Annotated in this window: 83 protein-coding genes and 2 pseudogenes; 81 read left to right on the top strand and 4 right to left on the bottom strand. The window is 32.9% G+C overall.

Annotation, left to right across the window (positions count from 1 at the left end):
* The first annotated feature begins 159 nt into the window (after nucleotides 1-159).
* The 16 genes from HMPREF2737_RS01810 to rplS all read left to right on the top strand — a co-directional run bounded on the left by HMPREF2737_RS01810 (nucleotide 160) and on the right by rplS (nucleotide 16,864).
* Nucleotides 160-957, top strand: coding sequence for a thermonuclease family protein (locus tag HMPREF2737_RS01810; RefSeq protein WP_037551690.1), 798 nt, complete (start codon nucleotides 160-162; stop codon nucleotides 955-957).
* 154 nt (nucleotides 958-1,111) lie between these two features.
* Nucleotides 1,112-3,163 (top strand): ATP-dependent DNA helicase RecG, encoded by a 2,052-nt coding sequence (recG, locus tag HMPREF2737_RS01805; RefSeq protein ID WP_037551688.1) that lies wholly within the window; start codon nucleotides 1,112-1,114, stop codon nucleotides 3,161-3,163.
* A gap of 135 nt (nucleotides 3,164-3,298) precedes the next feature.
* Nucleotides 3,299-3,859: a transcription factor FapR gene (gene fapR / locus HMPREF2737_RS01800; RefSeq protein WP_037551685.1), complete on the top strand. Its 561-nt coding sequence runs from the start codon at nucleotides 3,299-3,301 to the stop codon at nucleotides 3,857-3,859.
* Nucleotide 3,860: 1 nt separating this feature from the next.
* Entirely contained in the window at nucleotides 3,861-4,847 is a 987-nt protein-coding gene (gene plsX, locus HMPREF2737_RS01795; protein ID WP_037551683.1) for a phosphate acyltransferase PlsX, read from the top strand.
* Complete coding sequence (gene fabD / locus HMPREF2737_RS01790) at nucleotides 4,840-5,769, top strand: ACP S-malonyltransferase (protein ID WP_037551681.1); 930 nt, start codon at nucleotides 4,840-4,842, stop codon at nucleotides 5,767-5,769. Before plsX ends, fabD begins: the two co-directional genes overlap by 8 nt.
* Nucleotides 5,759-6,496: a 3-oxoacyl-[acyl-carrier-protein] reductase gene (gene fabG / locus HMPREF2737_RS01785; RefSeq protein ID WP_011275968.1), complete on the top strand. Its 738-nt coding sequence runs from the start codon at nucleotides 5,759-5,761 to the stop codon at nucleotides 6,494-6,496. Before fabD ends, fabG begins: the two co-directional genes overlap by 11 nt.
* 112 nt (nucleotides 6,497-6,608) lie before the next feature.
* Nucleotides 6,609-6,842: an acyl carrier protein gene (locus HMPREF2737_RS01780; RefSeq protein WP_001830184.1), complete on the top strand. Its 234-nt coding sequence runs from the start codon at nucleotides 6,609-6,611 to the stop codon at nucleotides 6,840-6,842.
* Nucleotides 6,843-6,912: 70 nt separating this feature from the next.
* Nucleotides 6,913-7,665 carry a ribonuclease III gene (gene rnc, locus HMPREF2737_RS01775; RefSeq protein ID WP_276312364.1) on the top strand — a complete coding sequence of 251 codons (753 nt, stop codon included), beginning with the start codon at nucleotides 6,913-6,915 and terminating at the stop codon, nucleotides 7,663-7,665.
* Nucleotides 7,666-7,749: 84 nt separating this feature from the next.
* Complete coding sequence (smc, locus tag HMPREF2737_RS01770; RefSeq protein WP_037551677.1) at nucleotides 7,750-11,319, top strand: chromosome segregation protein SMC; 3,570 nt, start codon at nucleotides 7,750-7,752, stop codon at nucleotides 11,317-11,319.
* Nucleotides 11,316-12,539, top strand: coding sequence for a signal recognition particle-docking protein FtsY (ftsY, locus tag HMPREF2737_RS01765; protein ID WP_070650032.1), 1,224 nt, complete (start codon nucleotides 11,316-11,318; stop codon nucleotides 12,537-12,539). The genes smc and ftsY overlap by 4 nt, the downstream gene beginning before the upstream one ends.
* Nucleotides 12,526-12,858 (top strand): putative DNA-binding protein, encoded by a 333-nt coding sequence (locus tag HMPREF2737_RS01760; protein ID WP_011275964.1) that lies wholly within the window; start codon nucleotides 12,526-12,528, stop codon nucleotides 12,856-12,858. Before ftsY ends, HMPREF2737_RS01760 begins: the two co-directional genes overlap by 14 nt.
* Nucleotides 12,859-12,883: 25 nt before the next feature.
* A complete protein-coding gene (gene ffh / locus HMPREF2737_RS01755) occupies nucleotides 12,884-14,254 on the top strand; it encodes a signal recognition particle protein (RefSeq protein WP_037551673.1) in 1,371 nt (456 codons plus the stop codon).
* 515 nt (nucleotides 14,255-14,769) lie between these two features.
* On the top strand, nucleotides 14,770-15,045 hold the full coding sequence (gene rpsP, locus HMPREF2737_RS01750; protein ID WP_011275962.1) for a 30S ribosomal protein S16: 276 nt from the start codon (nucleotides 14,770-14,772) through the stop codon (nucleotides 15,043-15,045).
* A gap of 118 nt (nucleotides 15,046-15,163) precedes the next feature.
* Nucleotides 15,164-15,667: a ribosome maturation factor RimM gene (gene rimM / locus HMPREF2737_RS01745; RefSeq protein ID WP_037551670.1), complete on the top strand. Its 504-nt coding sequence runs from the start codon at nucleotides 15,164-15,166 to the stop codon at nucleotides 15,665-15,667.
* On the top strand, nucleotides 15,667-16,404 hold the full coding sequence (gene trmD / locus HMPREF2737_RS01740; protein WP_037551666.1) for a tRNA (guanosine(37)-N1)-methyltransferase TrmD: 738 nt from the start codon (nucleotides 15,667-15,669) through the stop codon (nucleotides 16,402-16,404). The genes rimM and trmD overlap by 1 nt, the downstream gene beginning before the upstream one ends.
* A 109-nt stretch (nucleotides 16,405-16,513) precedes the next feature.
* Complete coding sequence (gene rplS / locus HMPREF2737_RS01735; RefSeq protein WP_037537864.1) at nucleotides 16,514-16,864, top strand: 50S ribosomal protein L19; 351 nt, start codon at nucleotides 16,514-16,516, stop codon at nucleotides 16,862-16,864.
* A gap of 150 nt (nucleotides 16,865-17,014) precedes the next feature.
* On the opposite strand, the gene HMPREF2737_RS01730 is transcribed toward rplS, so the two are convergent.
* Together HMPREF2737_RS01730 and HMPREF2737_RS01725 are read right to left on the bottom strand one after the other, a co-directional pair.
* Nucleotides 17,015-19,624 (bottom strand): YfhO family protein, encoded by a 2,610-nt coding sequence (locus HMPREF2737_RS01730; RefSeq protein WP_037551661.1) that lies wholly within the window; start codon nucleotides 19,622-19,624, stop codon nucleotides 17,015-17,017.
* A gap of 1 nt (nucleotide 19,625) precedes the next feature.
* Nucleotides 19,626-22,220, bottom strand: coding sequence for a YfhO family protein (locus HMPREF2737_RS01725; protein ID WP_037551660.1), 2,595 nt, complete (start codon nucleotides 22,218-22,220; stop codon nucleotides 19,626-19,628).
* 237 nt (nucleotides 22,221-22,457) lie between these two features.
* Between HMPREF2737_RS01725 and ylqF the strand changes: the two genes are divergently transcribed.
* The 44 genes and pseudogenes from ylqF to rny all read left to right on the top strand — a co-directional run bounded on the left by ylqF (nucleotide 22,458) and on the right by rny (nucleotide 74,568).
* Nucleotides 22,458-23,342 carry a ribosome biogenesis GTPase YlqF gene (gene ylqF / locus HMPREF2737_RS01720; RefSeq protein WP_037551659.1) on the top strand — a complete coding sequence of 295 codons (885 nt, stop codon included), beginning with the start codon at nucleotides 22,458-22,460 and terminating at the stop codon, nucleotides 23,340-23,342.
* Complete coding sequence (locus HMPREF2737_RS01715; RefSeq protein ID WP_037551656.1) at nucleotides 23,326-24,093, top strand: ribonuclease HII; 768 nt, start codon at nucleotides 23,326-23,328, stop codon at nucleotides 24,091-24,093. The genes ylqF and HMPREF2737_RS01715 overlap by 17 nt, the downstream gene beginning before the upstream one ends.
* Nucleotides 24,094-24,204: 111 nt before the next feature.
* Nucleotides 24,205-25,371, top strand: coding sequence for an ADP-forming succinate--CoA ligase subunit beta (gene sucC / locus HMPREF2737_RS01710; RefSeq protein ID WP_037551654.1), 1,167 nt, complete (start codon nucleotides 24,205-24,207; stop codon nucleotides 25,369-25,371).
* A 21-nt stretch (nucleotides 25,372-25,392) separates the two neighbouring features.
* On the top strand, nucleotides 25,393-26,298 hold the full coding sequence (gene sucD, locus HMPREF2737_RS01705; RefSeq protein ID WP_037551652.1) for a succinate--CoA ligase subunit alpha: 906 nt from the start codon (nucleotides 25,393-25,395) through the stop codon (nucleotides 26,296-26,298).
* 448 nt (nucleotides 26,299-26,746) lie between these two features.
* Nucleotides 26,747-26,990 (top strand): annotated as a pseudogene (locus tag HMPREF2737_RS11705) (CHAP domain-containing protein); the annotation flags it as partial.
* Between the two features lie 30 nt (nucleotides 26,991-27,020).
* Nucleotides 27,021-27,968, top strand: a pseudogene (locus HMPREF2737_RS01700) (peptidoglycan bridge formation glycyltransferase FemA/FemB family protein).
* Between the two features lie 218 nt (nucleotides 27,969-28,186).
* Nucleotides 28,187-29,053: a DNA-processing protein DprA gene (gene dprA / locus HMPREF2737_RS01695; RefSeq protein ID WP_037551650.1), complete on the top strand. Its 867-nt coding sequence runs from the start codon at nucleotides 28,187-28,189 to the stop codon at nucleotides 29,051-29,053.
* Between the two features lie 178 nt (nucleotides 29,054-29,231).
* Nucleotides 29,232-31,301 (top strand): type I DNA topoisomerase, encoded by a 2,070-nt coding sequence (topA, locus tag HMPREF2737_RS01690; protein ID WP_037537327.1) that lies wholly within the window; start codon nucleotides 29,232-29,234, stop codon nucleotides 31,299-31,301.
* Nucleotides 31,302-31,324: 23 nt separating this feature from the next.
* Nucleotides 31,325-32,632, top strand: coding sequence for an FADH(2)-oxidizing methylenetetrahydrofolate--tRNA-(uracil(54)-C(5))-methyltransferase TrmFO (gene trmFO, locus HMPREF2737_RS01685; protein WP_037551648.1), 1,308 nt, complete (start codon nucleotides 31,325-31,327; stop codon nucleotides 32,630-32,632).
* Between the two features lie 201 nt (nucleotides 32,633-32,833).
* The gene (gene xerC, locus HMPREF2737_RS01680; protein WP_276311470.1) at nucleotides 32,834-33,697 is read left to right on the top strand and encodes a tyrosine recombinase XerC; all 864 of its coding nucleotides are present in this window, start codon (nucleotides 32,834-32,836) and stop codon (nucleotides 33,695-33,697) included.
* Nucleotides 33,698-34,243: an ATP-dependent protease subunit HslV gene (gene hslV / locus HMPREF2737_RS01675; RefSeq protein WP_011275947.1), complete on the top strand. Its 546-nt coding sequence runs from the start codon at nucleotides 33,698-33,700 to the stop codon at nucleotides 34,241-34,243.
* A gap of 58 nt (nucleotides 34,244-34,301) precedes the next feature.
* On the top strand, nucleotides 34,302-35,705 hold the full coding sequence (gene hslU, locus HMPREF2737_RS01670; protein WP_037537323.1) for an ATP-dependent protease ATPase subunit HslU: 1,404 nt from the start codon (nucleotides 34,302-34,304) through the stop codon (nucleotides 35,703-35,705).
* A 21-nt stretch (nucleotides 35,706-35,726) separates the two neighbouring features.
* Nucleotides 35,727-36,500, top strand: a complete 774-nt coding sequence (codY, locus tag HMPREF2737_RS01665; RefSeq protein ID WP_037551646.1) for a GTP-sensing pleiotropic transcriptional regulator CodY — start codon at nucleotides 35,727-35,729, stop codon at nucleotides 36,498-36,500.
* Between the two features lie 269 nt (nucleotides 36,501-36,769).
* Nucleotides 36,770-37,558: a 30S ribosomal protein S2 gene (gene rpsB, locus HMPREF2737_RS01660; protein ID WP_011275944.1), complete on the top strand. Its 789-nt coding sequence runs from the start codon at nucleotides 36,770-36,772 to the stop codon at nucleotides 37,556-37,558.
* Nucleotides 37,559-37,722: 164 nt separating this feature from the next.
* A complete protein-coding gene (tsf, locus tag HMPREF2737_RS01655) occupies nucleotides 37,723-38,601 on the top strand; it encodes a translation elongation factor Ts (protein ID WP_011275943.1) in 879 nt (292 codons plus the stop codon).
* Nucleotides 38,602-38,737: 136 nt separating this feature from the next.
* Entirely contained in the window at nucleotides 38,738-39,460 is a 723-nt protein-coding gene (gene pyrH / locus HMPREF2737_RS01650) for a UMP kinase (RefSeq protein WP_011275942.1), read from the top strand.
* A gap of 17 nt (nucleotides 39,461-39,477) precedes the next feature.
* The gene (frr, locus tag HMPREF2737_RS01645) at nucleotides 39,478-40,032 is read left to right on the top strand and encodes a ribosome recycling factor (protein WP_011275941.1); all 555 of its coding nucleotides are present in this window, start codon (nucleotides 39,478-39,480) and stop codon (nucleotides 40,030-40,032) included.
* Nucleotides 40,033-40,257: 225 nt separating this feature from the next.
* A complete protein-coding gene (locus HMPREF2737_RS01640; RefSeq protein ID WP_037551640.1) occupies nucleotides 40,258-41,028 on the top strand; it encodes an isoprenyl transferase in 771 nt (256 codons plus the stop codon).
* 3 nt (nucleotides 41,029-41,031) lie between these two features.
* A complete protein-coding gene (locus HMPREF2737_RS01635; protein ID WP_037537321.1) occupies nucleotides 41,032-41,814 on the top strand; it encodes a phosphatidate cytidylyltransferase in 783 nt (260 codons plus the stop codon).
* 210 nt (nucleotides 41,815-42,024) lie between these two features.
* Nucleotides 42,025-43,311, top strand: coding sequence for an RIP metalloprotease RseP (rseP, locus tag HMPREF2737_RS01630; RefSeq protein WP_037551637.1), 1,287 nt, complete (start codon nucleotides 42,025-42,027; stop codon nucleotides 43,309-43,311).
* Nucleotides 43,312-43,329: 18 nt separating this feature from the next.
* The gene (locus HMPREF2737_RS01625) at nucleotides 43,330-45,030 is read left to right on the top strand and encodes a proline--tRNA ligase (RefSeq protein WP_037551635.1); all 1,701 of its coding nucleotides are present in this window, start codon (nucleotides 43,330-43,332) and stop codon (nucleotides 45,028-45,030) included.
* Between the two features lie 259 nt (nucleotides 45,031-45,289).
* Nucleotides 45,290-49,606 carry a PolC-type DNA polymerase III gene (locus HMPREF2737_RS01620; protein ID WP_037551633.1) on the top strand — a complete coding sequence of 1,439 codons (4,317 nt, stop codon included), beginning with the start codon at nucleotides 45,290-45,292 and terminating at the stop codon, nucleotides 49,604-49,606.
* Nucleotides 49,607-49,775: 169 nt separating this feature from the next.
* A complete protein-coding gene (gene rimP / locus HMPREF2737_RS01615; protein WP_037551630.1) occupies nucleotides 49,776-50,243 on the top strand; it encodes a ribosome maturation factor RimP in 468 nt (155 codons plus the stop codon).
* Between the two features lie 20 nt (nucleotides 50,244-50,263).
* On the top strand, nucleotides 50,264-51,496 hold the full coding sequence (gene nusA, locus HMPREF2737_RS01610) for a transcription termination factor NusA (RefSeq protein WP_037551629.1): 1,233 nt from the start codon (nucleotides 50,264-50,266) through the stop codon (nucleotides 51,494-51,496).
* Between the two features lie 25 nt (nucleotides 51,497-51,521).
* On the top strand, nucleotides 51,522-51,806 hold the full coding sequence (gene rnpM / locus HMPREF2737_RS01605; protein ID WP_037551627.1) for an RNase P modulator RnpM: 285 nt from the start codon (nucleotides 51,522-51,524) through the stop codon (nucleotides 51,804-51,806).
* Nucleotides 51,803-52,120, top strand: coding sequence for a YlxQ family RNA-binding protein (locus HMPREF2737_RS01600; protein ID WP_037551625.1), 318 nt, complete (start codon nucleotides 51,803-51,805; stop codon nucleotides 52,118-52,120). The genes rnpM and HMPREF2737_RS01600 overlap by 4 nt, the downstream gene beginning before the upstream one ends.
* A 4-nt stretch (nucleotides 52,121-52,124) precedes the next feature.
* Complete coding sequence (gene infB, locus HMPREF2737_RS01595) at nucleotides 52,125-54,260, top strand: translation initiation factor IF-2 (protein ID WP_037551624.1); 2,136 nt, start codon at nucleotides 52,125-52,127, stop codon at nucleotides 54,258-54,260.
* Between the two features lie 161 nt (nucleotides 54,261-54,421).
* Nucleotides 54,422-54,772, top strand: coding sequence for a 30S ribosome-binding factor RbfA (gene rbfA, locus HMPREF2737_RS01590; RefSeq protein ID WP_037551622.1), 351 nt, complete (start codon nucleotides 54,422-54,424; stop codon nucleotides 54,770-54,772).
* A gap of 229 nt (nucleotides 54,773-55,001) precedes the next feature.
* Nucleotides 55,002-55,919, top strand: coding sequence for a tRNA pseudouridine(55) synthase TruB (truB, locus tag HMPREF2737_RS01585; protein WP_037551621.1), 918 nt, complete (start codon nucleotides 55,002-55,004; stop codon nucleotides 55,917-55,919).
* Between the two features lie 14 nt (nucleotides 55,920-55,933).
* On the top strand, nucleotides 55,934-56,905 hold the full coding sequence (gene ribF, locus HMPREF2737_RS01580) for a riboflavin biosynthesis protein RibF (protein ID WP_037551620.1): 972 nt from the start codon (nucleotides 55,934-55,936) through the stop codon (nucleotides 56,903-56,905).
* A 117-nt stretch (nucleotides 56,906-57,022) separates the two neighbouring features.
* On the top strand, nucleotides 57,023-57,292 hold the full coding sequence (gene rpsO / locus HMPREF2737_RS01575; RefSeq protein WP_011275926.1) for a 30S ribosomal protein S15: 270 nt from the start codon (nucleotides 57,023-57,025) through the stop codon (nucleotides 57,290-57,292).
* 135 nt (nucleotides 57,293-57,427) lie between these two features.
* A complete protein-coding gene (gene pnp, locus HMPREF2737_RS01570; protein WP_037551618.1) occupies nucleotides 57,428-59,530 on the top strand; it encodes a polyribonucleotide nucleotidyltransferase in 2,103 nt (700 codons plus the stop codon).
* Nucleotides 59,531-59,736: 206 nt separating this feature from the next.
* Nucleotides 59,737-61,410 (top strand): ribonuclease J2, encoded by a 1,674-nt coding sequence (gene rnjB / locus HMPREF2737_RS01565; RefSeq protein ID WP_037551616.1) that lies wholly within the window; start codon nucleotides 59,737-59,739, stop codon nucleotides 61,408-61,410.
* Between the two features lie 235 nt (nucleotides 61,411-61,645).
* Nucleotides 61,646-64,063 (top strand): DNA translocase FtsK, encoded by a 2,418-nt coding sequence (locus tag HMPREF2737_RS01560; RefSeq protein ID WP_037551614.1) that lies wholly within the window; start codon nucleotides 61,646-61,648, stop codon nucleotides 64,061-64,063.
* Nucleotides 64,064-64,066: 3 nt separating this feature from the next.
* Nucleotides 64,067-64,783 carry a GntR family transcriptional regulator gene (locus HMPREF2737_RS01555; protein ID WP_037551693.1) on the top strand — a complete coding sequence of 239 codons (717 nt, stop codon included), beginning with the start codon at nucleotides 64,067-64,069 and terminating at the stop codon, nucleotides 64,781-64,783.
* A gap of 25 nt (nucleotides 64,784-64,808) precedes the next feature.
* Nucleotides 64,809-66,083: an EF-P 5-aminopentanol modification-associated protein YfmF gene (gene yfmF, locus HMPREF2737_RS01550; protein ID WP_037551612.1), complete on the top strand. Its 1,275-nt coding sequence runs from the start codon at nucleotides 64,809-64,811 to the stop codon at nucleotides 66,081-66,083.
* Complete coding sequence (yfmH, locus tag HMPREF2737_RS01545; RefSeq protein ID WP_037551610.1) at nucleotides 66,083-67,372, top strand: EF-P 5-aminopentanol modification-associated protein YfmH; 1,290 nt, start codon at nucleotides 66,083-66,085, stop codon at nucleotides 67,370-67,372. Before yfmF ends, yfmH begins: the two co-directional genes overlap by 1 nt.
* Nucleotides 67,372-68,076: an elongation factor P 5-aminopentanone reductase gene (ymfI, locus tag HMPREF2737_RS01540; RefSeq protein ID WP_037551608.1), complete on the top strand. Its 705-nt coding sequence runs from the start codon at nucleotides 67,372-67,374 to the stop codon at nucleotides 68,074-68,076. The genes yfmH and ymfI overlap by 1 nt, the downstream gene beginning before the upstream one ends.
* A 173-nt stretch (nucleotides 68,077-68,249) precedes the next feature.
* Entirely contained in the window at nucleotides 68,250-69,080 is an 831-nt protein-coding gene (locus HMPREF2737_RS01535; RefSeq protein WP_037551607.1) for a YmfK family protein, read from the top strand.
* A gap of 21 nt (nucleotides 69,081-69,101) precedes the next feature.
* Complete coding sequence (locus tag HMPREF2737_RS01530; RefSeq protein ID WP_037551606.1) at nucleotides 69,102-69,494, top strand: helix-turn-helix domain-containing protein; 393 nt, start codon at nucleotides 69,102-69,104, stop codon at nucleotides 69,492-69,494.
* Between the two features lie 33 nt (nucleotides 69,495-69,527).
* Entirely contained in the window at nucleotides 69,528-70,103 is a 576-nt protein-coding gene (gene pgsA, locus HMPREF2737_RS01525) for a CDP-diacylglycerol--glycerol-3-phosphate 3-phosphatidyltransferase (protein ID WP_037551603.1), read from the top strand.
* 154 nt (nucleotides 70,104-70,257) lie between these two features.
* The gene (locus HMPREF2737_RS01520) at nucleotides 70,258-71,400 is read left to right on the top strand and encodes a CinA family nicotinamide mononucleotide deamidase-related protein (RefSeq protein WP_037551692.1); all 1,143 of its coding nucleotides are present in this window, start codon (nucleotides 70,258-70,260) and stop codon (nucleotides 71,398-71,400) included.
* 175 nt (nucleotides 71,401-71,575) lie between these two features.
* On the top strand, nucleotides 71,576-72,622 hold the full coding sequence (gene recA, locus HMPREF2737_RS01515; RefSeq protein ID WP_037551602.1) for a recombinase RecA: 1,047 nt from the start codon (nucleotides 71,576-71,578) through the stop codon (nucleotides 72,620-72,622).
* 386 nt (nucleotides 72,623-73,008) lie between these two features.
* Nucleotides 73,009-74,568, top strand: a complete 1,560-nt coding sequence (gene rny / locus HMPREF2737_RS01510; protein WP_011275913.1) for a ribonuclease Y — start codon at nucleotides 73,009-73,011, stop codon at nucleotides 74,566-74,568.
* A gap of 284 nt (nucleotides 74,569-74,852) precedes the next feature.
* Here rny and HMPREF2737_RS01505 read toward each other — a convergent pair whose 3' ends face one another.
* On the bottom strand, nucleotides 74,853-75,068 hold the full coding sequence (locus tag HMPREF2737_RS01505; RefSeq protein WP_037537291.1) for a hypothetical protein: 216 nt from the start codon (nucleotides 75,066-75,068) through the stop codon (nucleotides 74,853-74,855).
* A 159-nt stretch (nucleotides 75,069-75,227) separates the two neighbouring features.
* Between HMPREF2737_RS01505 and HMPREF2737_RS01500 the strand changes: the two genes are divergently transcribed.
* From HMPREF2737_RS01500 to hfq, 17 genes are all read left to right on the top strand, one after another.
* On the top strand, nucleotides 75,228-76,022 hold the full coding sequence (locus HMPREF2737_RS01500) for a TIGR00282 family metallophosphoesterase (protein ID WP_011275911.1): 795 nt from the start codon (nucleotides 75,228-75,230) through the stop codon (nucleotides 76,020-76,022).
* Nucleotides 76,023-76,156: 134 nt separating this feature from the next.
* Nucleotides 76,157-77,917 (top strand): 2-oxoacid:acceptor oxidoreductase subunit alpha, encoded by a 1,761-nt coding sequence (locus HMPREF2737_RS01495; protein ID WP_037551601.1) that lies wholly within the window; start codon nucleotides 76,157-76,159, stop codon nucleotides 77,915-77,917.
* Nucleotides 77,918-78,784 (top strand): 2-oxoacid:ferredoxin oxidoreductase subunit beta, encoded by an 867-nt coding sequence (locus tag HMPREF2737_RS01490; RefSeq protein WP_037537287.1) that lies wholly within the window; start codon nucleotides 77,918-77,920, stop codon nucleotides 78,782-78,784.
* A 223-nt stretch (nucleotides 78,785-79,007) separates the two neighbouring features.
* Complete coding sequence (locus HMPREF2737_RS01485) at nucleotides 79,008-79,619, top strand: poly-gamma-glutamate hydrolase family protein (protein ID WP_037551600.1); 612 nt, start codon at nucleotides 79,008-79,010, stop codon at nucleotides 79,617-79,619.
* Between the two features lie 60 nt (nucleotides 79,620-79,679).
* Nucleotides 79,680-79,976 carry a thiamine-binding protein gene (locus tag HMPREF2737_RS01480; RefSeq protein WP_037551599.1) on the top strand — a complete coding sequence of 99 codons (297 nt, stop codon included), beginning with the start codon at nucleotides 79,680-79,682 and terminating at the stop codon, nucleotides 79,974-79,976.
* A gap of 295 nt (nucleotides 79,977-80,271) precedes the next feature.
* Nucleotides 80,272-81,816 carry a tRNA (N6-isopentenyl adenosine(37)-C2)-methylthiotransferase MiaB gene (miaB, locus tag HMPREF2737_RS01475; RefSeq protein WP_037551598.1) on the top strand — a complete coding sequence of 515 codons (1,545 nt, stop codon included), beginning with the start codon at nucleotides 80,272-80,274 and terminating at the stop codon, nucleotides 81,814-81,816.
* Nucleotides 81,817-82,182, top strand: coding sequence for a YlbF/YmcA family competence regulator (locus tag HMPREF2737_RS01470; protein ID WP_037551597.1), 366 nt, complete (start codon nucleotides 81,817-81,819; stop codon nucleotides 82,180-82,182).
* 21 nt (nucleotides 82,183-82,203) lie between these two features.
* Complete coding sequence (gene thiW / locus HMPREF2737_RS01465) at nucleotides 82,204-82,695, top strand: energy coupling factor transporter S component ThiW (RefSeq protein WP_037551596.1); 492 nt, start codon at nucleotides 82,204-82,206, stop codon at nucleotides 82,693-82,695.
* A 266-nt stretch (nucleotides 82,696-82,961) separates the two neighbouring features.
* Nucleotides 82,962-85,613, top strand: coding sequence for a DNA mismatch repair protein MutS (gene mutS, locus HMPREF2737_RS01460; RefSeq protein ID WP_037551594.1), 2,652 nt, complete (start codon nucleotides 82,962-82,964; stop codon nucleotides 85,611-85,613).
* Between the two features lie 12 nt (nucleotides 85,614-85,625).
* Nucleotides 85,626-87,638, top strand: a complete 2,013-nt coding sequence (mutL, locus tag HMPREF2737_RS01455) for a DNA mismatch repair endonuclease MutL (protein WP_037551592.1) — start codon at nucleotides 85,626-85,628, stop codon at nucleotides 87,636-87,638.
* A gap of 15 nt (nucleotides 87,639-87,653) precedes the next feature.
* Nucleotides 87,654-88,187, top strand: a complete 534-nt coding sequence (locus tag HMPREF2737_RS01450) for a glycerol-3-phosphate responsive antiterminator (RefSeq protein WP_037551589.1) — start codon at nucleotides 87,654-87,656, stop codon at nucleotides 88,185-88,187.
* A gap of 226 nt (nucleotides 88,188-88,413) precedes the next feature.
* Nucleotides 88,414-89,232, top strand: a complete 819-nt coding sequence (locus HMPREF2737_RS01445; RefSeq protein ID WP_037551588.1) for an MIP/aquaporin family protein — start codon at nucleotides 88,414-88,416, stop codon at nucleotides 89,230-89,232.
* Between the two features lie 130 nt (nucleotides 89,233-89,362).
* Nucleotides 89,363-90,862 (top strand): glycerol kinase GlpK, encoded by a 1,500-nt coding sequence (gene glpK, locus HMPREF2737_RS01440; RefSeq protein WP_037551587.1) that lies wholly within the window; start codon nucleotides 89,363-89,365, stop codon nucleotides 90,860-90,862.
* Nucleotides 90,863-91,013: 151 nt separating this feature from the next.
* Nucleotides 91,014-92,687 (top strand): glycerol-3-phosphate dehydrogenase/oxidase, encoded by a 1,674-nt coding sequence (locus HMPREF2737_RS01435; protein ID WP_037551586.1) that lies wholly within the window; start codon nucleotides 91,014-91,016, stop codon nucleotides 92,685-92,687.
* Between the two features lie 292 nt (nucleotides 92,688-92,979).
* On the top strand, nucleotides 92,980-93,903 hold the full coding sequence (locus HMPREF2737_RS01430; RefSeq protein ID WP_037551585.1) for an alpha/beta fold hydrolase: 924 nt from the start codon (nucleotides 92,980-92,982) through the stop codon (nucleotides 93,901-93,903).
* Between the two features lie 15 nt (nucleotides 93,904-93,918).
* Entirely contained in the window at nucleotides 93,919-94,917 is a 999-nt protein-coding gene (miaA, locus tag HMPREF2737_RS01425; RefSeq protein WP_037551584.1) for a tRNA (adenosine(37)-N6)-dimethylallyltransferase MiaA, read from the top strand.
* Complete coding sequence (gene hfq / locus HMPREF2737_RS01420; RefSeq protein ID WP_011275895.1) at nucleotides 94,871-95,113, top strand: RNA chaperone Hfq; 243 nt, start codon at nucleotides 94,871-94,873, stop codon at nucleotides 95,111-95,113. The genes miaA and hfq overlap by 47 nt, the downstream gene beginning before the upstream one ends.
* A 192-nt stretch (nucleotides 95,114-95,305) precedes the next feature.
* Here hfq and HMPREF2737_RS01415 read toward each other — a convergent pair whose 3' ends face one another.
* On the bottom strand, nucleotides 95,306-95,782 hold the full coding sequence (locus HMPREF2737_RS01415; protein ID WP_037551583.1) for a glutathione peroxidase: 477 nt from the start codon (nucleotides 95,780-95,782) through the stop codon (nucleotides 95,306-95,308).
* Between the two features lie 109 nt (nucleotides 95,783-95,891).
* Here HMPREF2737_RS01415 and hflX point away from each other — a divergent pair, with 109 nt between their 5' ends.
* The 4 genes from hflX to glnA all read left to right on the top strand — a co-directional run bounded on the left by hflX (nucleotide 95,892) and on the right by glnA (nucleotide 100,318).
* Complete coding sequence (gene hflX / locus HMPREF2737_RS01410) at nucleotides 95,892-97,130, top strand: GTPase HflX (protein WP_037551582.1); 1,239 nt, start codon at nucleotides 95,892-95,894, stop codon at nucleotides 97,128-97,130.
* A gap of 19 nt (nucleotides 97,131-97,149) precedes the next feature.
* Nucleotides 97,150-98,388 carry a methionine gamma-lyase family protein gene (locus HMPREF2737_RS01405; protein ID WP_037551581.1) on the top strand — a complete coding sequence of 413 codons (1,239 nt, stop codon included), beginning with the start codon at nucleotides 97,150-97,152 and terminating at the stop codon, nucleotides 98,386-98,388.
* A 203-nt stretch (nucleotides 98,389-98,591) separates the two neighbouring features.
* A complete protein-coding gene (locus HMPREF2737_RS01400; RefSeq protein ID WP_011275891.1) occupies nucleotides 98,592-98,957 on the top strand; it encodes a MerR family transcriptional regulator in 366 nt (121 codons plus the stop codon).
* 20 nt (nucleotides 98,958-98,977) lie between these two features.
* Entirely contained in the window at nucleotides 98,978-100,318 is a 1,341-nt protein-coding gene (gene glnA, locus HMPREF2737_RS01395; RefSeq protein ID WP_037551580.1) for a type I glutamate--ammonia ligase, read from the top strand.
* Nucleotides 100,319-100,415 lie beyond the last annotated feature (97 nt).

The following is a 100,415-nucleotide window of genomic DNA, read 5'->3' as shown; positions in this document are numbered from 1 at the left end:
GGACTCATCAGTCCGATTTGACGTAGAGCCTTTTTTATATGGAGCTAAACTTTCATTTTCTTATAAGTGATTTAAATGATAAAAATATTAAAATTTTAATAGTATTTTTTATTATGTTTAGTATAAAATATATGTATATTAAATATTAGGAGAATACTTATGGGGGATTTATATTTAGTATTTATTTGTCTTGTTATTAGTTTTATGTTACTTCTTTTTAAAAAGAAGGTTGCCATTGCAAGTTTGTCGATTTTAATAGCGTTTACCTCATTATTAGTAGTAATGCCACAGCACATTGTTAATGCGCAAAGTAATGTATTAACGAAAGAGAAAGTTAAATTTGTGAAGGGTATTGACGGAGATACTGTTCAACTACTTTACAAAGGGAAGAAATCGACTTTTAGATTGTTGCTTATCGATACACCTGAAACTAAAGATCCACGTAAACCTGTTCAAAAATATGGTCCAGAAGCTAGTCGTTTCACGACAAATATGTTAGCAAATGCTCGTACTATTCAAGTGCAGTTTGATAAAGGGCAACGCACAGATAAATATGGTCGTTATTTAGCGTATGTTTATGCTGATGGTAGAATGGTTAATGAAGCCGTTGTAAGACAAGGATTAGCACGAGTAACATACATTTATCCACCTAATAATACGTTCGAACAGATGTTGAAGGTGAGTCAATCGAAAGCTCAAGCTAAAAAGTTAAATATTTGGAGTAAGACAACATCGAACTCTAAAACCAAGGCAGGTCAGACATCTATTGCCAAGTCTACTCTGAAGCCAACAACACCAAAGACCTCGCCTTCAAAAACAACAAAAAAGCAATCTAAAGAATATTATAAAAATTGTACTTTGATGAGAAAGAAATATCCCAATGGAGTTAAAAAAGGACATCATGCTTATCAATCTAAGTTAGACCGTGATAAAGATGGATGGGCATGTGAAAGATAAGCATTAATCATATAGAGAATTAGGGTGCGGAACAATGAATTCGTAATGAATATTGTTTCGTACCTTTTTTATAGTGCAAAAGGCGTAACAATCAATTAATCAGCCTAATCATGATAAAATAAAGATTAATATTACAAATACTAGGTGAGAAGTTATGACTAAAGTCAATTTAATAGAAAGTCCGTATCCGCTTCAAAGTATCAAAGGACTAGGACCAAAAAGAATTGCTTTATTGCAAGAACTGAATATTAACACGGTTGAAGACTTAGTACTTTATCTACCGACTCGTTACGAAGATAATACAGTTGTAGATTTAAATATGGCTGAAGATCAATCTACAGTCACAATTGTCGGAGAAGTTTATTCGATGCCAACTGTCGCATTTTTCGGCAGAAATAAATCAAAGTTAACAGTACACTTGATGGTAGATAACATCGCGGTCAAGTGTATCTTCTTTAATCAACCATACTTGAAAAAGAAAATTGAACTTCATGGGTCGGTAACTGTTAAAGGAAAATGGAATCGTGCAAAACAAGAAATAAATGGAAATAGGATGTTTTTTAATGAAAAATCACAAGATACAAATGAAATTAAGTTAGAACCTGTTTATCGTATTAAAGAGGGCATTAAACAAAAACAAATGCGAGATATGATTTATCAAACTTTAGATGATGTTACAATCCATGAATGGCTTACAGAAGAACTTAAACAGAAATATAAATTAGAATCTTTAGAGGATACACTATATGCCTTACATCGTCCCAAGGATCGACAGGACTTATTACGTGCTAGAAGAACATATGCCTTTACTGAGTTATTTATGTTTGAATTAAGAATGCAGTGGTTAAATCGTTTAGAAAAGTCATCTGACGAAGCTATTGAGATAAATTACGATATTCAAAAAGTGAAAGATTTTATAGAAACTTTACCTTTTGAATTAACTGATGCACAAAAAAAGAGTGTGAATGAAATCTTTAGAGATTTAAAAGCGCCGATACGTATGCACCGATTACTACAAGGTGATGTAGGGTCAGGTAAAACAGTTGTTGCAGCAATATGTATGTATGCGTTGAAAACAGCGGGCTATCAATCAGCATTAATGGTCCCAACGGAAATTTTAGCTGAACAACATGCAAATAGTTTAACTGAACTGTTCGGTGACTACATGAATGTAGCATTGCTGACAGGTTCTGTTAAAGGTAAAAAAAGAAAAGTTCTATTAGAGCAATTAGAAAATGGTACTATTGATTGTTTAATAGGTACACATGCGCTTATTCAAGATGATGTAACATTTCAAAATGTAGGACTTGTCATAACAGATGAACAACATCGCTTCGGAGTCAATCAACGTCAACTTTTAAGAGAAAAGGGTGCAATGACGAATGTACTCTTTATGACAGCAACACCAATTCCTAGAACACTTGCTATATCTGTATTTGGTGAAATGGATGTGTCATCAATTAAGCAACTACCTAAAGGGCGCAAGCCAATTATTACAAATTGGGCAAAGCATGAACAATATGAGCAAGTGTTATCACAAATGACGTCTGAACTTAATAAAGGACGTCAAGCCTATGTAATATGTCCATTGATTGAGAGTTCAGAGCATCTTGAAGATGTGCAAAATGTAGTCGAGTTGTATGAATCACTTAAACTGCATTATGGAGAGGAAAAAGTAGGATTATTACATGGTAAAATGCCAGCTGAAGAAAAAGATGAGGTTATGACGCGATTCAGTCAACATGATATAGATATACTAGTTTCAACAACTGTAGTTGAAGTTGGTGTCAATGTACCAAACGCGACATTTATGATGATATATGATGCAGACCGCTTTGGTTTATCAACGTTGCATCAATTAAGAGGTCGTGTAGGACGTAGTGAACACCAAAGTTACTGTGCCCTTATCGCATCTCCCAAGACAGAAACTGGCATAGAACGCATGACTATTATGACGCAAACAACGGACGGTTTTGAATTGAGTGAGCGTGATTTAGAAATGCGTGGTCCTGGTGACTTCTTTGGAGTTAAACAAAGTGGTTTGCCTGACTTTATGGTAGCGAACATTGTTGAAGATTATCGAATGCTTGAAGTAGCTCGAGACGAGGCGGTAGAGTTGATACAATCAGGTGAATTTTTTACAGAAACATATCAGCACTTACGTGAATTCATTGATCAGAATTTGCTACATATGAGTTTTGATTGATGCTTAAAAGTCACTATTGTCAAAAAGTAAAATATAGCACTATGATATTTGTTGAGCTTATCAAACGGAAAGTGTTATGATATGTGAGGAATGTTTAAGACTTGGTACTAATTTCGCTTTTAAGGAGGGATTTAATTGAAATTGAAAAAAGTAGAACGTCGTCAGGCGATTCAAAAAGCAATTGAATTAAATCCCTTTATTACGGATAGTGAATTATGTGAACAGTTTGAAGTTAGTATTCAAACCATACGGTTAGATAGAACAAACCTAAGTATTCCAGAACTACGAAAGCGTATTAAATTAGTAGCTGAGCAAAATTATGAACAAATTCGTGCTCTAGAGGCAAATGAAGTGGTTGGAGATTTAATTCAAGTTGAACCAAATATATCCGCTCAATCCCTCATTGAAATTACTGAAGAATCCGTTTTTACGAAGACTCAGATAGCACGAGGTCATGTGTTATTTGCCCAGGCAAATTCGCTTTGTGTAGCTTTAATACATAAATCAACAGTGTTAACACAGGAAAGTAATGTAGCATTCATTGAGAAAGTTAAACTTAATGATACAGTAAGGGCAGAAGCACACGTTGTAAATAAAACTTCGCACCATTATGTTATAGAAGTAAACTCATACGTAAGAGACACAATAGTGTTTAAAGGAACGTTTAAAATGTTTTATATAAGCGAGGATGAATGACATGGTTAAAATTGCTATTGATATGATGGGTGGAGATGACGCACCCGGTATCGTCTTAGAAGCTGTTGAGAAAGCAGTTAATGATTTTAAAGATTTAGAGATTATTTTATTTGGTGACAAAAATCAATACACACTCAATCATGAACGTATAGAATTTAGACATTGTTCTGAGAAAATAGAAATGGAAGATGAACCTGTAAGAGCTATTAAACGTAAGAAAGACAGTTCAATGGTAAGAATGGCAGAAGCAGTGAAAAATGGTGAAGCGGATGGATGTGTGTCTGCAGGGAATACCGGTGCGCTTATGTCAGCAGGTTTATTCATTGTTGGTCGTATTAAAGGTGTGGCAAGACCAGCACTTGTAGTCACTTTACCAACAATTGATGGAAAAGGATTTGTATTTTTAGATGTGGGTGCCAATGCAGATGCGAAACCAGAACATTTATTGCAATATGCACAACTTGGTAATATTTATGCTAAAAAAATACGTGGCATTCAAAATCCTAAAGTATCATTATTAAATATCGGTACAGAACCAGCTAAAGGTAATACATTGACTAAAAAATCTTACCAACTACTTAAAGGCGATCAAAGCTTTAACTTTGATGGTAATATTGAAGCTAAAACGTTAATGGAAGGTAATACTGATGTAGTGGTAACTGATGGATATACGGGTAACATGGTACTTAAAAATATCGAAGGTACTGCAAAATCAATAGGTAAAATGTTGAAAGAAACATTTTTAGGAAGTTTAAAAAACAAACTAGCAGCTTTAGTATTAAAAAAAGACTTAGATGCATTTACTAAGAAGATGGATTATGCAGAATACGGTGGATCAGTATTATTAGGTCTTGACGGAACGGTTGTTAAAGCGCATGGTGGATCAAATGCTCGCGCTTTTTATTCTGCGATTCGACAAGCTAAAATTGCTGGCGATGAAAAGATTGTCGAGATTATGAGAGAGACGGTAGGTGGTAAGGATGAGTAAGGTAGCAATTATTTTCCCAGGTCAAGGTGCACAAAAAGTTGGCATGGCAAGTGATTTGTTTAATGAGGATACGAAAGCGACAAATATTCTAAATACAGCTCAAGAAGCAATGGACTTTGATTTATTGGAAACGATGTTTACAGATAATGAGAACAAACTAGGTGAAACTGAACATACACAACCAGCTTTATTGACGCATAGTATAGCGTTATATAGTACATTAGATAATATTAATGCTGATTATACTATGGGACACAGCTTAGGTGAATATTCTAGTTTAGTTGCTGCAGGAGTATTAAAATTTGAAGATGCAGTTAAGATTGTTCGCAAACGTGGTCAATTAATGGCTCAAGCTTTTCCAAATGGTGTTGGTAGTATGGCTGCAGTATTAGGTTTGAGTTATGAAGAAGTAGGCCGAATATGTAAAGAATTATCTACAAATGATGAATTGGTCGAACCAGCAAACTTTAATTGTCCGGGTCAAATTGTAGTTTCAGGTCACAAATCACTTATTGATAAATTTGTTGAAGAAGGAAAATCGTTAGGTGCTAAACGCGTCTTACCTTTAGCGGTTTCTGGACCTTTCCATTCTTCAATGATGCAAGTGATTGAAAAAGACTTTGAGTCATTCATTAATCAATTTGAGTGGCATGATGCATCGTTCCCGATAGTTCAAAATGTTAATGCACAGGGTGAAACTGATGCAGCAACAATTAAGTCCAATATGATTAAACAATTATATTCACCCGTTGAATTTATCGATTCAGTAGAATGGTTAATTGCGCAAGGTGTAGATCATTTTATAGAAATTGGTCCTGGTAAGGTCTTATCTGGTTTAATTAAGAAAATAAATCGCGATGTTAAATTGACATCAATTCAAACACTAGAAGATGTGAAAGGATGGAATAATCATGACGAATAAAAATGCATTAGTGACTGGTGCTTCAAGAGGTATAGGTCGTAGTATCGCATTACAATTGGCTGAAGATGGTTTCAATGTAGCCGTAAACTATGCAGGTAATAAAGAAAAAGCTGAAGCAGTTGTTTCTGAAATTAAAGCTAAAGGTGTTGAAAGTTTTGCGATTCAAGCAAATGTAGCTGAAGGCGACGAAGTTAAAGCTATGATTAAAGAAGTCGTTAGTCAATTTGGTTCGTTAGATGTACTTGTAAATAACGCTGGTATCACTCGTGATAATTTATTAATGCGCATGAAAGAACATGAATGGGATGATGTTATCAATACTAACCTTAAAGGTACATTTAATTGCATTCAAAAAGCTACACCTCAAATGCTTCGTCAACGTGGTGGTGCAATCATTAACTTATCAAGTATTGTAGGTGCCATGGGTAATCCAGGACAAGCTAACTATGTTGCTACTAAAGCAGGTATAGAAGGTTTAACAAAATCAAGCGCACGTGAACTTGCATCACGTGGTATTACTGTCAATGCGGTAGCACCTGGTTTCATTGTTTCGGATATGACAGACGCATTGAGTGATGATTTAAAATCACAAATGTTAGAACAAATACCTTTATCTCGATTTGGTGAAGATACAGATATAGCGAATACAGTAGCATTTTTAGCATCTGATAGAGCGAAATATATTACTGGCCAAACAATCCATGTCAATGGTGGCATGTACATGTAATTGAAGTACTTGAATTTTATTATCAGTGTTTAAGAAATGCTTGTATTTTACCCATTAAAATGGGAAAATATAGTAGTCTATGGATAGACATTTTTAAAGGAGGTGAATCGACGTGGAAAACTTCGATAAAGTAAAAGATATCATCGTTGACCGTTTAGGTGTAGATGCTGATAAAGTAACTGAAGACGCATCTTTCAAAGATGATTTAGGCGCTGACTCACTTGATATCGCTGAATTAGTGATGGAATTAGAAGATGAATTTGGTACTGAAATTCCTGATGAAGAAGCTGAAAAAATCAATACTGTTGGTGATGCAGTTAAATACATCAATAGTCTTGAAAAATAAAAACTTACATCTGAGTCGTCTACAAGATGGCTCAGATTTTTTTCTTAAGAATCAAACAAAGAATAAACATATGGGAGGTTCTAATGTGACTAATCCAAAAAAAATAGAAATGGTTAATGACTTTCAACAACAGTTTGCGAAGAAAATGAATGAGTTTGGATTTACATATTCAAATATTGACTTGTATCAACAAGCTTTTTCTCATTCAAGTTTTATCAATGACTTTAATATGGATCGTTTGGCGCATAATGAGCGACTCGAATTTCTAGGCGATGCGGTATTAGAATTGACGGTTTCACGCTACCTTTTTGATAAACATCCAGATTTACCAGAAGGTAATTTAACAAAAATGCGTGCAACAATTGTATGTGAGCCCTCACTTGTAATATTTGCTAACAAAATCGAGTTAAATCAACTTATCTTATTAGGTAAAGGTGAAGAAAAAACGGGTGGGAGAACACGCCCTTCATTAGTGTCCGATGCCTTTGAAGCTTTTGTCGGGGCTTTATATCTTGATCAAGGATTAGATGTAGTTTGGCAATTTGCTGAGAAAGTGATTTTTCCATATGTTGAGGATGATGAATTGGTTGGTGTTGTTGATTTCAAAACACAATTTCAAGAGTATGTTCATAGTCAAAATCGTGGAGATGTGACTTATCGTTTAATTAAAGAAGAAGGTCCAGCGCATCATCGATTGTTTACGTCGGAAGTCATTTTAGAGAATGAAGCAGTAGCAACAGGTCAAGGTAAAACTAAAAAAGAATCAGAACAAAAAGCGGCAGAGAGCGCTTATTCAAAATTAAAAAGCAATAATAATCTTTAACATATATTAAAGAAAACCATTAAACGGTAAAATATTGTCCTCCTCTCAACTAGAATGAGTGGAATGATTAACAAGGAGAATAGTATGGTGTATTTAAAATCAATTGATGCCATAGGTTTTAAATCATTTGCAGATCACACAGATGTTCAGTTTGACAAGGGTGTAACTGCAATTGTTGGGCCTAATGGTAGCGGAAAAAGTAATATCACTGATGCCATTAAATGGGTATTAGGTGAACAGTCCGCCAAATCATTACGTGGCTCTAAAATGGAAGATATTATTTTTTCAGGAGCAGAACATCGAAACGCTCAGAATTATGCAGAAGTACAATTGAAACTTGACAATAAAGCTAGAAAGTTACAAGTTGATTCAGATGATATCGTTGTGACACGTCGTTTATATCGTAGTGGTGAGAGCGAATACTACCTTAATAATGATAAAGCGCGTTTAAGAGATATCACTGAATTATTCCTGGATTCTGGTTTAGGAAAAGAAGCATTTAGTATTATATCTCAAGGTAGAGTAGATGAAATTTTAAATGCTAAACCTATTGATAGACGACAAATACTTGAAGAATCAGCTGGTGTATTAAAATATAAGAAGCGAAAAGCTGAATCATTACAAAAGTTAGACCACACTGAAGATAATCTTACGCGCGTAGAAGATATTTTATATGATTTAGAAGGACGCGTTGAACCATTAAAAGCTGAAGCATCAATTGCAAAAGAGTATTTAAAATTGTCTGAAGAGATGAAACAAAGTGATGTTATTGTTACTGTACATGATATCGACCAATATTCAGAGGAAAATCGTCAACTGGATCAAAAATTAAATGATTTAAAAAGCCAACAAGCGGATAAAGAAGCAAAACAAGCTCAGATTAATAAATATATTCAAAAGCAAAAGTCTCAACGTCAACAAATTGATAATGACATTGAACAATTAAACTATGATTTAATCAAAGCTACTGAAGAATATGAAAAGTTCACAGGTCGATTGAATGTTTTAGAAGAAAGAAAACGAAATCAATCAGAAACGAATGCTCGTTTTGAAGAAGAGTTAGATAATTTACATCAAGAATTAAAAAATGCTCATAATGAAAAAGCTGATATTACTCAACAAATTACTGCCTTACAAGAAAAACAAAAAGAGTTGAATAATAGTATTCATCAATTAGAATCAAAACTGTATGTTTCTGATGAACAACATGACGAAAAATTGGAATCAATCAAAAATGAATACTATGAATTAATGTCTGAACAATCAGATGTAAATAATGATATTCGCTTTTTAGAGCATACGATTAAAGAGAATGAAGCGAAAAAATCACGCTTAGATTCTCGCTTGGTTGAAGCGTTCAATCAACTTAAAGCGTTGCAAAGTGAAATTTCTAATACAGAACGCAACCATCAAGCTACTGTTAAACAATTGAGCGATATTGAGACTCAAATAAGTCAACTAGAACAGCAGTTATCAAAATCTAAACAAACTCAAACTGAATATGAAGATAAACTTTATCAGGCTTATCGATACACTGATAAAATGAGAGCTAGAATAGAGAGTTTAGAAACTCAAGAAGAAGATTATACTTATTTCTTTAATGGTGTTAAACATGTGTTAAAAGCTAAAAATGATAACCTACAAGGTATTCATGGGGCCGTTGCAGAAGTGATAAATGTGCCATCTGAATTGACTCAAGCGATTGAGACCGCATTAGGTGCTTCATTACAACATATCATAGTTGATAGTGAAAAAGATGGACGCCAGGCAATACAATTTTTAAAACAAAAGGGTCTTGGTAGAGCCACATTCTTACCATTAAATGTTATAAGATCGAGACAATTATCTAATAATATTAGACATATCGCTGAAAATACAAATGGATTTATCAATGTAGCTTCAGATGCGATTAAAGTTAATTCACAATATCAAGCTGTAGTTGAAAATTTAATAGGTACTACTATTATCGTAGACAATTTGAAACATGCTAATGAACTGGCAAGAGCTATCCAATATAAAACACGCATTGTAACTTTAGAAGGAGATATTGTTAATCCTGGTGGTTCTATGACCGGTGGTGGTACGCGCAAGACGAAGAGTATTCTTTCACAAAAAGATGAACTGACAACTATGCGTAATCAATTAAAAGATTATGAATCGCAAACACAAGATTTCGAGAAACAGCTACAAAAACAAAAAAATGAAGTTGAACATCTCAGCGAAACTTATTTTAAAATGAGTCAGAAATATAATGAAGTAAAAGAACAATCTCATAACGAAGCGTTAGAATTAGATCGACTTAAAACACAAGAAACGCACATTAAAGATGAACATGAGGAATTTGAATTCGAGAAAAATGATGGCTACCAAAGTGAAAATAGTCGCATTACTTTAACTGAAAAACAAGAGCGTTTAACTATTATTCAAGGTAAGTTAAAACAACTTGAAACAGATATTGAACGTTATACTCAATTATCTAAAGAAGGTAAAGAGAATACCACTCAATTGCAACAACAATTAAACCAAAAACGTTCTGACTTAGCTGTAATTAAAGAACGAATAAATGCTCAAAAAGCGTCATTAGAACGTACAGATAAACAGATAGAGACGATTAACAAACAATTAACAAATGTTGACGATAAAATTAAACTCTTCAATTCTGACGAAATGATGGGGGAACAAGTATTTGAAAAATTACAACAACAGATAAAATCTAAAGAAAATGACCGACAATCCATCACTGATCAGTTAAAACAATTGAAAAAAGAACGTATTGATGTCAATGAACATGTTGAGTCACATGAAGCTACATTGCAAAAATGTCATCAAGATTTATTGTCAATTGAAAGTTTTTATCAAGATATAAAAGCACAACAATCGAAATTAGATGTATTGATTAACCATGCAATTGATCATTTGAATGATGAATATCAACTAACTGTTGAGCGGGCTAGAAGTGAATTCTCTTCAAAAACGCCAATTGATGCGTTGAGAAAGAAAGTCAAACTAACTAAAATGTCAATTGAAGAACTTGGGCCAGTAAATATAAATGCTATTGAGCAATTTGAAGAATTAAATGTGCGTTATACTTTCCTAGATGAACAACGTACAGACTTGCGTGAAGCGAAACAAACACTTGAACAAATTATAAGTGAGATGGACCAAGAAGTGAAAGGTCGTTTTAAAGAAACGTTTTTACAAGTGCAATCTCATTTTACGACAGTATTTCAGTCGTTATTTGGAGGTGGACATGCTAAATTAGAGTTAACAGATGATGATTATTTATCAGCTGGTGTCGATATTATTGTTCAACCACCTGGTAAGAAATTGCAACACTTATCTTTATTAAGTGGTGGTGAGCGTGCATTAAGTGCTATTGCACTACTATTTGCTATCTTGAAAGTAAGATCTGCTCCATTTGTTATACTAGATGAAGTAGAGGCTGCACTCGATGAAGCGAATGTAATTCGATACGCTCAATTTTTAAAAGAATTATCTATTCAAACTCAATTTATTGTTATTACACATCGAAAAGGGACTATGGAATATTCAGACCGTTTATATGGTGTGACGATGCAAGAGTCAGGTGTTTCAAAATTAGTAAGTGTCAACTTAAATACAATTGATGAGGTTATGAAGGAGGAACAAGCATGACTTTCTTTAAACGATTAAAAGACAAATTTTCAACGAAATCTACTGAAGATATAGAACAAGATTTATCAGAAGAAGAAGGTAATCAGAGTAGCGCAACTCATGATGATAATGATGAAGCACAGATAGAACCGAAGAAAAAACCACGTAAATTAAGTGAAGCGGACTTTGATGACGATGGATTAATTTCAATTGAAGACTTTGAAGAAATTGAAGCACAAAAAATGGGTGCTAAATTTAAAGCGGGACTTGAAAAATCACGTCAGAACTTCCAAGAACAACTTAATAATTTGATCGCGCGTCATAGAACAGTAGATGAAGATTTCTTCGAAGCACTTGAAGAAATGTTAATCACTGCAGATGTTGGTTTCAACACAGTGATGCAATTAACAGAAGAATTACGTACTGAAGCACAACGTCGAAATATACAAGAAACTGAAGAGTTACGTGAAGTTATTGTTGAAAAGATTGTTGAAATCTATCATCAAGAAGATGACCAATCAGAAGCAATGAATCTCGAAGACGGCCGTTTGAATGTCATTTTAATGGTTGGCGTAAATGGTGTTGGTAAAACAACTACAATCGGTAAATTAGCACACAGATATAAAATGGAAGGCAAAAAAGTAATGCTTGCCGCTGGAGATACATTTAGAGCTGGTGCAATTGATCAACTACAAGTTTGGGGAGACCGTGTAGGTGTTGAAGTAATTCGTCAAAGTGAAGGTTCAGATCCTGCTGCAGTTGTATATGATGCAATTAATGCCGCTAAAAATAAAGGTGTCGATATATTAATTTGTGATACTGCAGGACGTTTACAAAACAAATCTAATTTAATGCAAGAATTGGATAAAATGAAACGTGTCATTAGCCGAGCTGTACCAGATGCACCACATGAAGCTTTATTATGCTTAGATGCAACAACAGGTCAAAACGCATTATCTCAAGCACGTTCATTTAAAGAAGTTACAAACGTATCAGGTATAGTATTAACTAAATTAGATGGTACTGCTAAAGGTGGTATTGTACTTGCGATTAGAAATGAACTTCATATACCTGTGAAATATGTAGGATTAGGTGAGAAACTTGATGACTTACAACCATTTAACCCAGAAAGTTATGTATATGGCTTATTTGCAGATATGATTGAACAAAATGAAGATATTCCAGATGAAGTTGCTGAATTAGATTTTAATAATGAGGATAATCCAAATGGGGAAAAATGATTTAGTTAAAACTTTGCGAATGAATTATTTGTTTGATTTTTATCAAACATTATTAACTGAAAAACAAAGAAATTATATGGAACTGTTTTATTTGAGAGACTATTCACTAAGTGAGATTGCAGAGACATTTGATGTGAGTAGACAAGCAGTTTATGATAATATAAGAAGAACTGGCGATTTAGTAGAAGATTATGAAGCTAAATTGAATTTGTATGAAAAATTTGAACAACGTCGTAAAATTTATGACGATATGAAACAAACATTAAATGATTCTAAGAAGTTAGAACAATACATTAATCAATTAGAAGAATTAGAATAAATAGAGATAAAGGAGGGCAATTGATATGGCATTTGAAGGATTATCCGATCGTTTGCAAGCTACGATGCAGAGAATGCGTGGTAAAGGTAAAGTTACTGAAGCGGATATTAAAGCAATGATGCGTGAAGTACGATTAGCATTATTAGAAGCCGATGTAAACTTTAAAGTAGTAAAAGAATTTGTTAAGACAGTGTCAGATCGTGCCTTAGGATCAGATGTAATGCAATCATTAACACCTGGTCAACAAGTCATTAAAATTGTACAAGATGAATTAACTCAATTAATGGGTGGCGAAAACTCAACGATTAAAATGGCAAATAAGCCACCGACTGTTGTTATGATGGTTGGTTTACAAGGTGCAGGTAAAACAACAACAGCCGGTAAACTAGCATTATTAATGCGTAAAAAATATAATAAAAAGCCAATGTTAGTTGCAGCGGATATTTATCGTCCAGCCGCAATTAACCAATTACAAACGGTAGGTAAACAACTTGACGTTCCTGTTTATAGTGAAGGGGACCAAGTTAAACCGCAACAAATCGTTGAAAATGCATTAAAACATGCCAAAGAAGAACATTTAGATTTTGTAATCATTGATACAGCAGGTCGTTTGCATATTGATGAAGCGTTAATGAATGAACTTCAAGAAGTTAAAGAAATTTCTAAACCTAATGAAATCATGTTAGTTGTAGATGCTATGACTGGACAAGACGCTGTTAACGTTGCTCAATCATTTGATGACCAATTGGACGTTACTGGTGTTACGTTGACTAAATTAGATGGGGACACTCGTGGTGGTGCTGCTTTATCTATTCGTTCAGTAACTCAAAAACCAATTAAATTTGTTGGTATGAGTGAGAAGATGGATGGACTTGAACTGTTCCATCCAGAGCGAATGGCTTCTCGTATACTTGGTATGGGAGATGTTTTAAGTCTTATTGAAAAGGCACAACAAGATGTTGACCAGGAAAAAGCTAAAGATTTAGAACAAAAAATGCGTAATTCTACGTTCACATTGGACGATTTCCTTGACCAATTGGATCAAGTTAAAAATCTTGGCCCACTTGATGACATCATGAAAATGATTCCAGGAATGAATAAGATGAAAGGCATGGATAAGTTAAATATGGATGAAAAGCAAATTGACCATATTAAAGCAATTATCCAGTCTATGACACCAAGTGAAAGAGAAAACCCAGCAGTACTAAATGTTTCAAGAAAAAAACGTATCGCCAAAGGTTCTGGGCGTTCACTACAAGAAGTGAATCGCTTGATGAAACAATTTAATGATATGAAGAAAATGATGAAGCAATTCAGTGGTGCTGGCCGTAAAGGTAAAAAAGGCAAACGTAGTCAAATGGAAAATATGTTAAAAGGTATGAACTTACCATTTTAATTAAGTGAAAATATCGAACGCTTCTCAAATAGCGTTCGATATTTTGATGTTTATTGAAAAATAAATGTACTACCAAACATTTAGCAAAAGGTTCGGCTTAGCTAAAGTATAAACGCAGTGGTTGATTGGACTTGAAATAAAATATTTCAAGCACCTAATCAACTGTGCGCGGTGACGGGGTCCCAACACAAAGAATTTCATTAAGAAATTCTACAAGCAATGAAAGTTGGGGTACGAATTCAAAGAATTCTATCTCACTCCTATAACCAAATCTACGGTTTTGAAAAAACCTAGTTAAAGGAACACCCTAGCTAAAGCTAGTGCGTAAGTCCCACTAACTAAATAAATTTAGTTAATAAGGTTCGGCCTAGCTAAAGCTAGCCCATAACCAAATCTACGGTTTTGAAAAAAACTAGATTTGGTAAAGAAAAAAGTCTTTACAAAATATCAAGTTACTGTTAATATTATTTCTTGTAGAAAATAAAAAGTAAAAGATTTAAAGGAGAGTTTTATATATGGCAGTTAAAATTCGTTTAACTCGTTTAGGTTCAAAAAGAAATCCATTCTATCGTATCGTTGTAGCAGACGCACGTTCACCACGCGATGGTCGTATTATCGAACAAATCGGTACTTACAACCCAGCTAGTGTTAATGCTCCAGAAGTTAAAATTGATGAAGAATTAGCATTAAAATGGTTAAAAGACGGTGCTAAACCAACTGATACAGTTCATAATATCTTATCTAAACAAGGTATTTTAAAAACTTTTGATGAACAAAAACACGCTAAATAATTAGCTTAAACTTTATAAGTAAAGTAATAGAGGCGCCAACTGATGGCGCCTTTTTAAATACTGAAAAATCATGATATGATAAACAAAATGACATTAATGGATTAAATGAGGTGCAAATATGCAAGTTGAAGTTGGTCAAATCGTAAATACACATGGAATTAAAGGTGAAGTTAAAGTGAAATCTAATTCCGATTTTACGGATACCCGTTTCCAACCAGGTGAAGTATTGACGGTAAATCATCAAAATCATGAAGAACAATTGACGGTCTTATCTTACCGTGTTCATAAAGGATTCCATATGTTGAAATTTGAGGGAATAAATAACATTAATGACGTCGAACAATATAAAGGTGACTATTTGTACCAAGAACGCGATCATGAAGATATTGAATTAGCTGAAAATGAATATTACTACTCTGACATCATTGGAAGTACTGTATTTGATGATGACAATCAACCTATCGGCAGAGTTATCAATATTTTTGAAACAGGTGCAAATGATGTTTGGGTTGTTAAAGGAGAAAAGGAATATCTCATTCCTTATATAGCTGATGTAGTTAAAGAAATTGATATTGAAAATAAAACGATTCGTATAACACCTATAGAAGGGTTGTTAGATTAATGAAAATTGATTATTTAACTTTATTTCCTGAGATGTTTGATGGCGTACTCAATCACTCCATTTTAAAAAGGGCACAGGATAAAGAAATCATTAGTGTGAATACTGTGAATTTTAGAGATTATGCCATTAATAAACATAATCAAGTGGATGATTACCCATTTGGTGGTGGACAGGGTATGGTCCTAAAACCTGAACCAGTCTTCAATGCTATGAAAGATTTACAACGAACTGATCAAACGCGTGTCATTTTAATGTGTCCTCAAGGTAGACCTTTTTCACAAGAAATTGCACAAGAATTAAGCGAAGCTGAGCATATCGTATTTATTTGTGGACATTATGAAGGTTATGATGAACGTATAAGAACGCACCTAGTGACGGATGAAATTTCAATGGGGGATTATGTATTAACTGGAGGAGAATTGCCAGCGATGACGATGACAGATGCGATTGTGCGATTAATACCAGGTGTATTAGGAAATCAACAATCACATCAAGATGATTCGTTCTCAGATGGTCTATTAGAATTCCCTCAATATACGCGTCCAAGAGAATTTGAAAATATGACCGTTCCAGATGTATTATTATCAGGTAATCATGCAAATATTGAACAATGGCGACATGAACAAAAATTAATCCGTACTTATCATAAGCGACCGGACTTACTTGATCGATATCCTTTAACGGAAGACGATGAAAAATTTATAGAAAGCTATAAAAAGCAATTGAAAAACAATTAGTATTATGCTAATATATATCAAGTGTGAAAAGACACTAATTATCACTATGATCCGCTGCTATGCTATATGAATGTCTAGGCAAGAACATAGGTTGAAGGAGAGTATATCAATGAGTAATCATAAGTTAATCGAAGCAGTTACAAAATCACAATTACGTACAGACTTACCAGCATTCCGTACTGGTGATACTTTACGTGTACACGTACGTATCGTAGAGGGTTCACGTGAACGTATCCAAGTATTCGAAGGTGTTGTAATCAAACGTCGTGGTGGAGGAATTTCTGAAACTTTCACAGTTCGTAAAATTTCTTCAGGTGTAGGCGTGGAACGTACATTCCCATTACACACTCCAAAAATCGAAAAAATCGAACTTAAACGTCGTGGTAAAGTACGTCGTGCTAAATTATACTACTTACGTAGTTTACGTGGTAAAGCTGCTAGAATCCAAGAAATTCGTTAATCAGCAAACTGAGTATAATAATAAGACAGAGGTTAGATACAACGTTTGTCTTACAAATAAAGCTTCCAATCTTCTTTCAAGTTGAGATTGGAAGCTTTATTATTTTTATTCACATTTTAAAGCAATTAAAGTTTAATTTATGAACTTAATTTATCGTTTTTTCTTAACCCATAAATTAAATAATATACTACCGATAACACCAATGAAACTCATAATAGTAAGTAGATAGAATTGAGGAGGGGTGTATGTGAGTTTAATCACTTTATCTCCTTTATTAACTGGTATTGCTGTCATGATACCATTAGCTTGGTGAACAGGTACTTCTTTCCCATCGACTTTCGCATGCATACCATTTGCATATACTGTTGGTAAAATGACATAGCCTGTTGCGTTCTTTGGTTTCTTGACGACATAACCATTTCTCATATCTTTAATTTTCACAGGAGTTAATTCTTTTGAAGCTTTTTTAAGTGTGCTGTAGTCCTCACCATAAATACCTTTCACAGATAAACGATAATTCCCTTTAGATAGATGAATATTTAGCTTATCAGACGCTTTAACACGCATTGTAACTGGTGTAACTAAGCGACGATATTTGTAGCTCAGTTCATTTCGATTTTGCGAATATTCATTAACACCTACTGAATGCGCTTTGTCAGGCGAAAGTAGTTCAACATCCATTTCTACGTACATATCTTTATACTTATTAGCGACAGATTTAGGTAATTTTAATGTAACCCTACCATTATCTTTGTGTACTTTAAGATGATTTTGATTTTTCCAAGTCGCATCTTTTGTAGACATTTTTGACTTGTTTAAAAAATTTTTATTAGGTTTAAATGAAGTATTTGCTTTTTCTGAAGTGTCGTTTAATACGATTCCTTTTAACATAGCTTGTTCACGATCTAAAGGTGACTTTAAATCATCACTATTATATATATGATTAGTTACATGAGCTGATGGATAGTCAATCATGTTTTTAGAATGGATAAGCGTATTCTTACCATTCAATATCGTATCTTTCTTTTCAAAACCGTAAGTCATATTTTGATCTTCAGGATGACGTAGTCGATCTTGAACATTCCATAAAGCAGTTAAGTTTGCACGATTTCCTAAAAAGCGATACGTACTATTTTTATCAACAGGCATATTAATTTGCATTAATTTATCATAATATTTCAAAATTCCTCCATCAAAAATGCTTGAGTATAGCGAAATACCATTGTAGTGATAAAGAAAAGGAGAATTTAATGCATATGCCGACATATAATCAATACGATGAAATGGATCATCATGATGTTCTTTGATAGAATCAATTTTTTTAGCAATAGTATCATTATAGTATGAAGGATCACTCAATGTATTGATTGTCGTTGAATATGGGTCTATCGTTCTTTGTCTTGAATCATGTGTCATTATAATTTGTTGACCGAAAAATAGCACAATCAACGATAACATAATAATTGGTTGTTTCAGTAAAGATTTGCGATAGATAAATATTCCTAGCACAACGATGGTAATTAAAGCAATTACCATCCAATCTACAAAGTTGTCAGCTATGATATATCTACACAAACCAGCAATAAATACGGGCATAGCTGCAAATAGAAACTGTTTCATAGTCAACTCTGATAAGTGATAAATATATAAAGCAATCAGTCCACTTGTAGATAACACTAAGAAATAAACCCAACGTCGTTGTGGTAATGAGAATCCATTAAAAGCACTGTCAAAGTACTGTGATAATGAACCAATAAGTAAGAACCACGTTATAATAGCAAAAATTTTATAGTAATAGTGTTTATATAACTTTGGCGTTAATAATGCTACCAATGCAATAAGTGATATTGTTACATAAAAGCCATTTGAAAATATATAATAATTATTTTTAGTTAAATCAGTAAATAGAGAGATGTTGAAATCAGAATTTTGTTGGCGATCATTATTTAGGAAAGATGATACACCAGTGTAAAAACCTAATATGCTTGATAGGAGCGCAAACATAGCCCCTATAATTAGTAAATAACATTTTTGCCAACGAGATACGATGTCATGGCGATATTGGAATACGACACGTAATATAAAATAAATACCTAACACAATGGCTTGATAATAAGTAAAGTAAAAATTTGAAAATAGTGTGATTGCCACTGCAAAGATGAACAAACCTATCTTTCTACGTTGAAAGAAACGTTCCATTCCCCATAATGATAATGGCAATATAATTAACAAATCTCCATAAAATGACCAAGTAAAATTGTAATATAACACCACTGTTGATGCCCCATATAAAATTGTTGCTATCAACAGAGGTGTGGAACTTAACTTTAAATATCTAAAATAATAAAATGCACAAATAAAAGTAATTATTGTTCGTACATAAGCAACAATTAATTGATTTGTTGGCCAAAAGCGAATGTTTTGCGGTTGCCAATGGAATATATGTTCACCGATCCATACAATAATAAAATTGACCCACATGATTGGTGAAAGGGAATAATAATAGGCTAACCCTTTAACATAATCTCCGCCTAGTCCAAATGAATGATCGTAAAATCCTTTTAATTGTGTGAAGTGTTCATATAAATATAATTGGAACGGCATCATTTGTCTAAAACCATCACCAGAGCCAGTAAATACCACGCCATCTTTTAAGTAATCTCGGATAAATGGATAATAAATGGTTAGTGTTACGATATTAGCTATGATGAAAATGAGACCAAACGTCCATAAGGGTTTTGACCATATTTTTTTAATCAATTTACTTCCTCATCTTTCGTTTTTTTGAATTAATAATTTTTACAAAAACAGCACTAAGAATCATACTCATTAATGAAATGAATATCATAGTATTCCAGTAAGGAGGTTGATATTTAATGACAATTTGTTTTGCATTTTTTTCGACTGGAACACCGGTCATCATATAATTTACTTTTTGGATTTTTGCAGGTTGTCCATCAACATACGCACGCATTCCTTTTCGATAAGGAATGTTTATTGAGGCTATACCACTCTCATGGTGACTGAGTTGGACTTGTATACCATTTTTAATATCATAATAACTTGTATCAAAATTAGCATTATCATGTGCCTTTTTAAGCGTATCATAATTTTCGCCATTTAATTGTTGTAAATCGACATAAAATTCACCATCAGGCGAAAGGGTAATAGTGATATCACCATTTTTATCTGGATGAGTGCGATAAAGTTGAGTGTCTACACCTGTTCGATAGGTAGAATTATTAAACAATCGATGATTAGCGTAATTATTGATAGCGACTGTATAATTACTATCTGGATTACCTCTCTTTATCTTCATCGTTAAATAAAAATCATTATATTTATCACGTATTTGTTTTGGAAGATGTAATTTTATAGTACCACCTTTGCCACCACTAACCTTATAGCGATTTTTTCCAATTTGCTTAATATTTTGTTGTTGCATATCAACTTTTGATAGTAAATTAGATTCTGGTTGTTTGAAAGATTTTCCTGCATTATCCATGATCACACCATTTAACATTGCATGCTCACGATCTATAGATGTTTTTAAAGATTTACTATTATAAACATTTTTCGTAACTTTAACACTCGGCAAATTAAGTGTATTTTCATAGATAGAATATTGTCCACTTGTTTTAACCTTTTTAAAATAGGCGGGTAAATTTCCCTGATAATCTTTTAGCATCATATAACGTACTGAGAAAAGACTCGCTATATTTTGGCGACCATTTATTGATTGATAGCGACTTAGTGACTCTTCGGCAAGATTAATTTTTAGTGCATCATAATAGTAATCGAGAATATTATGATGGAAGATACTTGAATATAAACTTAGTCCCTTAAAGTGTTGGTACATAGGTGTGTTATCTTGCTCATTCACTCGCCAATCGATACGTTCATCTTCTCTCTTACTATTCTCCATTGTATTAACTAATGAACGTTGTAAGTCTGAACTATATAAACTTGAGTTAATATAAAATGTATTAGCTCGTTCTTGATGATCTTTAAAATAAATTTGATTTTTAATAAAGACGAAAGAAACCATTAAATTGAGTAAGATTATAGAAATGCCGAATATATAGCTAAGATTAATGCGATAACGTCTGTCTTTTAAAATTAAAATAAGTAACCCTATTAAAGAAACGATTGGTACAAGTACAAGCCAAGCTACAAATTTATGATAGGTAATAGCACTAGCGAAAATGATAATTTCAGCAATAATATTACTAATTAAATATGATTTGACTTTTAGTGTTCTAAAATATTTTAGAAATAGACCAATTAATATGGCTGAATTAAAAGACAAAATAAAATGCCAACGTTTTTGTGGTGCAGAAAATCCATTAAACAATTGATCGATAAATGGTACAAAGCTTAATAGAATAAATGCGAAAGTTAAAATTGCGAATAAGCGATAATAAAAGTGTTTATAAAGTTTAATACATAATAGTGCTTGAATAGTTAGAAATAGCAATACGATTAAATAATTATCAAAGAAGATATTTGTGTTAATATCTAGCTTTTCGAAGGTATTTACTGTTCCTGAAAAAGGGACACGACGATTATTTAAAAAACTTTGAACACCGTGGAAGAACATAAATAAACTATTACCTAATCCTAAAATGGCACTGATAGCAAATAATATTAAAGCTTTGCCACGTGGAATAATATCTTTAGAGTGTCTAAAAATTATACGAAGAAGTATGTAACCTGCACCTATAAGACAAAGATAATATGCAAAGTAGAAATTATTTATCATTATTAGTGTAATTGTGACAATAAATAGACCAAACTTTTGTTTTTGAAGTGTGCGTTCTATAGAAAATAGTAACAATGGCATCCAAATAAATACATCACTAAAAAATGGCCAATAAACAGTAAAGCGATAATAAAGCGGCGACATAACAAATAGAAATGCCATAATAATACTAATCCAAGTATTACGTGAAATAAATTTACTATAGAGATAGGTACAATACATCGCTAATGAAGCTTTAATAATGGAAATAACTAGCGCATTTACCATCCAAAATAGTAATCCCTGAGTATTTATATGAATAATTGTTTTTAATAGAATGATACATAGTACATTAATAATAAATAGTATGTTTGTTGAGAAATAATAGCTTAAATCCGTAAAAAAATCTCCACCTAGACCAAAATCAGTAGCATAAAAAAGATTGCCAACGCTCCATTTATCAAATAGAAACATTTGAATAGGTATCATCTGTTCGATACCATCGTTGGGTCCTGTAAATAAAACGCCGTCGTGAATAAAGCGAAAAATTATATAGCTATGTCCTATGAAAGACAGAGTTAAGAATATACCTAAATATATTAATATTTTCTTCATAATTTACCTCTAAGCGATAGGATTATAATTGTAACAGTATAATTAAATTGTAGGGGATAGATTGTGTGATTAAAAGTAATTATGCTTTTCTGACATTATAAACTTATTGTACTTTATCGTTTTATTTAATGAATGATAAAATAAATGATGAACTTAGAAAAAAAGTGGCTCTCAAATAAAAATTCAACTATAATCAACAAGTTGAATTAAAATATATCGAAAGTAAGGTGACAATTAATGGCAATTCAATGGTATCCAGGACATATGGCAAAAGCTAAACGAGAGGTAACAGAACAATTAAAAAAAGTAGATGTTGTATTTGAATTAGTTGATGCACGTATTCCATATAGTTCTCGTAACCCAATGATTGATGAAGTAATTAAACAAAAACCGCGCGTAGTTATTCTTAATAAAAAAGATATGTCCAATTTAAATGAAATGCAAAAATGGGAACGCTTCTTTATAAATAAAGGATATTATCCTGTGTCAGTAGATGCTAAGCATGGCAAAAATTTAAAAGGTGTAGAAACTGCAGCTATAGCAGCAACAAAAGAAAAATTTGAACGTGAGAAAGCTAAAGGACTTAAACCTAGAGCAATTAGAGCAATGATTGTTGGCATACCTAACGTTGGTAAATCAACATTGATTAATAAATTAGCACGAAAAAATATTGCACAAACTGGTAATAAACCAGGTGTAACCAAACAACAACAGTGGATTAAAGTTGGGCAATCTTTACAATTATTAGATACACCTGGAATTTTATGGCCTAAATTTGAAGATGAAATTGTTGGTAAAAAATTAAGTTTAACAGGCGCAATAAAAGACAGTATTGTACATTTAGATGAAGTTGCTATCTATGGTTTACAGTTTTTAATTAACCATGATTTAGAAGGTTTTAAGCAACATTATAAGATTGATTTACCTGCAGATGCTGAAATATTAGAATGGTTTGATGCAATTGGACGTCGACGTGGACTTTTACAAAGAGGCAATGAAGTAGATTACGAAGCGGTTATTGAACTGATAATTAATGACGTTAGAAATGCTAAAATTGGAACATACTGTTTTGACTTATATTCAGAAATGAAGAGTGAATTAGATAATGACACAAACAATTAATGAAGCAAAGCACATATTATCTGAAATTAACTCAATTGAAGTTTTAGAACAACATGAATTAAATCAAGACGCTCGTAAAGGGGTACAACAAGCTATTACAAGACGTCGTAAACAACTTTTAAAAGAACAAGAAATTTTAGACCATTACAATACAATGAATCAATTTGAAAATGAGTTGCTGAATAACAATCCTCAAGCATTAATCTGTGGTATTGACGAGGTTGGACGTGGTCCGCTAGCAGGTCCTGTTGTTGCATGTGCGGTGATTTTAAATGAAGGGCATCGCTATTTAGGACTTGATGATTCTAAAAAAGTAACAGCGAGCAAAAGACAAATACTTAATAAAAAGCTTAAAGATGGGGTGTTGGAGTATGCCTATGGTTTAGCTAGCCCAGAAGAGATCGATGAACTGAATATATATAATGCAACTAAAGTAGCAATGAATCGAGCTTTGAGTCAATTAGTAAATCGTCCAGATCATTTATTAATAGATGCAATGTCTTTAGATACAACAATTCCTCAAACATCTATTATTAAAGGCGATGCAAAGAGTGTGTCTATTGCTGCAGCAAGTATAATGGCAAAAGAGTACAGAGATGATTTAATGAAAGAGATTGCAGATGAATATCCAGGATATGAATTTGAGAAAAATGTGGGTTACGGAACTAAAGCACATTTAGAAAGCCTAAATAAACTCGGTATTACACCGTATCATCGTAAAAGCTTTGAACCAATCAAATCTATAATGTAATTATTTGAATTTTAAATTAATTGCAAAAAGTGGAACACTTTCAGTTTACAATAGCGCTTTCATTTTCTATAATTATAACTGAACTTAACCTAAGAAGTAGGAGGATGGAAGATGAATATCCACGAGTATCAAGGTAAAGAAATATTTCGTTCTATGGGCGTAGCCGTTCCAGAAGGACGAGTTGCATTTAATGCTGAAGAAGCAGTGGAAAAGGCTAAAGAATTAGACACAGAGGTTTATGTGGTTAAAGCACAAATCCACGCTGGGGGTAGAGGTAAAGCAGGTGGAGTTAAGATTGCTAAATCATTATCTGAGGTTGAAACTTATGCCAATGAATTATTAGGTAAACAATTAGTTACACATCAAACTGGACCTGAAGGTAAAGAAGTTAAACGTTTGTATATTGAACAAGGTTGCGATATTCAAAAAGAATATTATGTAGGTTTTGTAATTGACCGTGCAACTGATCGTATTACTTTAATGGCTTCAGAAGAAGGCGGTACTGAAATTGAAGAAGTAGCTGCTAAAACACCAGAAAAAATCTTTAAAGAAACAATCGACCCAGTTGTAGGTTTATCTCCTTATCAAGCGCGTCGTATTGCTTTCAATATTAATATTCCAAAAGAATCTGTAAATAAAGCAGCAAAATTCTTAATTTCTTTATACAATGTATTTATCGAAAAAGATTGTTCTATCGTTGAAATTAACCCATTAGTTACTACTAGTGAAGGTGAAGTTTTAGCTTTAGATGCTAAAATCAATTTCGATGACAATGCATTATTCAGACATAAAGATATCCAAGAATTACGTGATTTAGAAGAAGAAGATCCTAAAGAGATTGAAGCATCTAAATATGACTTATCTTACATTGCATTAGATGGAGATATTGGTTGTATGGTTAATGGTGCTGGTTTAGCGATGGCTACAATGGATACTATTAATCATTTTGGTGGAAATCCAGCTAACTTCCTAGACGTAGGGGGCGGCGCTACAAAAGAAAAAGTTACTGAAGCATTCAAAATCATTTTAGGTGATGACAATGTTAAAGGTATCTTTGTAAACATCTTCGGTGGAATCATGAAATGTGATGTTATTGCTGAAGGTATCGTAGCAGCAGTTAAAGAAGTTGAATTAACTTTACCATTAGTAGTTCGTTTAGAAGGTACAAATGTAGAACGCGGTAAAGAAATCTTAAACGAATCAGGTTTAGCAATTGAACCAGCAGCTACAATGGCTGAAGGCGCTCAAAAAATTGTTAAGCTTGTTAAAGAAGCGTAAGGAAAGGATGGGAACACTAAGATGAGTGTATTTATAGATAAAAATACTAAAGTGATGGTACAAGGTATTACAGGGTCTACTGCCCTTTTCCATACAAAACAAATGCTTGATTATGGTACACAAATTGTTGCAGGGGTAACACCAGGTAAAGGTGGACAAGTTGTTGAAGGCGTACCTGTATATAATACTGTTGCAGAAGCTAAAGAAGAAACAGGTGCTAACGTATCTGTAGTTTATGTTCCAGCGCCATTTGCAGCAGATTCTATTTTGGAAGCAGCAGATGCAGATTTAGATATGGTTATTTGTATTACTGAACATATTCCTGTTGTTGACATGGTTAAAGTTAAGCGTTACTTAGAAGGAAGAAAAACACGTTTAGTTGGACCAAACTGCCCAGGTGTTATTACTGCTGATGAATGTAAAATTGGTATCATGCCAGGATATATTCATAAAAAAGGTCATGTAGGTGTTGTATCACGTTCTGGTACGTTAACTTACGAAGCGGTTCATCAATTAACTGAAGAAGGCATTGGTCAAACTACAGCTGTAGGTATTGGAGGCGACCCTGTCAACGGTACTAACTTTATCGATGTACTTAAAGCGTTTAATGAAGATGAAGATACTAAAGCTGTTGTAATGATTGGTGAAATTGGTGGTACTGCTGAAGAAGAAGCAGCTGAATGGATTAAAGCGAATATGAACAAACCAGTCATTGGTTTCATTGGTGGTCAAACAGCACCTCCAGGTAAACGTATGGGTCACGCTGGTGCGATTATTTCTGGTGGTAAAGGTACTGCAGATGAAAAAATTAAGACATTAAATGAATGTGGTGTTAAAACTGCGGATACACCTTCAGAAATCGGTACTACATTAATCGAAGCAGCTAAAGAAGCTGGTATTTATGAAGAATTATTAACAATTAAATAATCATCATTAAAATTTGAATTGATTTTATTGTCTAAGACCTGATTTCTAATATTGGAAATCAGGTCTTTTGTTTAATTTATTATAAGTAATTAATAATTATTAAAGTCAAAGTCGAAGTTAATATATGTATAAGGTTAATTAAATTAATTATTTATAAAAATATTTAATTTATTATAAATAATATATAATAGCGGTGTATTGATAAAAGGAGTGAGCATCATGAATAAAATATCATATCATCAAATTTTTCTATTCGGAAAATAACTATCGGTGTAGTGTCTTTTTAGTAGGTTCTTTATTTTTTATTAATCACAATTATAGTGCATATGCAAGTGAGATAAAATCTAACGATAAAGTAGTGATAACTTCACAGGATGATTTTAATAAAAATATAGTTGTGACAAATGAAACAAGTTCTAAAAAACAATATGGAAATGTGAAAATTGAATATAAAAACACTTCTACTTTAGAAGCTAAACCTGGAGATGTTGTAGTTTTTAGTGGAAGGTATGATGGTGGATTTGGACATACAGCAATAGTGTTGGATGGTAATTATGATGGTAAACTCATGTAGTTTCAAAGTTTAGATCAAAATTGGAATTTAGGTGGTTATAGAAAAAGTAGTAGCACATCGAGTGATACATAATTATAACTACGATATGATTTTTATAAGATCTAATAAAGAGGCATAAATGAATTTGAGGAAAGAGAGTATTAATGATTTGAATTTTACAACTTTAGAATTAAATGAATTTGAAATTTTTATGAGAAAATAATTTTTCGCATTTTACTCAGATTGTAGAGTTATATAAATATAGGAAAGCTCGAAATTTAGGGGTTCATATTGTCGGTGTCAAAGAAAACGGTAACGTAGTTGCTGCCTGTATATTAACTGATGCTCGTATATTTAAGGTGTTTAAATACTTATATACCCATCGAAGACCGGTGATGGATTTTACTAATTTAGAGTTAGTTGAATTTTTCTTTAAAAAATTAACGTATTATGTACGTATGCGAAGAGGTGTTTTTATACTAGTTGACCCTTATGTCTTGGAGAATATAAGAAGTGCTGACGGTGAGATTATAGAACACTTTAACAATAAAAAGTGGTTCAAGGTGATGAATAAATTAGGATACCAACATCAAGGTTTTACAACTGGCTATTCAGCTATGAGTCAAATAAGATGGCATTCTATACTAGATTTAAAAGATAAAGGTGAACAACAATTATTAAAAGATATGTCATATCAAACTAGACGTAACATTATGAAGACAATTGAAATGGGTGTGCAAATAAAACTTTTAGAGAGCCTTTAAATAAAATAGCAAAAACTGAACAAGTAATCATTACGGATGGTACATTATTTGATTTAGTTGCTGCATTGTTTATTTATAACAATCACGAAATGTACTATTTATCAAGTAGTTCTAATCCTAAATACAATGAATTTATGGGTGCCTATTGTCTGCAATGGGATATGATACGCTACGCAAAAGAGAAAGGCATAGAGCGTTATAATTTCTACGGCATAACTGGCGACTTTGGTGAGGATGCAGAAGATTATGGTGTCCAACAATTTAAAAAAGGATTCAATGCATTTATAGAAGAATATGTTGGTAATTTTATTAAGCCAGTAAATAAATTGCTCTATAAATTATATCAAAAGTAAGTGAATCAATTTATTTAGTGCTAAGGTAACAAAATTTAAAGTAATCTTGGGCTTTTAGGTTTCAGATTTTTGTATAAAATGAGCATGAAGACAGTTTACATAATTCAATATTAAAATTACTCATTAAAAGTTATTAAATTTTATCCTTCAAATGTCTTTTAATTGAAATGTGATATACGACATAGTTGTCTTATAATGTTTTTAAAGGAGACGACTTCATGACTAACAACAACATATTACTTTTGAAATTAATTTGGCTAGGTTATACGACCCAACATATTCATCATTTATTAAAATTAAATCCTGATTTTTTTAAATTCTCTTATACTGATCAAATAGATACAATAAGAAATTGGGACAGAATGTTTCATAATGATGATTTTATTGATAAATTTAATAATTTAAATGAAAAAGATATTTTGTCACTTTTGCAGAATCACAAAGTAAGTTTTACAACACCGTTTAACACTAATTATCCTCGACTGTTAAAAGAAATTTATGATTATCCGTTTGTCCTATTTTACCAAGGTGACCCCCGTTTATTAACATCCTCCAATACATTAGGTGTGGTGGGCTCAAGAAATGCAACAGAATACTCAGCTAAAGCCATGCAATACTTATTTCCTAAATTTAAACAAATTCCACTAACTATTATTTCCGGTTTGGCAAAAGGTGCTGATAGCATAGCACATCATTTTGCTATAGAGTATCAATTACCTACAATAGCTGTTTTAGGTTTTGGTCATATGATGCATTACCCTAGAGAAACGCAAAAATTACGCAACATAATTGAAGAAAAAGGTTTAGTTATTAGTGAATATCCGCCACTCACTAGTGTTAGGCGATATCACTTTCCACAGCGCAATCGTTTGATAAGCGGTCTTTCAAAAGGGGTTTTAATAACTGAAGCAAGTGTTAGAAGCGGTAGTCAAATTACAATTGATTGCGCATTAGACCAAAATAGAAATATATATGTATTACCAGGTTCAATATTTAATCCACTAACAAAAGGTAATTTGAAACGAGCTCAAGAAGGTGCGATGATTGTAACCTCAGCTGATGATATCCTATGTGATTATAAATAGATATCATTAATGATTCATTCTAGAGTATTAAAAATCTATATTTAATTCTAATTGATCGCTAAAAATAATATTAAAAAGCGTTTAAAATGCACGTTAATAGAATTTAAACATTGACAAAAACAAAATTGACCGTTTATCATTTATCTTTAGTAATTGAAATAGCAAGGGGGAATTCACTTTGGCAGATAATTTAGTCATAGTTGAGTCGCCTGCAAAAGCGAAAACCATTGAAAAATATTTAGGTAAAAAATATAAAGTTATAGCTTCTATGGGACATGTTAGAGATTTACCAAGAAGTCAAATGGGTGTCGATGTAGAAGATAATTATGAACCGAAATATATTACGATACGCGGTAAAGGTCCAGTTGTTAAAGACTTAAAGAAATATGCTAAGAAAGCAAAAAATGTCTTTCTTGCGAGTGACCCTGACCGTGAAGGTGAAGCGATTGCTTGGCATTTATCAAAAATTTTAGAACTTGATGATTCAAAAGAAAACAGAGTAGTATTTAATGAAATTACAAAAGATGCGGTAAAAGAAAGTTTTAAACACCCACGTGGCATTGAAATGGATTTAGTCGATGCACAACAAGCACGCCGTATATTAGATAGATTAGTTGGATATAATATTTCACCAGTATTATGGAAGAAAGTGAAAAAGGGGCTGTCTGCAGGGCGAGTTCAATCTGTAGCTTTAAGATTAGTAATAGATAGAGAGAATGAGATTCGTAACTTTAAGCCTGAAGAGTATTGGTCTATAGAAGGTGAGTTTAGATATAAGAAATCTAAATTTACTGCTAAGTTTCTTCATTATAAAAATAAACCATTTAAATTAAAAACAAAAAAAGATGTTGAAAAAGTTACAGCTGAATTAGATGGAGACAAATTTGAAATTACAAATGTTAATAAAAAAGAAAAAACTAGAAATCCTGCTAATCCATTTACCACTTCAACATTACAACAAGAGGCAGCTCGTAAATTAAATTTCAAAGCGCGTAAAACTATGATGCTCGCGCAACAATTATATGAAGGTATTGATCTAAAACGACAAGGTACAGTTGGATTAATCACATACATGAGAACTGACTCTACACGTATATCACAAACCGCTAAAGACGAAGCGAAACAATATATTGAAGATAAGTATGGTAAAGATTATCTTTCTAATAGAACTGCTAAGGGTAAACAGGGTGACCAAGATGCCCATGAAGCAATTCGACCAACAAGTACTTTACGTACACCTGATGAAATGAAAGCATACTTAACTAGAGATCAGCATCGTTTGTATAAATTAATATGGGAAAGATTTGTAGCAAGTCAAATGGCACCAGCAATTTTAGACACTGTTGCTTTAGATGTTACCCAAAACAACATTAAATTCCGAGCTAATGGTCAAACAATCAAATTCAAAGGTTTCATGACGCTTTATGTAGAAGCCAAAGATGATAAAGATAATGAAAAAGAAAATAAATTACCTAACTTGAGTAAAGGTGATGAAGTGACTGCAACTCAAATTGAACCAGCGCAACACTTCACTCAGCCACCTCCACGTTATACAGAAGCACGTTTGGTTAAAACGTTAGAGGAATTAAAAATTGGTAGACCTTCTACCTATGCACCTACGATTGACACAATACAAAAACGTAATTATGTAAAACTTGAAAGTAAACGATTTGTACCTACTGAATTAGGTGAAATTGTATATGAACAAGTAAAAGACTATTTCCCTGAAATAATTGATGTAGAGTTTACTGTTAATATGGAAACGCTATTGGATAAAATTGCTGAAGGAGATATCGGCTGGAGAAAAGTAATTGATAACTTTTACGGAAGTTTCAAATTAGACGTTGAACGTGCTGAGGAAGAAATGGAAAAAGTTGAAATTAAAGATGAACCTGCTGGCGAAGATTGTGAAGTTTGTGGCTCTCCTATGGTTATTAAAATGGGACGATATGGTAAGTTTATGGCGTGCTCAAATTTCCCAGACTGTAGAAATACGAAAGCAATCGTGAAAACTATTGGCGTAACTTGCCCTAAATGCAAAGATGGAGATGTCGTTGAAAGAAAATCTAAGAAAAATAGACTTTTCTATGGTTGTTCAAACTATCCTGAATGTGACTTTATTTCTTGGGACAAACCTGTTGGTCGTGATTGTCCTAAATGTAATCATTATTTAATGGAACATAAGAAAGGACGCAGTTCACAAGTTATTTGCTCAAACTGTGACTATAAAGAAGAAGTTCAAAAATAGATAATAAATTAAGGAGGAAAACCATGAGTCAAACTGTAAATATAGTTGGCGCTGGACTAGCTGGTTCAGAAGCCGCTTATCAATTAGCTCAACGAGGTATCAAAGTGAATTTGATTGAAATGCGCCCAGTTAAGCAAACGCCAGCACACCATACTGATAAATTTGCAGAATTAGTATGTTCTAACTCACTACGAGGCAATGCATTAACGAATGGTGTGGGTGTATTAAAAGAAGAAATGAGAAGATTAGACTCATTAATTATCTCTGCTGCTGACAAAGCAAGAGTTCCTGCTGGTGGTGCATTAGCAGTTGATCGACATGATTTTTCTGGTTATATTACTGAAACTTTAAGAAATCATCCTAATGTTACTGTTATTAATGAAGAAATTAATAGTATCCCTGAAGGATATACAATTATTGCTACTGGTCCATTAACTACAGAAAATTTAGCTAAAGAAATCGTAGATATTACAGGTAAGGATCAACTTTATTTTTATGATGCAGCTGCTCCAATTATTGAAAAAGAATCGATTGATATGGATAAAGTGTATCTAAAATCACGTTATGATAAAGGTGAAGCAGCCTATCTTAATTGTCCTATGACAGAAGAAGAATTTAATCGCTTTTATGATGCAGTACTTGAAGCAGAAGTTGCACCAACAAATGAATTTGAAAAAGAAAAATATTTCGAAGGATGCATGCCTTTTGAAGTAATGGCTGAACGTGGACGCAAAACACTATTATTTGGTCCTATGAAACCTGTTGGTCTTGAAGATCCAAAAACAGGTAAACGTCCATTCGCTGTCGTTCAATTACGACAAGATGATGCAGCTGGAACGCTATATAATATTGTTGGTTTCCAAACTCATTTAAAATGGGGCGCACAAAAAGAAGTAATTCAACTTATCCCTGGTTTAGAAAATGTTGATATCGTACGGTATGGTGTGATGCATAGAAATACATTTATAAATTCTCCAGATGTATTAAATGAGAAATATGAGTTGATTAAAGAAGATAGAATTCAATTCGCAGGTCAAATGACTGGTGTTGAAGGATATGTTGAAAGCGCAGCAAGTGGACTTGTTGCTGGGATTAACCTAGCTCATAAATTATTTGATAAAGGTGAAGTTATTTTCCCTAGAGAGACAATGATAGGAAGTATGGCTTATTACATATCCCATGCTAAAAATGAAAAGAACTTCCAACCTATGAATGCTAACTTTGGTTTATTACCTTCACTTGAAAAACGGATTAAAGATAAAAAAGAGCGTTACGAAGCACAAGCTAACAGAGCGCTCGAATATTTAGAGAATTATAAGAAAACACTATAATTATAGTGATTGAACTAGAATAGAATTTATTTCGAATTCATTGTTTTAGTTGCACGTTCAAGTTATTTCAATCTTTTAAGTAATTCTCAAAAGATTTTGAATTCTATAGCTAATTATTTTAGTCCCCTTCATGTTATATGCTACAATGCATATGATGGAGGGGATTTTTAAGTGGAAGAAATCCAAGTTACATTCTTAAATATGCTCAAAGTTGAGAGAAATTTCTCCGCCCATACATTAAAATCATATCATGATGATTTAGTACAATTTAATCATTTTTTAGAACAAGAATTACTAAATCTAAGAACATTTGAATATAAAGATGCTAGAAATTATTTAAGCTATTTATATTCACAGAATTTGAAACGTACTACTGTATCAAGGAAGATTTCAACTTTAAGAACTTTCTATGAGTTTTGGATGACACAAGACGAGACAATCATAAATCCTTTTGTACAACTCGTCCATCCTAAGAAGGAGAACTACTTGCCACAGTTTTTTTATGAAGAAGAGATGGAAGCATTATTCGAAACTGTAGCAAAAGATACAAAAAAAGGATTACGGGATCGCGTTATTCTAGAATTATTATATGCAACGGGTATACGTGTTTCTGAGTTAGTAAATATCCAACTTAAAGATATTGATATGTCTTTACCTGGTGTGAAAGTACTAGGAAAGGGAAATAAGGAACGGTTTGTTCCGTTTGGAGAATTTTGTCGTCAAAGCATTGAACAATACTTAAGCGAATTTAAGCCTATACAACATACCAAACATTCATTTTTATTAGTTAACATGAATGGCGCCCCTATAACAGAGAGAGGCGTTAGGTATGTTTTAAATGATGTTGTTAAACGTACAGCAGGGGTTACGGAAATTCACCCCCACAAATTAAGACATACGTTTGCAACACATTTACTTAATCAAGGTGCGGATTTAAGAACGGTACAATCTTTGTTAGGACATGTTAATCTTTCGACAACTGGAAGATATACACATGTTTCTAACCAACAATTACGTAAAGTGTATTTAAATGCACATCCTCGAGCGAAAAAGGAGAGTAAATAAATGAGTAAAACATCATTACATGCAACAACTATTTATGCCGTTAGACACAACGGTGAAGCAGCGATGGCTGGTGATGGACAAGTTACACTAGGTGAGCAAGTTATTATGAAGCAAACAGCGCGCAAGGTCCGCAGATTATATGAAGGAAAAGTGTTAGCTGGATTTGCTGGTAGTGTAGCTGATGCCTTCACTTTGTTTGAGAAGTTTGAAACAAAATTACAACAATTTAGTGGTAATTTAGAACGTGCAGCTGTTGAACTAGCTCAAGAGTGGCGTGGTGATAAACAATTACGTCAATTGGAAGCTATGTTAATTGTAATGGATAAAGATGCAATATTAGTGGTTAGCGGAACTGGAGAAGTCATTGCACCTGATGATGATTTAATTGCGATTGGCTCAGGAGGCAACTATGCTTTAAGTGCTGGAAGAGCATTGAAACGTCATGCAAGCCAATTATCTGCTAAAGAAATGGCTTACGAAAGTTTAAAGGTTGCATCTGACATTTGTGTGTTCACAAATGATAATATTATAGTGGAAACACTTTAACTTTTAAAAATATGGAAATGAATATAAATGGATGTAAATTAGGTTGGAGGTAAAATATATGGATGCAAACGGTATAAAATTAACACCTAAAGATATCGTATCTAAATTAGATGAATATATAGTTGGGCAAGATGATGCTAAACGAAAAGTTGCCATTGCTCTAAGAAATCGCTATAGAAGAAGTTTGCTTGATGAAGAAACCAAACAAGAAATCGCACCTAAGAATATTTTGATGATCGGTCCAACTGGTGTTGGTAAAACTGAAATAGCAAGACGTATGGCTAAAGTTGTAGGAGCGCCATTTATTAAGGTGGAAGCTACTAAGTTTACTGAAGTAGGATACGTTGGACGCGATGTTGAGAGTATGGTTCGTGATTTAGTCGATGTAGCTGTAAGACTTGTTAAAGATCAAAAGAAAGATTTGGTTAAAGACGAAGCAGTTAATAAAGCTAATGAAAAGTTAGTTAAATTACTAGTACCTAGTATGAAGAAAAAAGCGTCAAATAATAGTAATCCTTTAGAGTCATTACTTGGTGGTGCAATTCCAAACTTTGGTAACAATGATGATGAAGAAGAGGAAACACCTACGGAAGAGATTAAAACTAAGCGTTCAGAAATCAAAAAACAATTATTAGATGGTAAACTTGAAGAAGAGAAAGTTAGAATTAAGGTAGAACAAGATCCAGGTGCGCTAGGCATGCTCGGTACAAATCAAAACCAACAAATGCAAGACATGATGAATCAACTCATGCCTAAACGTAAGGTTGAGCGTGAGGTGCCAGTTAAAACAGCTCGTAAGATTTTGGCTGATGATTTTGCCGATGAATTAATTGATCAAGAAACTGCAAATCAAGAAGCGCTTGAGTTAGCAGAACAAATGGGTATTATCTTCATCGATGAGATCGATAAAGTAGCAACGAATAACGCGAATAGTGGTCAAGATGTTTCAAGACAAGGTGTACAACGAGATATCTTACCAATTTTAGAAGGTAGCATGATTCAAACTAAGTATGGTACTGTAAATACTGAACATATGCTGTTTATCGGTGCAGGCGCGTTTCACGTATCGAAACCAAGTGATTTAATACCTGAATTACAAGGACGCTTCCCAATTAGAGTAGAATTAGAAAGTTTAACTGTTGACGATTTTTACAGAATATTGACTGAACCTAAGCTATCACTCATCAAACAATATGAGGCATTGCTTCAAACAGAAGAGGTCACTGTGAACTTTACTAAGGAAGCGATTACAAGATTAGCTGAAATGGCATATCAAGTTAACCAAGACACTGATAATATTGGTGCACGTCGTTTACACACAATCTTAGAGAAAATGCTTGAGGATTTATCTTTCGAAGCCCCTAGCATGCCAAATGCTGTAGTAGATATAACACCACAATATGTTGATGATAAGTTGAAATCTATTTCAACAAATAAAGATTTAAGTGCATTTATTTTATAATATAAATAAAGGAGAAATTTTATGAGCTTATTATCTAAAACTAGAGAATTAAATACACTATTACAAAAACATAAAGGTATTGCGGTCGACTTTAAAGACGTTGCTCAAACAATTAGTAGCGTTACAGTAACGAACGTATTTATTGTTTCACGTAGAGGTAAGATTCTAGGTTCAAGTTTAAATGAACTTTTAAAAAGTCAAAGAATTAACGAAATGTTAGAAAGTAAACACATTCCTAGTGAATATACAAAACTATTAATGGATGTTAAACAAACTGAATCTAATATTGATATTGATAATGAATTAACTGTATTCCCACCTGAAGATAAAGAAGTATTTAGTAGCAGTCGTACAACTGTATTTCCAATACTTGGTGGTGGCGAAAGATTAGGAACATTAGTACTTGGTCGTGTTAAAGATGACTTTAACGAAAATGATTTAGTATTAGGCGAATATGCTGCAACTGTTATTGGAATGGAAATACTTCGTGAGAAACATAATGAAGTAGAGAAAGAGGCACGTGATAAAGCGGCAATCACTATGGCAATTAATTCATTATCTTATTCTGAAAAAGAAGCAATTGAGCATATTTTTGAAGAATTAGGTGGTAATGAAGGCCTATTGATAGCTTCAAAAGTAGCAGATAGAGTAGGTATCACTCGCTCAGTAATCGTGAACGCGTTACGTAAACTTGAAAGTGCTGGTGTAATCGAATCACGATCCTTAGGGATGAAGGGTACCTTTATAAAAGTTAAAAAAGAAAAATTCCTTGATGAATTAGAACGAAATAAATAATTATGATTTAAATCGATAATGCAATAACCAACATTCAACTGTTGCAAGTATGTAATATTATTTGTAACAGTTTTTATTATGAAAAATGTGTATTGCATTATTTCTTTAATGAAATTAACATTGCGTATTATATAGAAATATGATATTATTGTTTTCGGCTATAAAAGCCAATACACACATGATAAACGTACATTTAAAGGGTGCAATTAAATTAATTGTCTTTATATGAGTTTATTATGGAGGTAAATAACCACTAGGAGGAATTTAAAATGGCAGTAATTTCAATGAAACAATTACTAGAAGCCGGAGTTCACTTCGGTCACCAAACACGCCGTTGGAACCCAAAAATGAAAAAATATATCTTCACTGAGAGAAATGGTATCTATATTATTGACTTACAAAAAACAGTGAAAAAAGTTGAAGAAGCTTATAACTTCATCAAACAAGTATCTGAAGATGGCGGTAGAGTCTTATTCGTAGGTACAAAAAAACAAGCACAAGAGTCAGTTAAAGCTGAAGCAGAACGTGCTGGACAATTCTACGTTAACCAAAGATGGTTAGGCGGAATTTTAACTAACTACAAAACAATTTCTAAACGTATCAAACGTATTTCTGAAATCGAAAAAATGGAAGAAGACGGTTTATTTGACGTTTTACCTAAAAAAGAAGTTGTTGAACTTAAAAAAGAATACGACCGTTTAATCAAATTCTTAGGCGGTATTCGTGATATGAAATCTATGCCTCAAGCATTATTCGTAGTTGACCCTCGTAAAGAGCGTAACGCGATTGCTGAAGCACGTAAATTAAATATTCCAATCGTTGGTATTGTTGACACTAACTGTGATCCAGATGAAATTGATTACGTTATCCCAGCGAACGACGATGCTATTCGTGCCGTTAAATTATTAACTGGTAAAATGGCTGACGCTGTCTTAGAAGGTCAACAAGGTGTTTCTAACGATGAAGTAGCTGCAGAGCAAAACATCAATTTAGATGAAAAAGAAGAATCTCAAGAAGCAGAATCAACTGAAGAAAATACTACTGTTGAATCAAACTAAGATATAGTTTAAATGGGTGATAAGATGTAATGCTTATCGCCCTTTTTTCAAATAATAAAAAATAATAATTAAAGTTTACTAGAGTATTGGAAATTATAGTGACTTTAATGGTAATATTTAGGTATCATCTATTATTACAATTAGAAATATTGGAGGAATAATTAATGGCAATTTCAGCAAAACTTGTTAAAGAATTACGTGAAAGAACTGGCGCTGGTATGATGGATTGTAAAAAAGCGCTAACAGAAACTGATGGTGACATCGATAAAGCGATTGATTACTTACGTGAAAAAGGTATCGCTAAAGCAGCTAAAAAAGCAGACCGTATCGCAGCTGAAGGTTTAGTACATGTTGAAGTTAAAGGAAATGAAGCTGCTATCGTTGAAATCAACTCTGAAACTGACTTCGTAGCTCGTAATGAAGGCTTCCAAGAATTAGTTAAAGAAATTGCTAATCAAGTTCTTGATAGCAAAGCTGAAACAGTAGATGCTTTATTAGAAACTAAATTATCAAGTGGTAAAACAGTTGATGAAAGAATGAAAGAAGCAATCTCAACAATCGGTGAAAAATTAAGTATCCGTCGTTTCGAAATCAGAACAAAATCTGATAACGATGCATTTGGTGCATACTTACACATGGGTGGACGTATCGGTGTGTTAACTGTAGTTGAAGGTTCTACTGATGAAGAAGCTGCTAAAGATGTTGCTATGCACATCGCAGCTATCAATCCAAAATATGTTTCTTCAGAACAAGTTAAAGAAGAAGAAATCAATCACGAAAGAGAAGTATTAAAACAACAAGCATTAAATGAAGGTAAACCTGAAAACATCGTTGAAAAAATGGTTGAAGGTCGTTTACGTAAATATCTTCAAGAAATTTGTGCAGTTGATCAAAACTTCGTTAAAGATCCAGATCAAACAGTTGAAGCTTTCTTAAAATCTAAAGGTGGTAAACTTGTTGACTTCGTTCGCTATGAAGTAGGCGAAGGTATGGAAAAACGTGAAGAAAACTTCGCAGATGAAGTTAAAGGTCAAATGAAATAATCTGTCGACAAGATTTACAAGAAAGAAGACACCTTTGAGGTTTTCTATTATAAAGTGATACTTTATGCTAGAAGGCGCGTCAGTGTCTTCTTTACTTGTATATATTACATATTTTTACAATAGAGAGGAAAAAACAATGGCGCAAACTTCTAAATATAAACGTGTAGTATTAAAACTTAGTGGTGAAGCACTCGCAGGAGACAAAGGTTTTGGTATTAATCCAATTATTATTAAAAGCGTGGCACAGCAAGTAGCTGAAGTTGCTAAGATGGATTGCGAAATCGCAGTTATCGTTGGTGGTGGCAATATTTGGAGAGGTAAAACAGGTAGTGATTTAGGTATGGACCGTGGTACAGCGGACTACATGGGTATGCTTGCTACAGTTATGAATGCTCTTGCACTGCAAGATAGCTTAGAACAATTAGAATGTGACACACGTGTGTTGACATCAATTGAAATGAAACAAGTTGCTGAACCATATATCCGTCGAAGAGCTATTAGACATTTAGAGAAGAAACGTGTTGTTATTTTTGCAGCAGGAATCGGTAATCCATACTTCTCTACAGATACAACTGCAGCGTTACGTGCAGCAGAAGTCGAAGCCGATGTTATTTTAATGGGTAAAAATAATGTTGATGGAGTATATTCAGCAGACCCTAAAGTAGATAAGAATGCAGTTAAATATGAACACTTGACGCACATTCAAATGTTACAAGAAGGGTTACAAGTAATGGACTCAACTGCATCATCATTCTGTATGGATAATAATATTCCTTTAAATGTATTTTCAATCATGGAAGAAGGCAATATTAAACGTGCAGTTATGGGTGAAAAAATAGGTACGTTAATAACAAAATAATTAGAGGTGTAAACAATATGAGTGACATAATTCAAGACACTAAAGCTAGAATGAGCAAATCTATCGATAATTTATCAAGAGAATTAGCAAATATTAGTGCTGGAAGAGCAAATTCAAATTTATTAAGTGGCGTAACTGTTGACTATTATGGTGCGCCAACACCAGTTCAACAATTAGCGAGCATCAATGTGCCTGAAGCACGTTTATTAGTTATTTCTCCTTATGATAAATCTTCAGTAGCCGATATTGAAAAAGCAATTTATGCAGCAAATTTAGGTGTAAATCCTACAAGTGATGGTGAAGTTATTCGTATCACTGTCCCAGCTTTAACAGAAGAACGTCGTAAAGAATTAGTGAAAAACGTTAAGAAAATTGGTGAAGATGCGAAAGTATCTATCCGTAACATCCGTCGTGATATTAATGATCAATTGAAAAAAGATGAAAAAAATGGGGACATTACTGAAGATGATTTAAGAAGTCAAACAGAAGATGTTCAAAAAGCTACAGATAATTCTATTAAAGAAATTGATCAATTAGTAGAGGACAAAGAAAAAGACATTATGTCTGTTTAATTAGTTCGACAATAAATTAATTCATTTAATAATGTGTAAGTATTATTATAAATATACTTTCTACATTACTATAAATTATTTTAGTCTAAACTGTGCCAATTCAGACTTTGGTACAGTTTTTTCATTTGCTTATTCAATGCCATTATCGAGTATGATAAAATGATAGATGATTTCTTAAATAACTAATATAATATAATAGAGATGATCAGGCTCGGAGGAAAGACCATGTTTAAAAAGCTAATAAAAAGAAATAAGACTAAAATCAGTCATAACGATGATTTAGATTTACATAATTTACCTGAACATGTAGCGATTATCATGGACGGAAATGGACGTTGGGCCAAAAAGCGTAAAATGCCTAGAATTAAAGGACATTACGAAGGTATGCAAACCATCAAAACTGTAACGCGAGAAGCAAGTGATTTGGGCATTAAATACTTAACACTATACGCTTTTTCAACTGAAAATTGGTCTAGACCTGAAAATGAAGTTAATTATATCATGAATTTGCCTGTTAATTTTTTAAAAACATTTTTACCCGAACTCATTGAAAAAAATGTTCAAATAGAAACGATTGGATTTTTAGATGCAGTTCCTAAATCGACGATTGAAGCAATACAACATGCAAAAGAAAAAACAAAAAATAATACAGGTCTGAAATTAATATTTGCCATCAATTATGGTGGACGAGCTGAAATTGTTCAAAGTATGAAATCAATTTATGATGAACTTCAACGCAATGGTCAAGACAGTAAAGATATTGATGAATCAATGATTAACAACCATTTAATGACGCATTCATACCCAGATCCTGAGTTATTAATTCGCACTTCTGGTGAACAACGTATTAGTAATTTCCTTATTTGGCAGTCTTCTTATAGTGAATTTATATTTAATGAGAAATTATGGCCAGACTTTGACGGTGAAGAATTTAAAAATTGCTTAAAAATATATCAATCTCGCCAAAGACGCTTTGGAGGGTTAAGTAAGGAGTAGTGTATGAAAGTTAGAACTTTAACCGCAATTATAGCATTGTTAATTTTTCTACCCATTCTATTGATGGGTGGTACAACGTTAATGTTGTTTGCGTACTTACTAGCTTTAATTGCATTAAAAGAACTTTTAAATATGAATATGATTAAATTAATTTCAGTCCCTGGTATTTTTAGTGCTTTAGCATTAATTATTATTATGTTACCTCAATCAGCAGGTGACTGGGTTAGTGACATTCAGTTAAAAAGTTTAATCGCAATGAGTTTTATTTTACTAAGTTACACTGTACTGTCAAAAAACAGATTTAGTTTTATGGATGCTGCTTTCTGTCTTATGTCAGTTGCATATGTCGGTATTGGATTTATGTATTTCTATGCAACACGTTCAGATGGCTTACATTACATACTTTATGCATTCTTAGTGGTGTGGTTAACAGATACAGGTGCTTATATTTTCGGTCGACTAATGGGTAAACATAAATTATGGCCAGTAATTAGTCCTAACAAAACTATTGAAGGTTTTATTGGCGGATTAATTTGTAGTTTAATTGTGCCAATTGTTATGTTGTTCTTTGTTGATTTCAACTTAAATATTTGGTTACTATTATTAGTAACTATCATCTTGAGTATCTTTGGTCAACTTGGTGATTTAGTTGAATCAGGATTTAAACGTCATTTTGGTGTTAAAGATTCTGGTAGAATTTTACCGGGTCACGGTGGTATATTAGACAGATTTGATAGTTTCATGTTTGTTTTACCATTACTCAACATTTTATTAATACAAATGTAGTGCGATTTTAATGTTTTATTTATATATGAAAAATGTATAGTGCTATAATTGAGGAGTTATTGAGTGCACATTTGACTAGACATAGTAGATGATGTAATTCTTAACTCCTTTTATTAAAAGTAAAATTCTTGAATAATTTAACCAAATCATAGATAATCTACATCGTTCTAATGAAAAAAGTAGAAATTTAATTTAATTGAGGTGTATCATGTGAGCTATTTAATCACTATTGTCTCATTTATGATCGTGTTTGGTGTACTTGTTACGGTACATGAATATGGTCACATGTTCTTTGCTAAGCGTGCTGGAATAATGTGTCCTGAATTCGCGATAGGTATGGGACCAAAAATATTTAGTTTCCGTAAGAACGAAACTTTGTATACCATCCGTTTATTACCTGTAGGTGGTTATGTAAGAATGGCTGGAGACGGTTTAGAAGAACCACCAGTTGAACCAGGTATGAATGTTAAAGTAAAACTTAATGATAAAGAAGAGATTACGCATATAATTTTAGATGATCAGCATAAATTTCAAAAGATAGAAGCAATTGAAGTTAAACAATGTGACTTCAAGGATGATTTATACATTGAAGGTATTACTTCATATGATAATGAGCGACATCATTTTAATATTGCTGAAAAAGCATATTTTGTTGAGAATGGTAGTTTAATTCAAATTGCTCCACGACATCGACAATTTGCACATAAGAAACCTTTACCCAAATTTTTAACGTTATTTGCAGGACCATTATTTAACTTTATATTAGCCTTAATATTATTTATCACATTAGCTTATTTCCAAGGAACACCTACTACCTCAGTGGGGCAATTAGCTGATAACTATCCAGCGCAACAAGCAGGATTAAAATCTGGAGATAAAATCGTTCAAGTAGGTCAATATAAAACTAAGAGTTTTGATGACATTCAGTCTGCAGCAAATAAAATTAAAGATAATAAAACAACGATAAAATTCGAAAGAGATAATCAAACAAAGACAGTGGATATAACTCCTAAAAAGCAAGTTATTAAGCAAACTAAATTAAATTCTGAGACGACGTACATTTTAGGTTTCCAACCTCAGAAAGAACATACTTTAATAAAACCAATTGCGCTAGGATTTGATCAGTTTGTTAGTGCCAGTACATTAATCTTTAAAGCTGTAGGAACAATGATTGCAAGTATATTCACAGGTCAATTCTCATTTGATATGTTAAATGGTCCAGTGGGTATTTATCATAATGTTGACTCTGTAGTTAAACAAGGTATCATTGCATTAACATACTACACTGCACTATTAAGTGTTAACTTAGGTATAATGAACTTATTACCAATTCCAGCACTTGATGGTGGTCGAATTTTATTTGTTATCTATGAAGCAATTTTCAGAAGACCAGTTAATAAAAAAGCAGAAACAATTATAATAGCTGCTGGTGCTATTTTTGTCTTAATTATAATGGTTCTAGTAACTTGGAACGATATACAACGTTATTTCTTGTAGAATAAGGAGGATTAAGTGATGAAACAATCGAAAGTTTTCATACCAACTAGGAGAGATGTCCCTGCTGAAGCAGAAGCATTGAGTCACCAATTATTATTAAAAGCAGGATTAATCAAACAAAGTACAAGTGGTATTTATAGCTATTTACCATTAGCCTCTCGTGTGTTAAATAATATTTCTAAAATCATCCGTGAAGAAATGGAAAGCATTGATGCCGTTGAAATTTTAATGCCTGCACTTCAACAAGCAGAACTTTGGGAAGAATCAGGTCGTTGGGGTGCATACGGTCCAGAGTTAATGCGCTTAAGAGATCGTAATGGACGTGAATTTGCTTTAGGTCCTACACATGAGGAAGTAGTGACTTCTATCGTTAGAGATGAACTTAAATCATATAAACAATTGCCTTTAACGTTATTCCAAATACAATCTAAATTTCGAGATGAGAAACGTCCACGCTTTGGTTTGTTAAGAGGTAGAGAATTTATTATGAAAGATGCGTATTCATTCCATGCTGATGAAGCATCGTTAGATGAAACATATCAAGATATGTACAATGCTTACGATCGTATATTCAAACGTGTTGGCATCAATGCTCGACCAGTGGTTGCAGACTCAGGCGCAATTGGAGGTAACCATACACACGAATTCATGGCCTTAAGTGAAATTGGTGAAGATACTATCGTTTATAGTAAGCAAAGTGATTATGCAGCTAATATTGAAAAAGCGGAAGTCGTTTATCATCCAAATGAAAAGCATTCAGAAGAAGCAGAACTAGAAAAGATTGAAACACCTAATGTTAAAACTGCTCAAGAATTAGCTGATTTTTTAAACCGTCCGGTTGATGAAATTGTTAAATCAATGATTGTTAAAATTGATGGAGAATTCATTATGTTCTTAATACGTGGTCATCATGAATTAAATGATATCAAAGTAAAAGCATTCTTTGAAACAGATAACGTTGAAATGGCCACTCAAGATGAGATTGTTAATTTATTAGGTGCTAATCCTGGGTCACTGGGACCAGTTCATGATAAAGATATTAGAATTTTTGCAGATAATTATGTCAAAGATTTAAATAATTTAGTCGTTGGTGCTAATGAGAATGGATTCCACTATATTAACGCTAATTTAGACCGAGATTTCAAGGTTGATGAGTTTGGAGATTTCCGTTTTATCTTAGAAGGAGAACCATTAAGCGATGGCTCTGGCGAAGCGAAATTTGCTGAAGGTATTGAAGTAGGTCAAGTATTTAAGTTAGGAACTAAATACTCAGAAGCAATGAACGCAACATTCTTAGATAACCAAGGTAAAGCTAAGCCATTAATCATGGGGTGCTATGGAATAGGCGTTTCAAGAACGCTAAGTGCCATTGTTGAACAAAATAATGATGAAAATGGTATTATTTGGCCTAAATCAGTTACACCATTTGATTTACATCTAATTACTATTAATCCTAAAAAGGATGAACAACTAGAATTAGGTGATCAATTGTATAAAGAATTACAACAACAATATGATGTACTTTATGATGATCGTAAAGATCGAGCTGGCGTTAAATTTAATGATGCAGATTTAATCGGTCTTCCAATAAGAATTGTAGTTGGTAAAAATGCTAGTGAGGGTATCGTTGAAGTTAAAGTACGTCAAACTGGTGAAAGCGAAGATATTCATATTAACGATTTAAACACTCATATCGCTACACTTTATAGTAATTTATAATTTGCTAAGACTAAGTTGAATTTGATGAATGTACTTGATTTCACTTGTTCAACATGGATATTCAATGCATAATGCTAAATGAGGTTAAGACAATTTCATATTTGTCTAAACCTCTTTTTTTACTAAAAATTTTAAAACGAAACATATGAAAAGCACATGGCAAAGTAGTATAATGGATATCAAGTTTGCAGTTAGATCATAACACGTTGCGTATACATATAATTGAGAAATTAGTTAGATATAAGGGTGGTTATCTGTCATGGCAATGACGAATCAAGAAAAATTCAAAGTACTCGCTGACCAGATTAAAGTTTCCAATCAACTAGATCAAACAATCATTGAAAAAGGTGAATTAACGCGAGTAGATGTGTCAAATAAAAATAGAACGTGGGAATTTCAAATTACATTGCCATATTTTCTATCACATGAAGATTATTTAATATTCACAAATGCGATTACTGAAGAATTTAAAGAAATTGCCAAAGTTGATTGGCATTTTACAATTCAAGATACAAGTAATCAAGATGAGCATGCTATCAAATATTTTGGTCATTGTATAGAACATACTGCACTTTCACCTAAAGTAAAAGGTCAACTTAAACAGAAGCGTTTAATTATGTCTGGTAATGTGTTGAAAGTAATGACCTCTAATGACATCGAAAGAAATCACTTTGACAAAGTATGTAATGGTAGCTTAGTAAAAGCTTTTCGTAAATGTGGTTTTGATATTGATAAAGTTGTTTTTGAAACGGACGACTCAAGTTCTTATGATGATTTAGCTTCATTAGAAGCACATATTCAAGAAGAAGATGAAAAAAGTGCTCGTGAAGCTACTGAAAAAATTGAAAAAATCAAAGCAGAAAAAGCGAAACAACAAGATAACAATGAAAGTAATGTTGATAAGTGTCAAATTGGTAAACCGATACAAATTGATAATATAAAACCAATTGAATCAATCATTGAAGAAGAGTTCAAAGTAGCGATTGAAGGGGTTATATTTGATATTAACCTAAAAGAATTAAAGAGTGGTCGTCATATTGTTGAGTTAAAAGTAACAGACTACACAGATTCTCTTGTACTTAAGATGTTTACAAGAAAAAATAAAGATGATTTAGATCACTTTAAGGCACTAAGTGTAGGTAAATGGGTACGTGCTCAAGGACGTATTGAAGAAGACACGTTTGTAAGAGATCTAGTAATGATGATGACTGATATAGAAGAAATCAAAAAGACACCTAAGCAAGATAAAGCTGAAGAAAAGCGTGTAGAGTTTCATTTACATACATCAATGAGTCAAATGGATGGTATTCCTAATATAAGTGCATATATTAATCAAGCTGCAAAATGGGGACATAAAGCGATAGCAGTTACAGATCATAATGTTGTTCAAGCCTTTCCTGATGCTCATGGTGCCGCTGAAAAAAATGGTATTAAAATGATTTATGGTATGGAAGGTATGCTCGTAGATGATGGAGTACCTATTGCTTACAAACCAACAGATCGAGATCTTAAAGAAGCAACTTATGTTGTGTTTGACGTTGAAACAACTGGACTTTCAAACCAATACGATCAAATTATAGAATTGGCCGCCGTTAAAGTTAAAGATGGGGAAATTATTGATAAATTTGAACGATTTAGTAATCCACACGAAAAATTATCAGAAACAATCATTAATTTAACTCACATTACTGATGATATGTTGACTGATGCACCTGAGATTGAGGAAGTATTGACTGAATTTAAAGAGTGGGTTGGAGATGCTATATTTGTAGCACATAATGCATCATTTGATATGGGCTTTATTGACACTGGATATGAAAGACTTGGCTTTGGGCCATCAACGAATGGTGTCATAGATACTTTAGAACTATCACGTACGATTAATACTGAATATGGTAAACACGGATTAAACTTTTTAGCGAAAAAATATGGTGTAGAATTAACTCAACACCATAGAGCCATTTATGATACTGAGGCTACAGCGTATATCTTCATTAAGATGGTTCAGCAAATGAAAGAGTTAGGAGTTACAAATCATAAAGACATTAATCAAAAACTGTCTAATGAGGATGCATATAAACGTGCACGTCCGACACATGTGTCATTAATTGTTCAAACACAAGAAGGCTTAAAGAACTTATTTAAAATTGTAAGTGCCTCATTAGTTAAATACTATTATCGAACTCCTAGAATTCCACGTTCATTATTAAATGAATATCGTGAAGGCATACTAGTTGGAACAGCTTGTGATGAAGGTGAATTATTCACTGCTGTAATGCAGAGAGACCAATCGGAAGTTGAAAAAATCGCTAAATATTATGATTTCATTGAAGTACAACCACCTAAACTGTATCAAGATCTTATTGATAGAGAACTCATTAGAGATACTGAAACACTTTATGAAATTTATGAACGTATATTAAAAGCAGGAGAAAGTACAGGTATTCCAGTAATAGCGACAGGAAATGCGCATTATTTGTATGAACATGACGCGATTGCTCGTAAAATCCTAATCGCATCTCAACCTGGTAATCCTTTGAATCGCTCAACTTTACCAGAAGCGCATTTTAGAACGACAGATGAGATGTTAGATGAGTTTCACTTTTTAGGTGAAGAAAAGGCACATGAAATAGTTGTTAAAAACACAAATGAATTAGCGGACCGAATTGAAAAAGTTATTCCAATTAAAGATCAATTGTTTACGCCACGTATGGATGGAGCAAATGAAGAAATTCGTGAACTAAGCTACACAAATGCCAAAAAATTATACGGTGAAGATTTACCACAAATCGTAATCGATCGTCTTGAAAAAGAACTAGCAAGTATCATCGGAAATGGTTTCTCTGTTATCTATTTAATTTCACAACGTCTTGTTAAAAAATCTCTAGATGATGGATATTTAGTAGGTTCGCGTGGTTCGGTTGGATCTAGTTTTGTGGCAACAATGACTGAAATAACTGAAGTTAATCCATTGCCACCTCATTACATTTGTCCTAACTGTAAAACGAGTGAATTCTTTGATGATGGGTCTGTAGGTTCAGGGTTTGACTTACCTGATAAACAATGTAGCACTTGTGGTGCTGAACTTATTAAAGAAGGGCAAGACATACCATTTGAAACATTCTTAGGATTTAAGGGAGATAAAGTTCCTGATATTGACTTGAACTTTAGTGGTGAGTACCAACCAAACGCTCATAACTATACTAAAGTGCTTTTCGGGGAAGACAAGGTGTTCCGTGCAGGAACAATAGGTACAGTTGCCGAAAAAACGGCGTTTGGATATGTCAAAGGCTACTTAAATGACCAAGGTATCCATAAACGTGGTGCGGAAATCGATCGTCTGGTTAAAGGATGTACAGGTGTAAAACGTACAACAGGACAACATCCAGGTGGGATTATAGTAGTTCCTGATTACATGGATATTTATGATTTCACCCCGATACAATTTCCTGCAGATGATCAAAGCGCTTCTTGGATGACAACGCATTTCGACTTCCATTCCATCCATGATAATGTTTTAAAACTTGATATATTAGGACATGATGATCCTACAATGATTCGTATGTTACAAGATTTATCTGGTATAGATCCTAAGACCATTCCAGTAGATGATAAAGAGACAATGCAAATCTTTAGTAGTCCTGAGTCATTAGGTGTAACTGAAGAGGAGATACTTTGTAAGACTGGAACGTTCGGTGTACCTGAATTTGGTACAGGATTTGTTCGACAAATGTTAGAAGATACGAAACCAACAACTTTTTCAGAACTTGTACAAATATCAGGATTATCTCATGGTACTGATGTTTGGTTAGGTAATGCACAAGAATTAATTCGTTCAGGTATTTGTGATTTATCAAGCGTTATAGGTTGTCGTGATGATATCATGGTTTATTTAATGTATGCAGGATTAGAACCCTCAATGGCCTTCAAAACAATGGAGTCAGTGCGTAAAGGTAAAGGTTTAACTGAAGAAATGATAGATGCTATGAAAGAGAATGATGTACCAGATTGGTATTTAGATTCTTGTCTGAAAATTAAGTACATGTTCCCTAAAGCCCATGCGGCTGCATATGTATTAATGGCAGTGAGAATTGCATATTTCAAAGTACATCATCCGCTTTATTATTATGCATCTTATTTCACAATTCGTGCATCAGACTTTGATTTAATTACTATGATTAAAGACAAAGAAAGCATAAAGAATACAGTCAAAGATATGTATTCAAGATACATGGACCTCGGTAAAAAAGAAAAAGACGTTCTTACTGTCTTAGAAATTATGAATGAAATGGCTCATCGCGGATTCCGTATGCAACCAATTAGTCTAGAGAAAAGTCAGGCATTTGACTTTATTATTGAAGGAGATAGCTTAATTCCTCCATTTATTTCTGTACCTGGACTTGGAGAGAATGTTGCTAAACGTATTGTTGAAGCGCGAGAAGATGGGCCATTCCTATCTAAAGAAGATTTAAATAAAAAGGCTGGTTTATCTCAAAAAATAATTGAATATCTTGATGATTTAGGTTCTTTACCTAATCTTCCAGATAAGGCACAATTGTCTATTTTTGATATGTAATTTTATATTTCAAGTTCAAAAGTATTTTATTAGTCTATGTGACGCAAGAGATAGACATTTGTTTAAGGAATTAAAGTGTGATATACTTAATGTGCGTAAAAAATTAGACTCAGGCAGAAAGAGTGGGCATATACCCGCTCTTTTCTATTTGCCGAAAAAGGAGGCCTGTATGAGTAAAATCACTGAAGAAGTAGAAACAATCATAACTCCTATTTTAGACGAATTGAATTTTGAATTAGTTGAAGTTGAATACACTAAAGAGGGGAAAGATCATTTCTTAAGAATCTCTATTGATAAAGAGGGCGGTGTCGATTTAAATGATTGCACACTTGCATCTGAAAAAATCAGCGAGGCAATGGATGAGAATGATCCAATTCCAGATATGTACTACTTAGACGTAGCATCACCAGGTGCGGAACGTCCAATTAAAAAAGAAAAAGATTATCACAATGCAATTGATAAACCAGTATTTGTATCATTATATGCGCCAATTGAAGGCGATAAAGAGTGGCTTGGAATTTTAAAAGCTGTTGATGAAGACACAATCACGATGGAAGTTAAAGAAAAAGCTAAAACAAAACAAATTGAAATACCAAGAAATAAAATTGCAAAAGCACGTCACGCTGTAATGATTTAACGTGATGAGGAGGAATAATTGTGGCAAGTAATGAACTTTTATTAGCAACTGAATATTTAGAAAAAGAAAAGAAAATCCCTAGAGAAGTATTAATTGATGCAATTGAAGCAGCTTTAATAACTGCATATAAAAAGAACTATGATAGTGCTAGAAACGTACGTGTAGAATTAAATATGGATGAAGGTACTTTTAAAGTTATAGCACGTAAAGAAGTTGTAGAAGAAGTATTTGATGACAGAGACGAAGTAGATTTAAGTACAGCATTAGTTAAAAATCCAGCATATGAAGTTGGTGATATTTACGAAGAAGATGTTACACCAAAAGATTTTGGTCGTGTTGGTGCACAAGCTGCTAAACAAGCAGTAATGCAAAGACTAAGAGATGCTGAAAGAGAAATTCTGTATACTGAATTTATTGATAAAGAAGATGATATTTTAACAGGTGTTATCGATAGAGTTGACCATCGTTACGTTTATGTTAACTTAGGTAGAATTGAAGCGGTCTTATCTGAAGCTGAAAGAAGTCCTAACGAAAAATATATTCCTAACGAACATATTAAAGTCTATGTTAATAAAGTGGAACAGACAACTAAGGGACCACAAATTTACGTTTCTAGAAGTCATCCAGGCTTGTTAAAACGTTTATTTGAGCAAGAAGTTCCTGAAATTTATGATGGAACTGTTATTGTGAAATCAGTAGCACGTGAAGCTGGTGATCGTTCTAAGATTAGTGTTTATTCTGATAATCCAGACATCGATGCGGTAGGCGCATGTGTTGGTGCAAAAGGTGCTCGAGTTGAAGCTGTAGTTGAAGAACTTGGTGGAGAAAAAATCGACATCGTTCAATGGAATGAAGATCCTAAAGTATTTGTACGTAATGCTTTAAGTCCTTCACAAGTATTGGAAGTTATCGTTGACGAAGACAATCAATCTACTGTTGTTGTAGTTCCTGACTATCAATTGTCACTAGCTATTGGTAAGAGAGGTCAAAATGCACGATTAGCTGCAAAATTGACTGGATGGAAAATTGATATTAAATCAGAAACTGATGCTCGTGAAGCGGGAATTTATCCTGTGATTGAATCTGAAGAATTAGCTGAAGACATCGTTTTATCAGAATCAGATGATGAAGATATCGAAATTGAAGATGTTAATCTAGAGGAATCAAATTTAACTACTGCAGAATTAGCGGCAGATATAGATGAACCTTCTGAAAATATCGAAGAAGCAGACAATGAAGAAAAAGACGTATAAGCAGATAATTGGGGTGAGTAATTAAGTGAAGAAGAAAAAGATTCCAATGCGTAAATGTATTATTACAAATGAAATGCGTCCCAAAAAAGATATGATTCGCGTTGTTATTAACAAAGAAGGCGACATTTTTGCTGATGGTACTGGGAAACAACAAGGTAGAGGTGCTTATGTTTTAAAAGATGTTGAAAGTGTTGAAGTAGCCCAAGAAAAAGGCGTACTTGAAAGATATTTTAATGCAGATTCTGAGAAGCTAGACCCTGTTTATAAAGAAATTATACGTTTGATTTATAGAGAAGAGATTCCTAAATGAGCAAAGAACAAATTTTAAACTTTTTAGGTTTAGCAATGAGAGCCCGTAAAGTAAAGTCTGGCGAGTCTGTATTGCTTACTGAAATAAAGAAAAATAATATAAAGCTTGTTATCATGGCATCTGATGCCTCAGAAAACACTTTAAAGAATATAAAAAATAAATGTGAAACATATCATGTTCCATTTAGAATCTTTAGTACAAGAGCAGAATTAGGACAATCTTTAGGCAAATCGGAACGTGTGAACATTGGAGTAATAGACTCTGGGTTTGCGACTAAGCTTACGTCGATGATAGATGAATATTGTGAGGAGTGATTATATGAGTAAAAAAAGAATTTACGAATATGCGAAAGAATTAAATGTTAAAAGTAAAGAGATTATAGATGAGTTAAAAAATATGAATGTAGAAGTATCAAACCATATGCAAGCGTTAGAGGACGATCAAATTAAAACGCTTGATAAAAAGTTTAGACCACAAGAAAGTAACAAGAATACAAAACAAAACACTCAAAATAATCACCAAAAACAACAAAACAATACTAAAAATAATAACAAACAGAACAACAAAGGTAACGCGAATCAAAAAGGCAATAATAACAATAAAAATAATGCCAAAAATAACAAAAATAATAAGAACAATAAAAGTAATAAAAACAACAAAGGTAACAAAAATAATAAACCAGCAGCAGAACCAAAAGAAATGCCATCTAAAATCACATATGAAGAAGGCATTACAGTTGGCGAGTTAGCTGATAAATTAAATATTGAATCATCAGGAATTATTAAAAAATTATTCTTATTAGGCATCGTTGCTAATATTAACCAAGCACTTGATGAAGAAACACTAGAATTGATTGCGGATGATTATGGTGTTGAACTTGAAAAAGAAGTCGTTGTAAATGAAGAAGATTTATCAATTTACTTTGATGAAGAAGAAGTTGATCCAGATGCAATTGAACGACCAGCCGTAGTTACAATTATGGGACATGTTGACCATGGTAAAACAACATTACTTGATTCAATTCGTCATACTAAAGTTACAGCTGGAGAAGCAGGCGGTATCACGCAACATATTGGTGCTTATCAAATTGAAAATGCTGGTAAAAAAATTACATTCCTTGATACACCTGGACACGCAGCATTTACTACAATGCGTGCACGCGGTGCTCAAGTAACGGACATCACAATTTTAGTTGTTGCAGCTGATGATGGTGTAATGCCACAAACAATTGAGGCAATTAACCATGCTAAAGAGGCTAACGTTCCTACGATAGTAGCTGTAAATAAAATTGATAAACCTACTGCAAACCCAGACCGTGTTATGCAAGAATTAACAGAGTACGGTTTGATCCCTGAAGACTGGGGCGGTGAAACAATTTTTGTTCCACTTTCAGCATTAAGTGGTGAAGGTATTGATGATTTATTAGAAATGATTGGCTTAGTAGCTGAAGTCCAAGAATTAAAAGCTAATCCTGATAAACAAGCTGTAGGTACTGTGATTGAAGCGGAGTTAGATAAATCACGTGGTCCAGCTGCTTCACTATTAGTTCAAAACGGAACATTAAATGTCGGTGACTCAATAGTTGTAGGTAACACATATGGACGAATTAGAGCGATGGTTAATGATTTAGGTCAAAGAATTAAATCAGCAGGTCCTTCTACACCTGTAGAAATTACAGGTATCAATGATGTGCCATTAGCAGGTGATCGCTTTGTTATCTTTAAAGACGAAAAACAAGCACGTCGCATTGGTGAAGCGCGTCATGAAGCAAGCGTCATCCAACAACGTCAAGAAAGTAAAAATGTTTCATTAGACAACTTATTTGAACAAATGAAGCAAGGTGAAATGAAAGATCTTAACGTGATTATCAAAGGTGACGTTCAAGGTTCTGTTGAAGCACTTGCAGCTTCTCTTATGAAAATTGATGTAGAAGGCGTTAATGTACGTATTATTCACACTGCTGTTGGCGCTATTAATGAATCAGATGTTACATTAGCTAATGCGTCAAATGGTATTATTATTGGTTTCAATGTGCGTCCAGACGCAGGTGCTAAACGTGCTGCAGAAGCTGAAAACGTTGATATGAGACTGCATCGCGTTATTTATAATGTTATTGAAGAAATTGAATCAGCTATGAAAGGTTTACTTGATCCTGAATTCGAAGAACAAGTTATCGGACAAGCTGAAGTACGTCAAACATTCAAAGTGTCTAAAGTTGGCACAATTGCTGGTAGTTATGTTACTGAAGGTAAGATTACTCGTAATGCAGGTGTTCGTATTATTAGAGACGGAATTGTTCTATTCGAAGGTGAATTAGATACATTGAAACGTTTCAAAGATGATGCCAAAGAAGTAGCTCAAGGTTATGAATGTGGTATTACAATTGAAAAATTCAATGATATTAAAGAAGGCGACATTATCGAAGCATTTGAAATGGTTGAAATAGAAAGATAAGACTTAACAATATATGTATAGGTGGACGTGGAGAAACCGTCCACCTTTTTAAATGATGAACATTACAATATATTGTTTCTTTAAGATAATGCGTTTAAATCTAACTTAAATAGTGAATAAAATAGCAAAGAAGAGTAACATCAAATATTGAGGTGACATAAATGAGTAACATGAGAGCAGAACGTGTAGGCGAACAAATGAAGAAAGAAATAATGGATATCGTTAATAATAAAGTTAAAGATCCTAGAGTAGGGTTTATCACAATTACTGACGTTGACTTAACAAATGACTTATCTCAAGCAAAAGTTTACCTTACAGTCTTAGGTAGCGAAAAAGAAGTTAATGATACGTTTAAAGCTTTAGACAAAGCGAAAGGATTTATTAAATCTGAATTAGGTTCAAGAATGAGATTGCGTATCGTTCCAGAATTATTCTTTGAATATGATGAATCAATTGAGTATGGTAATAAAATCGAAAAAATGATTCAAGATTTGCATAAGCAAGATAGATAATTATTTATAATCTTAATTACAGCAAATTTACTAAATAGTTAAGGGGTAGGACATTGAAATTAGTATAATTTCAGTTCTACTCTTTTTTTAAAAATTAAAGTAATTAAAAATTTACCAATTTAGCTATATGATATACGAATTAGTGTTATTACTTTTATATTAAATAACACAAGTTAAGTCAGATAAGTTATGATACATAGGTGTACTTAAAACTGAAGGATGTGAAAAAATGTATAATGGTATTTTACCTGTATATAAAGAGCGTGGATTGACGAGTCATGATGTCGTCTTTAAGCTAAGAAAAATCTTAAAAACTAAGAAAATAGGTCATACTGGGACATTAGATCCTGAAGTTTCTGGGGTATTGCCAGTATGTATTGGTACTGCCACTCGTGTAAGTGATTATGTGATGGATATGGGAAAATCTTATAACGCTACCATAACTCTAGGGGAAAGTACGACTACGGAAGATCAAACAGGAGAAGTTATTGATAAAATAGATGTACAAGAAAATGCAATAAATATTAATAAAGTAGACGCTGTTTTAAAACAATTTGAAGGAATTATAGAACAAGTTCCACCTATGTATTCATCTGTTAAAGTAAATGGTAAAAAGTTATATGAGTATGCACGAAAAGATGAAACTGTTGAACGACCAGTTCGTAAAGTAAATATAGATTCGATAGCACGCACCTCTGAACTTCAATTCGAAGACGGGAAATGTCATTTTAATATTGAGGTTAAATGTGGTAAAGGTACATATATTCGCACATTAGCAACGGATATTGGTAAACAATTAGGGTATCCAGCTCACATGTCGCTATTGACACGAATAAATTCAGGTGGGTTTGACATTCAAGATAGTATAACATTAGATCAAATCTCTCAATTACATGAGCAAGACACATTACAATCAAACTTATTTCCTTTAGAATATGGTTTGAAAAGTTTGCCGAAAATTTATGTTTCTGATGAAAATATAAAAACTAGAATATTAAATGGACAAAAGTTTAATAAAAAACAATTTAATCAAATGATTGAACAACAACTCGTCTTTATTGATTCTGAGACGGAGGAAGTAATGGCAATTTATATTCAACATCCGGATAAAAATCATGAAATAAAACCTAAAAAAGTATTTAATTAAAGGAGTCTAAAGTTATGAAAGTGATAGAAGTAACCCATCCAATTCAAGAAAATCAATTGATAAAAGAAGACGTTGCGATGGCATTTGGCTTTTTTGATGGCATGCATCGTGGTCATCATAAAGTGTTTGAAGCATTGGATGAACGTGCTGCAGCGCAAAATCTAAAAAAGGCAGTAACAACATTCGATCCTCATCCTTCTGTTGTGTTAAATCCTGAACGTAAACGCACAGATTATTTAACACCACTTTCAGATAAACTTGAAATGATTGAACAACACGACGTGGATTATTGTATTGTTATTAATTTTTCTTCACGATTTGCGAGTGTAACAGCAGAAGAGTTTGTTCAAGACTATATTATTAATAATCGTGTTAAAGAAGTGATTGCTGGTTTTGACTTTACTTACGGTAAATTCGGAAAAGGTAACATGTCCGTATTAAATGAAATGGATGAATTTAGCACTACATTAGTTGGTAAACAAGAAATGGATACTGAAAAAATCTCTACTACTGCAATTAGGGAAGCTTTGAAAGAAGGAAATTTAAAAAAGGCCAATGAGCAGTTAGGTTATCTCTATCGAATTAAAGGCACTGTAGTTCAAGGAGAGAAACGTGGACGTACAATTGGCTTTCCTACGGCAAATGTTCAACTAAGTGATGATTATGTTTTACCTAAGAAAGGGGTTTATGCTGTTAGTATGGCGATAGGTGCTGAAAATAAGATCTATCGTGGTGTAGCTAATGTTGGTGTTAAACCTACTTTTCACGATCCTTCTAAAGCTGAAGTAGTGATTGAAGTTAATATCTTTGATTTTAATGACAACATATATGGTGAACGTGTCATTGTTTATTGGCATCATTATTTAAGACCAGAAGTTAAATTTGATGGTATTGATCCATTAGTTGAACAAATGAATAATGATAAAGAAAAAGCGAAATACTTACTTTCAGTTGATTTCGGTGATGATGTATCGTATAATATTTAAAGTTGGGTTCTAGAAAATAAAATTCAACTTTAAATATTATTCCTTTATCTTGGCGGGTTGAGACTCCGACGCCTAGCTCAGATTAAGGTGTATACAAATTTTAGGAGGAATTTAATTATGGCAATCACTCAAGAACGTAAAAATGAAATTATCAAAGAATATCGCGTGCACGAAACTGACACTGGTTCACCAGAAGTACAAATCGCTGTTTTAACTGCAGAAATCGCTGCGTTAAACGAACACTTACGTGAACACAAAAAAGACCACCATTCACGTCGTGGATTATTAAAAATGGTAGGTCGTCGTCGTCACTTGTTAAACTACTTACGTGGTAAAGATATTCAACGTTACCGTGAATTAATTAAATCATTAGGTATACGTCGTTAATTTTTATATATTAAGAGGAAAGCACCATTTAGTTTGGTACTTTCCTTTTTTTATCGTTTAATATAAATCACTAATATAAAATTTGAAAAATAAATGATATGATGTAATTAATAGATTTCAGAGAGGAGATTCATAATGTCTCAAGAAAAGAAAGTGTTTAAAACTGAGTGGTCTGGAAGATCGTTAACGATTGAGACAGGACAATTAGCAAAACAAGCTAATGGTGCAGTTTTAGTACGTTATGGAGATACGGTTGTATTATCTACGGCTGTAGCATCTAAAGAACCGCGTGATGGTGACTTTTTCCCATTAACAGTTAATTATGAAGAAAAAATGTATGCTGCTGGTAAAATTCCAGGAGGATTTAAAAAACGTGAAGGTCGTCCAGGAGATGAAGCAACATTAACTGCACGTTTAATTGATAGACCAATTCGACCACTTTTCCCTAAAGGATATCGACATGACGTTCAAATTATGAACACAGTACTAAGCGCTGATCCAGATTGTTCGCCTGAAATGGCTGCAATGATAGGTTCTTCAATGGCATTAAGTATTTCAGATATTCCTTTCCAAGGACCAATTGCTGGTGTTAATGTAGGTTATGTTGATGGTAAATATGTAATTAACCCTACCGTTGAGGAAAAAGAAGTTTCACGTCTAGATTTAGAAGTTGCTGGTCATAAAGACGCTGTAAACATGGTAGAAGCTGGTGCAAGTGAAATAACTGAGAAAGAAATGTTAGAAGCTATTTTCTTCGGACATGATGAAATCAAACGTTTAGTAGCATTCCAAGAAGAAGTGGTAGCTCACATTCAACCTGTTAAAAAAGAATTTGTACCTGTAGAACGTGATGAAACACTGGTTTCAAGAGTTAAAACACTTACTGAAGAAAAAGGCTTAAAAGAAACAGTTCTAACATTTGATAAACAACAACGTGACGAAAACTTGGATTCGTTAAAAGCTGAAATTGCAACTGAATTTGTTGACGAAGCAGATCCTGAAAATGAATTGTTAATTGATGAAGTTTATGCAATTTTAAATGACTTAGTTAAAGAGGAAGTACGTCGTCTTATCGCTGATGAAAAAATTAGACCTGATGGGCGTAAACCAGATGAAATTAGACCACTTGAATCTGAAGTTGGTTTATTACCACGAGCACATGGTTCAGGTTTATTTACACGTGGACAAACACAAGCTTTATCTGTATTAACATTAGGAGCATTAGGTGATTATCAACTTATTGATGGACTAGGTCCTGAACAAGAAAAACGATTCATGCATCATTACAACTTCCCAAATTTCTCTGTTGGAGAGACAGGACCAGTTAGAGCACCTGGTCGTCGTGAGATTGGACATGGTGCATTAGGCGAGAGAGCATTAAAATACATTATTCCAGATACAACTGAATTCCCTTACACCGTACGTATTGTAAGTGAAGTATTAGAATCTAACGGTTCATCTTCACAAGCATCAATTTGTGGTTCAACTTTAGCTTTAATGGATGCTGGTGTGCCAATTAAAGCGCCTGTTGCAGGTATAGCAATGGGGCTAGTTACACGTGAAGATAGTTATACGATTCTTACGGATATCCAAGGTATGGAAGATGCTTTAGGGGATATGGATTTTAAAGTTGCAGGTACAAAAGAAGGTATCACTGCGATACAAATGGACATTAAAATTGATGGTTTAACACGTGAAGTCATCGAAGAAGCTTTAGAACAAGCACGACAAGGTCGATTAGCGATAATGGATCACATGTTACAAACAATTGATCAACCACGTAAAGAATTAAGTGCTTATGCTCCTAAAGTGGAAATAATGCATATTAAACCTGATAAAATTAGAGACGTAATTGGACCAGGTGGTAAGAAAATTAATGAAATCATTGATGAAACTGGTGTTAAATTAGATATTGAACAAGATGGTACAATCTTCATAGGTGCAATTGATCAAGACATGATTAACCGTGCTCGTGAAATTATTGAAGATATCACACGTGAAGCGGAAGTAGGCCAAGTTTACAATGCAAAAGTTAAACGTATTGAAAAGTATGGTGCTTTTGTAGAATTGTTTGCCGGTAAAGATGCTTTATTACACATCTCTCAAATTTCAAAAGAACGTATTAATAAAGTTGAGGATGTATTAAGTATAGGTGATTCAATTGAAGTGAAAATAACTGAAATTGACAAACAAGGTCGCGTAAATGCTTCTCATAAAGCATTAGATGAAAATAAATAATATTTTAAGACTAGGAGATTATCATCCTAGTCTTTTATTAGTTTATAAGAATCATTAAAATTAAGAATTATATAATATCTAATACTAAATTCGATTGTTACTATAATGCCTCAAGAAATACTTTAATAGTGTACATCCAACATAAATTAAACTATAATAAATTATGAGTTTATATGGACGGGGATTTTATAATAGGAGGTAACATTTTGAGTTTAGTGAAAAAAAAGAATGACGATATTCGCATCATTCCACTTGGTGGTGTCGGCGAAATCGCAAAAAATATGTATATCGTTGAAGTAGACGATGAAATGTTTATGTTAGATGCGGGGTTAATGTTCCCAGAAGATGAAATGTTAGGTGTAGATATTGTAATTCCTGACATTCAATATGTCATTGAAAATAAAGAAAAACTAAAAGGTATCTTTCTAAGCCATGGTCATGAACACGCTATTGGTGCAGTTAGCTACATTTTAGAACAAATTGATGCACCAGTATATGGCTCTAAATTAACGTTAGCACTTGTTAAAGAAAATATGAAGTCACGTAATGTTAAAAAGAAAGTACGTTATTATACTGTAAATCATGATTCAGTAATGAGATTTAAAAATGTTAATATTACATTCTTTAACACTACACACAGCATTCCTGATAGTTTAGGAATTTGCATTCATACTTCATACGGTTCAATCGTTTATACAGGTGAATTTAAATTTGATCAAAGTTTACAAGGACATTACACCCCAGATATCAAACGTATGGCTGAAATAGGTGAAGAAGGTGTCTTCGCATTAATCAGTGACTCAACAGAAGCTGAGAAACCTGGATATAATACACCTGAGAATGTTATAGAATCGCACATTTACGATGCTTTTGCGAAAGTACAAGGACGCTTAATTGTGTCATGCTATGCTTCAAACTTTATTAGAATTCAACAAGTATTGAACACTGCAAGCAAATTAAATCGTAAAGTTTCATTTTTAGGTCGTTCACTTGAAAGTTCGTTTAATATTGCACGTAAAATGGGATATTTTGACATTCCTAAAGACTTGTTAATCCCTATTAACGAAGTTGGAAATTATCCTAAAAATGAAGTCGTAATTATTGCCACTGGCATGGAAGGCGAACCTATCGAAGCATTGAGCCAAATGGCCCAACAGAAACACAAAATAATGAATATTGAAGAAGGCGATTCAGTATACTTAGCAATTACAGCATCAGCTAATATGGAAGTTATCATTGCTGATACACTGAATGAATTAGTGCGCGCAGGTGCATATATTATTCCTAACAATAAAAAGATTCATGCATCTAGTCATGGTTGCATGGAAGAATTAAAAATGATGATTAATATTATGAAACCTGAATACTTTATCCCTGTTCAAGGTGAATTTAAAATGCAAATTGCGCATGCTAAATTGGCTAACGAATCTGGTGTGGCGCCGGAGAAAATTTTCTTAGTCGAAAAGGGAGACGTTATTCATTACGACGGTAAAGATATGGTATTAAACGAGAAAGTTAATTCTGGCAATATTCTTATCGATGGTATTGGTGTAGGAGATGTCGGTAATATCGTATTGAGAGATCGTCATTTACTTGCAGAAGATGGTATTTTTATTGCAGTTGTTACATTGGATCCGAAAAATAGACGAATTGCTGCTGGTCCTGAAATTCAATCACGTGGCTTTGTATACGTTCGTGAAAGTGAAGAACTAATGAAGGAAGCAGAAGATAAGGTTCGTGAAATTGTTGAAGCAGGTCTTCAAGAGAAACGTATTGAGTGGTCTGACATCAAACAGAATATGCGAGATCAAATCAGTAAATTACTATTTGAAAGTACAAAACGTCGTCCAATGATTATTCCAGTTATTTCAGAAATTTAAGATATATACAATCCAAAAGAGGTCGGGACAACATCACAGTTGTGTAATAATTTAAAAGGTTATGTAAACTCATTACTTAAATTATTCACTTTAGTTTATGACGATAAGTCTAAATGTGGTTGGTATTGTTCCAACCTCTTTCATACTTTTAAAAATACTATTAATACATATCGGAATACTATAAATATTTGTATAAAAAGAAATACTAAGTGATAAATAAAGAAGGTGTACTATTTTGCCACAAACTAAGAAAAAAACAACAACTCGTAAAAAGGGTGCAACAGCTCGTAAATCGACTAAGAAAAAGCAACAGAAAAAAGATAGCTCAATTCGCTATATCGTTGCAATCATTATAGTCATTTCGTCGGTTTTGGGAATGTTTCAATTAGGAATTGTTGGTCGAATGATTGATAGCTTTTTCAATTATTTGTTTGGAATGAGTCGCTATTTAACATACATATTACTAAGTTTGATTACAGTCTATATTGCAATGCAGAAGAAATTTCCTAAAACAAGACGGACTTTTGGGTTAATATCATTACAATTTGTCTTATTAATTACAACACAAATTATTTATCATTTTCAAAAAGGTGTAGTATCTGAAAGAGAACCTGTTTTATCCTATGTCTATAAGGCTTATGAACATAGTCATTTTCCGAATTTTGGTGGGGGATTAATAGGATTTTATTTACTTAAAATATTTATTCCACTCATTTCAATTGCCGGTGTCATCATTCTTACATTAATTTTATTAAGTTCTAGTATTATTTTATTGCTTAAACTTAGACATAGAGATGTTGTTAAAGCATCAATTGATAAAATGAGAAACTCAAGTCAAAGTGCATCATCTAATTTCAAAGTAAAAAGAGAACAAAACAAACTTAAAAAAGAAGAACGTCAACGTGAAAAAGAAGAAGAGCGTGAACGCCTACGACAACATCAATTAGAACAAGAACAACTTGAGTCAGCACAAATCAAAGATGTTAGTGATTTCCCTGAAGTTAGTACTGAACCAGAAGATATTCCTATATATGGACATAGTGAATCGCAAGAAAGTAAACAAACAACTACTAATAAACGTAAGAAAATACGTTTTGGTTTAAATAGTGAAGATATTGATAAAGAGAATAGTAGTAACGATGAAACAAATCTAGAGGATGAAAATTTACCAGAGTCGAATTCAAATGATAATCATCAAATGAATGGAACAATTTCCGAAGCTGGTGAAGAGTCAAATGTGGCATATCACATTCCTCCATTATCATTACTTAATCAGCCAGCTAAGCAACAATCTACATCTAAGTCTGAAGTTCAACGTAAAGGCCAGATACTCGAATCAACAATGAAAAATTTTGGTGTAAATGCAAAAGTTAAGCAAATTAAAATTGGTCCAGCTGTTACACAATATGAAATCCAACCAGCCCAAGGAGTTAAGGTTAGTAAAATTGTTAATTTGCATAATGATATTGCACTCGCTTTGGCAGCGAAAGATGTACGAATTGAAGCACCAATTCCAGGTCGATCAGCTGTTGGTATAGAGGTACCAAACGATAAGATTTCTTTAGTTACGCTTAAAGAAGTTCTTGAATCTAAATTCCCAGCGAGTAATAAGCTGGAAGTTGGACTTGGTAGAGATATTTCTGGTGAACCAATGACAATTCAATTAAATGAAATGCCCCACCTATTAGTTGCAGGATCAACTGGTAGTGGTAAGTCAGTATGTATCAATGGCATTATTACTAGTATTCTTTTAAATGCAAAACCTCATGAAGTTAAACTTATGTTAATTGATCCTAAAATGGTGGAATTAAATGTTTATAATGGGGTGCCCCATTTATTAATACCGGTAGTTACAAATCCACACAAAGCTTCTCAAGCATTAGAGAAGGTAGTTGCTGAAATGGAACGACGATATGATTTATTCCAGCATTCATCTACACGTAATATTGAAGGGTATAATAAATTTATACGCCGTCAGAATGAAGAACTTGATGAAAAACAAGCAGAATTACCTTATATAGTAGTCATTGTAGATGAGTTAGCTGATTTAATGATGGTTGCAGGTAAAGAAGTAGAGAACGCAATTCAACGTATCACTCAAATGGCTAGAGCAGCAGGCATTCATTTAATTGTTGCTACTCAAAGACCATCTGTAGATGTAATCACTGGTATAATCAAAAATAATATACCATCACGTATTGCGTTCGCAGTAAGTTCTCAAACTGACTCTAGAACAATTATAGGCTCTGGTGGAGCTGAAAAATTACTTGGTAAAGGTGATATGCTATATGTAGGAAATGGTGAATCAGCTCAAACGCGTGTACAAGGTGCATTCTTAAGTGATCAAGAAGTGCAAGATGTAGTTAACTATGTTGTTGAACAACAAAAAGCAAATTATGTGAAAGAAATGGAACCAGATGCGCCAGTAGATAAATCAGAAATGAAGAGTGAAGACGTTTTATATGAAGATGCATATATATTTGTAATTGAACAACAGAAAGCTAGTACTTCACTATTGCAACGACAATTTAGGATTGGCTATAATCGAGCTTCTAGATTAATGGACGATTTGGAACGTAACCAAGTTATCGGCCCACAAAAGGGTAGTAAACCTAGACAAGTATTAGTAAATTTAGATGATGAAGAGGTGTAAATGATGACAGAGTTAAACTCAGCTTTTAAAGTGAAAGAATATATTCTTAAGCAGATTAAAGAACAATCTTTAAAACCTGGTGATAAATTACCTAGCAATTTATCGATTGCTAGAGAATTAAATGTAAAAACTGATGATGTCTATGAAGCGATTGGTGGACTCATAACTGAACAAGTCTTGACAGATAACTTTGAAGAAGGACCAAGCGTAAAAACATTGCACCCCTTCTTCTATCCATTGAATAAATTATTTAGCATCAACGATATGATTAAAGAAGCTGGCTACCACTCAAGCACGGAATATTTAAGTTTAGAGCAACAACCTGCCTCTATACTGGATGCACAAATGTTAGGTATCAATGATAAACAACCTATTACAATCATTGAACGACTGCGTACTGCCAACCACCAACCAGTAATTTATTGTTTAGATAAAATCGCAGAAGATTATCTAACATGTGCAGATTATCAAGTGAGCGATGGTTCTATGTTAAATGCAATAGAGACTAATACGGGACATAAAGTCGCTTCAGCTGAAACAGAGGTTGAAGCCATTAGTTATGAACCACATATTTCTGATATTCTAAACGCATCTCCACATGAAGGTTTAATGCTATTAAAGGTTGTACATTATGACGAAATGGGTAAACCTATTTTATACTCATTAAATTATGTGAAAAGCAGTCTAGTTAAATTTAAATTGACGCGTACAAAAATATAGAAACAATATTAAGGAGTGTGGATGAATGTTAGAACAACAAACTAATAATGAGCATCAAATACATATTGATGTGTTACCTACAGATAAATTTAAGACAACTTTGATTACCTTTAAATTTATGGCACCTTTAGAATATGAAACTATTACAGCACGATCATTGTTAAGCAAGTTGTTAATACGTGCTACAAAAAAATGGTCCACGGATAAAGTATTTAGTAAACATCTATCTGAACTATATGGTGCATACATACATAGTTTTGTCTCAAAATTTAAAGATAAACATGTTATCACTATCTCGTTAGAAATAGTTAACGAACGCTATTTAAAAGATTCAACACCCTTATTTGAAAAAGGATTAAATGTACTATATGAAGTGATAATGAATCCACTTATAGAGAATAATGCCTTTAACACAACGTTTGTAAATCAAGAAAAATCATTATTATCAAAGAAAATTGAAGCTGTAATTGATAATAAAGCACAATATTCTTTCTTGAATTTATTAAAATATATGTTTAAAGATGAACCTTATCGTCATTTAGCGACAGGTCAGATTGAAAAAATTAGTACAATCACACCTGAAAATTTATATAATACATATCAAAACATGATTAGTAATGACCTATGTTCTATTTATGTAGTAGGTAACGTAAATAAACAAGAAGTTAAACAATTAATTCAATCTAAATTTACGATTAATCCATTTAAAATAGCGAAAACTAATCAACTTAATTTAAAAGATTCATGTTCAGAAACACAATATATAGTTGAAGAAGATGAAGTTGATCAAGCTAAATTAAATATGGGTTATCGTTTTCCAACACGATTCGGGGCAAATGATTATTATGCATTGGTTGTATTAAACACGATGTTCGGTGGCGATCCATCATCTGCATTATTTAATGAAGTGCGTGAAAAGCAAAGTCTAGCATATTCAATACACTCTCAATTAGATAGTAAAAACGGTTATCTTTTTGTATTAAGCGGTGTTTCAGCAGATAAATATGAATTTGCTAAAGATACAATTTTAGAGGAGTTTGATAAGTTTAAACGCGGTGAATTTGATATAGATAAATTAGAACTTGCTAAAAAAATTATCATTTCTCATAGGCACGAAATAACCGATCGACCTAAAAGTATCATCGAGGTCATGCAAAATCAACTACTGTTAGATTATAAACAAACAGACGAAAGCTACATAGATCACATTCAAAAAGTAACAAAGGATGATGTGATATCAATGGCTAATAAAGCAGAACTAGATACGATATATGTACTTACAAAGGGGGATCATTCTTAATGAGGGAAACATACTATGAATTGATTGATGAACGTGTTTTTGAACATGAATTAACTAATGGTTTACGTTTATTTGTTATCCCAAAAAAAGGATTCCAAAAGACATTTGTAACGTATACTACTCAATTTGGCTCTCTTGATAATACTTTCAAACCTCATAATCAAAATGATTTTGTGACCGTGCCAGATGGTGTCGCTCACTTTTTAGAGCATAAGTTATTTGAGAAAGATGATACTGAAGATTTATTCACTGCATTTGCCAATGATAATGCTCAAGTAAACGCATTTACTAGTTTTGATCGCACTAGCTATCTGTTCAGTGCAACAGATAATGTTGAAAGGAATATTTTAAGATTATTAGAAATGGTTGAAACGCCTTTCTTTTCTAAGGAAACGGTAGATAAAGAAAAAGGTATTATTGCTGAAGAAATAAAGATGTATCAGGAGCAACCTGGTTATAAAATTATGTTTAATACTTTACGTGCTATGTATCAAAATCACCCTATTAAAGTTGATATAGCAGGAAGCGTTGAAAGCATTTATAACATTACTAAAGATGATTTATATTTATGTTATGAAACATTTTATCATCCATCAAATATGGTGTTATTTGTCGTTGGAGATGTCAATCCTGAAAACATACGTGACATAGTTGAAACTCATGAAAATAAAAGGGATAAAACGAATCAGTCTAGCATTGAACGAGCAACTGTTGATGAACCAACAAATGTTATAACACCTTTTGTTTCAGAAGAAATGAAATTACAATCTCCTAGATTAATGTTAGGTTTTAAAAATGAACCAACTGAAGCTTCACCACATGAATACGTACAACATGATTTAGAAATGACACTATTTTTCGAATTAATATTTGGTGAAGAAACTGAATTTTATCAGACTTTATTAAATGAAGATTTAATAGACGAATCTTTTGGATATCAATTTGTACTCGAACCTACATATTGTTTTTCAATTATCACCAGTGCAACGCAATATCCAGATAAGTTAAAAGAAGTGTTGTTAAGAGAGCTAAACAAGTATTGTGGTAATCTTGATGATCAAGAAGCATTTGAATTGTTGAAAAAACAATTTATTGGGGAATTTATTTCAAGTTTAAATTCTCCTGAATATATTGCAAATCAATATTCTAAATTATACTTTGAGGGCGTCAGTGTATTCGATATGTTAGATATTATAGATAATATAACATTAGATAGTATTAACGAAACTGCATCTAAATTTTTAAATATCAATAATATGGTTGATAGTCGATTGGAGCCTAAAGCTTAATGAGAGCGTTAGTACTTGGTGGGTCAGGCACTATTGGAACAGCAATTGTAGAGCGTTTATTAGAAGAAGGTAATGAAGTAATTATTCAATATTTTCAATCAGATTTAAAAGCATTACAAGATAAGTACAAAGGCAAAGCAGTCGAATTTATACAAGTTGATTTAACGCAAAATATTGATTTGGAAACTACGTTTGCTCACATCAAACATTTAGATTGTTTGATATACAGTAGTGGTACAGCTTTGTATGGCTTATTGCAAGATATGTCAGATAAAGATATTGATCTTAGCTATAACATTCATGTTAAGCAGTTAATTAGATGTTGTCGTTATTTTATAGACTTAATACGTCAAAGTGAGTTTGGTCGAATTATTGTTATTTCATCCATTTGGGGTGAAACAGGTGCGAGTATGGAAACAATTTACTCGGCAATGAAAAGTGCACAAATCGGTTTCGTCAAAGCGCTAAGTCAAGAATTAGCGATGACTAATGTCACTGTTAATGCTATCACCCCTGGTTTTGTAAGTGGAAATATGTCACAAGTTTTTAATTCAGATGAATTGAAAGCTATATTAGCAGAATTGCCTCAGCAAAGAATGATTAATCCTTGTGAAATTGCGCATACGTGTGCTTATCTATGGAATCCTTTGGCGAAAAGTATTACTGGAACTGTCCAAAAAGTAAACGGTGCTTGGTATATTTAAGTTGTGACAATTGAGGATGTGATAGCATTTAACGTCACTACTCTATTAGCTATAGTAAATTTCCCTTACACAGTAAAAAAAGATTTTTGAACCAAGTTCTAAATGCTATAATATGATTACTAATTTTAATATTCCGATGGTAGGTTACCATTTAAAACAAGGGGCGGATATTGATGACAGTAGCCGAAAAGAAAGAATGGTATCTTGAATATGAAATCACAGTTAACCGAGCAGGTTTACTGGGTGATATTTCGAGTTTACTTGGTATGTTAGGTATAAGTATCGTTACGATTAATGGGGTTGATCAAGGTCGACGGGGTTTATTAATTAAAACGGACAGTCTTGAGAAAGTTAATCGCTTTGAACATATAATCAATGAGCTTAGTGAGATAGAAATTACTAAATTAAGAGTACCTGAATTACGTGATAGATTGGCTGTTAGACATGGACGTTATATTGAACAAGACGCCGATGATAAAAAAACTTTTCGTTTTGAACGTGAAGATTTAGGTTTATTGGTAGATTTTTTGGCTGAACTATTTAAAGAGGAAGGTCATAAATTAATTGGTATCAGAGGTATGCCGCGTGTCGGAAAAACAGAATCAATCGTAGCAGGAAGTGTATGTGCGCATAAGCGATGGTTATTTATTAGTTCTACATTGATTAAGCAAACTGTACGAAGCTCTCTTATTAAAGGAGAATATGATTCTAACCATGTTTATATTATTGATGGCGCTGTCACTGCTAGAGAATCAAACCCTAAGCATCAAGAATTAGTGCGAGAAGTAATGACCTTACCATCAATCAAAGTGGTTGAACATCCAGATTTATTTGTGGAATCGGGTAATTATAGCATGGATGATTTTGATTATATTATTGAATTAAGAGAAAATGAAAATCAAGAAATTGAATATGATCAAATGAAACAACAAACAGTTAAAAGTAAAAACACGCTAGACTTTGGAGAAGACATGTTTGGCGGAGGATTTGGATTTTTTGAATAGTGGTTGTGGAGGCTTTTAGAAGTGAAGACAATTGGTGAAACATTAAAAGGTAGACGTGAAAGGCTAGGAATGACGTTAGCAGAATTAGAAGAGCGCACTCAAATTAAACGTGATACGTTGAAATTAATCGAACAAAATCAGTTTGATAAATTAGCTAAAGTTGATTACGCAGAGGGTTTTATTCGACGTTATGCGAGTGTGGTAAATATTGATTCACAACAACTGATTCAAGCGCATCAAGAGGAAATACCAGATAGTCAACATCAATTGAATGAGCTTTTATACAGATATCATAATGATGATGCGCCTACATATCGTACTAAGAGTAAAGAACCTTTACAATTAATGATAATTATTGGTGGCATTATTGTAATAACTTTTATCTTATGGGTCTTAGCTGTGTTACTATTATAAAATGAGAGATAAATTTAGAAATGAGGCTTTAACATGAATATTCCAAATCAAATTACGGTTTTCAGAGTAATACTAATTCCGGTTTTCATATTATTTGCTCTAGTAAACTTTGGATTTGGCAATGTATCTATTTTAGGTGGATTTGAAATCCGTATTGAACAACTTATTGCTGCTATCATTTTCATTGTAGCTTCTTTAAGTGATTTCCTAGATGGGTACTTAGCTAGAAAATGGCAACTTGTAACTAATATGGGTAAATTCTTAGATCCACTAGCTGACAAATTGCTAGTTTCCAGTGCATTAATTGTTATGGTTCAATTAGGACTTACAAATTCAGTAGTAGCAATCATTATAATTGCACGTGAATTTGCTGTTACAGGATTACGTCTATTACAGATTGAACAAGGGTTTGTTAGTGCTGCTGGTCAATTAGGTAAAATTAAAACTGCTGTGACTATGGTTGCAATTATTTGGATTTTATTAGGTGATTTATTAGCAACATGGATAGGCATCCAAATTGGACAAGTATTACTTTATATAGGTGTTTTATTCACAATTTTATCTGGTATTGAATACTTTTATAAAGGTAGAGATGTTTTCAAACATTAAATTAGTGAAATATAACCAAGAATGATAGTGATAGAAAAATAATTCTATTCCTATTTATTCTTGGTTTTTTAGTTCAATTTTTAGAATAAATGTCATATTTTGCATTATAATGATAGATGTTGTGCAAGAATTATCGTTAGGGGGATAAATGGACATGAATATTTCAATAATAGCTGTTGGATCTGAGTTATTATTAGGACAAATTGCTAATACGAATGGACAATATTTATCAAGATTATTTAATAGTATTGGTAAAAGTGTTGTCGAACATACTGTGATTGGCGATAATCCTCAAAGATTAGAGTATGTTATCAAAGAGGGGTTAAAACGTTTTGATACACTTGTATTTACTGGGGGATTAGGACCTACAAAAGATGACTTAACAAAGCATACTGTTGCGAAAGTGCTTGGTAAAAATCTTGTGACAGATACAAATGCATTAGAATATATTGAGAATTATTTTAAAGAACAAGGACAAGAAATGACACCCAATAATAAGCAACAAGCTTTGGTTATTGAAGGTGCAAAAGTATTACAAAACAATTATGGGATGGCACCTGGTATGTTTGTGGAATATGAAGATAAGAAAGTCATTTTATTACCTGGCCCACCAAGTGAAATGCAACCAATGGCAAAGAATGAGTTATTACCTTATTTAATGGATGAAGATAGAGTTATACACTCAGAACAATTAAGATTCGCTGGAATTGGAGAATCTAAAGTTGAAACAGAGTTAATGGATTTAATTGATAGTCAAGATAATCCAACCATTGCTCCATTAGCTGGTACGCATGAAGTTTATATTAGATTAACTGCTAATGCAAATACAGAAAATGAATGCAAAAAGTTAATTGCACCTACTAAAGAGAAGATTCTTGCAAGAATAGGTGACTATTATTACGGTTCGGATGATATCGTTATTGAACAGGCATTAATGAATATTATAAATAAAAGTTTCAGCATATATGATGGCGTGACCAATGGTGCACTATATACACGTTTGAAAAACCAAGATTTAAATCATTTTTTGAAAGGACAACTACCTGATTCATCAGTCTTTGTTTCTGATTTTGATGATATTCTAGATAAATTAAAATATGTATCTCAATATGTAAAAGATTTATATAAAACTGATTGGGGTATAGCGTTATTACACGATCAAGAACAAGTTTATCTTGGATACTATGATGACAGTGTGTTTAAATATGAGACATTTAAAATGCCTCTAAAACGAAATATTTTAAAAAGCAGAAGTCAAAATTATGCCATGATAAAGTTAATAAATTGGTTTAAATAGTTATTATTTTTGAAAACTAGAGTATTCATTTAGTACGTTTGTTCGATTTTATCTTGTCTAGCATTGTTAAAAGCGAACAAATATTCGCAAAATGCTTGTAATTAGATTCAATTGAATGTATAGTATTAATTAAGATATTAATACGATGATTAACTCATTAATAGGAGGTTTCGCTTTGGATAATGATCGTCAAAAAGCTTTAGATACAGTTATAAAAAATATGGAAAAATCATTCGGTAAAGGTGCCGTTATGAAACTAGGCGATAATAAAGGACGCCGTGTTTCAAGTGTTTCAAGTGGTTCAGTTACATTAGATAACGCACTAGGTGTAGGTGGATATCCTAAAGGTAGAATTATAGAGATTTATGGACCAGAAAGTTCTGGTAAAACAACAGTAGCTTTACATGCTATTGCAGAGGTACAAAAGAACGGTGGCGTTGCTGCATTTATCGATGCCGAACACGCACTTGATCCGGTATATGCAGAAGCATTAGGTGTAGATATTGATAATTTGTATCTATCACAACCAGACCATGGTGAACAGGGTTTAGAGATTGCTGAAGCTTTCGTTCGAAGTGGTGCGGTTGATATTGTAGTAGTTGACTCTGTTGCTGCATTAACACCTAAAGCAGAAATTGAAGGTGAAATGGGCGATACGCATGTAGGACTTCAAGCTCGCTTAATGTCACAGGCGTTACGTAAATTATCTGGTGCAATTTCAAAATCAAATACAACAGCCATTTTCATTAATCAAATTCGTGAAAAAGTTGGTGTAATGTTTGGTAACCCAGAAACTACACCTGGTGGACGTGCATTAAAATTCTATAGTTCTGTTCGTTTAGAAGTTCGTCGTGCTGAGCAGTTAAAACAAGGCCAAGAAATTGTTGGTAACAGAACTAAAATTAAAGTTGTCAAAAACAAAGTTGCACCACCTTTTAGAGTCGCTGAAGTAGATATTATGTATGGTCAAGGTATCTCTAAAGAAGGTGAATTGATTGATCTTGGTGTTGAAAATGACATCGTAGATAAATCAGGTGCATGGTACTCATATAATGGTGATCGAATGGGTCAAGGTAAAGAAAATGTAAAAACATACCTTAAGGAAAATCCTCAAGTTAAAGAAGAAATCGATCGTAAGTTACGAGAAAAACTCGGTATTTTCGATGGAGATGTTGATGAAAAAGAAGAAGATGCACCGCAAACCTTATTCGATGAAGAATAGTATTTACAATTTTAATTATTGAAGTGAATATTTCGCTAACTATATAGCGATAAAGTTTTAGTAAAATACGTCAGTTCACTAAAATTCACTTTTATTATATGAAATAAGCCTGCTACATTTGATAAGCTACCCCAGTATTAAGCATTGAATAAATGAAATACTAGGAGGCAGTTTTTATCACTTAACATTGTAGTAGGATTTTTGTTTTTATATAAACTTACATATAGTAAGTAATATATGTAAATTCGAAATACAGTGCAATTTCATATCTTGACACTAACAAGTTAATAAACGTACAATTAATATGTATAATTATTATACATTTATAAAAATCATAAAGAGATTTTGATATACAAAGCAAATACCTAGAAAAAGGAGGTGTTTATGTGAATTTATTAAACCTCCTACTCATTTTGCTGGGGATTATTCTAGGGGTTGTTGTGGGGTATTTTGTAGCCCGAAATTTATTGCATCAAAAGCAATTACAAGCTAGACAAACTGCTGATGATATTATCAAGCAAGGTCAAAAAGAAGCTGATAATATCAAAAAGGAAAAATTATTAGAGGCAAAAGAAGAAAACCAAATCATAAGAGAACAAACTGAATCAGAACTACGTGAAAGACGTGGTGAGCTTCAAAGACAAGAAGCCCGACTTCTTCAAAAAGAGGAAAATTTAGATCGAAAATCTGATCTTCTCGATAAAAAAGATGAGATTTTAGAACAAAAAGAATCTAAACTTGAAGAAAGACAACAACAAGTAGATGCAAAAGAGAGTAGTGTTCAGACATTAATAATGAAGCATGAACAAGAATTAGAACGCATCTCCGGTCTCACTCAAGAAGAAGCTGTAAATGAACAACTTCAAAGGGTTGAAGAAGAACTGTCACAAGATATTGCAGTACTTGTTAAAGAAAAAGAGAAAGAAGCTAAAGAAAAAGTTGATAAAAAAGCAAAAGAATTATTAGCTACTACCGTTCAAAGATTAGCTGCTGACCATACAACTGAATCAACAGTTTCAGTAGTTAATTTACCAAATGATGAGATGAAAGGTCGTATCATTGGTAGAGAAGGTAGAAATATTAGAACTTTAGAAACATTAACAGGTATTGATTTAATCATTGATGATACACCAGAAGCGGTTATTTTATCTGGTTTTGATCCAATTAGACGTGAAATCGCGCGTACAGCATTAGTTAATTTAGTCTCAGATGGGCGCATCCATCCAGGCAGAATTGAAGAAATGGTAGATAAAGCTAGAAAAGAAGTAGATGACATTATTAGAGATGCTGGTGAACAAGCAACATTCGAAATCAATGTTCATAATATGCACCCAGACTTAGTTAAAGTCTTAGGTCGTCTAAATTATAGAACTAGTTATGGTCAAAACGTCTTGAAACATTCTATTGAAGTGGCGCATTTATCTGGAATGCTAGCTGCTGAACTAGGAGAAGATGTTAGCTTGGCCAAACGTGCTGGATTACTTCACGATGTTGGTAAAGCGATAGATCATGAGGTTGAAGGTAGCCACGTAGAAATAGGTGTTGAATTAGCTAAAAAATATGCAGAAAATGAAACTGTAATTAATGCTATTCACTCTCATCATGGTGATGTTGAACCTACTTCTATTATTTCAATTCTGGTAGCAGCTGCTGACGCATTATCTGCGGCTAGACCAGGTGCTCGTAAAGAAACGCTTGAAAACTATATACGTAGATTAGAACGCTTAGAAACACTTTCTGAAGGTTATGATGGTGTAGAAAAAGCATTCGCTATTCAAGCAGGTCGAGAAATTAGAGTTATTGTTTCCCCTGATGAAATAGATGACTTGAAGTCATACAGACTGGCTAGAGACATTAAAACGCAAATAGAAGATGAATTACAATATCCTGGTCACATCAAAGTGACAGTTGTAAGAGAGACAAGAGCAGTAGAGTATGCGAAATAGTTTTTAACAGATCCAAATTTTGGGTCTGTTTTTTTCTTTTGTTTTCTTTTCAGTTAAAATTCAATTATTAATTGAATTTAATAAAGTAGGTGAAATGTTGTCATTAAAAAAGAGTGAGATTGAATTCATTACGAATTCATAGTCTCACTCCAAATAGATGACTAGAACCAAAAAGTACAAACTAATTGAGGACATACTCAAAGTTCAATCATTTAATATAAATTTTCATTGTAAACTTAAACTATTTGATGTTTATGCTTATCCTTAATTGATAGTCTTATATATTATTTAAGTTGTAAATCTGTTTTTCTTAATTCAGAAATTATTTCTGCTGTATCATAGCAATTAGTAGCAATATTTGAATATCTTTCAGCTAAACGATAAGCGTTGATGTATAATTCAAGACTTTCTTTAGCGATATCTTCTGCATCTTCAGATTTAGATGGATTAGATTTTACCACTAATTCTGCAAACTTCTCTGGATCAATATTAATTGACATGTAAATTTTACAACTCCTATTACTTTTGATAAACCTATCTTAACATATGTTGTATACATGCTAAAGCAAATAGATATCAAATTTAAAAAGAGTATGAATATCCTCTTTTATTATAGACCTATATGAATTAAACTATTTTTATGAGAGGATGAACATTCAATGAGGATATTATTTATTGGAGATATCGTAGGTAAAGTTGGAAGAAATGCGATTGCTGAATATTTACCTAAAATAAAACAATCATATAGACCTACTGTAAGTATCGTTAATGCTGAAAATGCAGCGCACGGTAAGGGTCTAACTGAAAAGTTATATAAACAATTATTAAGAGATGGCGTAGATTTCATGACGATGGGTAATCATACATACGGTCAACGTGAAATTTATGACTTTATTGATGATGCAAACAGAATGGTAAGACCCGCTAATTTTCCAAGTGAAGCACCTGGTGTAGGCATGAGATTTATTCAAATTAATGATATTAAATTAGCAATTATTAATTTGCAAGGCCGTTCATTTATGCAAGATATCGACGACCCTTTTAAAAAAGCTGATCAACTTATTGAAGAGGCTAAAAAGGAGACTAATTTTATATTTGTTGATTTTCATGCAGAAACGACATCAGAAAAAAATGCAATGGGATGGTATTTAGATGGTAGAGTAAGTGCGGTAGTTGGTACGCATACACACATTCAGACTTCAGATGAACGTGTACTACCGAATGGCACAGGGTATATTACTGATGTTGGTATGACAGGATATTACGATGGTATATTAGGTATTAATCGTGATGAAGTAATAGAGAGATTTATCACAAGCTTACCACAACGTCATGTTGTGCCGGATGATGGAAGAAGTGTTCTATCTGGTGTTATTATAGATTTAGATAAAGATGGAAAAACAAAGCAAATTGAAAGAATTTTAATTAATGACGATCATCCATTTAATAAATAATTTAAAAGAAATATATAGATGAACGAATATAGTCCATTAGTATGAATTTAAATAATTGCCACTGTTGTCATAGTAAGACGGTGGTTATTTTTGTTATGATTTATTATGAATTAATTCCACAGGAGGCATATGATATGAAATCACAAATATCATGGAAAGTGGGCGGACAACAAGGTGAAGGTATCGAATCGACTGGAGAAATCTTTGCCACAGCAATGAACCGTAAAGGTTATTATTTATATGGATATAGACATTTCTCAAGTCGTATAAAGGGTGGACATACTAATAACAAAATTAGAGTATCTACTGCACCTGTACATGCAATCAGTGATGATTTAGACATTCTAGTGGCTTTTGATCAAGAAACGATTGAATTGAATCATCATGAAATGCGTGAAGATAGCATTATTATTGCTGATGCAAAAGCTAAACCGACAAAACCTGAACAATGTCGTGCTCAACTTATTGAATTACCTTTTACTAGCACAGCTAAAGAATTAGGTACTGCATTAATGAAAAATATGGTTGCTATAGGAGCAACATGTGCAATCATGGATTTAGATACTGCAACATTTGAAACCCTTATAACTAATATGTTTACTAAAAAAGGTGAAAAAGTTGTAGAAATGAACATTGAAGCTCTAAATCAAGGTTATACATTGATGAAAGAACAATTAAATGATTTACAAGGAGACTTCAAACTACAAACGACTGGAGAGAATCCACACTTATATATGATTGGTAATGATGCCATTGGATTAGGTGCGATTTCAGCTGGTTCTCGTTTCATGGCTGCTTATCCAATTACACCGGCATCTGAAATTATGGAATATATGATTGCAAACGTCCCAAAAGTAGGCGGTACGGTAGTACAAACTGAAGATGAAATTGCTGCAGCCAATATGGCAATTGGTGCTAATTATGCAGGTGTCAGAGCATTTACTGCTAGTGCTGGTCCAGGTTTATCACTTATGATGGAAGCCATAGGCCTATCAGGTATGACTGAAACACCTTTAGTCATTATTAATACTCAACGTGGTGGACCATCTACAGGTTTACCAACCAAGCAAGAACAATCAGATTTAATGCAAATGATTTATGGTACGCATGGAGATATACCTAAAATAGTAGTTGCTCCTACAGATGCTGAAGATGCATTCTATTTAACTATTGAGGCTTTTAATTTAGCCGAAGAATATCAATGCCCAGTAATTATATTGAGTGACTTACAATTATCGTTAGGTAAACAAACAGTCGAACGCTTAGATTATAATAAAATTCAAATACATCGTGGCGAGTTATTACAATCTGATATTGAACGTGAAGAAGACGATAAACAATACTTTAGAAGATATGCATTAACAGGAAATGGAATATCACCTAGACCAATTCCGGGCGTTAAAGGTGGCATACACCATGTAACTGGCGTTGAACATAATGAAGAAGGTAAACCGAGTGAAGCGGCTGAAAATAGACGTCAACAAATGGAAAAAAGAATGCGTAAAACATCAAATATACTAATTGAAAAGCCTGTTGAGTTAGATGAGCATCATGAAGAAGCGGATATTCTATTTATAGGATTCATATCTAGTAAAGGTGCAATTCAAGAAGGCGCAGAAAGACTAAATGCTCAAAGTATAAAAGTAAATACAATGCAGATTCGACAACTACATCCTATGCCGAAAGATGTCATTCAAGAAGCTATCGATAAAGCATCTAGAGTTATTGTTGTTGAACATAATTATCAAGGTCAACTTTCAAATATCCTTAAAATGAATACAACTATTCAAGATAAATTAATAAATCAAATTAAGTATGATGGAACACCTTTCTTACCTCATGAAATTGAATCTAAAGGACAAAAAGTAGTAAGCGAAAGTAAGGAGTTGGTATAATTGGCTACATTTAAAGATTTTCGAAATAATGTGAAGCCAAATTGGTGCCCCGGTTGTGGTGATTTCTCAGTTCAAGCAGCTATTCAAAAAGCGGCAGCTAATGTAGGGTTAGAGCCAGAGGAAGTAGCAATTATTACTGGTATAGGTTGTTCAGGACGACTATCTGGTTACATTAATTCATACGGTGTACATGGCATACATGGACGTGCTTTACCATTAGCGCAAGGTGTTAAAATGGCTAACAAGGATTTAACAGTTATTGCTTCTGGTGGTGATGGCGATGGATACGCTATTGGTATGGGTCATACCATACACGCCTTAAGACGAAATATGAATATGACTTATATTGTTATGGATAATCAAATTTATGGCTTAACTAAAGGTCAAACGTCGCCTTCATCTGCAGTAGGTTTTGTTACTAAATCTACCCCTAAAGGTAATATCGAGAAGAATGTTGCACCACTCGAATTAGCTTTATCATCAGGCGCTACATTTGTAGCACAAGGCTTTTCTAGTGATATTAAAGCATTAACTAAACTAATTGAGGATGCGATTAACCATGATGGTTTTTCATTTGTAAATGTCTTTTCACCATGTGTAACATACAACAAAGTTAACACATATGATTGGTTTAAAGAACATTTAACTAGTTTAGAAGATATCGAAGGCTATGATACTTCAGATAAACAATTAGCAATGAAGACTGTTCTAGATCATGAATCACTAGTTAAAGGTATTGTATATCAAGATACTGAAACACCATCATATGAGTCTCAAATTGAAGAATTAAATGAAAGTGCATTATCTAAACGCGATATTCATATAACAGAAGAAGATTTTAATAACTTAACTGCTCAATTTGTATAGAAATTGTATGAGCTCACTTTAAAACGCCTTAAGTTTTGAAGTGAGTTTTTTTATAACTTTAAATTTTTTATGGAAAATAATAACACCATAGTTTAATGATGTATAGAAAATATTAAAATATTTTAGTTTAAGTAATCATTGTTAAAAATCATTTAAATACTTTTTAGAACCTATAAAATGGGAAAGAATAGTAATAACACTATACTTAAGAGAGGTTTTTACAATGGATAAATATCATTCTATGAAAGAATTACAAAATGAGACAATTGAGAATGAGGATTGGGAGATAATGACTGAAGATAGAGATAGTGACGTAACGATTTTGGCAATACATGGTGGTGGAATTGAACCAGCCACTTCTGAAATTGCTAGGGTCATTGCTAATGAAGGGCAATTTAATTATTTCGTCTTTAACGGTATTCGAACAAAAGGAAACAATGAATTGCATGTGACATCTATAAACTATGATAATGATATCGCAATGAACTTAGTAAAATCTAGTGAACGTGCTGTGACAATTCATGGATGTCTTGGTGAAGAAGACGTTGCTTATATCGGTGGTAAAGATAATCAATTAAAAGAGCGTATTGCTAATGAATTAAATCAAATAGGTGTAGAAGTTAAAGAAGCACCGAATCACATGTCTGGTGTTCAAGATGATAATATAGTTAATTGTACGAAAAATGAAGTTGGGGTACAAATAGAATTAACATCTAGTTTAAGAAAGTCTTTATTTAAAAATAATAAGTTTAATCGTAAAAGTAGAATGGATGAATCAAATTGGGATGATAAAATGTATGATTTTGGCCAAGCAATTAACTCGGCAATTAATTAAGGCAAGTTAAATAAGGGCGTGGTAAAATTAAGGTAATAATATTGAATGAGGTGATTGTTAATGCAAGACACATTAATGAGTATTCAAATCGTTCCGAAAACGCCAAACAATGAAGACGTTATACCTTATGTAGATGAGGCAATAAAAATTATTGATGATTCTGGATTGCATTTTAGAGTTGGCCCACTTGAGACCACAGTTCAAGGTGATATGAGCGAATGCTTAATTTTAATCCAAAAATTGCATGAACGTATGGTTGAATTAGAATGTCCGAGTATTATAAGTCAAGTTAAGTTCTACCATGTACCAGCTGGCATCACAATTGAAACGTTAACAGGAAAATTTGATAACGAGTAAGTAAAGTTTAAATGAGATAAGCCTAAGACATAAATCTGTGTCTTAGGCTATATTTTTTATAATGGCAGTAGTTGACTGATCTAAAAAAACTATAACAAGCTTTTTTAATGCTAGTCAATCTTGCTTTACTAAGATTACATCTAAATAAATATTGTAAAAATATTATTTCTATCCCACCCCATTCCACTTTTTAAATGACAAATTTATTAACTATTTCAACTCTTTTTGCACTTTATTATTAATTTTAATATAATTAACTAATGATATAAGGGCATATAGAAAGGAATTTTTTAAAGTGAACGAAGAACAAAGAAAAGCTGGTACGATAAATATCCTTGATGAACGCGATAGAAAAGTAGAAAAAGATTATAGTAAATATTTCGAAAAAATTTATCAACCACCTAGTTTAAAAGAAGCACGTAAACGTGGAAAACAAAATATAAATTATAATCGTGACTTTCATATAGAAGATAAGTTTGAAGGGATGGGCAAAGGTCGCACATTCTTAATAAAAACATATGGCTGCCAAATGAATGCACATGATACTGAGGTAATGGCAGGAATATTACAAGCCTTAGGATATACTGCCACAGAAGATATCAACGAAGCGGACGTTATTTTGATAAATACATGTGCGATTCGTGAAAACGCTGAAAATAAAGTGTTTAGTGAAATTGGTAACTTAAAACATTTAAAAAAGAATAGACCAGAAGCATTAATTGGTGTATGTGGATGTATGTCACAAGAAGAGTCAGTAGTAAATAAAATACTTAAATCATACCAAAATGTGGATATGATTTTTGGAACTCATAATATTCACAAATTACCTGAAATTTTAGAAGAAGCATACCTATCTAAAGCAATGGTTGTCGAAGTTTGGTCTAAAGAAGGCGACATTATTGAAAACCTTCCTAAAGTACGTGAAGGTAGTACAAAAGCATGGGTTAATATTATGTATGGTTGTGATAAATTCTGTACATATTGCATTGTACCCTTTACTAGAGGTAAAGAACGCAGTCGTAGACCAGAAGATATTATTGAAGAAGTTCGCGGTTTAGCGAGAGATGGTTATAAAGAAATAACTTTGCTTGGTCAAAATGTAAACTCATATGGAAAAGATATTAAGGATTTAGAGTATGGATTAGGAGATTTATTAGAAGATATTTCCAAAATTGATATTCCAAGAGTACGTTTTACTACTAGTCACCCATGGGATTTTACAGATAGAATGATTGAAGTAATAGCTAAAGGTGGCAATATTGTACCTCATATCCATTTACCCGTGCAATCAGGAAATAATGCTGTATTGAAAATTATGGGACGTAAATATACAAGAGAAAGTTATTTAGATCTAGTTAATAGAATAAAAAAATCAATACCTAATGTAGCTTTAACTACTGATATCATTGTTGGATATCCAAACGAAACTGAAGAACAATTTGAAGAGACACTATCACTATATGACGAAGTTCAATTTGAGCACGCTTATACGTATTTATACTCTCAAAGGGATGGTACACCTGCCTCAAAAATGAAAGATAATGTTCCTAAAGACGTTAAAAAAGAACGATTACAACGTTTAAATAAAAAAGTAGGACATTATTCAGAAAAAGCTATGAATCAATATGAAGGCAAAACTGTAACTGTTCTATGTGAAGGTTCAAGTAAAAAAGATGATACAGTTTTAGCAGGTTATACCGAAAAGAACAAGTTAGTTAACTTTAAAGGTCCACGTGAGGCAATCGGTAAGTTAGTAAATGTTGAAATTGATGAAACAAAACAATATTCATTAAATGGTACATTCAAAGAATTTAACGATGCACCATTGGTGACAAATTAAATGTATAGTAAAGATGATATTTTAAAACAAGCCGATCAACTCACGAGTAAAATTCAAAATTTAGATCTTATAAAATCTTATCAAAATATAGAGAAACAAATTCATGAAAATCGTAATATTGAAAGTAAAATGAATCGCTTAAAAAAACAACAAAAGCAATCTGTTAATTTTCAAAATTATGGGAAACAACATGCTTATCAACAATCAGAAAATGAAATTGAAGCGCTAGAACATGAAATTAATGAATTACCAATAGTGGAAGAATTTCGTTCTGCTCAGTATGAAGCAAACGATTTATTACAACTAATGATAAGCACAATGGAAGATCGTTTGAATGAACATAATGAGGATGAACATAAGGATTAATGGAAGAAGGGGATACGCACTATGAACAATAGAAAATTGACACTTACTGCACTGTTAATTGCCACTAATGTTGTATTAAGCAGTATTATTATCATACCCTTAGGTCCTGTCAAAGCAGCACCTGTTCAACATTTCATCAATGTGTTATGTGCAGTATTTGTAGGGCCATGGTACGGTTTAGCCCAAGCATTAATTTCATCAATCATAAGAAATTTATTTGGTACTGGTAGTTTTTTTGCATTTCCTGGCAGTATGATTGGCGTGCTATTGGCTAGTGTATTCTATATGTATAGAAAACATATCTTTATGGCTGCTGTTGGTGAAGTAATTGGTACAGGCATTATAGGAAGTCTTTTATGCATACCAATGGCGTGGGTTTTAGGTATGCAAGATTTCTTTGTCAAACCCTTAATGATAGCATTTATTATTTCAAGTTTTATCGGAGCTGCTATTAGTTATTTCTTACTTATAATGTTGAAAAAAAGAGGTTTACTAGATAGATTTAAACAATAATAGTTTGGAAATAAGAGATTGATTTAGTTGATTTGAGATTATCATTCCAAAATAAAGTACAGTCGTTTATGAAACGTATGTGTTCTATATTTTGTTGTGATAATCTTTTTTATTTGTAAATTAAGATGAATCATTTTTTAACTAAACTCTAAAAAATAAATAAAATCAATAAAATGAACTCACGAGCGTTGTAACATTTCATATGTTAAAATATATGAGTTAAAAGCATGTAATAAATCGGAAAAAATTAGTAAGGTTGTGAAAATATGTCAAACACGACACCGATGATGCAACAATATTTAAAAATTAAATCGCAATATCAAGATTGCTTATTATTCTTCAGATTAGGCGATTTTTATGAAATGTTTTTTGAAGATGCTAAAGAAGCGTCAAGGGTATTAGAAATTACATTAACTAAAAGAGATGCTAAAAAAGAGAATCCAATACCTATGTGTGGTGTTCCGTATCATTCCGCTAATAGCTATATTGAAACATTGATAAATAATGGTTATAAAGTAGCAATTTGTGAACAAATGGAAGATCCTAAACAAACTAAAGGTATGGTAAAACGCGAAGTAGTTAGAGTTGTAACACCTGGAACAGTCATGGAACAAGGTGGTATGGATGAAAATCAAAATAACTACATTTTAAGTTTCATTAAACAAGATAGTAACTACGCCCTTAGCTATTGCGATATTTCTACAGGAGAGTTAAAAGCCACTCAAATTGAAGATGAAGATACATTGATTAATGAAATTGTAACTATTAATCCTAATGAAATCGTTGTTAACCAAGAAATTGATGAAAATCTTAAAAAGCAAATCTATTTAACTACAGAAACTATAACAATTAGAGAATCTATTTCCGATGCAAGCTATGAAGTGAATCAATTAACTAATAATCGTATGTATCTAGCAACACAACTATTACTCGATTATGTTTATCATACTCAAAAACGAGATTTGTCTCACATAGAAACTGCAATAACGTATGCTGCAGTGGATTTTATGAAGATGGACTACTATGCTAAAAGAAATTTAGAATTAACCGAAAGTATTAGATTAAAATCTAACAAAGGAACACTTTTATGGTTAATGGATGAAACTAAAACGCCGATGGGAGCACGTCGCCTTAAGCAATGGATAGACAGACCATTAATCAATAAAGAAAGAATTGAAGAAAGACTAAGTGTAGTAGAATCATTCATAAATCACTTTATTGAGAGAGATACATTACGAGGATATTTAAATCAAGTATATGATATAGAAAGACTTGTTGGCCGTGTCAGTTATGGCAATGTCAATGCGCGTGATTTAATTCAACTTAAACATTCAATTTCAGAGATACCTAATATTAAATCTTTACTTGAAAGTATGAATGACGTAGCATCAAATCAATTTAGTTCCCTTGAACCATTAGAAGACTTATTACAAGTGTTAGAAGATAGTTTAATCGAAGAACCACCTATTTCCATTAAGGATGGTGGTCTATTTAAACAAGGCTTTAGTAAACAATTAGATGAATACTTAGAAGCTTCTAAAAATGGAAAAGATTGGTTAGCACAATTACAAGCTAAAGAAAGAGAGCGTACAGGTATTAAATCTCTTAAAATCAGTTTTAACAAAGTGTTTGGTTATTTTATAGAAATTACACGAGCAAATTTACAAGGATTTGAACCTAGTAAATTTGGCTATCACCGTAAACAAACATTGTCCAATGCCGAACGCTTCATTACAGATGAATTGAAAGAAAAAGAAGATATTATTTTAGGTGCAGAAGATAAAGCGGTAGATCATGAATATCAACTATTTGTTCGCCTAAGAGAACACATTAAAACGTACACTGAAAGACTACAAAAACAGGCTAAAATCATTTCTGAACTTGACTGCCTACAAAGTTTTGCTGAAATTGCACAAAAATACAACTATGTTAAACCTGAATTTAGTGATAATAAAACGCTAAGCTTAGAGAACTCTCGCCATCCTGTTGTTGAACGTGTGATGGACTACAATGACTATGTACCTAATGACTGTAAATTAGATAAAGATAACTTTATATATCTAATAACTGGTCCTAACATGTCTGGTAAGTCAACTTACATGAGACAAGTAGCAATCATAAGCATCATGGCTCAAATGGGGGCTTATGTTCCTTGTGATAAAGCAGAATTACCAATATTTGATCAAATATTCACTCGTATAGGTGCTGCAGATGATTTAGTATCAGGAAAAAGTACATTTATGGTAGAGATGTTAGAAGCACAAAAAGCATTAACTTACGCAACAGAAGATAGTTTAATAATCTTCGATGAAATTGGTAGAGGAACTTCAACATATGATGGGCTAGCGTTAGCTCAAGCAATGATTGAATATGTTGCTCAAACATCTCATGCGAAAACTTTATTCTCAACACACTATCATGAACTTACGACTTTAGATCAAGCACTACCAAATCTTAAAAATGTTCATGTGGCTGCGGATGAATATAAAGGTGAATTAATCTTCTTACATAAAGTAAAAGATGGTGCTGTAGATGATAGTTATGGTATTCAAGTAGCGAAACTAGCTAACTTGCCAGATGAAGTTATTAACCGTGCACAAGTTATATTAGATGCTTTTGAACAAAGTCAAAATGCTTCTGATAATGAAGAGTATTCTAACATTACTGTTCTTAAAGATTCAGCCTCAGTGGAAGGGTTTGCAGATTATGACGCACAAAATGCAAATAACAATGATAAAAAGTCTCAAACAACAAAGTATACAAATGAGAATGAATTTGAGCAAGCGTCATTCGATTTATTTGATTCAGAAACAATGACTAGTAAAATTGAGGAACAGATTAAAAATCTTAATATATCAAACATGACGCCTATTGAAGCATTACTAAAACTAAGTGAATTACAAAACCAATTGAGATAGAGGTGTTTGAAAATGGGCAAAATTAAAGAACTACAAACCTCTTTAGCTAATAAAATAGCAGCAGGCGAAGTAGTAGAGCGTCCAAGCTCAGTTGTGAAAGAATTGCTAGAAAATGCAATCGATGCTAAATCGACAGAAATTAATATTGAGGTAGAACAATCAGGTATATCCTCAATTAGAGTAGTAGATAATGGTACTGGAATAGAACAAGATGATTTAGATTTAGTGTTTCATAGACATGCCACGAGTAAATTAGATGCCGATGACGATTTATTTCATATCAGAACGTTAGGATTTCGTGGGGAGGCATTAGCAAGTATATCTTCAGTTGCTAAAGTCACACTTAAAACTTGCACTGATAGAGAAAATGGACATGAAATCTATGCAGAAAACGGAGAGATTTTAAGTCGTAAACCTGCTAAAGCTAAAAAAGGTACAGATATTACTGTTTCATCACTTTTCTACAATACACCAGCTCGCTTAAAATATATTAAAAGCTTATACACAGAGTTAGGTAAAATTACAGATATTGTGAATCGGATGGCAATGAGTCATCCTGATATACGAATTTCATTAATATCTGATGGAAAAACGTTATTAAAAACGAATGGTTCAGGTAAAACAAATGAGGTTATGGCAGAGATTTATGGTATTAAAGTAGCTAAAGATTTAGTGCACATTCAAGGTGATACAAGCGATTATCACCTTGAAGGCTTTGTGGCTAAGCCAGAACACTCAAGAAGTAACAAACATTATATATCAATTTTTATAAATGGAAGATATATTAAAAATTTTGTACTAAATAAAGCTATTATTGAAGGTTATCATACATTACTGACAATAGGACGCTACCCGATATGTTATTTAAACATAGAAATGGATCCTATATTAGTAGATGTGAACGTCCATCCAACTAAATTAGAAGTCAGATTATCAAAGGAAGAGCAATTGTATCAATTAATAGTTGAGAAAATCCGTTATGCATTCAAGGATAGAATTTTAATTCCGCAGAACGATTTGGATAGAACGCCTAAAAAAAATAAAGTCTTAAATCAATTTGAACAACAAAAATTAGACTTTGAAAGAAGGCAGCGTAACTCTAATCAAGACAAAAAAATTTCTCAATATTATGATATGAGTGAATCTGAAGTACAAAATCCAAATTTAGATAATAATGAGTTAATTAATGAAAGTACGGAAAGCTTCGTACATAATAATAAACGTTCAGATGACAAAGATTACTTCCAAATTCAAAAAGAAATTTTGAATGATTTAGACAAAGGTGATGCATTATCATTAAATGACGAGTCTACAAACGATTCAGAAGAAGTTGTAACTGAACAAAACAATAGTGATGAAGCATCATCGAAAGCTTCTCAAACATTATACAGTCAGCAAGATAATAATGATATTAAAGGTAAAGTGAGTAACACACCATCTCGACGTGTTCCATATATGGAAGTCGTAGGACAAGTGCATGGCACTTATATCATTGCTCAAAATGAGAATGGCATGTTTATGATAGATCAGCATGCTGCACAAGAACGTATCAAATATGAATATTTTAGAGAAAAAATTGGTGAAGTGACTAATGAAGTTCAAGATTTATTAATACCCCTAACATTCCACTTTTCAAAAGATGAACAAATGATTATTGATCAATATCAAGATGAATTAGATAAAGTGGGTGTTCATTTAGAGCACTTTGGCGGTCATGATTATATCGTTAATAGTTACCCAGTTTGGTTCCCAAAAGCTGAAGCTGAAGAAATTATTCAAGATATGGTTGAGTTAGTATTAAACGATAAAAAAGTAAATGTTAAAAAAATGCGTGAAGATGCTGCCATCATGATGAGTTGCAAAAAATCAATAAAGGCAAATCATTATTTAAAAAATAATGAAATGGCGGATTTGATTGATCAGTTACGTGAAGCAGAAGATCCATTCACTTGTCCTCATGGCAGACCTATAATCATCAATTTTTCAAATTATGAACTTGAAAAACTATTTAAACGTGTAATGTAGAGAGGAAAATACCGCATGAAGGAATATGTTTTACCAGCGATACGCAACATGAAAGATTTAGAAAAATTAATAAAAACAGATTATAAGATATGCGTATTATTAGATATGCATATCGGTCATTTGAAAAGTGTTATGGCATTGCTTAAAGCGAATCAAATTGAAACGTATATTCATATTGATCTAATTAAAGGGATGGCTGTCGATGAATTTGCTTGTGAGTATATAATTCAAACTTATAATCCTAAAGGGATCGTTTCTACCAAATCTAAAGTAATTCAGAAGGCTAAATCGTTAAATAAGTTAACGATTTTTAGGGTGTTTATTATAGATAGCCAAGCATTAAGTAGAAGTATCAACTTAATTAAGAAGGTTGAACCAGATTTCATTGAAGTATTACCTGGGATTGCACATAAAGTAGTTAAAATTATTGATGAAGAAACCCCTTCAAAAGTTATAGCAGGTGGTTTAATTAATGAAGAAAGTGAAATTGCTCAAGCACTTGATAGCGGGGCAAGTTACGTTACAACAAGTAATCGTTTATTATGGTAAACCTCATCGTTAATAATTTTGCTGTAATTTAAAATCTTAAAAAACGATTATAACAATTTTTCAAACAATTTAAATGTGACAAATTTTTAACGAAAGTATTGACAACGCTTACAAACTTTCTGTATGATTTAAACAAGTTAATATTAGATTAAGAGACGAAGAGATTTCTGCAATGCCTTTATTAGCGCTTTTGTAGGAATCTTTTTGTCTTATAGGAGGATTCGTGATGAATGTATATTTAGCAGAATTTATTGGTACTGCTATTCTTATCCTTTTTGGTGGTGGCGTTTGTGCCAACGTCAATTTAAAGCGAAGTGCTGGACAGGATTCTGATTGGATAGTAATTGCAGCAGGTTGGGGATTAGCCGTGTCAATGGGCGCATACGCAGTTGGTAAGTTTTCAGGTGCACATTTAAATCCAGCGGTTTCAATTGCTTTAGCGATGGATGGAAGTTTTAGTTGGGCTCAAGTACCTGGCTATATTATCTGTCAAATGCTTGGAGGTATCTTTGGCGGTGTATTAGTTTGGTTAATGTATTTACCACATTGGAAGGCAACTGAAGATCAGGGTGCAAAGTTAGGCGTATTCTCTACAGCACCTGCTATTAAGAATTATTTTGCAAACTTTTTAAGTGAGATTATTGGTACAGCAATCTTATGTTTAGGTATCTTATTTATCGGTGTAAATAAAATTGCAGATGGAATGAATCCACTTATTGTTGGTGGCTTAATCGTGGCTATTGGCTTGAGCTTAGGTGGTCCGACTGGATATGCAATTAATCCAGCACGTGATTTAGGACCAAGAATCTCTCATGCTATATTACCAATTGCAGGTAAAGGTGGTTCTAATTGGGGATACGCGATAGTACCTGTATTAGGACCTATAGCTGGAGGTATGCTTGGAGCAGTTATTTATAAAGTATTTTATAAAGGTCAATTTGATTTAATTTGTGCAGTAGGTATTTTACTAGTAATAGCAACATTAGTATTAGGTTTAGTTTTAAACAAATCTAATAAATCAAATGATATTGAGTCTATTTATTAATTAATTTAATAAATATCTTAAATTAGTGGTTAATTTTTTTGGAAAAGTGCTATACATATAGTACACTTCCTTATTATTCAAAATTAAAAAATAAATGTTTTTATTCACATAGCAGAAAGGGAGAAAATTTATGGAAAAATACATCATGTCGATTGACCAAGGAACAACTAGTTCAAGAGCCATTCTATTTGATAAAGAAGGCGATATTAAAGGTGTTGCACAAAGAGAATTTAAGCAATACTTCCCTAAATCAGGTTGGGTAGAGCACGATGCTAATGAAATTTGGACTTCGGTATTAGCAGTTATGACTGAAGTATTAAATGAAAATGAAATTAACGCTGACCAAATTGAGGGTATTGGAATTACCAACCAACGTGAAACTACAGTTATTTGGGATAAAAATACTGGACGCCCAATATACCATGCAATTGTTTGGCAATCCCGTCAAACACAATCAATTTGTCATGAATTAAAGAAACAAGGTCATGAAGAAACATTCCGCAATAAAACTGGATTATTGTTAGATCCTTACTTCGCTGGTACAAAAGTTAAATGGATTCTTGATAATGTTGATGGAGCTAGAGAAAAAGCTGAAAATGGTGATTTATTATTCGGTACAATTGATACATGGCTAGTTTGGAAGTTATCTGGTGGAGAAGCACATATTACAGATTATTCAAATGCTAGTCGTACTTTAATGTATAATATTTACGATTTAAAATGGGATGATGAGCTACTTGATTTATTAAATGTACCTAAACAATTATTACCGGAAGTTAAAGAATCTAGTGAAATTTACGCTCACACTAAAGATTATCATTTCTTCGGTCAAGAGGTACCGATTTCAGGTATTGCTGGTGACCAACAAGCAGCACTATTTGGACAAGCTTGTTTCGAACGTGGAGATGTTAAAAATACTTATGGTACAGGCGGCTTTATGTTAATGAATACTGGTGAAGCCCCAGTTAAATCTGAAAGTGGGTTGTTAACTACTATTGCATACGGCTTAGACGGTAAAGTCAATTATGCACTTGAGGGTTCTATCTTTGTTTCAGGTTCAGCAATTCAATGGTTACGTGATGGATTAAGAATTATAAATTCTGCACCTCAATCAGAGAATTATGCTACACGTGTTGATTCTACAGATAATGTTTACTTCGTACCAGCATTTGTAGGATTAGGTACACCTTATTGGGATTCAGAAGCTAGAGGTGCTATATTTGGTTTAAGTCGCGGTACTGAAAAAGAACACTTTATTCGTGCGACTTTAGAATCTTTATGCTATCAAACTCGTGATGTTATGGAAGCTATGTCTAAAGACTCTAAGATTGAAGTGAACAATTTACGTGTTGACGGTGGCGCAGTTAAAAATAACTTTATCATGCAATTCCAAGCTGATATTGTAAATACTGCTGTAGAACGCCCTGAAATACAAGAAACGACAGCATTAGGTGCAGCTTATTTAGCAGGATTAGCTGTTGGTTTCTGGGATAGTAAAGATGAAATAGCAAATAGATGGCAATTAGAAACAGAATTTACACCACAGATGTCTGAAGAAGACAGAACTAAGTTGTATAAAGGTTGGAAAAAAGCAGTTGAAGCTACTCAGGTCTTTAAATTGGAAGATTAATCTCTAAACATGGCTTAGTTTATTGAAGTGTGATATGATTAAATTAAGTTAATACATCAGTCGAGATTTGAGAGACCTGTTACATACAGTTTGATTCTGTATGGATAGGTCTCTCTTTTTCGCATAAATAAAATATCGGAGGGGTATATTTATGGCTTTATCAACATTAAATAGAGAAGTAATTAAGAAAAATTTACAAAATGAAGAATACGATGTCGTTATTATAGGTGGCGGTATTACAGGTGCAGGTATTGCATTAGATGCGTCTCAACGAGGAATGAAAGTAGCTTTAGTAGAAATGCAAGATTTTGCTCAAGGTACAAGTTCTCGTTCTACTAAACTTGTTCACGGTGGTTTAAGATATTTAAAACAAGCTCAAATCAAAGTTGTAGCTGAAACGGGTAAAGAACGTGCGATTGTTTATGAAAATGGCCCTCATGTAACTACTCCTGAATGGATGTTATTACCAATGCACAAAGGCGGAACGTTTGGTAAATTCACAACTAATTTAGGTTTAACTGCTTATGATCGTTTAGCAGGCGTAAAAAAATATGAACGCAAGAAAATGTTAAGTAAAAAACAAACATTAAATAAAGAGCCATTGGTAAAAAAAGATGGACTTAAAGGTGGCGGTTATTACGTTGAATACCGTACTGATGATGCACGTTTAACAATTGAAGTTATGAAACGTGCTGAAGAAAATGGTGCAGAGATTTTAAATCACACGAAATCTACAGATTTCATTTACGATTCTAAATCAAAAGTAAGAGGTATTGAAGTTCAAGATCAACTTACTGGTGAAATGTATGAAATTAACGCTAAAAAAGTTATTAATGCAGCAGGCCCTTGGGTAGATGAAGTTCGTAAAAAAGATTATACACGTAACAATAAACAATTACGTTTAACTAAAGGTGTCCATGTAGTCATTGATCAATCTAAGTTTCCATTAAGACAAGCTGTTTATTTTGACACTGAAAAAGATGGTCGAATGATCTTTGCAATTCCACGTGAAGGTAAAGCATACGTTGGAACTACAGATACTTTTTATGATAATGACAAAACAAAACCTTTAACAACACAGGAAGATAGAGATTATCTAATTGATGCGATTAACTATATGTTCCCAGATGTTAATGTGAAAGATGAAGATATCGAATCAACTTGGGCAGGAGTTAGACCTTTAATTTTAGAAGATGGAAAAGACCCTTCTGAAATTTCACGTAAAGATGAAATTTGGGAAGGTAAATCAGGCTTATTAACAATCGCTGGTGGTAAATTAACAGGTTATCGTCATATGGCGCTTGAAATCGTAGATTTATTAGCTAAGCGCTTAAAACAAGAATATAAATTGACATTTGCTGAATGTAAAACAAAACATACACCAATTTCTGGTGGTGATGTAGGTGGTAGCGCTAACTTTGAAAGTTTCGTGGAACGCAAAGTTGAAGAAGGTAAAGCGATTGGACTTCAAGCCGATGTTGCCAAACGTTTAGCTTCTAAATATGGTTCTAACGTAGATAAACTATTTAACATCGCACAAATTGCACAAGACAAAGATTTAAATTTACCATTAGAATTGTACGTTGAGTTAGTATATAGTGTACAAAATGAAATGGTGTTTAAACCAACTGATTTCTTAATTCGTAGATCTGGTAAACTTTATTTCAATATCAATGAAGTTAAACAATATAAAGATGCAGTCGTTGAAGAACTTGCTAAATTACTAAACTATACACAAAGTCAACAAAACGAATTTACTAAAGAAATTAATATTGCAATTGAAGAAGCAACTCGTGGAAATGAACAACTTGCAGTATTAAAATAAAATTAGTATTTATGTTTTGAAATTTAACATTTTTGATTAAATTCAAATATGATACTGCTAACTAACTAGTAAATTTATTTTAAACTTCAAATTCGCAGTTAATATCTGAACTGAGAGAGCTTTAATATGAAGCTCATCTCAGTTCATTTTTTATAAAATAAAGTAATTTTATGTTATAAAGCTTTAGTTGTTAAAATGAGTCTAACAATTTGATAACATTAAGAATGAAAGGTATATTAAAAAGAATATAAGCTTTAAGGATTAAGTTATAATTTCACAAGGAGGCATATGCGTGAGTCAACAATCATTCAAAATTACCGTTGAAGACGGCACTATGATTGAAGTAAAAGTAGATAAGGCTAAGATTGCTACATTTGGTGTCGTCCATATCTTTCACGGGATGGCTGAGCATATGGATCGATATGAAGCACTTGTGCAAGCTTTAACACATCAAGGATATGATGTTATTCGACATAATCATCGAGGGCATGGTATTGATATTGATGAAAATGAAAGAGGTCATTACGATGATATGAATATCATTGCACAAGATGCATATGAAATAGCTCAAACACTTCACGGTTCAGATAACAATATTCCATATATCGTTTTGGGACATTCAATGGGCTCAATTATTGCGCGTTTATTTGTAGAGAAATATCCAGATATTGCGCAAGGTTTAATTCTCACTGGTACTGGTCAATATCCAAAATATAAAGGGATTCCAGCCATCATCGTTTTAAAATTAATAACCTTAATTTTTGGGAAGCGCAGTTGCCTAGAATGGGTAAATCAATTTGTTTATAAATCGTTTAATAAAAAGATAGACCAACCTGAAACAAGTAGTGATTGGCTATCATCTAAACGCGATGAAATTAATAAATTTGTTAAGGATGATTACACTGGTTTCTTAGTGTCAAACCAATTAATTTACCAAACCGTTAAGAATATGATACGTACAGCAAATAATAATCAACTTAAAAAAATTAATGAAGTATTACCAATACTTCTTATTTCTGGTAAGGATGATCCATTTGGAGATTATGGGAAAGGTATACGTAAATTAGGAAAGAAATTCAAACGTGCTGGAATAAATCATATAACAGTCCAACTATATGCTAATAGAAGACATGAAATTTTATTTGAAGATGAAAAAGAAATGATTTGGAGTCATATGTTTGAATGGATCCAAAAACAAGTGTTAAAGAAAAAATAAAGTGAGGGATAACTATTGAGTGACGTCAATAAACCGTTTTTAGTAGTTATAGTAGGTCCAACTGCATCAGGTAAAACAGAGTTAAGTATTGAACTTGCTAAACAAATTGACGGTGAAATCATTAGTGGGGATTCCATGCAAGTTTATAAACAAATGGACATTGGTACAGCTAAAGTTACTAATGAAGAGATGGATGGAATTCCTCATTATATGATTGATATTTTAAATCCAGATGACTCATTTTCTGTGTACGATTTCAAATTACGAGCTCAAGCACTAATAGAAGATATAACTTCAAGAGGAAAGATACCGATCATAGCAGGGGGAACAGGGTTATATATACAATCGTTAATATATGATTATCCTTTTGATGATGAGACAGTTTCAAAAGAAGTTGAACAGAAAACACAGTTACAATTACAAAAATTAGAACAATTAACTAATCAAGAAGTGCATGATTATTTAGCTACATTTGATCCACAATCTGCTAAAGACATACATCCAAATAATAGAAAAAGAGTGCTTAGAGCGATTGAATATTACTTAAATACAAAAAAACTTATAAGTTCTCGCAAGAAAGTACAACAATTTACAGAAAATTATGATACATTATTAATAGGGATTGAAATGTCGCGCAAAACATTATATTCAAGAATAAATAAACGTGTAGATATTATGTTTGGCCACGGATTATTTAATGAAGTGAAGAATCTAGTAGAACAGGGTTATGAATCTACTCAAAGTATGCAAGCAATTGGTTATAAAGAGCTGGTACCTGTTGTGAATGGTGAGTCATCAATAGACCAAGCAGTTGAAACGTTAAAACAACATTCTAGACAATATGCTAAGCGACAATTGACATGGTTCAAGAATAAATTGACTGTTCAATGGTTTAATAGAGAGACAATGTCACTTCAAATGATGTTAGATGAGATTACAACCCAAATAAATAAAAGGAGTTCTAAACATGATTGCAAACCACAACATCCAAGATCAAGCACTAGAGAACTTTAAATCACAACAAACAGAAGTTACTGTTTTCTTTTTAAACGGCTTTCAAATGAAAGGTGTTATTGAAGACTTTGACAAATATGTTGTAAGTTTAGTTTCTCAAGGTAAACAACATTTGATATACAAACATGCGATCAGCACATTTACTGTTGAGACTGAAGTTTCAGATTCTGAAGAATCAGTAAATAGTGAAGAATAAGTTGTAATTAAAGTGCAACGTTGTAAGTTCTTAAGAGCGTAGACAACGGTCTTAATGAAAGTGTAACTTGTAATAAACTCATCAAATTTTAGCACTTTTGACAAATAGAGGAATGTTTGTAATATAAAAAGTTTCATTATAGAGTTGCTATTTCACTCTATAATGAAGCTTTTTATTGTATTAAAACAATATCTATAATAATTTTTCAATATCTTTTTCGATTTGTGCTGGTTTCTTTTGAGGTGAGAAACGACTTACAACGTTACCATCACTATCAACTAAGAATTTAGTGAAGTTCCATTTGATTTTTTCACTTAACATTCCTTTAGCTGCATCAGTTAAGTAGCGGAATAAAGGATGTTGATTTTCACCTTTGACATCTACTTTTTCATGGATAGGGAAAGTCACACCGTAATTAATTTTACAGTTTTGATTAGCTTCTGCACCTGAACCAGGTTCTTGGCCACCAAATTGATTACATGGAAAACCTAATATCACAAAACCTTGGTCTTTGTATTTTTCATACAATGCTTGTAAGCCTTCAAATTGTGGCGTGAAACCACATTCACTAGCAGTATTAACGATTAGCATTACTTTGCCTTTGTATTCTTCTAATTTATAATCTTCACCATTGGACTTTTGTACAACAAAATCATATATATTTTCCATAGTATCACCCTTTCAATATAAATTTAATGTAACATAATTTTAGTGGATAGTCTTTGCATAGACACTATGATAGAATATTTGAGAAATATATAAGAAGGAGATGTATAACATGACTCAGCAAATTACTCATGAAACAAAGAAAAAATTGGAAACTGCTGTATTAGTCGGTGTACATGCTCAAAATGATAACGAATTTAATTTTGATTCAACGATGGAAGAATTAAAAGCCCTATCTTTGACTTGTCAGCTAGATGTTAAAGGACAAGTTACTCAAAATAGAGAACAAGTCGATCATAAATATTACGTTGGTAAAGGTAAGATTGATGAACTTAAAGCTTTTATTGAATTCCATGATATAGACGTCGTAGTAACGAATGATGAGTTAACTACCGCTCAATCAAAAACATTAAATGATAATTTGGGCATTAAAATTATCGATAGAACACAATTGATTTTAGAAATATTTGCCTTAAGAGCTAGCAGTCGCGAAGGTAAATTACAAGTCGAATTAGCGCAATTAGATTATTTATTGCCAAGACTTCAAGGACATGGTAAGAGTTTATCAAGACTAGGTGGTGGCATAGGTACACGTGGTCCTGGTGAAACGAAGTTAGAAATGGACAGACGTCATATTCGAACACGTATGAATGAAATTAAACATCAATTAAAAACTGTAGTGGAACACAGGGAACGTTATCGTAGCAAACGTGAACAAAATCAAGTCTTTCAGATTGCACTCGTTGGTTATACGAATGCGGGGAAATCATCATGGTTTAATGTATTATCTGGCGAAGGAACCTTTGAAAAAGATTTACTCTTTGCAACATTAGATCCTAAAACACGTCAAATTCAAATAAATGAAGGATTTAATTTAATTATTTCAGATACTGTAGGTTTCATTCAAAAGTTACCAACGACCTTGATTGCCGCCTTTAAATCAACTTTAGAAGAAGCAAAAGGTGCAGATTTATTATTACATGTTGTTGACTCAAGCCATCCAGAATACCGTTCTCAATATGATATAGTAAATCAATTGATTAATGATTTAGATATGAATCAAATACCACAAGCGGTTATATTTAATAAGAAGGATCAATGTGGTGATAGTGATGATAAACCATTATCTGCGTCTCCATCCATCTTTGTCTCTAGCCGTGATGAAGAAGATAAATTAAAAGTAAAATCATTTTTAATAGATCAAGTTAAATCAACACTGAGTTTCTATGAAGAGATTGTCCCTAGTACAAACGCAGATAGACTTTATTTCTTAAAGCAGCATACACTCATTGAAGAAATGAATTTTGATGCTGAAAATGAAACTTATGTCATTACTGGATATAAAAAATGATAAAAGGAAGTATATGAAAATGTCAGATATTACATCAATGGTTAAAGACGTAGAGAAGACGTTGGTACCATATTTTAAAGAAATAGAAGAAATTGCATATAGTAATCAGGAAAAAGTTCTGAATGCTTTTCATTACGTTAAAGCTACCGAGAGTGATTTAGTTGGAAGTACAGGATATGGATATGATGATTTTGGTCGGGACCATTTGGAAGAAATCTATGCACATACTTTTAAAGCTGAAGATGCTATTGTGCGCCCGCAAATCATTTCTGGTACACATGCGATTACTCTAGCACTTCAAAGTACACTTAAATACGGAGATGAACTATTATATATTACTGGAAGTCCATATGATACGTTGCTTGAAGTTATAGGGATAAATGGAAATGGCATTGAAAGCTTGAAAGAACACGGTGTCGAATTTAAAGAGGTCCCTTTAAAAGATGGACAAATAGATATTCAGTCTTCAATTGAAGCAATATCAGAAAAGACGAAAGTAGTAGCCATTCAACGTTCAAAAGGGTATGACCAAAGACCTTCAATTACTATCGATGAAATTGAATCTGCTATCCATGATATTAAATCACAATACCCTAATGTCATTGTCTTTGTAGATAATTGTTATGGAGAATTTGTAGAGCAACGTGAACCTATTGAAGTTGGTGCAGATCTGATAGCAGGTTCACTAATCAAGAACCCAGGCGGTGGTCTAGCTAAGATTGGTGGTTATATAGCCGGACGTAAAGATTTAATCGAACGTTGTGGTTATCGATTAACAGCTCCTGGTATCGGTAAAGAGGCCGGCGCTTCTTTATATTCATTACAAGAAATGTATCAAGGATTCTTCTTAGCACCACATGTAGTTAGTCAAAGTTTGAAAGGTGCATTATTTACAAGCTTACTCCTTGAAAAAATGAAAATGAAAACAGTTCCTAAATACAATGTTAAACGTACTGATTTAATACAAACTGTCCAATTTGATACTAAAGAACAAATGATAGCATTTTGCCAAAGTATTCAACATGCTTCACCAATTAATGCTCATTTTAGTCCAGAACCAAGCTATATGCCTGGTTATGAAGATGATGTCATTATGGCAGCCGGTACTTTTGTTCAAGGGTCTTCAATTGAATTGTCTGCAGATGGACCTATTAGACCACCGTATGAAGCTTATGTACAAGGCGGATTAACATATGAACATGTTAAATTAGCTGTTACACGTGCAGTTACTTATTTAAAAGAACAAAACTTGATATAGAAAAATGTATCCCTACTTGAGTTGAGTAGGGATTTTTTGAAAAAATTTATAATTCAATATAAATTACCTGGTATAAAAGACCTTGTAATTACAATTAAATATAGCTTTTAAAATTACATGTAAGAAAACCTGACATATTTTTGTAATACGCTTTAAACTATGCTAAATTAGTATCAAGTTCAAAAGTAGAGGTGAGGTTATTAATGTCTAACGATAAAATCAGACGTAATATGGCCGTGTTCTCTATGAGTGTTGTTTGTAAATTAACAGAACTCACTGCAAGACAAATCCGCTACTATGAAACACATGAACTTGTCATGCCCGAGCGTACAGAAGGAAATAAGCGATTATTCTCGTTAAATGATTTAGAACGTCTCCTCGAAATTAAATCTTTGATTGAGAAGGGATTTAACCTTAAAGGAATTAAACAAATCATAACTAATAATCAAGGGCATTTAACATCAGATGAGCAAGAGATTAGAAAAAGAATGATTGTAGACGCAACGCAGAAACCACCTGGTGAAGCTTTGCCAATAAATCGTGGTGATTTATCACGGTTTATTAAATAAATTTTTGGAGGATTTCTACCATGCCTAAACGTACATTTAGTAAAGATGACATTCGTAAATTTGCAAAAGAAGAAAACGTAAGATATTTAAGATTACAATTCACAGATATCTTAGGTACAATCAAGAACGTTGAAGTACCAGTTAGCCAATTAGAAAAAGTATTAGACAATGAAATGATGTTTGATGGTTCATCAATCGAAGGTTTCGTACGTATCGAAGAATCTGACATGTATTTATGCCCAGATTTAGATACTTGGGTTATCTTCCCATGGACTGCCGGTCAAGGTAAAGTAGCTCGTTTAATTTGTGATGTTTATACTACTGACGATGAACCATTTGCTGGTGACCCACGTAACAACTTAAAACGTGTATTGAAAGAAATGGAAGATATGGGCTATACAGATTTCAACTTAGGGCCTGAACCAGAGTTCTTCTTATTCAAATTAGATGAAAAAGGTGAACCAACATTAGAACTAAATGATAATGGTGGTTACTTCGATTTAGCACCAACAGATTTAGGTGAAAATTGCCGTCGTGACATCGTATTAGAACTTGAAGATATGGGATTCGATATCGAAGCAAGTCACCACGAAGTTGCTCCAGGACAACATGAAATTGATTTTAAATACGCAGATGCGATTACTGCATGTGATAACATCCAAACATTTAAATTAGTTGTTAAAACAATTGCACGTAAACATAACTTACATGCAACATTCATGCCAAAACCATTATTCGGTGTTAACGGAAGCGGAATGCACTTCAACGTATCTTTATTTAAAGGTAAAGAAAATGCATTCTTCGATCCAAATGGTGAAATGCAATTAACTGAAGAAGCTTATCATTTTACTGCAGGTATCTTAAATAATGCACGTGGATTCACAGCTGTATGTAACCCATTAGTAAACTCTTATAAACGTTTAGTTCCTGGTTACGAAGCACCTTGTTATATCGCTTGGAGTGGTAAAAACCGTTCACCATTAGTACGTGTGCCATCTTCAAGAGGATTATCAACTCGTATTGAAGTACGTTCAGTAGACCCAGCTGCTAACCCTTACATGGCATTAGCAACAATCCTACAAGCTGGTTTAGATGGTATTAAGAACAAATCTAAAGTCCCAGAACCAGTCAACCAAAATATTTATGAAATGAACCGTGAAGAACGTGAAGCTGTAGGTATCCAAGATTTACCTTCAACACTTTACACTGCATTAAAAGCTATGCGCGAAAATGACACAGTTAAAAAAGCGTTAGGTAATCACATTTACAACCAATTTATTAACTCTAAATCAATTGAATGGGATTATTACAGAACTCAAGTTTCTGAATGGGAACGCGATCAATATATGAAACAATACTAATCGCTAAGCAAAAAGGGGAAAGACTTAGGGATACAAGGAGTTAAGGCACATGCCTTAGCTTCTTTTTTATGTTTGAATACAAAAATAGCGCAATTAC

Source organism: Staphylococcus sp. HMSC069D12 (assembly GCF_001810405.1).
Classification (GTDB): Bacteria; Bacillota; Bacilli; order Staphylococcales; family Staphylococcaceae; genus Staphylococcus; species Staphylococcus haemolyticus.
Note: the sequence above shows the minus strand (reverse complement) of the source record. Positions and strands in the feature narration are given on the sequence as shown.

Excerpts from the sequence above, each read along its gene's own strand:
- HMPREF2737_RS01500 (WP_011275911.1), top strand. The coding sequence starts at position 75,228 with ATGAGGATATTATTTATTGGAGATATCGTAGGTAAAGTTGGAAGAAAT.
- rplS (WP_037537864.1), top strand. The coding sequence starts at position 16,514 with ATGAGTAATCATAAGTTAATCGAAGCAGTTACAAAATCACAATTACGT.
- HMPREF2737_RS01760 (WP_011275964.1), top strand. The coding sequence starts at position 12,526 with ATGGGGAAAAATGATTTAGTTAAAACTTTGCGAATGAATTATTTGTTT.
- HMPREF2737_RS01505 (WP_037537291.1), bottom strand. The coding sequence starts at position 75,068 with ATGTCAATTAATATTGATCCAGAGAAGTTTGCAGAATTAGTGGTAAAA.
- rpsP (WP_011275962.1), top strand. The coding sequence starts at position 14,770 with ATGGCAGTTAAAATTCGTTTAACTCGTTTAGGTTCAAAAAGAAATCCA.
- smc (WP_037551677.1), top strand. The coding sequence starts at position 7,750 with ATGGTGTATTTAAAATCAATTGATGCCATAGGTTTTAAATCATTTGCA.
- yfmF (WP_037551612.1), top strand. The coding sequence starts at position 64,809 with ATGTTAGAACAACAAACTAATAATGAGCATCAAATACATATTGATGTG.
- HMPREF2737_RS01600 (WP_037551625.1), top strand. The coding sequence starts at position 51,803 with ATGAGCAAAGAACAAATTTTAAACTTTTTAGGTTTAGCAATGAGAGCC.
- rpsB (WP_011275944.1), top strand. The coding sequence starts at position 36,770 with ATGGCAGTAATTTCAATGAAACAATTACTAGAAGCCGGAGTTCACTTC.
- HMPREF2737_RS01635 (WP_037537321.1), top strand. The coding sequence starts at position 41,032 with ATGAAAGTTAGAACTTTAACCGCAATTATAGCATTGTTAATTTTTCTA.
- mutL (WP_037551592.1), top strand. The coding sequence starts at position 85,626 with ATGGGCAAAATTAAAGAACTACAAACCTCTTTAGCTAATAAAATAGCA.
- ffh (WP_037551673.1), top strand. The coding sequence starts at position 12,884 with ATGGCATTTGAAGGATTATCCGATCGTTTGCAAGCTACGATGCAGAGA.
- truB (WP_037551621.1), top strand. The coding sequence starts at position 55,002 with ATGTATAATGGTATTTTACCTGTATATAAAGAGCGTGGATTGACGAGT.
- HMPREF2737_RS01620 (WP_037551633.1), top strand. The coding sequence starts at position 45,290 with ATGGCAATGACGAATCAAGAAAAATTCAAAGTACTCGCTGACCAGATT.
- sucD (WP_037551652.1), top strand. The coding sequence starts at position 25,393 with ATGAGTGTATTTATAGATAAAAATACTAAAGTGATGGTACAAGGTATT.
- hslV (WP_011275947.1), top strand. The coding sequence starts at position 33,698 with ATGAGTAAAACATCATTACATGCAACAACTATTTATGCCGTTAGACAC.
- infB (WP_037551624.1), top strand. The coding sequence starts at position 52,125 with ATGAGTAAAAAAAGAATTTACGAATATGCGAAAGAATTAAATGTTAAA.
- glnA (WP_037551580.1), top strand. The coding sequence starts at position 98,978 with ATGCCTAAACGTACATTTAGTAAAGATGACATTCGTAAATTTGCAAAA.
- pyrH (WP_011275942.1), top strand. The coding sequence starts at position 38,738 with ATGGCGCAAACTTCTAAATATAAACGTGTAGTATTAAAACTTAGTGGT.
- pnp (WP_037551618.1), top strand. The coding sequence starts at position 57,428 with ATGTCTCAAGAAAAGAAAGTGTTTAAAACTGAGTGGTCTGGAAGATCG.
- glpK (WP_037551587.1), top strand. The coding sequence starts at position 89,363 with ATGGAAAAATACATCATGTCGATTGACCAAGGAACAACTAGTTCAAGA.
- dprA (WP_037551650.1), top strand. The coding sequence starts at position 28,187 with ATGACTAACAACAACATATTACTTTTGAAATTAATTTGGCTAGGTTAT.
- mutS (WP_037551594.1), top strand. The coding sequence starts at position 82,962 with ATGTCAAACACGACACCGATGATGCAACAATATTTAAAAATTAAATCG.
- codY (WP_037551646.1), top strand. The coding sequence starts at position 35,727 with ATGAGCTTATTATCTAAAACTAGAGAATTAAATACACTATTACAAAAA.
- HMPREF2737_RS01495 (WP_037551601.1), top strand. The coding sequence starts at position 76,157 with ATGAAATCACAAATATCATGGAAAGTGGGCGGACAACAAGGTGAAGGT.
- rimP (WP_037551630.1), top strand. The coding sequence starts at position 49,776 with ATGAGTAAAATCACTGAAGAAGTAGAAACAATCATAACTCCTATTTTA.
- HMPREF2737_RS01450 (WP_037551589.1), top strand. The coding sequence starts at position 87,654 with ATGAAGGAATATGTTTTACCAGCGATACGCAACATGAAAGATTTAGAA.
- tsf (WP_011275943.1), top strand. The coding sequence starts at position 37,723 with ATGGCAATTTCAGCAAAACTTGTTAAAGAATTACGTGAAAGAACTGGC.
- ylqF (WP_037551659.1), top strand. The coding sequence starts at position 22,458 with ATGGCAATTCAATGGTATCCAGGACATATGGCAAAAGCTAAACGAGAG.
- HMPREF2737_RS01810 (WP_037551690.1), top strand. The coding sequence starts at position 160 with ATGGGGGATTTATATTTAGTATTTATTTGTCTTGTTATTAGTTTTATG.
- trmFO (WP_037551648.1), top strand. The coding sequence starts at position 31,325 with ATGAGTCAAACTGTAAATATAGTTGGCGCTGGACTAGCTGGTTCAGAA.
- hflX (WP_037551582.1), top strand. The coding sequence starts at position 95,892 with ATGACTCAGCAAATTACTCATGAAACAAAGAAAAAATTGGAAACTGCT.
- HMPREF2737_RS01415 (WP_037551583.1), bottom strand. The coding sequence starts at position 95,782 with ATGGAAAATATATATGATTTTGTTGTACAAAAGTCCAATGGTGAAGAT.
- HMPREF2737_RS01480 (WP_037551599.1), top strand. The coding sequence starts at position 79,680 with ATGCAAGACACATTAATGAGTATTCAAATCGTTCCGAAAACGCCAAAC.
- HMPREF2737_RS01520 (WP_037551692.1), top strand. The coding sequence starts at position 70,258 with ATGAATATTTCAATAATAGCTGTTGGATCTGAGTTATTATTAGGACAA.
- recG (WP_037551688.1), top strand. The coding sequence starts at position 1,112 with ATGACTAAAGTCAATTTAATAGAAAGTCCGTATCCGCTTCAAAGTATC.
- xerC (WP_276311470.1), top strand. The coding sequence starts at position 32,834 with ATGCTCAAAGTTGAGAGAAATTTCTCCGCCCATACATTAAAATCATAT.
- HMPREF2737_RS01445 (WP_037551588.1), top strand. The coding sequence starts at position 88,414 with ATGAATGTATATTTAGCAGAATTTATTGGTACTGCTATTCTTATCCTT.
- thiW (WP_037551596.1), top strand. The coding sequence starts at position 82,204 with ATGAACAATAGAAAATTGACACTTACTGCACTGTTAATTGCCACTAAT.
- rimM (WP_037551670.1), top strand. The coding sequence starts at position 15,164 with ATGCAAGTTGAAGTTGGTCAAATCGTAAATACACATGGAATTAAAGGT.
- HMPREF2737_RS01435 (WP_037551586.1), top strand. The coding sequence starts at position 91,014 with ATGGCTTTATCAACATTAAATAGAGAAGTAATTAAGAAAAATTTACAA.
- frr (WP_011275941.1), top strand. The coding sequence starts at position 39,478 with ATGAGTGACATAATTCAAGACACTAAAGCTAGAATGAGCAAATCTATC.
- HMPREF2737_RS01555 (WP_037551693.1), top strand. The coding sequence starts at position 64,067 with ATGACAGAGTTAAACTCAGCTTTTAAAGTGAAAGAATATATTCTTAAG.
- HMPREF2737_RS01535 (WP_037551607.1), top strand. The coding sequence starts at position 68,250 with ATGACAGTAGCCGAAAAGAAAGAATGGTATCTTGAATATGAAATCACA.
- HMPREF2737_RS01470 (WP_037551597.1), top strand. The coding sequence starts at position 81,817 with ATGTATAGTAAAGATGATATTTTAAAACAAGCCGATCAACTCACGAGT.
- rbfA (WP_037551622.1), top strand. The coding sequence starts at position 54,422 with ATGAGTAACATGAGAGCAGAACGTGTAGGCGAACAAATGAAGAAAGAA.
- ftsY (WP_070650032.1), top strand. The coding sequence starts at position 11,316 with ATGACTTTCTTTAAACGATTAAAAGACAAATTTTCAACGAAATCTACT.
- HMPREF2737_RS01725 (WP_037551660.1), bottom strand. The coding sequence starts at position 22,220 with ATGAAGAAAATATTAATATATTTAGGTATATTCTTAACTCTGTCTTTC.
- fabD (WP_037551681.1), top strand. The coding sequence starts at position 4,840 with ATGAGTAAGGTAGCAATTATTTTCCCAGGTCAAGGTGCACAAAAAGTT.
- HMPREF2737_RS01715 (WP_037551656.1), top strand. The coding sequence starts at position 23,326 with ATGACACAAACAATTAATGAAGCAAAGCACATATTATCTGAAATTAAC.
- plsX (WP_037551683.1), top strand. The coding sequence starts at position 3,861 with ATGGTTAAAATTGCTATTGATATGATGGGTGGAGATGACGCACCCGGT.
- rpsO (WP_011275926.1), top strand. The coding sequence starts at position 57,023 with ATGGCAATCACTCAAGAACGTAAAAATGAAATTATCAAAGAATATCGC.
- HMPREF2737_RS01400 (WP_011275891.1), top strand. The coding sequence starts at position 98,592 with ATGTCTAACGATAAAATCAGACGTAATATGGCCGTGTTCTCTATGAGT.
- trmD (WP_037551666.1), top strand. The coding sequence starts at position 15,667 with ATGAAAATTGATTATTTAACTTTATTTCCTGAGATGTTTGATGGCGTA.
- HMPREF2737_RS01625 (WP_037551635.1), top strand. The coding sequence starts at position 43,330 with ATGAAACAATCGAAAGTTTTCATACCAACTAGGAGAGATGTCCCTGCT.
- HMPREF2737_RS01405 (WP_037551581.1), top strand. The coding sequence starts at position 97,150 with ATGTCAGATATTACATCAATGGTTAAAGACGTAGAGAAGACGTTGGTA.
- fabG (WP_011275968.1), top strand. The coding sequence starts at position 5,759 with ATGACGAATAAAAATGCATTAGTGACTGGTGCTTCAAGAGGTATAGGT.
- hslU (WP_037537323.1), top strand. The coding sequence starts at position 34,302 with ATGGATGCAAACGGTATAAAATTAACACCTAAAGATATCGTATCTAAA.
- rnc (WP_276312364.1), top strand. The coding sequence starts at position 6,913 with ATGGGAGGTTCTAATGTGACTAATCCAAAAAAAATAGAAATGGTTAAT.
- ymfI (WP_037551608.1), top strand. The coding sequence starts at position 67,372 with ATGAGAGCGTTAGTACTTGGTGGGTCAGGCACTATTGGAACAGCAATT.
- pgsA (WP_037551603.1), top strand. The coding sequence starts at position 69,528 with ATGAATATTCCAAATCAAATTACGGTTTTCAGAGTAATACTAATTCCG.
- ribF (WP_037551620.1), top strand. The coding sequence starts at position 55,934 with ATGAAAGTGATAGAAGTAACCCATCCAATTCAAGAAAATCAATTGATA.
- hfq (WP_011275895.1), top strand. The coding sequence starts at position 94,871 with ATGATTGCAAACCACAACATCCAAGATCAAGCACTAGAGAACTTTAAA.
- sucC (WP_037551654.1), top strand. The coding sequence starts at position 24,205 with ATGAATATCCACGAGTATCAAGGTAAAGAAATATTTCGTTCTATGGGC.
- yfmH (WP_037551610.1), top strand. The coding sequence starts at position 66,083 with ATGAGGGAAACATACTATGAATTGATTGATGAACGTGTTTTTGAACAT.
- HMPREF2737_RS01485 (WP_037551600.1), top strand. The coding sequence starts at position 79,008 with ATGGATAAATATCATTCTATGAAAGAATTACAAAATGAGACAATTGAG.
- HMPREF2737_RS01640 (WP_037551640.1), top strand. The coding sequence starts at position 40,258 with ATGTTTAAAAAGCTAATAAAAAGAAATAAGACTAAAATCAGTCATAAC.